Origin of the sequence: Bifidobacterium animalis subsp. animalis ATCC 25527 (assembly GCF_000260715.1) — a bacterium.
Lineage (GTDB): Bacteria > Actinomycetota > Actinomycetes > Actinomycetales > Bifidobacteriaceae > Bifidobacterium > Bifidobacterium animalis.
In genome coordinates this window covers 634,386-749,728 of the sequence record NC_017834.1, presented here as the reverse complement: position 1 = coordinate 749,728, position 115,343 = coordinate 634,386, and the positions used below count along the sequence as shown (strand labels likewise).

Genomic DNA, 115,343 nt, shown 5'->3' with positions numbered 1-115,343 from the left:
TGCTGCGTGGCAACCTCGCCCCGGATGGCGCTGTGGTGAAGACCGCAGGTGTGCCGAAGGAGATCTGGAAGTTCCGTGGTCCCGCGCTCGTCGTCGAATCGCAGGAGCAGGCGGTCGAGGTCATTCTCAACGACACGCTGAAACCAGGTCAGGCACTCATCATCCGTTATGAGGGACCGAAGGGCGGCCCAGGCATGCAGGAGATGCTCTACCCGACCTCGTTCGTCAAAGGCAAGGGCATAGGCAAGGACGTCGCACTGATCACCGATGGTCGCTATTCGGGCGGCTCCTCGGGCCTGTCAATCGGCCATGTGGCGCCTGAGGCGGCGAGCGGCGGCAACATCGCGCTCGTCGAGAACGGCGACATCATCACCATCGACATCCCGAACCGCACGATCAACGTCGAGCTGACCGACGAGGAACTCGCCGAGCGCCGTGCCAAACTCGAGGCCGGCGATGGCTATGTCGCACACCGTGATCGCAAGGTGAGCCAAGCACTCAAGGCCTTCGCCGCCTTCGCCAGGTCGGCCGACAAGGGCGCCACCCGCGACCCCGAGCTCATCGACCGTCTTTCGGGACTGGCCTGATTCGGCCGGGAATCCTCGATACCTAGAACCTATGCGAGTGGGGGTGCCACCGGTTTCCTCGGTGGCACCCCCACTCGCATTCGATGCTGCATGCCGTCAGTCGGAGTCCTGTGGCAATCCGTATTCCTGTGCGATGACGTTCCACAAGTCCCGTGCCGCTTTGTCCACCTGCTCGTTCACGATCGTCACATCGAACTCGGGCTCCGCCGCCAGCTCCACCTTCGCGGTCTCGAGCCGCTTCGCCTGCTGTTCAGGCGTCTCCGTCCCACGCCCGATCAGACGTTTCTTGAGCTCGTCGAAGCTTGGTGGCGCGATGAACACGTAAACCACGTCGAGTCCGAGTTCCTTCGCGCGCTCCTTGACGCGGCGCGCACCCTGCAGGTCGATCTCGAGGATCGTCGGCACGTTCCCCGCCAAGTGCTCACGTACGGGTTCCAACGGCGTGCCGTAGTGCGCCATGCCATGCACGACGGCGGTTTCGAGGAACTCCCCCGCCTCCTGCCTGCGCAGGAATTCGGGTTCGCTTATGAACCAGTAGTTCACGCCATCGCGTTCCCCCGGCCGTGGATCGCGCGTGGTGGCAGAGACCGAAACCCAGACCTCCGGATGAGCCTTGCGTAACGCCGTCTCGACGGTGCCCTTGCCCACGGCTGTGGGACCGGTGAGTACGATCAGCCGGCCGCCTTGCCGCTCGGTTGCCTGCGATTGCCGGGATTGTTCGCTCATTGTTCCTCCCAAGTGCGCAATCCTTTTGGATTCGCCATGTGTCCGCGTGGCGCCGTCGACGTGCCGTCGGTGGCTTCGCGCAATGCCTTGCGTACATCGGCGGCAATGGTCTGGGTGCTTTCGATGAGCGCATCCATGTCGGGCCCGCTTTGCGAAATCGCGCGGGACACCGTCACCAACACATTGCCGTTGGTGCCATGGAACACGTTCTTCAGATCGCTGCCCTCCGCACCTTGCCAACCGTAGCCCGGCGAGAGGATCGGCCCTGTGAAATCGCCCGGTTCGATGCCGCTTTCCTGCAGCCATTGGCTAATGGTCGCGCCAATGATGAGTCCGACCGAGCCGAGGCCCTTCACCGAATTATTGTACTTCTGAGCGGTCGCGGCGATGCCATAGGCCACTGTCTTGCCTTTGTACTCGCCGTTCTGGCGGATTGCGGTCTGCAGACTCGCGCCCTCCGGGTTCGACGTGAGCGAGGCGATGAAGACTCCCCTCCCATTGTCAAGCGCATCGTTGATCACACCGCCGAGCGACCGCGCACCGTAGTATGGCAACAACGTGATCGCATCGGCAAGCATGGGCGCACCCGGCTTGAAATAGGCGTCGGCAATGGCCGAGATGGTGGTTGGCAAGCCGCCATGCAGGCAGTCGACAATGGTGATGAGCTCCATCTGACGGGCCGCGTACAGGGCGCGTTCCAGCGCCACAAAACCGCGGGAGCCGTAGCGTTCGAACATGGAGAGCTGGAACTTGACGGCTGCGGCCCTGCCGCTGGCCGCCTGAAGCATACGCATGGCGAAGAGCTCCGCGCCTTCGGCGTCGACGCTGTACCCCCAGTTCTCGAGCACGCCCCTATGCGGGTCAATGCCCACGCATAGCGGCCCGTATTGCTTCATTGAGTTGCTCAGCCGCAATCCGAAGTCGGAGTGCATGGCCTCGCGTTCCTTGTCTGTGAGCGATTGTGTCATTGCGCTCGCGCTTCCTCGCCTTCTTCCTTGTGCTTGCGTTCGAGTTCATAGAGCTCACGGGAGTGCTCCTGAATGCTCATCACCTCGTAATCATTCTTCTTCACGGCTTCGATGGCCAGCAGCACTGCGGAGAATTCCGTCATCGTCGTGTACTGAGGAATGTCGGCGGCAATGGCCGCGGCACGGATCGAATAGCCGTCGGAACGGGAACCACGGGAGTTCGGCGTGTTGAGGATGAGATCGATCTCGCCTTCCTCGATGAGCTCGACGACGTTCTTGCCAACGCTACCCGCGGCATGCTGGATTTCAACCGGATGCTCGGGATCGGTGTCCACCCGGCTGTGAATCTTGTCGACGATCTTCGATTCGATGCCGTAGCGGCGCAGCACCGATGCAGTGCCCTCGGTGGCCCAGATCTCGAACCCAAGCTCCACCAGACGCACGGCGAACAGCGGTAGCTGACGCTTGTCGGTGTCGTTCACCGAGATGAACACGTTGCCGTTCGTCGGCAGTCCGCCCTCGTAGGAGGCCAGCTGGCTCTTGGCGAAGGCATGTGGGAAGTCGCGGTCGAAGCCCATCACCTCGCCAGTGGAACGCATCTCGGGTCCGAGCAGAATGTCGACGGTCTTGCCGACCGGGGTGCGGAAGCGCTTGAACGGCAGCACCGACTCCTTCACGGCGACCTGCTGGCCGAGGCGCACATCGCCGCCATCGCCATAAGGCAGCAGCAAGCCGTTCTCACGCTGCTGCTCAATCGTCTCGCCTGCCATGATGCGGGCCGCAGCCTTCGCTAGAGCCACGCCGGTGGCCTTCGAAGCGAATGGCACAGTACGAGAAGCGCGTGGATTCGCCTCGATCACATACAGTGTGTTGGCCATGAAGGCATACTGCACATTCATGAGACCCCGTACCTGGCAACCCTTGGCTATGGCCAGGGTCGCCTCGCGCAGACGTCGAATCTGGTCGTCGCTCAGCGTGCTTGGCGGCAATGTGCAGGCGGCGTCGCCGGAATGGACGCCCGCCTCCTCAATGTGTTCCATGATGCCACCGATATACAGTTCCTCGCCGTCGAACAGCGCATCGACGTCGATTTCGATGGCGTCCTGCAGGAACTTGTCGATGAGCAGCGGGGAGGGAAGACGCCCCGACACCACGGTGTCGGCTTTCGCCTCACTCAGTGCGCGGTTCACGTAGGTCTCCAGCTGCGCATCGTCGTACACGATCTCCATGCCGCGGCCGCCGAGCACGTAGCTGGGGCGCACCAGCACCGGGTAGCCGATGTCGTGGGCAGCTTCACGGGCCTCTTCGAGGCTCAGCGCGGTGCCGAAACGCGGCGCGTTGAGATGTTCCTGACGCAGCACCTCACCGAACAGCTCGCGGTTCTCGGCCAAGTCGATGGCCTCGGGAGTCGTGCCGAGAATCGGCACACCGGCGGCCTTGAGACGTGCGGCGAGCGAAAGCGGCGTCTGGCCACCGAGCTGCACAATCACACCCTTGATCGGACCCTGCTTCTTCTCGGCCTCGTAGATCTCAAGCACGTCCTCGAAGGTGAGCGGTTCGAAATACAGACGATCCGACATGTCGTAGTCGGTGGACACGGTTTCGGGATTGCAGTTGACCATGATCGTGTCATAGTCCTTGCCGAGCTCCTGCACAGCGTGCACGCATGTGTAGTCGAACTCGATGCCCTGGCCGATGCGGTTGGGTCCGGAGCCGAGAATGATCACAGCCTTGCGTTCCCTCTTGCGCAGTTCGGTCTCATCGGCATAGCACGAATAGTAGTACGGTGTTTGCGCGGCAAATTCGGCGGCACAGGTATCGACCGTCTTGAACACCGGGTGCAGCCCGTAGTTCCAGCGCAGTTCGCGAATCGTGTTCTCGCCTTCGTCACCGAGTCTGCGCAGATGTGCGATCTGCACGTCCGACAGACCGGCGAGCTTCGCCTTCCTGAGCAGGCGCTTCGAGAGCGTCTCTGCGTCGCGCACCTGCATGGCGGTAGCGTTGATCTGGAAGAACTGGTCGATGAACCACGGGTCGATCTTCGTGGCGTTGAAGATCTGTTCCGGCGTCGCACCTCCCCAGATCGCACGCATGACCTGCAGGTAACGGTGTTCGGTGGGAATACGCATCTGCTCGAGCAGCTCGTGCACCTCGCCCTCGCTAGGCTTCTCGCCGTCCCAGCTGAAGCCCATATGGCGTTTGTCTATGGAGCGCATGGCCTTGCCAAGCGACTCCTGGAAGTTGCCCGCCAAAGCCATGGCCTCGCCCACCGACTTCATTGAAGTGGTCAGCGTCGGATCGGCGCCGGGGAACTTCTCGAAAGCGAACCGCGGCACCTTGGTGACCACATAGTCGATGGTGGGCTCGAAGCTGGCAGGCGTCGACTTCGTGATGTCGTTCTGGATCTCGTCGAGCGTATAGCCGAGCGCGAGCTTCGTAGCTATCTTGGCGATCGGGAAGCCTGTGGCCTTCGACGCCAGCGCGGAGGAACGCGATACGCGCGGGTTCATCTCGATGACGATGATGCGGCCCGTGTCGGGGTGAATGGCGAACTGGATGTTGCAGCCGCCGGTGTCGACACCCACACCACGAATGATCGCGATGCCGATGTCACGCAGCTTCTGATACTCGCGGTCGGTCAGCGTGAAGACCGGGGCGACGGTGATCGAGTCGCCGGTATGCACGCCGACCGGGTCGACGTTCTCGATCGGGCAGACGACCACGACGTTGTCGTTGCGATCGCGCATGAGCTCGAGCTCGTATTCCTTCCAGCCCTCGATGCCCTCTTCGATGAGCACCTCGTCGGTCGGCGAATAGTGAATGCCGGCACCGGCGATGCGGTGCAGCTCCTCGGTGTCGTGCGCGATGCCGGAGCCGAGGCCTCCCATGGTGAACGACGGACGCACGACCAGCGGGAAACCGAATCGTTCGGCAATGGCGTCCACTTCCTCCAAGGTGTGGGCGATGTCGGAGCGTGCCGACTCGGCGCCGGCCTCCTCCACCACCTTCTTGAACGACTCGCGGTCCTCACCGCGGTCGATGGCTTCCAGCGAGGCGCCGATGAGCTCCACATCGTACTTCTTGAGCACACCGGCCTCGCCAAGAGCCACTGCGGCGTTCAACGCGGTCTGGCCACCAAGCGTGGGCAGCAATGCATCCGGGCGTTCCTTGGCGATGATCTTCTCGAGAATGGTAGTCGAGATCGGCTCGATGTAGGTGGCATCGGCCATCTCCGGATCGGTCATGATCGTGGCGGGATTCGAGTTGACGAGAATGACCCGCACGCCTTCCTCGCGCAGCACCCGGCACGCCTGGGTGCCCGAGTAATCGAATTCGGCCGCCTGGCCGATTACGATCGGGCCGGAGCCAATAACCATCACCGACTTGATGTCTGTGCGCTTAGGCATTCGCGTTCTCCTTCTTGGAAGCCATGGAATCTCGGGAATTGTCCATCATGGAAACGAAGCGGTCGAACAGATAGGCGGCATCATGCGGTCCAGCCGCCGCCTCGGGGTGATACTGCACCGAGAACGCCGGAATATCGACGCACTGCAGGCCTTCCACCACATTGTCGTTGAGATCGACATGGCTCACGAACACCTTGCCGTACCGACCGTTCTCGAACGGGGCGTCCACCGTCTCGCCGATTGGCGCATCCACTGCGAAGCCATGATTGTGGGCGGTGACCTCCACCTTGCCGGTGGTCACATCCTTGACCGGTTGGTTGATGCCACGATGACCGAACTTGAGTTTGTAGGTGCCGAACCCAAGGGCACGCCCGAGCAACTGGTTGCCGAAGCAGATGCCGAAGAACGGGTAGCCGGCGTCGAGCACCTGGCGCAGCAACGAGACCATCTGGCCGGCCTGTTCCGGGTCGCCCGGCCCGTTCGAGAAGAACACCCCGTCGGGGTTGAGTTCCTGGATCTCATCGAAGGTGACGGTGGAAGGCAGCACGACCACACGGCAGCCTCGCTCGGCCATGCGGTGCGGGGTCATGGCCTTGATGCCCAGATCGATCGCGGCCACGGTGAACAACGGCTCCTTGCCTTCGAAGTCGCCGGCCGGCTCGACCACGTAGGCTTCCGGGGTGCTCACCTCGTCGTAGAGGCTCATGCCCTTCATCTGCGGGGTTCGTTGCACCTCTTCGAGCATGTCGGAAATCTCGCGGGGCTCGCCGTTGGAACCGACAAGCGCCGCTCCCGAGAAGATTCCCGCACGCATCACACCTGCCGAGCGCAGGTGTCGCACGAGTTTGCGGGTGTCGATATGCGAGATGCCCACGATGTGGTTGGCCATGAGGTCGTCATCCAACGACCCTGCTGCGCGCCAGTTGCTCACCACCATGCTCGGGTCGCGCAACACGTAGCCCGCGACCCAGATGCGGGAGGATTCCGGATCCTCATCGTTGACGCCGGTGTCGCCGATGTGCGGGAACGTCTGCACCACGATCTGACGATCGTAGCTCGGGTCGGTCAGTGTTTCCTGATAGCCGGTCATCGCGGTGTTGAACACGATCTCCGCGCAGGTGGATCCCGTGGCACCGAATGGCTCGCCAACGTACACCTGCCCGTCTTCAAGCACGAGAACGGCATCCTGAGCCGTGTATTCATTCGCCGGATCGAACTGAGTCACCATACCCCCATTCGTCAAAAGTATTTGAGGAAAGCGGCCGGTTGAGAGTCGCGATCCGGCCGAACGCGATTACCTGCTAATTGGTTTGGTCGGATTCGTCCTTGTCGGAATCATCCAATGGTGTGGACTGCGGGGACTGCTTGTCCTTCGCCGCCACAATGGCGCTCAACACACCGTGAATGAACGAAGGGGCCGCATCGTCCGACAACGTCTTCGACAGATTCAGCGCCTCGTCAATGGCCACCTTGTCGGGCACATCGTCGTTGTAGAGAATCTCCCACGTCGCAATGCGCAGAATGTTGCGGTCGATCGCATGCATGCGCTTGACCTTCCAACCGGTGGAATGCGTATTGAGCTGGGAATCGATGTCACGCCGGTGCTCATCCACGCCACGCACAATCTCAATGGCGTATTCGGGAAGCGGCGTCTGTGCACCGGGCTGAGCGATGCGTTCGTCAAGAAGGGACAGGAAATCCTGCCCCTTCTCATCCGCTTCATACAACGTGTTCAGAGCCCTGCGACGAGCGGTCGAACGTGCCATACAAGCTTATCCTTTTCTTCACTGTGGGCGGGGCACCGGCACGCGATGCCAATCCCCGCCCGCAAGTCCTGCTTCTGTGAGTGCGAGTGGCCGATCTCAGTTCTCGCGGCCCAGGTAGGAACCGTCGTCGGTGTTGACCTTCACCTTCTCGCCCTCGCCGATGAACAGCGGGACCTGGATTTCGGCACCGGTCTCGACGGTGGCTGGCTTGGTGCCCGCGTTCGAACGGTTACCCTGCAGACCCGGCTCGGTGTGGGTGATGGTGAGCACGACGGATGCCGGCAGTTCCACCGACAGCGGCTGGCCGTCGTGGAAGGAGACGATGCAGTCGGTGCCTTCGAGGAGGTACTTGGCCTTGTCACCCACGAGCGTCTTCGGAATCATGATCTGGTCGAAGGTGGTCATGTCCATGAACACGAAGTTGTCGCCGTCCTCATACGAGTACTGCAGCGTGCGGTTGTCGACGGTCTCGAAATCCATCTTCATGCCGGCGTTGAACGTCTTGTCGACGATCTTGCCGGAGAGCACGTTCTTGATCGTCGTGCGCACGAAAGCGGGGCCCTTGCCCGGCTTGACGTGCTGGAACTTGATGACCTGCCAGAGCTGGCCATCGAGATTCAGAATGGAACCGTTCTTGATGTCGTTAGTAGTCTGTGCCAAATTACTCACCTATTCGTGTCGACTATACAGCTATATAGAGCCTTGCATATTATGCCAGCACCTCTCTACAGTCATATGTGCACAGTTGTACACCGTTTTCGTCGTGCACGCACGTTCGCGTCCATTTCTCAGACCGGCACCACCTCGTCATCGCACCGCATTTTTTTGTTCGCCCGTCGGCAATACACGGCATCTTCGCGCCATTTCACAGATTGATGGGGTATATCAACAATCTGTATACCGTCTGCACACCCGTGCAGTGCAAGGAGTAAGGATGTCCATGTCAGAGGAAATCAAAGATTCACGCATCACCGATGCACTCGCGAACCGCCGTTCGGTCATCATCGTCGGTCGCGCCACCATCGCCGCCAAGCTCGCGCTCTTCGAGTCCCTGCTCGCGAATCTGCCCGAATCCGCAAGGCTCGGTGTGATCGATGAGAGCGGCGCGCTGGCCGAGATTCCCGAGAACGCCACGGTGATCGATGCCAAGCTCAAGGGTGTCGATGCGATCCACCGCATCATTCGCGACGACAAGCTCGATACGATTGCCTGCCCAAGCATGCGCCGCGGCGACATCGTTCGCATGCTGATGGACGTCTCCGGCCAGGAGAACGGTCAGGTGCTCATGATCAACGGCAATATCGACGATGCCACGCAAACGCTCACCTCCGATCTGCCGATGATCCTGCTCAAGAGCTCGCCGTCCGGCCACACCGAGTTCTCCGACGCCGCCATCAAGGCAATGAATCCGGTGGTCATCGAACTCTCCGCCGACGATTCGATTCGCGCGGTCACCGAAGTGGATCTTCATGCCGAGGGCCTCAACACCATCGACGTCAAGTAACGCGGAACACTCCCGGTTTGCTGTGTGGATGCACACTTGAACATGACGAATTTTGTGTGCATCCACATAGTATTTGTATGAAATCGTGCCATAGAATATGAGGGTCGCCCGAATTCACGGGCATTGCGGAAAGGTTTTTCTATGGTACGGAGCAGAACCGCTCAACTCATTTTCCAATCGTTCTACTGTGCGTTCGGCATAGTGGGAATACTCGGCAGCTTCGGCATGTATGACGGCAGCTTCGACAACGTGTTCTACGTGTATTTCACGAACCTGTCGAATTACCTGTGCATTGCCGTCATGTTCTTCGAACTCGTGCAGACGGCCAGCCGCAAGCACGACGGCTATGTGAAGCTCTCCCCCGCCTTAAAGTTCATTTCGGTCACTGCCATTCTCCTCACGTTCTTTGTGTTCAACCTGCTGCTTGCCAATGCACCGGATCGCAACCCGCTCGAGAACTTCAAAGTCACGAGCATCACGTTCCATGTGGTGCTGCCGCTCATGTTCGTTGCCGATTGGCTCCTGTTCTACGAGCATAGGAAAGTGAAGTGGACGTACCCGCTCTATTCCACGGTGTTCCCGCTTGTCTACCTCGCCTTCGTCTATATGCGCGCGTGGCTGGTCAACTTTGACACCGCGGTGCCGAAACTCTACCCGTATTTCTTCATCGATGTCAATCAGCAGGGCATTGCAGGTGTGGTGCGTTGGTGCCTGATTCTGCTTGCCGCATTCATTGTGCTCGGTTACATTCTGATGGCCGTGGACCGTATAATGCCGGCCGCAAAGGAATCCACACCCATCGATTCCGCCGACTGAGCCACTGACTGATTTTTTATTGCGCTTTGCCGTTTCTGGGCGCCGCTGTTGCGGCGCCTTTTGTTATTCGTGGATTGCGGTGCTCCTTTTTCTCCGCTTGGTGAATTCCATTCCCGGGCCGTTGCCATTTGGCATCACTGTAGACGATCCCCTGTGTCGGCAGATATACGCAAGGCCACTTCGGAATCGGCGCTTTCGGACAACGCAAAAGGCCCCACAGTTTCCTGTGGAGCCTTTTGGGAACGCTAGTTCATGCGTGTCTGTCGCACGCTTGATTCATTGGAATCAGGCGAGGATCTTGGTGACACGGCCCGAGCCGACGGTGTGGCCGCCTTCACGCACTGCGAAGGTGAGGCCCTCTTCCATAGCGATCGGCTGGATCAGCTCGACCGTGAAGGTCGCGTGATCGCCAGGCTGAACCATCTCGACGCCTTCCGGCAGCGTGATGACGCCGGTGACGTCGGTGGTGCGGAAGTAGAACTGCGGACGGTAGTTCGAGAAGAACGGCGAGTGACGGCCGCCCTCATCCTTGGTGAGGACGTAGACTTCGCCTTCGAACTTGGTGTGCGGGGTGACCGAACCCGGCGCAGCCACGACCTGGCCACGCTCGACGTCGGTGCGGTTGATGCCGCGGAGCAGCAGACCGGTGTTGTCGCCAGCCTCGGCCTCGTCCATCTGCTTGTGGAAGGTCTCGATGGAGGTGACGGTGGTGGTCTGGGTCGGGCGGATGCCGACGATCTCGACGTTGGTGTTGATCGGCAGCTTGCCACGCTCAACACGGCCGGTGACGACGGTGCCACGACCGGAGATGGTGAAGACATCTTCGATCGGCATCAGGAACGGCTTGTCGAGGTCGTGAACCGGGGTCGGGATGTAGTCGTCGACGTCGTCCATGAGCTCCTTGACGGTGGCAACCCACTTGTCGTGATCCGGAGCGTCGTCGTGCAGAGCGCCGTAGGCGGAGGTGTGCACAACCGGGCAGTCACGGTCGAAGCCGTTCTCGTCGAGGAGGTCGCGGACCTCTTCTTCGACGAGCTCGATGAGTTCTTCATCGTCGACCATATCGCACTTGTTCAGAGCGACGAGGATCCTCGGCACGCCGACCTGACGGGCGAGCAGCACGTGCTCGCGGGTCTGGGCCATCGGGCCGTCGGTGGCGGCCACAACGAGGATGGCGCCATCCATCTGGGCAGCACCGGTGATCATGTTCTTCACGAAGTCGGCGTGGCCCGGGCAGTCGACGTGGGCGTAGTGACGCTTGGCCGTCTGGTACTCGATGTGGGCAATGTTGATGGTGATACCACGCTGCTGCTCTTCCGGAGCGGCGTCGATCTGGTTGAAGTCGTACTCAGGGTTCAGATCCGGGTACTCATCGTGCAGAACCTTGGAGATTGCTGCAGTCAGGGTCGTCTTGCCGTGATCGACGTGGCCGATGGTACCAATGTTAACGTGCGGCTTAGTACGCTCGTACTTTTCCTTTGCCATATGTTTTTGTCCTCCTGGACGTTCTCGTAGTAAGCCTTGATCACTCAAGGCACTTGCTACATTTTACTGGGTTTCTGGGTTTTTGCCACTTTGGACCCGAACCCAGTCAGCGCTACAGAATTCTAGCGCCGACTGGAGACAGGTTCAAGTTGTGTTGTGCGTGATTTGTAACGGGTGTCACTCGCCACGCTGGGCCTTGATGATCTCGTCTGCGACGGCCTTCGGGACCTCCGCGTACGAGTCCATCTGCATGGTGAACATTGCACGGCCCTGGGTCTTGGAACGCAGGTCGCCAATGTAGCCGAACATCTCGCTCAGCGGCACCTTTGCGTCGATAACCTTGACACCGGTGGCGTCGTTCATCGACTGGATGGAGCCACGACGGGAGTTCAGATCGCCCATGACGTCACCCATGTACTCTTCCGGGGTGCGGACCTCGACGGCCATGATCGGCTCGAGAATGACCGGTTTCGCCTTCGGGGCCGCTTCCTTGAAGCACATGGAGCCGGCGATCTTGAAGGCCATTTCCGAGGAATCGACGTCGTGGACCTGACCGTCGGTGACGGTGGCCTTGACGCCAACGACCGGGAAGCCGGCGAGAATACCGGATTCCATGGCCTCCTGCACACCAGCATCGATCGAAGGAATGAATTCCTTGGTGATGTGGCCGCCGGTGACCTCGTTCACGAACTCGTAGACCTCGCCGTTCTCGGTGTCGAGCGGTTCGAAGTTCATGAGCACCTTTGCGAACTGGCCGGAACCACCGGTCTGCTTCTTGTGCGTGTATTCCTGGTTCATGACGGCCTTGCGGATCGTCTCGCGGTAGGCGACCTGCGGCTTGCCGACGTTGCACTCCACCTTGAACTCGCGGCGCATGCGGTCGACGATGATGTCGAGCTGGAGCTCGCCCATGCCGGAGATGAGGGTCTGGCCCGACTCCTCATCGGTCTTCACCTGGAAGGTCGGATCCTCGTCGGAGAGCTTGGCGAGGGCCAGGCTCATCTTCTCCTGATCGGCCTTGGTCTTCGGCTCCACGGCCACCTCGATCACAGGATCCGGGAAGGTCATGGATTCGAGGGAGATCGGGTGCTTCTCGTCGCACAGCGTGTCACCGGTGGTGACGTTCTTGAGGCCCACGAAGGTGTAGATGTTGCCGGCCTCGGCTGCGTCTACCGGGTTCTCCTTGTCAGCGTGCATCTGGAAGATCTTGCCGACGCGTTCCTTCTTGCCCTTCGTGGAATCGAGCACGTTGTCGCCCGGCTTGACGGAGCCGGAATAGACGCGCACGAACACGAGCTTGCCGTAGAACGGGTGGGTCGAGATCTTGAACACGAGAGCCGAGAACGGGTCGTCCATGGTGGGCTTGCGGTCAATCTCGATGGACTCATCGGAAGGATCGAAGCCGACGATGGACGGAACGTCCTCAGGGCTCGGCAGATAGTCGACAACGGCATCGAGCATCGGCTGCACGCCCTTGTCCTTGAAGGCCGAACCGCACAGCACCGGGTAAGCCTCACGGGAGATGGTGAGCTGACGGATGGCGCCACGGATCTCCTGCTCCGAGAGGTCGCCGTTCTCGAGATACTTCTCGAGCAGCTCCTCGTCGGTCTCCGCAACCTGGTCGAGCAGTTCGGAACGGTACTGCTCAGCGCGTTCCTTGAGATCGTCCGGAATCTCCACGGTGTCGTAATGGGCACCCTGGTCGTCCTTGACGTCGTTCCACACGTATGCCTTCATACGGATGAGGTCGACGACGCCCGAGAAATCGTTCTCAGCACCGATCGGCAGCTGGACGACGAGCGGGGTCGCACCAAGCTTCTCCTTGATGGTGCTCACCGAGTAGTAGAAGTCGGCACCGAGCTTGTCCATCTTGTTGATGAAGCAGATGCGCGGAACGCCGTACTTGTCGGCCTGACGCCACACGGTCTCCGACTGGGGCTCCACGCCCTCCTTGCCGTCGAACACTGCGACGGCGCCGTCGAGCACGCGAAGCGAACGCTCCACCTCGGCGGTGAAGTCCACGTGGCCAGGGGTGTCGATGATGTTGATCTGGAACTTCTCGTCCGGATCGTGGGTCTGGCGGTTCCAGAAGCAGGTGGTCGCAGCGGACTGGATGGTGATGCCGCGTTCCTTCTCCTGAGCCATGAAGTCCATCGTCGAAGCACCCTCGTGGGTTTCGCCGATCTTGTAGTTCTTACCGGTGTAGAACAGAATACGCTCGGTAGTGGTGGTCTTGCCGGCATCGATGTGTGCCATGATGCCGATGTTACGAACCTGGTTGAGGTTGGTAAGCACGTCCAGTGCCATGAATTTTCCTTAACTCTTCGTTGCTCGACTTAATTACCAGCGGTAATGAGCGAAGGCCTTGTTGGCCTCTGCCATCTTGTGGGTGTCTTCACGACGCTTGACGGATGCGCCAAGGCCATTGGACGCGTCGAGGATCTCGTTTGCGAGACGCTCGGCCATCGTCTTCTCGCGACGAGCGCGGGAGAAGTCGGTCAGCCAGCGCAGCGACAGCGTGTTCGCACGAGCGGGCTTGACCTCGACCGGCACCTGGTAGGTGGCGCCACCGACACGGCGGGAGCGGACTTCGAGCGACGGACGGATGTTGTCCAGAGCGCGCTTGAGCACTGCAACCGGTTCCTGATCGGTCTTGTCCTTGACCATATCGAGTGCGGAATAGACGATGTCCTCCGCGATCGACTTCTTGCCGTCAAGCAAGATCTTGTTGATGAGCTGTGCCACCACGATCGAGCCGTAGATCGGATCTGGAAGCACCTGGTGTTTCTTGGAAGGTCCTTTACGTGACATATCTCTTACTTCGCCTTCTTTGCTCCGTACAGGGAACGACCCTGCTTGCGGTCCTTGACGCCCTGGGTATCGAGTGCACCACGCACGATGTGGTAACGCACGCCCGGCAGATCCTTGACACGGCCGCCGCGCACGAGCACGATGGAGTGCTCCTGCAGGTTGTGGCCTTCGCCCGGAATGTAGGCGGTGACTTCGATGCCGGAGCTCAGACGAACACGAGCGACCTTACGCAGTGCCGAGTTCGGCTTCTTCGGGGTGGTAGTGTAAACACGCGTGCACACGCCGCGACGCAGCGGGCTGCCCTTGAGAGCCAAAGTCTTGGACTTCTTCGGCTTTGCCTTGCGTCCCTTGCGGACAAGCTGTTCAATAGTAGGCAACTTGATTCTCCGATTCAGTTTGTAATGTTCTTCTTTGTGGAGCCGCGCCTTTGTGACCCACTTCTCCGAATCGGATTAGCTAGCCAACGTTCACCGGCCCGATGACCCCTCGCCCTCTCACTGCCGCATTACTGCGCGTGATCATCGCGAACTCGGGGATATCCCAGCATGTACTCCTGTCACATAAGGTGTACTGCTGGCACACACAAACGTCTACTGTACCATGACGGCAGACAAAAGACGGCCCCGGAGTGTCTAGGTGCCTCCGGGGCCGTCTAGCTTCTCATCACCATACTCAACAACGGGGCGAACAGGATATTCCACCATTCGCCGGCCATCACATATGGCACACATTTCTCGCTCTCTGCCGCATGCCTCGGCTTACTGTCGCCGACAGCCCGGGCATCCACCCTGATGCCTCAGCCGCATGCACATGGCTTGCATTCGATTCACTGCCACCAATTCGACCACCGTATTTGCGACATTTGCCGACTCACCCGCACACCCCGGGTGCCGCCGGCCCACCATACGCGACTCATATCGCCACGCGCATCAACCATATGGCCCTTCTGCACACAGCGGCGATTGCGTTTCCATTTTGGTTTTCAATACTCTCCTGCCGGCCCCTCGTCTCGAGGCCGTGCAATCGCCATCGCATCCGCTTATATGACTTCATGGACTTCTCTGCTCTGTCCGTTGAGTTATGCCGCATTGGCGCTCCCCGCGCCGCACGCTCCTATGCGTGCCCAAAACCCTTGGAATTCGTTTCTTCTTGGTGTATCTCCAAGTATACCTACGCCCGCATCGATTGCATAGGCGACACGCCGACCCCGGTTTTAGGGAAACCCTCGTGTATAGTTTTCATCTGTTGCGTGATGCTCAGCAGACACGTACACATGGTGGCTATAGCTCAGTTGGTAGAGCATCTGATTGTGGTTCAGAAGGTCGCGCGTTCGAGCCGCGTTAGCCACCCCGGCCAAACCCCGAGATTCCAACGGTTTCCAAACCGAACGAATCCCGGGGTTTTTCGTTTCGGTAACACTGGGTAACAATGGCGGTCCCGCCACCTTCACCATCTCGCCATGACGTTCACCGTGCGCGGCAATGGTGCTTGCGCTCGGTTCCCGGGCGTAGACTACACAACAGAACCGCACGTAACCACACGAGCAGGAGTGCATATGCTGTCTTTCGAAAACGATTATTCCTCCACCGCCGCCCCGCAGATCGTCGCCCGCATGCAGGCCATGGCGAACGAGCAGAACTCCGGCTATGGCAAGGACCAGTACTGCGATGCGGCCGCAAACAAAATTCGCAAGGCCTGCGATGCCGCACAGGCCGACGTCTGGTTCCTCGTGGGAGGCACACAGACGAACCAGACCGTGCTCAGCGCCATCACCCCGCAATACGCAGGTGTCGTATGCCCGACGAGCGCGCACATCAACACGCACGAGGCCGGCGCCATCGAGGCGACGGGCCACAAAGTGCTTGCACTCCCCCAGCACGACGGCAAGATCACCGGCGAACAGCTCGACGAATACTGCCAGAGCTTCGAAAACGACCTCAACCATGAGCACATGGTCTACCCCGGCTGTGTGTATATCTCACAACCCACCGAATACGGCACCGTGTACACGCGTGAGGAGCTCGCCTCAATCTCACAGGTCGCGCATGACCACAATCTGCCCCTCTATGTGGACGGCGCGCGGTTGGGTATGGCGCTCACGGCGGACATGAACGACGTGCAGCTGCCCGATCTCGCCCGTCTGGCGGACGTCTTCACCATTGGCGGCACCAAATGCGGCACGATGTTCGGAGAGGCCGTCGTGTTCCCGCGCGGTAATTCGCCGAGGAACTTCACGACGATCGTCAAGCAGCACGGTGCACTGCTGGCGAAGGGCTGGCTGTTGGGACTGCAGTTCGACACGCTGTTCACCGACGACCTCTACTTCAAGCTCGCCAAGCATGCGAACGCCGAGGCGGACAAGATTCGCAAGGCACTGTTCGAGAAGCATTACGACGTCGAATACATCTCGCAGACCAACCAGATCTTCATCGTGGTGGCCACGCAGCGCGCGCAGGAACTCGCGAAGTCCGTCAAGCTCGGATTCATGGAGCAGGTGGATGCCGACCATGTGATGCTGCGCATCTGCACGAGCTGGGCCACCACCGACGAGCAGGTGGACGAGCTCATCAAGCTGCTCTGATTCTCGTTATGGGCTGTGGTCCCTGCGGATTCCATATCCGCGGGGGCCAGCCTGTTACGATCAGCTACAGTTAGCGTGAGGAAACTGCGTGGTCGGAGATGATCTGGCGTTCCATCTCGGCGAAACGCCTCACCGATTCCTCCACCGAATACGTGTCCTTCGTATGGCGCGCATAGGTGTCGCCCCACGTGTTGAGCTCCCTGGGATGGTCGATCCACCAGTCTATGCGTTCGGCCAACGCGTCCACATCGCCCACCGGGTATGAGGATTGCGGGCAGAGCGAGAACTGGCCTGCCGCACTCAGTTTCGAGTCGGCAATCACCGGCACCAAGCCCGAGGCCATGCCTTCGATGACGCTCACCGATTCGAGGTCGGCGATCGAAGGATGAACGAGCAGGTCTGCCGACCGCAACAACTGGGGCATCGTCGAGTTCTTGTGGAAACCGATCGAGGCAGGACGCTTGAGCTTCCGCTTGGCAAAACGCACGAGTTTGTTCCGGATTGGCCCCGTGCCGGCAATCGTCAGATGAATGTCGTCCGCATGCGCACAACGGCAGACCGCCTCGATGAGCTCGACATGGTTCTTCTCGTTCGAAAGGCGACCCGAAGCGATGATGCGCACGGGAATCTGCGGTGCGGCATCGCCCTTGCGCTGCTCCTTCGGCACGAATCGCGGTGCGTAGCCGTTCGAGATGACGAAGATCGGTTCGGCATACCCGTGGTCGAGCAGCAATTGCTTCCCCAGATTCGTGGGCACATGGATGGCGTCGACCCCGGAATACAGCCAGCGCCTGAACAGCCAGTAGATGAACCGATCCATGCCGGGGATCCATCGGGCCGGCCCTGCCGAATACATGACGTTCTCCGGCTGCACGTGGAAGCCCGCGGTGACCGGCAGTCCCTTGGCACGGGCCGCCGCCATGGCATGCCGGCCGAATTTGAACGGTGTGTAGATGTGCACGACGTCCACACCGTCGAAGGCGCGGTCGAACAGCGTGGCGCTCGGCTGGGCGAAATGCATCTGCTGCTTGGCCGAAATCCAGCTCACCAACGGAATGTGGTTCTCTCTGGCCGGATATTCGGGGGCATTGATCCCCACCAATCGAACCTGGTGACCCTGCCGTTCGAGCTCCTGCGCCCATTGGAGCGCCGAGTTCGAGGTGCCGTTGCCGCGGTTGCCGAAAGTGTCCACAACCAGTGCGATCGTCAGTGGCCCATCGGTTGCGTTGTCGGACGCCGACTGCGGCGACGCTGCTTCGTTGTGTGCTTCCATAGTGCTCATCTAACCCGCTGGACTGTATATTTCACGGTATTCGCGCATTGTCTTTTTTGCGAATCCGCTCCCCCACGCCGCGAATGACACGACCAATGGCACAATGGAACCATGACTACAGATTCCATGATTCTCGGCACACCATTCGGCGAACATCCCACCCGCATTCTCATGCTCGGTTCGGGCGAACTCGGCAAGGAGGTGACGATTTCGCTCATGCGGCTCGGCGCATGGGTGTGCGCCGCTGATTCCTACAACGGCGCACCGGCCGCACAGGTCGCCCACGAGGCACGGGTGCTCGACATGGCGAACGCCGATGCATTGCGCAATGTGATAGGCGACGTCAAACCCGACATCATCATTCCTGAAATCGAGGCCATAGCCACCGACGTGCTGTTCGAAGCGGAGCAGGCCGGCATCCGCGTGGTGCCGAGCGCTGCCATCGCCTCAATTTGCATGGATCGTGAGCGCCTTCGCCAGCTCGCCGCCGACGAGCTGGGGCTGCCCACCACGAAATTCGAATTCGCGGGAAGCCTGCAGGAACTCAAAGAGGCGGTCGCTCGCATCGGCTTCCCCTGCGTGGTCAAGCCGGTCATGAGCTCCTCGGGTCACGGCCAGTCGGTGGTGCGATCCGCCGACAAGATCGAGGACGCATGGAATGAGGCGCAAACCGGCCGACGTGCGCATGAGGAGGGCGATGTCTCCCGCGTGATCGTCGAACAGCTTGTCGACCTTGATTACGAACTCACCATGCTCACCGTGAGCTCATCGGCAGGCATTGTGGTGTGCGAACCGATTGGCCAACGGCAGGAAAGAGGTGATTACCGTGATTCCTGGCAGCCTGCGGCAGTCGAGCCCGATCATCGGCAGGAGGTCGAACGCATTGCCACGCAGGCCGTGCAGGGTCTCATCGCCCATGCCGGCACCGACACCGCATGGGGCGTGTTCGGCGTCGAGTTGTTCGTCCTCAAAGACGGCACCGTGCTCTTCAACGAGGTCTCCCCCCGCCCGCACGATACGGGTATGGTCACCATGATCAGCCAGTATTTGAGCGAGTTCGACCTGCATGCGCGCGCCGTGCTCGGAATCCCGGTCTCCAAGGCGCATATCGGACTCGACCTGCCGAAGTATTACGGTGCAGCAAGCCATGCGATTGTCGTCGAGGGCAACGGCGAAGTCGAATTCTCGAACCTCCAGACCGCACTCGCCACACCGGGCACCGATTTGCGCATCTTCTCGAAGCCGCGGGTGGAGGGCCATCGCCGCATGGGCGTGACGCTCGCCATCGGCTCCGACATCGACGAGGCGCGCATCAAGGCGAACGAGTGCGCGCAGAATCTGCGCATAGTGGTGAATCCGGCGAAGTAGTGTCGACGCCGCCGTTCGCGAACCTTGCGAAAACCGCGTGTCGAATACTGAAAACAGTGAGTAAACTGGGCGTTTTTTGGCGTGTTGGGTTGGTACGCTGAAAACGTCCACTCATTGTTGACAACGGAAGGCAGCACATGCAGAAACTGGACAAGCTCTACGAGGGCAAGGCCAAGAAACTGTACGCAACCGATGACCCCGATGTTCTCTGGGTCGAATACATGAATCAGGCAACCGCCGGCAACGGCGCCAAGAAGGCGCAGATCGAAGGCAAGGGCGAACTCAACAACCAGATCACCTCCGTCATCTTCGACCTGCTCAAGGCGCGCGGCATCGACTCCCACTTCGTCAAGCGCATCTCCGACACCGAGCAGCTCGTTCGCAAAATGGACATGTACCCGCTCGAGATCATCATGCGCAACACGGCGGCCGGTTCCTTCGCCAAGAGGTACGGTGTCGAGGAAGGCACCGCGCTCAACAAACCGATCCTCGAATTCTGCGTGAAATCCGACGAGCTCGGTGATCCGTTCATCAACGACGACGGCATCGTGGCACTCGGCATCGCCTCCGAGGAGGAGCTCGACGAGATCTCCCGCCAGGCACGTGCAGTCAACGATGCGCTGAAAGACATCTTCTCGAAGATCGACGTGCAGCTCGTCGATTTCAAGATCGAGGAGGGCAAGACCGGTGACGGGCGGATTCTGCTCGCCGACGAGATCACCCCGGACACTTGCCGTCTGTGGGACCTGAAGGACGGCTCCGGCCAGATCGAGCATCTCGACAAGGATCTGTTCCGCCGCGACCTGGGCAACATCATCCCCGCCTACGAGGAGATTTACGGCCGACTGGTCAAGCTCGCCGAGACCGAGGGCGTCGAGCGCGCCGAGTGACATTGGGGCCTGTTCCATGACTTGAGCCATGGGAGGGGCCCTTTCTTGTTTTCCTATATTGTTTTCAACGGTACAATCCCAGATTATTGCTAAAGAACGAGGAAGCACAGTGGTTTTTCGCGTCCATGTAGAGAAGAAGCCCGGATTCGACGTCGAGGCGCAGCAGCTGACGAACGAATTGCGTACGATTCTCGACATTGAATCTTTGAACAACGTCCGCATTATCAACCGGTATGACGTCGAGGGAATCAGCGAGGAGCTGTTCGACCAGACGATCCCCACCGTATTCAGCGAGCCGCAGGTGGACAATGTGAGCATCGAGCTGCCGGATGTCTCCGGTGACACGGTGTTCGCGGTGGAATCGTTGCCCGGCCAATTCGACCAGCGCGCGAATTCCGCAAGCGAATGCATCCAGCTCATCAGCCAGGGCGAACGACCGACCGTGCGCTCGGCCCGGGTGTATGTGCTTGATGGTCAGTTGGGCGACGATGAGCTCGCCGCAATCAAAAAGTACGTGATCAATCCGGTGGAGACCCGCGAAGCCGGTCTGGAGACCCGAGAGACGCTCGCCACCTATGCCCCCACACCCCAGCCTGTCGAAGTGCTCGACGGCTTTCGCGAGATGGACGATGCACAGCTTGCCGAGTTCATCGCCGATCGGGGTCTGGCAATGGACGAGGCCGATCTGAGGTTCGTACGCGAGTATTTCCAGGGCGAGCAACGAGATCCCACCATCACCGAGATCAAGGTGATCGACACGTATTGGTCCGACCACTGCCGCCACACCACTTTCGGCACCGAGCTCGACTCCGTCGAGATCGACGACGCCGTGGTGAAGGCCGCCTTCGACAAGTACATGGCGATGCGCCATGAGCTCGGCCGCGATGAGAAACCCGTGTGCCTCATGGACATGGGCACGATCGGTGCGAAGTGGCTCAAGAAGAACGGCGTGCTCACCGGCCTCGACGAATCGGAGGAGATCAATGCCTGCACCGTCAAGGTGAAGGTCGATGTGAATGGCGAGAGCGAGGACTGGCTCTTCCTGTTCAAGAACGAGACCCATAACCACCCCACCGAGATCGAGCCCTTCGGTGGCGCGGCAACCTGCATCGGCGGCTGCATTCGCGACCCGCTTTCGGGACGCTCCTACGTGTATCAGGCGATGCGCGTGACTGGTGCCGCGGACCCCCGCGTGCCGATTAGCGAGACGCTGGAAGGCAAGCTGCCCCAGCGCAAGCTCGTCACCACCGCGGCGCACGGCTACTCCTCGTATGGCAACCAAATCGGCTTGGCCACTGGTCAGGTCAATGAGATCTACCACCCGGGCTATGTGGCCAAGCGCATGGAGATCGGCGCCGTTGTGGGCGCCACGCCGGCAAGCCATGTACGTCGCGAGACCCCGGCCCCCGGCGACAAGATCATTCTGCTCGGCGGCCGTACCGGCCGTGATGGCATTGGCGGCGCCACCGGTTCCTCCAAGGCACACAACGTTGAGTCGCTTGAACTCGATGGAGCCGAGGTGCAGAAGGGCAACGCCCCGGTGGAGCGCAAGCTGCAGCGTCTGTTCCGCCGCGGTGATGCCTGCCGCTTGATCAAGCGATGCAACGATTTCGGCGCGGGTGGCGTGTCCGTTGCCGTCGGAGAGATAGCCGACGGCCTGCACGTTGATCTCAATCAGGTACCCAAGAAATACGACGGCCTCGACGGCACCGAGCTTGCCATCTCCGAGTCGCAGGAGCGCATGGCGGTCGATGTGGCTGCGGAGGACGTCGACGAGTTCCTGAAGTATGCCGCCGAGGAGAACCTCGAAGCCGCGGTCATTGCGACCGTGACCGAAGACTCTCGCATGGTGATGGAATGGAACGGCGAGCCGATCGTCGATCTCTCGCGCGAGTTCCTCGCTTCGAACGGCGCCGCCAAGCATCAGGATGCCCACGTGCCCCAGCAGGGCTCCTACCATGCCCCATTCTCGTCCGGCTCACTCAGTGAGCGTATGAACGAGATGCTCTCCGACATCAACATCGCCTCCAACAAGGGCCTGTCGGAACGCTTCGACTCCACGATCGGAGCCGCCACGGTGCTCATGCCGTTCGGCGGCAAGGAGCAGCTGACGCCGGCGGAAGCCATGGTGGCCAAGTTCCCGGTGTTCGGCGAGACCACCACCGCCTCGGCCATGGCGTGGGGCTTCAACCCCTTCCTCATGGAGCGCAACCAGTACACTGGCGCCTACATGTCGGTGGTTGAATCGCTTGCGAAACTCGTGGCGGCGGGCTTCGAACACGAAAAGGCATACCTCACCTTCCAGGAGTATTTCGAGAAGCTGCGCGACGAGCCGGAGCGCTGGGGCAAACCGCTTGCGGCCGTGCTCGGCGCCCTCATGGCGCAGGTGGACCTCGGGATCGGCGCCATTGGCGGCAAGGATTCCATGTCCGGCTCCTTCGAAGACCTCGATGTGCCTCCCACCCTCGTCTCCTTCGCCGTGGCGGTCGGCGACATGAACCGTGCCACGTCGCCGGAGTTCAAGCACCCCGGCGACCGTGTGGTCCGCATCGCGCCACGCTATCTGGCGGACGGCATCACACCGGACAAGGACGCACTGCTCGAGGTGTTCTCCACCATCGAGAACCTGGTGACCGACGGCGATGCGCTGGCCATCTCCACCCCGGCTTACGGCGGCACCGCAGAAGCGTTGTTCAAGATGTGCGTGGGCAACCGCATCGGCGTGGCGCTCGACGACTCCATCGCCGTCGACGATCTGTTCGCACCGGCGTATGGCTCGTTCATCGTCGAGCTCGCGCCATCCGCGAACATGCCGACAGTCTCCAATCTGGTCGAGATCGGGCAGATTGGCGAGACCACCGCAGACTACGTGTTCCATGCAGCCGGCGAGACGCTCGACCTCGCGAATCTGCAGGAGGTGTGGGAGAACGGCATTGCATCAGTGTTCCCCTACCGCAGTGGTGAAACCGATGCCGAAACCGAGGCGGTCGACGCGATCTCGTTCGAGACAATGGAACCGACCGTGTACAAGGGTGCGAAAATCGCCAAGCCGCGCGTGATCATCCCGGTGTTCCCCGGCAACAACTGCGAATACGACACCGCGGCAGCGTTCGAGCGCGCCGGAGCCGAGGCACAGACGCTCATTGTGAACAATCTGACGCCCTCAGCCGTCGCCGAGTCCACGCAGGCGCTCGTCGACGCCATCCATAACAGCCAGATCATCATGATCCCCGGCGGTTTCTCAGGCGGCGACGAACCGGATGGCTCCGCGAAGTTCATCACGGCGTTCTTCCGTGCACCGGCGGTCACCGAGGCCGTGCGCGACCTGCTCAACAACCGTGACGGACTCATGCTCGGCATCTGCAACGGCTTCCAGGCGCTCATCAAGCTCGGTCTCGTGCCCTTCGGCGACATTGTGCCCATGACCGCGGAGTGCCCGACGCTCACGTTCAACACCATCGGACGCCACCAGAGCCGTCTTGTACGCACACGCGTCGCGTCGAACCTGTCGCCGTGGCTTGCCAAGACGGAGGTGGGCGATATGCACACCATCGCCATCTCCCATGGCGAGGGACGTTTCGTCGCCTCCGACGGCATGCTCGACCAGCTCATCGCAAACGGGCAGGTTGCCACACAGTACGTTGACGAACATGGCGTGCCGAGCATGGACCTGAGTGTGAACCCGAACGGCTCCATGCTCGCCATCGAGGGCATCACCAGCCCGGACGGCCGCGTGTTCGGCAAGATGGGCCACTCCGAGCGCACCGGCGACGGCCTGTACCGCAATGTGCCCGGTAACATCTACCAGCCGATCTTCGAAGCCGGCGTCGAGTACTTCGGCTGAGACGGTTATAGACGCTGATCGACCATAGCGAAGGGCGGTGTATGCCATATATGGCATACACCGCCCTTCTGTTCATCAACGCATTCGACTTCTTTTCTTCGATTATTAGGCAAGTCGGAAAACCAACTTTGATTGTTAGGCGGTTATCCTCGGCACGCATTCCTTCCTAACGCCATTTTATTAGACAAATCATATTATAATGTTGTATTATTGTTTAAATTTGAGCCGCCTCTAATCGTAGCACCCACCTAACAATCGAAGATGGTTTTCCGACACGCCCAACAATCGCCGATAGGTCTCATAGAGACCGAGAATCTGCCGCTTTTTCACATTGAATTCCTCCTGCGTGAGGATTCCCGCATCGAGAAGCTCCTTGAGCGACTTAAGCGCCTCCATCTGCTCCGTCACCGACATGGCGGATTGCGTTCCCTGTGCAGTCGGAGGTTGTGCGGCAGCTTGCGCGACGGTGCCCTGCGCATCCGCTGCCGCTGCGGCCACCGCGGCCGGATTCGTCTGAGTAGGCACAGGCTGCCCCGGCATCGCGCCGGTCATCGGATTGACTCCCTGCGCGAAACCAAGCCCGTGGCCGTCTAGGATTCCGCGGAGCTAACTGCCCCGAACCATTCCATGCCACATTGCCGCGAATCTCATATTCACGACAATGGCGTCTCTCTATTTCTTGCGATTCATGAACGCGGCCTTGACCAATTCCACGATCATCTCACGCATGTCCTTCGCACTGCCGGCCGCAGCCGACGCCTGCGCCACACCGCTCACCTTGCCGAGGAACCCTTCGCCGAATTGCTCCTGCATCAGACTGCGCACCCAGCCGATGTCGTTCACGCTGCGCTTGCCGGTGTACACCTGCTCGAAGGCTATGACGGCACCCTCACCAAGCGCGGCGATGATGCTCGCCGCCACAATCGCATTGAGCACGCTGGCTGCAATGTTGATGCCCGGGATCGCCTTCACCGTGCTGATTGCGGAATGGGCCACCACGCTTGCGGTACCCACTTGCACAATCGAGTCGAGGAACTGCTTGGCATCCTCATCCTTATCTATGCCATATAGCCGTGCCAACCCATGCAGTTCGCCGAGTTCCAACGGAGAGAGCACCAGCGAATCGGCGATCGGAATTGGCACGGCGCCCACTGTGGCACCCGCCGCTACACAAGCGCCAATCAGACCCTGCGCCAGCATGCGCTTGCGCGTGAGTTTGAATGCCATGAGATCATGCTCACCGCCGCGCATCCCCTCTGGCATCGCCTTCATCGTCTCGTCAATGAGGTCGGTGATTCCCTCCGGCCCTACGAACGACGTCTCATCGATCACATAGGTCTGCGCCACTACAGGTATGATCGCGCGCAGGTTCTTCTCCACGCGCTGCCCCGCGAACGCCTGCCGCACCATCTGCACATTCAGCTCGCGGTCCGGTTTCGAATACGATTTCGTGATCACGGTGATAATCGGCACCGACCGCCACATCGACACGGCCGTGGACAGATTCCGTATTGTCTCCGGGAACAGTTTCGCCGCTGTCCCATCCACGCAGAACCAGATCACGTCGATCTTGTTGTGCTCATGACCTTCCTTGGCGCTCGCCTTCGACCATTTGCGCACCGCATGCACCGCTCTGAGGCTTTTGATGGGAGACGGTTCGAACCCTATTGAATCGATGACCTGGAACGGCACCGTTGGGCTCTCATAGACGGCGAGCTCACTGGTGGTGCCCCGCGTGCCGAAGCTCGTTTTGGCCACAGTGTCCCCTATCACCGCGTTGATCAACGTCGACTTGCCCACACCTGAGTTGCCCAGTACAAGTACGTTGCCTTTGATCGGTGTTTCCGTGTTCGGCAGAGTGTTCGCCCGCACCTCGATCACGTTGCCATTGTCGTATGCCATGACGCCATCATAGGCACGAACCGTTGCATGCGGTGAGCGCAAAACGACCATCGCCGGCTCAGCAGCGAATGTCCACGATGTTCACCAGGGCTATGCGTGTGCCATCCTCCATAACGATGACTCTGCGCATCTGGTCGAATCCTCGCACAGCCCCTTCCGCCGTCATGTACTCGCCGGCATTTCTGCCGCCCTCCGGCTGGAAATAGGTGATGGATGCATAGGGATGCGATTCGAGTTGACCGATTACCTCAACAAGACGATCGTTGAGTGTCTCTCTTTCGTCATCGGCCAATGCAATGCGGGTGCAGGGCGTGTTGGACACCTCTCTCACGCGCTCGTCGTATCCCTTCAACGCGGCGAATGGCATGAACTGCACCGCGCGTTCCAAGTTGCTCATATGCCGGTGTTTGGTGGATCGGTGATGTGGTAGGTCAATGATGTCGTCGTAGCGATGCAGGTTCTCCAGCGTCATGCCGCATGGCCTCCGATCTGCTTGCTACGTTCCATACCGGTCGCCCCCTCATCGAGGTTCATGCCTTTGATCACCGATGCCGCGCCGAACCGGCTGCGCAATGCGTTGACGGTGCGCTGCAGACTCAGTTCCTTGCGATCTGCCGTAGCCTGCTGCTGTGTTTGCGAGCCCTCCAGATTCTCGAACAGACTCGGCTGCTCGAAGGTTTGAGCCTCCCCCAGCATACGAACCCGGCCGGCTACAACCGTGAGGCGTCTGACATACAGCCGCGAATCCGCAATGCGTTCGAACACATCCACCACCGCCTGTCGAATGGCAGTGGCCGATGACGTGAATCGCCCCAGATCACATGAGCCATGAACGCTTTTGGGCACTAGTCTCCCATAGTGATCCTTGCCTACGGGCCCGAGGTACCGGCCATCCATAAGACTCTCCCTGTCGAATCCCACCGTCAGCACGACCCTGTCCGTTACCGCCCCCTTGGCAGCGAGATCCTGCGCCAAGCAGTCCGCCATCTCACTCGCTACGGTGTGGGCCTGTGTATACGGATAGGGACGCGCAAGCACCTGACCTATGCTCAGGCTGGAATTCTCCGGCGTATATGCCTTAATATCGGCGATTGTGCATGGCTCCCAACCCCAAGCGTGGTCGATGAGCGTTTCCGCATTCACGCCGAAGAACCTGTAGAGCAGATCTTCGTTGTAGTATTCGCCGGCCCTTCCCAACGAGCACCGTGCAATGTCTCCCATGGTCATGATTCCCTGCCGCTCCAATTTGCGGGCTATGCCACGGCCCACCCTCCAGAAATCGGTGAGAGGCCGGTGGGACCACAGCAGTTCGCGATACCTGCGTTCATCGAGTTCGGCAATGCGCACGCCGTCCTCATCCGCGGGGATGTGCTTGGCGACGATATCCATCGCCACTTTCGCCAAATACAGGTTCGCGCCGATGCCGGCCGTGGCCGTGATGCCCGTCTGCTCGAGAATGTCGGCCACGATGCGACGTGCCAGTTCATGGGCCGAGCACCCGAAATACTTGAGATATTTCGTGACATCGATGAACACTTCGTCCACCGAATAGACGTGGATATCGTCCTTCGACGCGTAGTTCAAATAGATGCCGTAGATTTTCGCACTCATGTCGAGGTAATACGACATGCGCGGTTTTGCCGCGATGTATTCAATGCCGAGTTGTGGATTCGCCTGCAGCTGTGCCACGCTCACTGACGAACCGATCAGATTATGACCCGGCGCACGCAGACGTCTTTGCTCGTTGACAACCGACACGCGCTCCTCCACTTCGAACAGTCTGGCACGCGACCCCAACCCGAACGATTTCAACGCCGGCGACACCGCAAGGCATATGGTTTTCGAGGTGCGGGATACGTCCGCCACCACCAGATTGGTGTCGAGCGGGTCAAGCCCCCTCAACACGCATTCGGCGGACGCATAGAACGATTTGAGGTCCACCGCCAGGTATGTTCGCTCTCCCATACCACAGATTATCGAACAAACGTTCGAATCTGTCAATCGGCAATAGGCGTCACACCAAAGGGGCGCGATGCATCAACGCCAGCGACCGCGAGTCCAGCATATGAATGGGCGCACCGTCACAATTCGCCGGAAATCCGCCATTTCCGCAAAATCCGAGTTTGCCGGTGTAGCCGGGACTTGCTAGGGTTTATCTCGTAGCGAATCCCTTATTCCAGTTGTGGAAGGAGCTTCGGCTTGTCTGCAGAACTCGAAGAGATCCATGAGGAATGTGGCATTTTCGGCGTATGGGGACATCCCGATGCCGCACGCCTCACTTACTTCGGATTACACGCATTGCAACATCGTGGTCAGGAGGGCGCCGGCATAGTCTCCAACGACCACGGACATCTCATAGGGCACCGCGGGCTCGGATTGCTCACGCAGGTGTTCCAGGACGAAAAAGACATTCAACGACTTCAAGGCGATGCCGCAATCGGCCATGTGCGCTATGCGACGGCCGGCTCGGGCGGCATCGACAACATTCAGCCCTTCGTGTTCCGCTTCCATGACGGCGACATGGCGTTGTGCCATAACGGCAACCTCACGAACTGCTTCTCTCTGCGGCGCGCGCTCGAAGACGAAGGCGCCATTTTCCACTCGAACTCCGACACCGAGGTGCTCATGCATCTCATCCGCCGTTCCGTGCGCAGCGGCATCACCGACAAGCTGCAGGAAGCGCTCAACACCGTGCATGGCGGCTTCGCGTACCTGATCATGACGGAACATGAGATGATCGGCGCACTCGATCCGAATGGGTTCCGCCCCCTCTCGCTGGGCCGCATGACGAACGGCGCGTACGTGCTCGCCTCCGAGACCTGTGCGCTCGACGTGGTGGGTGCGGAACGAATCCGAGACATTCAGCCCGGCGAGATGATTGTGATCGACGACAGCGGGTACCGCACCCAGACGTACACGAGCCGCACACAGCTGTCGATCTGCTCGATGGAATACATCTACTTCGCCCGCCCCGACTCCGACATCTACGGCGTGAACGTGCACTCCGCAAGAAAGCGCATGGGTGCCCGTCTCGCGCAGGAATCCCCGGTCGATGCCGACATGGTGATCGGCGTGCCGAATTCCTCGCTCTCAGCCGCCTCCGGCTACTCCGAGGAGGCAGGGCTGCCCAACGAAATGGGCCTGATCAAGAACCAGTACGTCGCCCGCACATTCATTCAACCCACGCAGGCATTGCGCGAGCAGGGCGTGCGTATGAAGCTTTCCGCAGTCAAGTCGGTGGTAAAAGGCAAGCGCATCGTCGTCATCGATGACTCCATTGTGCGTGGCACCACGTCGAAACGCATCGTGCAGCTGCTCAAGGAGGCGGGAGCGGCCGAAGTGCACATGCGCATCAGCTCGCCGCCACTCAAGTACCCGTGTTTCTACGGCATCGACATCTCCACAACGCAGGAGCTCATTGCGGCGAAGAAGTCGGTCGAACAGATTCGCGAGTTCATTGGCGCCGATTCGCTGGCGTTCCTCTCACTCGACGGGCTCATCGAGTCGATCGGCCTGAATGCGAACGCCCCTTACGGCGGCCTGTGCGTTGCCTATTTCAACGGCGACTACCCCACCGCGCTCGATGATTACGAGGAGGGATTCCTGGCCTCCCTCACCCCCGAGGATCGCGTGACACTGCCCGGGTACAACGGCAAGAAGACAATGTACGAGGGTACCGAGTACACGATGATGCAGAAGCCGTTCGGCGAGCATGCCTCCCAGGAACCCACCGAGTATCTCGTCCCCAATATCTAGTTCCCAGATTTTCCCGATACAGATTCATACAGATTCATCAATTTCATACAGATTCATCAATCGACTTGCCGATTTCGGCGAACAGAAAGGTCACAATGCCACAAGCATATGAAAACGCGGGTGTGAGCGTCGAAGCGGGCTACGAAGTGGTCAAGCGCATCAAATCACACGTCGCACGCACTAACCGACCGGGCGTGGTGAGCGGCATCGGCGGCTTCGGCGGCCTCTTCGACCTCGCCTCGCTTGGCTACAACGAACCGGTGCTCATCTCAGGCACCGATGGCGTGGGCACGAAGCTCGTCATCGCCAAGCTCATGGACAAGCATGACACGATTGGCATCGACTGCGTGGCCATGTGCGTCAATGACGTCGTGGCACAGGGAGCCCAGCCGCTGTTCTTCCTCGACTACATCGCCTGCGGCAAGAACGACCCGGCAGTGCTTGAGCAGGTCGTCTCCGGTGTGGCCGACGGCTGCGTCCAGGCGGGCGCCGCACTGATTGGCGGCGAGACCGCCGAGATGCCAGGCATGTACGAGGCGGATGAATACGACCTGGCCGGCTTCACCGTCGGCTGCGTGGAGCGATCGAAGATCGTGGACGGGTCCACGATTGAGGCGGGCGATGTGCTCATCGGGCTTCCTTCGACCGGCGTGCATTCCAATGGCTTCTCGCTGGTGCGCAAGGCACTGTTCGAGCAGGCCGGCTATACCGTGCATACGCGTCTTCCCGAGCTGGGCGATCGGGAACTCGGCGATGTGCTGCTCACCCCCACGAAGATCTACGTGAAGGCGCTCATGCCACTATTCGAGGCCAATCTTGTTCGCGGCGTCGCCCACATCACCGGCGGCGGCTTCATCGAGAACGTGCCCCGCATGCTGCCGGAAGGTCTGGCCGCCTCCATCGAGCTTGGCTCGTGGCTGGTGCCGCCGATCTTCGACGTGATCGAAAAAGCGGGCGATGTGGATCATATGGAGATGTACAACATCTTCAACATGGGCCTGGGCATGGTCGTGGCCATTCGCCCCGACCGTGTTGACGAGGCGATGAACCTTCTCGAGCATGCAGGTGAGAAGGCCTATCGCATCGGCCATGTGATCGAACAGGTCAACGAACGCGTCGACCTGGCCTGAGACCAAACCCATACTGGCACAGTTTCCCCAAGGAAGTGAAGAGGAATATGAAGGTTCTTGTTATCGGTTCCGGCGCACGTGAGCATGCTATCGCCTACACGCTGCTCAAGGGAGCAAGCGTCGAGGAGGTAACCGTCGCCCCCGGCAACCCGGGCATGGAGCTCGACGGCATCCGCACGCTCTCGCTCAACCCGTCGAATCAGGCCGCGCTCATCGATTTCGTGCGCAACAACGACTACGACTGGGTGTTCGTGGGTCCTGAGGTGCCGCTCATCGAGGGCATTGTGGATGCGCTGGCCGCGGCCGGCATCAAGGCGTTCGGCCCGAGCAAGGCAGCCGCACAGATCGAGGGCTCGAAGGATTTCGCCAAGCGTCTGATGGAACGCCACAACATTCCCACGGCCGCATACCGCACCTTCGACGATCTCAGGAGCGCCACCGACTATGTGAACGAGCATGGTGCGCCGATCGTGGTCAAGGCCGATGGTCTGGCCGCCGGCAAGGGCGTCACAGTGGCGATGGACGTCGAAACGGCCCTGGCTGCATTGAACGACATTTTCGTGGACCACCGTTTTGGCTCCGCCGGCGCCCGGGTGGTGATTGAGGATTACCTAGAGGGCCAGGAGTTCTCGCTCATGAGCTTCGTGAACGGCACAGAATTCTGGCCCATGCCAATCTCGCAGGACCACAAGCGCGCCTATGACAACGATGAGGGCCCAAACACCGGTGGCATGGGTGCCTACTCCCCCGTGCCCCAGATTAGCCAGGACGTGGTCGATGAGGCCCTTGAGACCATTGTCAAGCCGACGGTCGAAGCCATGGCCGCCGAAGGCACGCCGTTCGTGGGCATTCTGTATGCGGGCCTGATCGCCACGGCCGACGGCCCGAAGGTGATCGAGTTCAACGCACGGTTCGGCGACCCGGAAACCGAGGTGATTCTCCCCCGCCTGCACAGCGATCTCGGGCAGGCCATTCAGGCCATGCTTGATGGCGAGGCTCCTGAGTTCACCTGGCTTGAGGAGGGCACGACGCTCGGCGTGGTGCTTGCAGCCGACGGCTACCCGACCAATGTGCTCAAGGGGGCCAAGGTACCGCAGTTCAAGACCGGTGCCGACTCCCATGTGTTCTATGCCGGCGTGAAGCGCGAGGGCGACGATCTGGTTGCCGACTCCGGTCGCGTGCTGCTCGTCGAGGTGAGCGCGGACGACATTCCGAGCGCCCAGAAGAAGGTCTACGAGATTCTCGACAACGCCGACACCGCAGGCATGTTCTACCGCCACGACATCGGCGCCAAGGCGCTCGAAGCGTAGCCAGCGCAGCTGATTCCGATATCGCAGTACACCATACCGCTGTGGGGCCGCCACGTTCTCTCATGTGGGAGCGGCGGCCCCACAGCGGTTACCCATATGGGGAGCCATATGCAAGGCGAACATGTTTTCAGCGCATTACAGAACGCATACGCATTGATTCCGCCGCTCACTATGGTGGGAGTAGACAACCGATAGAGGAGCGGAACACATATGGCAGGCATCAAGAACTGGTTCTATGCCATCGACGTGATGAGCGGCTGGTTCCCCATCACCATATGGGCATTGGTGGCGATCGGCATCGTCGTATTGCTCATATGCCAGAGCAGAGGCGAGTCGCGCAAGCGCTTCCTCAAACAGCTTGGCATAGGGCTCCTCGCCGGATTCATTGGTCTTGCCGTAACCTATGTGTGTTCCGACGTGTTTTTGCTGTTCGGGGTCTCGCTGGGCTGGCCTGTGATCATTGCGATTGGCGTGGGCGTGTTCCTGTTCGCCTTCATGGTCGCCGCGGCGGTGATGACCCACGGCTGGTTGCGCGTGCTCGCCATCGTCATGATTCCGGCCACATTGCTCGCCACCGCGGTGCATGTAAACGAGATCTACGGCGAATACCAGACGATGGGCAGTCTGTTCGACTACTCGCCCTACCCACATATCTCGGCGCTGAATCTTTCGCTCAGCACGATCTCGGTACGTGAATGGAACGAGCAGGCGGTAGCGAAGAGCCGCAACACCACGCAGATTCCCCAATCGGGCAAACTCGTGCACGTGGACATCCCGAATCCGAAATCCGGGTTCAAGGCGCGCGAAGCGCTCGTGTGGCTGCCGCCGGCGGCCTTTGCCAAGCACCCGCCGAAATTGCCGGTCATGGTGATGTTCGCCGGCCAGCCCGGCTCGCCCACCAGATTCTTCACCGCCAGCAACACGGTGAAGGTCCTGAGTAAATTCGCTGCCGAGCACCATGGACTCGCGCCGATTGTGGTCAGCCCGGACCAGAACACCGAGGCGACGCGCAACAGCCTGTGTGCGGACACCACGAAATGGGGCAAGGCCGAAACGTATCTTGCACAGGACGTACCCGATTGGATCAAAGCGAACCTGCCCGTCAACGACAAGGCATCACAGTGGACGATCGGAGGGTTCTCGCAGGGCGGCACATGCGCGACGCAGCTGGCGCCAAACCATCCGAACATCTACGGCAACGTGCTGGCCGTAGACGGTGAGATCGCTCCGACCGAGGGCAGCGTGGACCATATGGTCGAGACGTATTTCTCCGGGGATAAGGCGGAATATGAGCGGCAGGTGCCGCAAAATGCGATTCGGAACAATGCGCCGTCAAAACAGCTCATGATCCTTGGTGCGGGTGCGCGCGACGGCGAATCCGTCGACAACATACGCAAGATCGGCGACACCGCCCGGGAAAACGGGTGGACGGTGTTCAGATTCGCAGTGAGCAACTGGGGTCACGACTGGCATGCCGTCAATGCCGTCTTCGCCGTGGCCCTGCCGTATTTATGTGAACGCATGGGATTGGGCAACGCGAATGTGCAGTTCCCGACCGATTCAGAAGTGAAGGAGATATCGTGAGCGCAACGGATTCGAATGACGGCGTCGCCAGCGGGCAGACGCAAGCGGCGGCAAAACCGCCGACCAGCCCCAAACCTCCCAAAGCGCCGAAGCGGTATGCGGCGCAACCGGTGAGCAACCAGCTGCTGAACGACATCCGGCGTTGGATTCACGAGCAGAGCTTCGCCCTGTGGGTCACCTTCGGCTTCATCATGATCAATGTGTGCTGGTGGGCATGGTACAACATCGAGCACCACAAGATGCCACGCCATGCGCTCACCACGAGTCTGCACGAGTTCAATGTGGGGCATCTCATCGCCTCGCTGTTCCTCACCGGTTCGGTATTCCAGATGATCGTGGATGCACTGCTGATCCTGTTGGTGCTGTGCTTGGCGGAACCCTATCTCGGCAAGTCCCGCACGGCCGCCATCAGTCTGGTGAGCGCCGCATCCGGCACACTCGTGGGTCTGATCATCTGTTCGGCGATCAGCGCGTTGCTCGGCGAACGTGCGGAGGTGCTGAACATCAGCTTCACGCTCTCCCCCGTCGTGCTGGTGATCGGCGCGCTCATGGCGGCGACGGCGTTCTCATACCAATTGTGGCGCAGACGCATACGCATCATCGGCTACACGGCCATCATGGTCGTGGTGCTCTACGGCGGCAATCCCGGCGATTATTGCGTGCTGTTCGCCGCGATCATCGGGCAGATCATAGGCCGTGCGATTGCCGGCAAGCCAATCGAAGCCGAGCAGTGGCATTGGCAATACAGTTCGTCGCAGGAGATTCGCCGCATCTTCGGCGCGATCGGCGTGGTGCTCGCCTTGGGCCCCATGGTGGCGACTTCGTCGCGATCCCATGCCGGCCCTCTCGTGTCGGTGGCGCTGGTGCTCAGCCCCGAATCGGTGAACACCGGGGTGTTGGCGGCCTGCATGCACGGCCATGTGGTCGACGGCTGCCTCCAACAGTATTCGCTCATGCGCGCCAGCCAACCGGGAGACGTGGTGAGGTCGGTGCTGCCGCTGCTGGTGATGCTCGCCCTGGCATGGGGCATGTGGCTGGGACGGCGCACCGCCGCGATCAGCAGCATCGTGTTCTATGCCGCGAGCGCGTTCTTCGCCATCTCCTACTACCTGTTGCCGTATTCGTGGGATGATCAGCTGCATATCACCATGGGCAACATACCGCGCATGATTCTCGTCAATGCGCTTATACCGCTCATATACGCGATTGCCGTGATCATAGAGCTCCCGCATTTCTCCATTCGCACGAAACCGCGGACGCTTCGCCGCTGTGCGGCTGCCATTGTGATTGCCTTCGTCGTATGTTCGGCCATCTATCTGCTGTTCGCCTGTTTACGACCTCAGGATTTCACGCCGCGTCCGAATGTGGGCATGGTGCTACGCGAATGGCCTGCGAGGTTCCTGCCGATCGGGTATCTGACGGATTCGAGCATCTCGTTCATCGCCGTCACCCCGCTGGCTTCGCTTGTTCTGCAGGGCGTGGGCATTGTGTTCTGGATCGTACTCGTCATGGTTTCCTTCGCATGGCTCAACGCGTCAATCGACTATGATCACAAGGCCCATGCGCTGGCCGAGGAACTGGTGGAGGACGGCGGCGAGTCCATGAGCTTCATGACGACGTGGGAGGGCAACGAATACTGGCTGTCGCCCAGCAAAAGGTCCGCTGTCGCCTACCGTGTGCTCAACCACATCGCATTGACCACCACCGGACCATTCGGCGACCCGGATGAATGGATGAGCGATATGGACGAATTCGCCCGCTACTGCTCCGACCATTCATGGTCCCCGGTGTTCTACGCCATCCACGAGGAGGCCAAGGATCACCTGCAGCAGCTCGGATGGCACTCCATTGTGGTGGGAGACGAGATGCTCATTGACCCGCAAAGCTGGAAGACCACCGGCAAGAAGTGGCAGGACATTCGCACGGCCATCAACAAGGCAAAGCGCGAGGGCATTGTCGATGAGATGAGCACCTACGATGAGGCGCCCCATGAGGTGCAGGTGCAGATCGAGGAGATTTCCGAGCAGTGGAGCGAAGGCAAGGCGCTGCCTGAGATGAAGTTCACGCTCGGCGGCGTGGAGGAGCTCAAGGACCCGCGCGTTCAGGTGCTCTATGCCATAGATTCCGACGGCATAGTGCAGGCGGTCACGAGCTGGCTGCCCACATTCAACAACGGGCGCGTAATCGGCTGGACGCTGGACTTCATGCGCTACCGTTCCGGAAGCTACAACGGCATCATGGAGTTCCTCATCGCACGCATGGCCCAGCGCATGCATGATCAGGGTGTGGCCGATCCGAGCAACCAGGTGCAGTTCGTGAGCCTGTCGGCGGCACCGCTCACGGGACTCAAGAACTTCACCGACGCGAAGAGCGACGACAGCTCGAATGTCGATGGCACCACAATGCTCCAGCATTCGCTCGCGCTTGTGGCGGATCTGCTCGAACCGGCCTATAGGTTCAAGTCGCTCTACAACTTCAAGAAGAAGTTCCAGCCGATCGAGCGTCCGGTCTACATCAGCTACCCGGATTCCGCGTTGCTCGCCAATCTCGGCATTGCAATCATTCGCGCCTACCTGCCCACCTTGACGTTCAGGGATGCCCTGGGCATGCTTTCGAGCTTCAAACCGGCCAAGCCGAATGATGACGGGAAGGCAACGGACCATGGGCAGCCTGCAGGAAGCGCAACCGATACTGCACACGAGTCCGGGGTCCATGACGCCAAGGGCGGCAAGCCGGTGGACGACCAAGCTGACGAACCACGGTAAACCATCGCGTGTTCTGCGTAAAAGGGGACAAATACATGCATGTATTTGTCCCCTTTTACGCAGAACACGCGTGAGCGGGCGCTAAGCCTGCTGTGAAGTGTCAGGCTGCGGAGTCACCGCGTGCGGCACGGCAGTCCGCGCACAGTCCGAACACCTCGAGCGTATGCGACTCGATGGTGAAGTCATGCTGCTGGGCTACGGACTGCAGCCACGCCTCGCTCGGAGGATCGATCTCCACCGTCTTGCCGCACGACACGCATACGAGATGGTGGTGGTGGCCGCCGGCATTGCACAGTCTGAACAGCTGCTGCCCATTGAGCCGTACGGTGTCCACCTGTTTGGCGTCGGCCATCGCACCCAGCTGGCGGTACACGGTGGCGAGTGCAATGTGCTCGCCGGCGTCTTCGAGCCGTGCATGCAGCTGTTGTGCGGAGATGAAATCGTCTGCACCCTGCAACGCCTCGCGAATGACGTCCTTCTGCCGTGTATTGCGCTCGTTCATGTTCCCACCTGCAATCCGTATGCCATCTGGAGCGTTCAACAGCTCCAGCAGCCTGTCTGTTCCAATGACTGCGCCGCATCCTCAGGATTCTCACACAGCACGGTGATGTGCCCCATTTTGCGGTTGAATTTGGCATCGGCCTTGCCGTAGTCGTGCACATGCCATTCGGGATGCATCGGCTCCGCGGCCTGCGTGGGCGCAATGTGCTGGCCGAGCACGTTCACCATGACGGCCGGGCTGAGCAGACGCGGTGTGGGCAGATTCCAGCCGGCGATTCCGAGCACATGCATGTCGAATTGGTCGAAATCGCAGGCTTCAATGCTGTAATGGCCGGAATTGTGTGGGCGCGGTGCGAGCTCGTTGACGATCACGGTACCGTCCGCCTTGATGAACAGTTCGATGGCGAGCGTGCCCGCCAATTTGAAGCCGCGCGCGAGCTCGAGCGCCAGTTCGTGTGCGGTGCGTGCCACCTGCTCGCTCACATTCGCCGGGGCAAGAGTGAGATGCAGAATGTTGTCGCGGTGGATGTTGCGTACGATCGGGAACGTCTGGTAATCGTTGCCGTTGCCGCTCACCAGAATGGAGGCCTCGAACGCGAAATCGACGAACCCCTCGAGTATCGCCTGCGGGAAGTTCCCCTCCGGCCATACCTCGGCCAAATCGTCCGGTGTGCGCAACACGATCTGCCCATGGCCGTCATAACCGCCTTCACAGGTCTTGAGCACGGCCGGGTAGCCGATCTCGGCGAGCGCCGCGTCGAGCTCTGCGCGTGAGCCCACCGGTCGCCATGGTGCCGTGGCGATGCCATGGTCATTGATGAACGTCTTCTCGGCGATGCGGTTCTGTGTCACGCGCAGCAGGTCGGTGCCCTGCGGAATCGCCACAATGTCGCGGACCGCATCCAATGCGTCGGCATCCACGTTCTCGAACTCGTAGGTGAGCACGTCGCTGCGTTCGGCGAGCTCGCGAATCGCCTCCTGGTCGTCGTAGTCGGCGACAATCTGGAAGTCGGCAACCTGCGCGGTGGGGCAATCAGGCGTCGGGTCAAGCGTGCCGATGCGGAAGCCCATGTATTTCGCGGCAAGCGCCATCATGCGGCCGAGCTGGCCTCCGCCGACGATGCCGATGGTCGCCCCCGGCAGCAAACGCGTGATCTGGCCGCCGGTTTCGTCAGATAAGCTCGGCATTGGACTGCTCCACCTTCTCCTTGAGTTCGTCGCGGTATGCCTGCAGTGCGTCCGCCAGACGCTCGTCGTCCATGCTCAGCATGCTTACGGCGAGCAGGCCCGCGTTCGTGGCGCCCGAGTTGCCCACGGCAGTCGTGGCTACCGGAATACCTCCCGGCATCTGCACGATGGAGAGCAGCGAATCCCAGCCGGAGAGCGCGTGGGAGCGCACCGGCACGCCGATGACCGGCAACGTGGTCTGCGCGGCCACCATGCCAGGCAGATGGGCGGCGCCGCCGGCACCTGCGATGATGATCTTGAGCCCGTTGGCGCGGGCATTGTGTGCGAATTCACCCATGAGTTCGGGGGTGCGGTGTGCGGAGACCACCTGCTTCATATATGGAACCTCGAAGCGGTCGAGCATCTCACAGGCGTGCCTCATGGTCTCCCAATCGCTCGCCGAGCCCATAATCACTGCCACTTGCGGCTTGTTTGCGGTCATATTACCTCCAGCGCATGTGCGCCTGCACCCGATCCCGTGTGGGAGGCGCGCGGCTCACCTTGACTTGTTCACTGTACGCCAAAGGTGTGTCGCGGCTTGCACGAGCACTCCTTTTGCGGCATTGTCTGACATGATTGATGCCTTATAGCTCTCACACTATAATATGTGCATGAAGTTGACCATATGCGACGCGAATGTTGGAATGCCCGCATATTCTTGCGAACGCCTGCCCGGCGGAATAGAGAGGGATCACTAATCTCATGACACACGACCTGCTGTCTCAAGTGCTGTCGCCTTCCGACGTGAAGCTGCTGCATCCCGCGCAGCTCGATGCCCTGTGCGCGCAGATCCGTGAGACGCTTGTCGAATACGGCAAGAGGTACGGCGGCCATATCGGTTCCAATCTTGGTCTGGTCGAGGCGTGCGTGGCATTGCATGTCGTGTTCGAATCGCCGCTCGACAAAATCGTGTTCGATGTGTCGCACCAGAGCTACGTGCACAAGATGCTCACGGGGCGCGCCGAGGCGTTCCGCAGGGCCGAGCTGTTCGGCACGGTGACCGGTTTCACGAACCCAGGGGAAAGCGAGCATGACCATTTCGTGCTCGGGCATACCGGCACGTCAATCTCGCTGGCATGCGGCATGGCGAAGGAACGTGACATGGTACGGGCTGCGGGGGGCACGGCGCAGACGGACAATGTGATCGCGGTGATCGGCGACGGCGCCCTCAGCTCGGCGATTGCGTTCGAGGGGCTCAACAACGCCGCCGAGCAAGGCGGCAATATGATCATTCTCGTCAACGACAATGAGATGTCGATTGCCGAGAACCATGGTGGCATGTATGCGACGCTGGCCGCGATGCGTGACTCGCACGGCAGGGGCGAGCGCAATCTGTTCCGCGACTTCGGACTCGACTACCGCTACGTGGAGCACGGCAACGATGTGCATGAGCTGATTCGCGCCTTCGAGGAGGTGCGCGACATCGACCATCCGGTGGTGGTGCACATTCACACGACGAAGGGGTTGGGGCTCGACGCCGAGGATGCCGCACAAGGCGTGTGCGAAGGCCGCTGTGAGGCGAACCATTGGCAGAATCCGCTCTCACGGGCAGATTCCCCGCTTGGCGCCCGCAAATACTACGGCGGTCTTGCCATGGCGTCGCTGGAACGCCGTTTCGCCACCGAACCGGGGCTGGTGGTCATCTCGCCCGCCACGCCCGGTTCCAACGGCATCACGCAGGACTTCCGTGAGCGCGCCGGCGCGCATTATGTGGATACCGGCATCACCGAGGAACATGCCGTGGCTTTTGCCTCTGGCATCGCCAAGGCCGGTGGCAGACCCGTCGTGGCCACCTCCGCCACGTTCTTCCAGCGCACCTTCGACCAATTGCAGCAGGAGCTCGCCCTCAACGACACCCCGGTGACGCTCCTTTCCTTCGGCGCGGGTCTCTCCGACGCCGACAACACGCATTCGGGCGCCTTCGACATCGCGATGTTCGGCAACATTCCGGGCCTGACCTGCCTGGCCCCCACTTCGCGCCGCATGTTCCTCGACATGCTCGCCTGGTCGACGTCAGCACGCAACACGCATCCGGTGGTGATCCGCGTGCCGGGCGACACGATTCTCAAGGCGGAGCGTGCCGGCGAACTTGACCCGGAGGCATCGCTCGCCCCGCAGAAGACCGATCTGCTCAAACCCTGGTTCGGCTATGAGGTGGTCTCGGACGGCTCCGACGTCGCCGTGCTCGGCCTGGGCAATGCGTTCGCGACCGCACATGCCGTGGTCGAACGGCTTGCAGACTCCTCCCCTGCCATCGGGGCCACGCTGATCAACCCGTTGCAGTTCTCATCGCTTGACGAGCAGACGCTGCGCTCGCTCGCCGAGGATCACCGCGTGGTGGTCACGCTCGAAGACAGCCAGCTCGAGGGTGGCTGGGGTGAGAAGATCACGGCGTTCTACGCGAACATGATGCCGGATTGCACCATGCACGTGCTCAATTTCGGCGCCGACAAGGAGTTCACCGACCGCACGCCGCTCGCCGAGCTCAACAGCCGCTATGGCATGACCGTTGAGTCAATCTGCTCGCGCATCCGCGGACTGCTCGACTGACGCCCCATACATACGAAAATGCGAGGATTCCATGGAATCCTCGCTTGAAGTGACCCCGGACGGGCTCGAACCGTCGACCTTGAGATTAGAAGTCACATGCTCTATCCAGCTGAGCTACGGGGCCAAGCCGTACCTAGTATAGCCATAGGGCTGCACAGCGCACGCCAGTCGCATAGGCACGGCTGCGAATCCGCTTGGCGGCGAGCATCGCGAAGTTGCCGACCACCGCCATGAGCATGCCGCACAGCACTCCGACCTCCCGTTTCGCAACAGCACCATCATCACACCACCATCCGCATGCTATTCGAGAATGCAGCTCAGACCGAACAGCACGAGCAGGAACAGCGCACAGAAGCTCGTGTACTCCTTGAGGTACTTGCCTTTTTGGTTGGGATACATCTTCGTGAAATGCTTGTAGGTGACGAGCGAAGCCATCGAGGCGATGAGCGTGCCCAAGCCACCGAGGTTCGTGCCGATGATGAGTGGTACGTAGGCGTTCGAGAAGCCGGCGAGCAGCAGCGAGGTCGGCACGTTGGAGATCACCTGGCTGAACAGAATCGAGACGCCGAGCGGGTGCACGCCCACGCACTGTTGCGCGAGCTGGGCGAATTCGGGCACACGCCTCATGTTGCCGATGAAAATGAAGAACATGATGAACGTGAGCGGCAGGCCCCAGTCCGCGTGGCGGAACGAGCGGCGGTCGCACACCATCATGACGGCGAACACGACCACGCACATGACCCAGAGCGGAATGAGGTCGCTCACGGCGAGCACGCAGACGATGAACGTGATGGCGTAGACAATCACGCGCCAGCCGCCATAACCGGCGCCGTAGCCGGTGACGTGGATCTCGTCGGGCTGCGGTTTCGTGGAATCCGGCGCAAGCACGCCATGCTCGATCGATTTGGAGTCCATGCCGCTGATGCCCTCGAGCCTGCGCCCGCGGAACACAATGCAGGTGATGGCAATGAGCATCGCCGCCGAGACCGCCGTATAGGGCCCCATCACCGACAGGAAATGCCCGGTGGACATGCCGGTGAGCGCCTTGAAGTAGAGATTGTGGGCATTGCCGATCGGCGTGAGCATGCTGCCCGTGTTCGCCCCGATCGTCATCAATGTGCACACGAGAATCGCGCGGTCCTCCATCTTCGCCATCTTGAGCACGGCGAGTGCGAACGGCACGAATGTGAGCAATGCGACATCGTTCGTGATGAGCATGGACGAGAAGAACGTGAGCGAGATGAGCGTGAGCACGAGCCCACGCGCCGTGCCCACATGTTCGAGCAGCTTCGCGCCGATGATGCGGAACACGCCCACGCGCTGCAGCCCGCATACGACGAGCATGAGGCAGATCAGCTGCGCGATGGTGCTCACATGCACGTATTCGCGATAGTGCCAGTCGGGGGGAACAATGAAACAGGAAATCAATGCGAGCAACGTAGCCACTATGAGAATGGTTTCGCCACGCAGGAATGCACCCACACGATGTCGCATTCACTCCTCCACACTCTGTCGAAAACGTTACTATCCTACACGAAATACCGGTGCCACATGGGATTTCGTGCACGGTTTTCCCGACCAAATACGTGTGGATGACGCCATTTGCACTTGCAAATATTGCCGTTCGTTGCCGACCGTTTTGCCCAAAAAAGTTTTCCACAGAGTCAAAACGGTCACGGCAGGCGGCGGCTCGGCCTGGTGTATCGACTCAGCCGGCCGCGGATCCGAAGATCTGCGACTGCAGGTCCTTGCGCTCGCGCTCGACCTCGGTGATCGCGCCGAACAACCGGATCTGGTCATGCGTGTTCGTCGCACGACTCGCCTGCTGGCGCAGCATGCCAATTCTTCGCATGTAACCGGTGTCGATGAGGCTGGCGGTGAGCTGGTTGGCATATTGCCTCTGCTCCGCGCTTGCCTCGGGCATCGGTTGGGCGGACTGGCTGCCCGGCTCCTGTTGGCCCGTCTGGGCCGCATTGCCGTTCGCCATGTTCTGGGGCAACGGCAGATTCATCACGGCCAGCTCGGTGATGACCGGTGCCAGCAGCGGGCCTCCAGCCTTGGTAAGGGCGTGGAGCCACTGCCCGGGCGACGTGCCGGGTTCCGGAAGACCGCCGGCGGCCTCCACCGCCTCGAACATCGTCTGGAACACCGGCGTGGAGAAGCAGTGCACGGTGAGCGCCTTGAACAGCTCGGCGTTGACGGCGCGCGGAATCTGCACCAGCGTGGCCATGAACTGCATCTCGGTGATGAACACGTTGTCGTCGATGCGATAAAAATGCTGGGACCTCGCATTGTCGCGCTCGATTTCACGCATACGCGCCTCGTTGACCTGAGGCTGTTCGCGTTCACGCTCGTAAGTGCGGTCGTAGCCGCGTTGGCGTGACGCATAGGCGTCCTCATTCGGCACATGCTGCGCACGCCGTGCGGATTGCACCTCACGCTGCAGAATCGCCAGATCGATGCCGATCCTGCGGGCAGCCTTGCGCGTGTAGAGGTCGAGCAGGCTCTTGTCTTTGATGCGCGCGATCAGGGGCGCCACTGCCTTGACGGCACCCATCTGGCCGGTGCCGTATTGGGTGTCGAACTTGCCTATGGCCACGTCGATCACGAAGTCGTACAACGGCCGGGCATTGACCACGAGGGCGCGCAACGCGTCATCGCCGCGCTCGATGCGCAGGTCACAGGGGTCGAGGTTGTTGTCGGCCACGGCCACGAAGGTCTGCGTCTGGAACGAGGAATCAAGGCCGAAGGCGTGCAATGCGGCCTTTTGGCCGGCCGCGTCGCCGTCGAAGGTGAATACGATGCGCGAGCTCAGCGGTTCGCCTTCCACCCTGAGCGGACCGGTGAGCTGCACGCCGCCAAGCGAATCGTCGGAGATGAGCCGGCGCACAATCTTCGCATGCTCCTCGCCGAAGGCGGTGCCGCAGGTGGCCACGGCGGTGTCCACGCCCGCCAGATGCATCGCCATCACATCGGTGTACCCTTCGACGATCACGACCTGGCGTTTCTTCACGATCTGCGGCTTGGCCAGGTCGATGCCGTAGAGCACCTGGTTCTTGTGGTAGAGCTGGGTGTCGGGCGTGTTGATGTATTTCGCGGCGATCGAATCGTCGTCGTAGAGCTTGCGGGCGCCGAACCCGAGGGTACGGCCGGTCGAGTCGCGAATGGGCCATGTGGCACGGCCGCGGAAGTAATCGTATATGCCCCGGGCCCCTTGGCGCGCGAGCCCGGCGTCGAGCATCTCCTGTTGGGTGAAGCCCTTGTCGGCCAGGTGACGCACCAGGTTGTCCCAACCCTGTGGCGCATACCCGCAACCGAACCGCGCGCAGTCCTGCTGCGAGAAATTGCGGCCAGCGAGCAGCTTGCGGGCAGGCAGCGCCTCCTCGGTGAGGATCTGGCTCACGAAGAACTTCTGGGCCTCCTCGTTCGCCTCGAGAAGACGCGCGCGCTTGGTGCCCCTGTGCGAGTCGTTCGCGCCGCCGGCGTTCTCGTAATGCAGCTCGATATGGTACTTGTCGGCAAGCAGTTCCACCGCCTCGCGGAAGTCTATGTTCTCCTGCTCCTGCACGAACTTGAACACGTCACCGCCACGACCACAGCCGAAGCAATGCCATGAGCCGACCGACGGGCGCACGTTGAAACTCGGCGTGCGCTCGTCGTGGAACGGGCACAGGCCCACATAGGCGCCCACACCCGAGGGCTTGAGCGCCACCGTGGCGGAGACGATGTCGTACAGATCCGCCGCGTTGCGCACGCGCTCAATGTCTTCCTTCTTAATCATCCCGGCCATGTGGCATAGCATATCAGGCAACCGAAGGATTCCCCGTGGCGTCGGCGTATTTTCCGCAGAATCTGCGCGCCTTCGCGGCGATTCATGCAATGGCGGTGTACAGGCACATCACAGCAGTGTGCTCTGGTCGAGCTTGCCTAGGTCCGTCTCGTCGAGCACTTCGAACGCGTTCGCATACAACCGCGGCACACGGTTGCGCAAACAGGTGAAGATCTCATAGCTGATCGTATCGGCCGCCCGCGCCCAGTCGTCGGCGGTCGGCTCAAGATAGTCCTCGCCACGCCCCGGCCCGAACAGCTCCACCGTATCGCCTATATGCACACCCATGTTCTCGGCGTCGCCATGCAGGTCGAGTATGAACTGGTCCATGCACACGCGGCCGCTCACGTGGAATATGCGCGCACCATCGCGTGTCATCACCCGCACCGGCGCGCCCGGCTTGTTCACGTGCTTCGAACCGGCCTCGTTGAATCCCGAGGCGGAACGGTGAATGCCATCCGCATAGCCCACCGGCACAATCGCCGCACTCGTAGGCTCATCGGTCACATACACGCGCCCATAGGACAGACCCTCACCGGCGCCCACGTTCTTCACGGAGCTCAGTTGCGCCTGCAACGTCATCGCCGGCCTGAGCTCGTACTTCGACGGCGTGCCCATTGCCGGGTCCGCCTCATAGCCATACAACGCGACGCCCGGTCGCACCAGGTCGTAATGAATCTCGGGGCGGCTCAGTGTGGCAGCCGTGTTGGCGAGATGCCGAATTTGCGGCTCGATTCCCCGTGCGTGCAGGCGCGAGGTGAACTCCTCGAATACCCGAATCTGTTCGTCGGTTTTCTCGACGAACTCGCCGACGGCAGGGGCATCCGCCACCGCCAGATGGCTCCATTGGCCCACGATCTCGAACACCCCTTCGTCGGCCAGCGGCAGCAGCAAGTCGATGGCGGAGTCGATCTGGACCAGTGTGAACCCGTTGCGCCCGAAGCCGGTGTCCACCTTGATGTGCACGCGCGCTGGCTTGCCCACGGCTCGCGCGGCCTCGGCAATCTTCTGGATCGCAGTCGGGGTGGCCACCGAAAGGTCCACATCGGCGGCAATGAGGTCATCGTAGGGGGCATGCAGCGGATTGTTCACCCACGTGAGCACGCGGGCCCGATCAACGCCAATGCCGGCATTGCGCAATGCGAGCGCCTCGCGGGCCTGCGCCACGCCGAGCCACGTGGCGCCGCCAGCGAGTGCTGCCAAAGCGGAGGGGACCAGACCGTGCCCATACGCATCGGCCTTCACCACTCCCATCACCTCGGTGGGACCGCCCTCGCGGTTGGTGATGTCGACCAAGTGGCGCATGTTGTCTCGCAACGCGGCGAGATCGACGATCACTTGCGCAGGGTATTCACGCAGCGCCTGATTATAGTTGCGCTCGCCCTGTTTGGAGGAAAACTGCCATTCTTCAAGTGCACTCACGCTCATGCACACCATTGTGGCCTGTTCGTATGACGAGTGTGTAAGCGGGTATGCGTGGGGCACGGACCCGCATTCCACGGGCCCATTGGCTCACCACTCGTGGCGCTGGTAGGCGATGCGCGTCGTGTCTTCGGTGCGGTCGATGAGCTGGATCAGGCCGCAACGGGCGAATCCGCAGCTTTCGAGCACATGCTGCATGGCCTTGTTGTTGGGGTGTGTGTCCACGCGCACATTGCCATAGTGTTTGAGGCACCATTCGATGCAGTCGCGCGCGGCATGGCGCACCAGGCCCGACGAGGCGATGCGGTGGATCGTCACGTAGGAGTCGTTGTCGAGCCACGCGCCTTCGATCTTCGCATAGGTCGGGTCCAGCCCCGGGCACAGCGCGAACTGTGCGAGGATGCGTTCCTTGCCGCCCAAAGTGTCTACCAGCAGGATCGCCCGGTGCTCGCGAATGTCTTCCTTCACCGTCTGCGGCTTCGGGAACGCGTTCCCCCACTGCGTCGGATTCCCATTGCGCGCCATGAGTTCGCGGGCATGCGCGTAGATGCGCTCCATCTGAGGGTAGTCCTTCATGGTCGCGTGGCGAAAGCGCCGGTTCGTGGCGTCCTGCATACCGTTTCTCCTCTCATTCGCGAATTCCTGCACAGCCTGTATGGCATTCCGGCTCACACAATATATGCGCCGCCTGCTATATAACGGCGCATATGAACATTCCCGGGAAGACTCAGACCACTTTGCGCTCGAACGGATCGGAGCTGATGCCTTGGGCCAGAATGTCCTTCGCCCATTCCTTCGCCGTGAACAGGCTGTGGTCGCGGTAGTTGCCGCAGCTTTCGATGGTTGTGGCGGGAACGTCGTCCCACGTGGCTTCATTCGCGATGAATTCGAGCGATTCCTTGAGTGCCTTGGCGACGTCCTCGGTGGAATGCTCCCCCCACGTGAGCAGGTGGAATCCGGTGCGGCAGCCGAATGGGGAGCAGTCGATGTAGCCGGGGATGCGCTCGCGCAGCAGCACTGCAATCGTATGTTCGATCGTATGCAGCCCACCCGTCGGAATCGCGTTCTCGTTCGGCTGCACCAGGCGCAGGTCGTAGTTCGAGATCACATCGCCGTTCGGGCCGGTCTCCGTATCGATGTAGCGCACATAAGGCGCCTTCACCTTCGTATGGTCGAGCTGGAAGCTTTCGACCACCGGCTTGCTCTGCGTATTCGGTTCGTCTGCCATGACCGCCCTTTCCGTTGTAACAGTATGTCCCACTCAGTGTAGCGCCGGCACCCGCCGTCGCTTCCAGCACCTGCCCGCACATCTTTACTAGGCAATCTTTTTTTGTTTATCCAATTATTCACTTCAGGCTGACCTGGTCAACAGATTGCCTACTATTGTCCTCAACACACCGCGGTTGCCACAAGCTCTTCACCGCGGGGCACATGCGCGTGACCGCAGATAGCACGCATGGGCCTGTGAATCCAGACCACTGCCGCTCTGCCGCGGCATGCCACCTATACATATCCGTTTCATCTCGCAAAGAAGAGCACATCCATGGCAACCAATGTTCAGGATTCCGACGTCCGTCCCGGCCCCAACCGTTACATCAGCACACCGGGAGTGGCCAAAGAGGTCCGCAAGTACATCGAGGACTATGCCCACCCCGTCATCATCACCGGCGTCAAATCCGCCGACGCGTTCCTCGACTATACGGGAGAAGACGAGTTCTTCGCACCCGTTCTGCGGTACGACGGTTCGTCGAGCGAACGCAACGCACGCGAACTCGCCGAGCAGGCGAAGGCGCTCGACGCGGACGCAATCATTGCCATTGGCGCCGGCAAACTGTCGGACACTGCAAAGAACGTGGCCGAGATGATGAACGTCGACCTGATCATCGTCCCCACACTGGCCTGCGCATGCGCGGCCTACTCACCGTACTCGGTGAACTATGACGACGAACACCGCTTCCTCGGCGTTCCGGTGCACCCACGGCAGAGCGTCGCCCTGCTCGTCGATTCGGCGCTAATCGCGCAGGCGCCGCCCGAGAAGATCGTCGGCGGCATAGGAGACACGGTGGCGAAATGGTACGAATCGGCGCCGGTGTTCGAGCAGGCCGACGATCTGAGCGTGTTCGACAGGCTTGCCTATCAGGGCGCGAAGCTGAGCCATGACCTGCTGCTCGAGGAAAGCGTGCCCGCACTCGACGCATTGCGCGCCGGAGACTATGCCAACGGGCATGTACGCACACTGATCGACACGATCATCGGCATCGCCGGCACCGTAGGCGGCTTCGGCGGCGTGCGAGCCCGCGAATCCGGCGCCCACACCGTGCACGACGGGCTGACCAGAATCCCCGGATCCGCGGAAACGATGCACGGAGAGAAAGTGGCGTACGGCGTGCTGGTGCAGCTCGTGGCCGAAGGCAAGGAAGACGAGGCTCGCAATCTACTGCCCTTCTATAACAAGATCGGGCTTCCCCACTCCTGGAAGCAGATGAATCTGCCGTTCACCGACGAGAACCTCAAGACGGTGGCCGATTTCGCCGCAGCTCCAGGCTCCCCGTTCCACGCGGCCGTCCCCGACGTGACCGCCGACCAGATCATCGATGCGATGCGCACCGTCGAAGCATTCTGATCCACACACCCTGCGTGGGCGCATTCCACCCGAAACGGCTAAATGCGCCTACGGCTCTATTCACCATAAACCCGCGGTGTCCCATGCCACACGGATACGCTTGAAGTATGACATTCTTGATTATTTTCCTAGTGGCGCTGGCAGTCAGCGTCGTGGGATTCCACCGCTACATCTGGTTCATCTCCATAGGCTACGGCTTCTCCATCGCGGCCATAGGCACCGCCCTGCTCATCATGTTCAGCGGCGCGCGCAGACTCGAGCTGCGACAGAGCAAGGAATATGCAGACGACCCGCAATACCGGCACTATTCCAAACACACACCGATTCTCATCCCGTTCATCCCGCTGCACAGCCTGAGCAACGCGAAGTGGCTCATCGGCTGAGTTGGCGGCCACACCGGAATCTACACTGAATAACCGAAAGCAACCCTGCAGAAACACGAGGGAATCATGTCGAACCTCACCATCCGTCATGCCAACGCCGGCGACATCGATGCCATCATGGAACTGTTGCGTCAGGTCAACGACGTGCATGCACACGGTCGCCCCGACCTGTTTGTCGAGGGCAAGACGAAATACACGCCCACCGAACTCGCACAGATCATCGCAGACGATTCCCGTCCGATTTTCGTCGCAACCGACACCGATGGCACGTTGCTCGGCTATGCGTTCTGTGTGGAGGAGGATCATGCGGGCGCCAACAATCTGCAGCCGGTTCGCACGCTGTATATCGACGACATCTGCGTGGACGAGCGTGCGCGCGGCAAACACGTGGGCACTGAGCTGTACAACCATGTGCTCGACTATGCACGTGCACACGGCTACCACAATGTGACGCTCAACGCCTGGGCTGCGAATCCAGCCGCCGTCAAGTTCTACGAGTCACTCGGCATGAGCGTGTACAAATACGGCATGGAGCAGATTCTCTAATCTTCCAAACGCACCGCGTGCTCGCGCAGGAAAGCGGCGAGCTCCCCGGCATCGCAACGGCCGGTGACGATGCTCTGCACCCACTGGTACAGCTCGTTGCGTTCCGGCTCCTCGGCATCGTCTGCGCGCACGTTCCAGCCATGCATAGCGAGGATCGCGAGCGCCATCTTCACCGCCGTGCGCTTGTTGCCGTCCGGGAAAATATGGTCTTTCGCGAAACGCGACGCGAAATCGGAGATCTGCTCGAACACGTCGGCATATCGTTCGCGCGGCGTTATGCCGAAGAACGTCAGGAACGTCGAGCCGAGCACCGACTGCACACGTCCGAGGATTCGCTCGTCCACCGCAGCGGGCGCCGTTGGCGTGATGTCGAGGCCGGTGCCGCGAATCGTCTCCACATACACTTCGAACACCGATTCCGCAAGCGCATCCATGCGCATCTGCTTGCCGTCGAGCGCAATCGGTTCGGCACCGTCTTCGGCATTGCCCATCTTCCGCTCCCCTTCCATCACGAATGCTCCAGCAATCTGAGCGCATTCGGGTATTTGCGCTCCACCCCGTCCACACAGGCGGCCAGCGTGCGCTCACTCACTTCGCGTCGCATGTCGGCAGAGCCGGCGATATGCGACACGGAAATGCTCTCATAGCCTTGCTCACGCGCCGCATTCCACGCCCCATCTGGTTGGCTTGACAGATTCAGCAGATCGGCCGCCGTCAGCCAACCGAACTCACGCATCACGCTCGCGACGAGGCTCTCGGTGTTCTCCCCCAGCGCTTTGCCTTGCCATTCGTCGCGCAGGCGGATCATGCGCGAGCCGAATGCCTCGTATTCCGCCCAGATCGCAGGTATGACCGGCCCGCATTCGCCGACCGCGATCTCATCGGCGAACAAAGGCGCACCGGCGTCGCGCAATGCCCCGACCTGACACCAGTAAACGAGCAGGTTCAGCTTCAGATTCGTGAGGAACCACGCGTCGCCATAGTGCGCCACGATGTGCCGTGCGACATCCGACGCCAGCATTGCCCACCTCCAGGTTCGCTATGTTCGACGCTTCCATTTTATCGACATTCGGCGCTCAGTTTCCTCCATTCTTTTCCCAACTACATAAAGTAGGTAGGCCAAATTCAGGATCTCGCAAAATGCAATACTTACTACGGTAGAAGCCGGAACCTACATACGGTGGAAGTTGGAATGACTGATGATGCTGTTACACGCAGCTCCGGCGCAATTGCTAAAGCCGTCATGGAAGAACATCAGCAGTGGCTGCTCGTTCCTTCGCAATATCGCCTCATCCAAACATGTGCGGTATTCCGCAATGTTGCCCTCAAGCCATACCGACATGGTGAGTATCGGCTCGTGAAGCAAGCCTCTGGCAATGAGTTGCAGTAAGAGCAGCAACCGACTCATTCTGCCAGTGCCCTGTATAAATGGGCGTAGCGCCAGAAAACGGTAATGAAACCGAATGATGTCATCAATCGCCGAATCAGAGACATCATTGTTATCCCACCACGCGAACAGGCCATCCATCGTTCCCGATGCCATTTTCCTAGGTGTAACCAGCACTGGTTCGGCAGCCGTCAATCCGTCGCAAAGCTGCCGATGCAATTCACGAACGAATTCCCAATCCAATGGCTGCCCACCGCGAACCATCACGGTACCGTACTCCAACGTATACAAATAGTTCAATATCGCACGTTCAGACCCCACGCTTCTACGACGCTCGATGATGTAGCGCTCTGGATAGGAAAGAACATCTTCAAGTGAAGCATCGTACCCATCGAGACTGCAGGAGATTTTGGATTCAAGACGAGAGAAGGCTCGAACAATAGGATATCGATTCCCAAGTCGTCGCATTAGCCCGTCGAGACGCCGCAATTCTTTCCACGCTTCAATCTGCTTTTCCATAGTTGCAAGATAAGCCCAGTCATCAATACAACTGCATAGATCACGCATCTGGCGTGATCTACAACCCCTCACACATGGCAGTATTCACCAGATTCCAGGAAGACCGATTTCATTCGCACGCTCCAGGCTTGCATGACGGGAATCGCGAGCGCCCTCTTCCTCGCCGTGCGCTTGTTGCCGTTCGAGAAGATATGGTCTCACAATCCCTCCGATAGGTGCGCATTCCGCTGACCGAGCGCATATCGCGCTACGCATCCCCTGTCAGATGCTGATACAGTTCCGTGCTCAAAGGCTTGGTCAGCCGCAGATCCATCTCCACAAGACCAATATTCTCGCCGTCATTGTCACGCTTCGTCTCGTGTAGATTCGAATATGCCCCCACACGACCCACGTAATAGTACATCTTCAGCTTCTCGGCGTCCGCCTTACGCATGACGAACAGCGGGATGAAATGATTCTCACTCCATTCCTCGTTGCCCTTTCCTTCTTCCATCCATTTGATTTCGCGGGATGCGGTGCTACGCCTGTCTTTGCTATACCAGTGCATTTCCTGTGGATTGAGGAAACGGTCGGCGTACTGGCTGTTCGCATATTTGATGAACACTGGCATGCTTTTTTCGTCTTTGGGGAGCAGATAGCCACCGACGCTGCTGCCGTTGATCTGTTTGCTCCACCCGAGCAGACGTTCCACTTCGAACATCTTGTACCGATGCTCGTAGACGAATCCGCGGTCGTCTTGCAACGAATGGCCGGTTTTCGCCGCTTCCTCGAGAAGGTCTTCGAATCGTTTCAGGCCAGTACGCACATTGTCCACGAAGAAGCGGTGGAACGTGGCGTTGTTCTTGAGCATCGCGATGAACTCCGGCGCAAGGCAAATCCCGTCTCCGATGCGTTCGATGAGCGCGCGTTCCCCATACGATTTCTTGGTGGATGCGTCGAAGAACGACCAGTCGAGCACGCTGAGCGCCGATTCGAACTGTGCAGCGGTGTGGTACGACGCGGGGAATCGTCGCGCAACTGTTTCCCTCAACTGTTCCGTCAGGATCAGCGAGACAGAGCCACCAGCGCATGACTTGATCAATTCGTCAAGGATGACAAGCTCTTGCGGACGGATTGCAACCAACAGCACTTCGGTGGCCATTTTGAGCCACTGTTCTCCTTGCGTATCGATCGGCACAAGCGCATCCGCGAATCCTTCATCATGACCTTTGCGCGATAGCATGGCTTCCGTGTCACGCGCGAAGTCATAATAACTGTTGGCTTTCTGCGCCATTGTCATCACCAAAGATGGATCATGGCGATAGATATCCGTCAGCATCGGAATCCGACCAAGCTCGTTGCGAATCACCGAATACTTGTCGCGCAACATCCTCATATCGGACCACGAAGCCGTATCCAACGATTTGAGCACCTGCTTGCGTGATATCTCATCAAAACTGATCGACGACAGGCCGATCGATTCTCGTTGCATGTTCTTGCGCGCGCTATCGCTATCGCCAGCATTGCCGTACAACGCAACCGGAATGAGATAGTTGTTCTCGTAGTTACCAATGAAATCGATGACGGTAACGCAGGTCTTGTGCGGGAACTTGCGCAATCCTCTTCCTAACTGCTGCGTGAACACGATGCTGGACTCGGTGTTGCGCAACATCACGATCTGATTGATGGCAGGGATATCGACACCTTCATTGAATTTATCAACGGTAAAGATGTAATCGAGATCACCGGATTCAAGCCGATCAATGGCTCCTTCCACATCTCTTCCTGCGGTTTTGCCGCTGATGGCGATAGTTCTGTAATTGCGTTCCGCCTGCTGGTTGGTCTGCTGATTGAACAGTTCCGAGAGTCGTTCTGCCTCCTCCACCCCGGAGCAGAACACCAGTCCCGTCACAGGTTGGTCGTACGAGCCGTATTGTTCGAGTTTACGAATGATGTACTGCACGCGTGAAGGCTCGGTCAGTTCTTCGAGTGAATACTGGATCTGCTGCTTGTCTTTTTTCGAAATCCCCTCAGTCGCATCAACTCGGGTGCCGTCTGCTCCCAGGAATTCGTGTACGCCATAATAATGGAACGGACACAGCATATTCTCATCGAGGGCCTTCTGCAAACGGATCTCATAGGCGATGTTGTGATCGAACAGGGTGAAGATGTCGAAATTATCAGTTCGTTCCGGCGTCGCCGTCATGCCCAGCATGAAATCAGCTTCGGAGAAGTAGTCAATGACCGAGCGATAGTTGTTTGCACCAGAATGATGAGCCTCATCGATGAGGATGTAATCAAAATCATCGGGCTCGTACCACTCCATCATATGGCGACGCAACGTGTCGACTGTCGCGAACACATACTTTGCGTCATGCTGCTTACTGTTACCGGTGAGCAGACCGAGTTCACCCTCGTCGCAACCGAGCACACGCTGATACGATTCGCGAGCCGACTTGAGAATCGTATCGCGATTGGCCACGTACAGCATGCGTTTCGGTTGGAATTGACGTACATCAAAGGCGGAGAGGTAGGTTTTGCCCGTGCCTGTCGCCGAAATGACAACAGCTTTCCGTTCACCCTCCTCACGCAGTTTCCGAATGTTGGCGAGCGCGTCACGCTGCATCGCATTCGGTTCGATCCTTGCCGTGCGCGTTTGTCGTAGAATCTGTTCGCGTGGAGGCGTGTAGTTCCTGAATTCCTCCTCGTATTGCGCCAACCATGCATCGGTCAACGGCACGGACTGACTGACCTGGTCTGCCAACTCCTCCCTGACCTGTTCAATGAGTTGCGCTTCGCCCGTCGACGAGACACGAAGATTCCATTCACGTTGATTCTGCAAAGCGAATGACGTGAGATTCGAACTACCAACATACAGGTTGTAGTAGCTGCGATCACCCTCCTCCATACGTCGTGTGAAAAGGTACCCTTTCGGATGGAACGGCTGATTGGCTGAAACTCCTTCAGTGCTTTGTTGTTCCCAAATGAGCACTTCCACGTTGGCCTCACGTTGGAGTTTCAGGAGTTCCTTGAAGGCCTTGGGCGTATTGAAATAGTTCTTAGTGGAGGTGATGATCCGATTGGTTTTTTCGCTGTTCTCTGCATGGTCCAGGAACGATTGGTACATCGATTTCAGCGCATTCTCACTGACGAATGCCACGGAGATGTCGAACGTCTCGCTTTCCCTTAGCTCCTCTCGAATCGCATCCCCCATTGTGCTTCCCGGCTGATTTGAAATGAGCTTGGGCACGAATCGTTCCTGTGCCAGATCATTCTGTCGGATCAAACCGCTCAGCACACCATCGACGATGCCGTGATCCGCAGATTCCAGCGGTTCGGTTGCAGACTGGCTCTGCCTGACGAAGGTGTTGTCCACTTGAAACTGGCTGCTCATATTTATATTCCGTCACTTATGATTCGCTTATGATTGGGGTTATTCGAAAACATCAGAATGCCATGCCAGAGATTCGCGTCACGGCATCATGATCCACTGGCGCCCAGCGCAGACGGGGCATCCGCGAAGGCTCCACCCATTCGATGCACTCATGTTCCGTAAGTCTGGGCATTCCCTCGATGAGATGGCACAGGAAGGTGGTGAGTTGCACGTTGCCGAAATCGTAGAGGTAGTCGCTGGTGCATACCTTCTTGTCGATGTCAATCTCGCAGAGCAGCTCTTCCTCGATCTCCCGCTGGAGCGCCTGCTGAGGTGTCTCGCCCGCTTCGATCTTGCCACCGGGAAACTCCCAATACCCTGCGAGAGACTTGCCTGCGCCGCGTTGCGCGCACAGCACCTTGCCATCTTTGATGATGGCGGCTCCGACCACTTTGATCAGTTTCGGCTCTTCCATGCATCCCCCATAGCCTGTATATTCCGGAAAACTATCGGGACCAGGATACAACGCGGATTTGCGAAGCTACAACAGGGAAATCAAAACGCCTCTGCTGCCAGGCATCTGCTTTACCATGTGAGCATGGAATCTCCGAGGCAATCCCCGAAACGAAATACCCAACTTCAATATGCGCAATCGTTAGAACAGGCCGACCCACAGCTCATTGCGCGCACCCTCGATGAAGGCTCGGCCACCGACCAGATCGATCTGCTCGACGTGCTCTACGAACTCATGGAGCGCAAACTGTATCCGAACAAAGAGGAACTGGATGACGACGAGCACACGGAGGTGGCATGGGCTTTGGAGGATGGCGCGTATTCAGTCACACGGATACGCCACGATTCGCCGCTCTACCATGCGCTATTCCGACATTTCAACGGGAATGGGAAGGCGTTAACGGATGCGCTTGCGCCATCGATCATCGACGAACTCTCGGCAGACCTGTACGCGCTCATGACACAGAAAGTGCTGGCACAGCGCATCGCGAGCCTCCTCGCGCGCAATGACTAAGCACAAATGATGCCGTCGCCGTCTTAGTCACGCTTCGCATTTGCGCAGTTCGATGTATTGCCGCTGTTCGTCGGATGGTTGTTCGAACCATTGCCGATGGTGATCCACTGGAACATCGAGAACCCATGATTATCGATGACCATCACCTTCGCCGCGTTGCCGCCAGCTTGCGAGGGCTGATTCGCGATGTTGAGCACGGTCTTACGGCTGCCGAGCATAAGCAGCAGTAGCACTCCCAGTACGCCGAAGCACACGATGAGCAGCGTCCTGTGCTGCTGTACCCACGACCTGACCGGGCAGGTGCTGCATTTGTCATCGGCACCTTCGCACTGTGCCATTGTTCGGTTTTCCATGCCCTGCGTCATCGGGTCTCCTCGCACCTCATTGTTCATTGGATTGCAAAAGGCTCTGCATCTCATACTGTATTATCGAGTGTGGCAGACGGATCCTCCTCCGCCGCAAGTTCATCGAACATGGCAATGTGGCCCCGATGTTCGCCCACCGTATCACTTCGCGTAATCGTCAAGGCGTCTCGCAGACCGCAGCATATACACACCGACTCCCACACACAGCCATTCGACCAGCAGGAAGGCCGCAATGGTGGACGGGTGGTAGAAGCCCGTCAACAGCCAGAACGCCAGGCAATACACCGGCACCACTACTGCCGCCGCGAACAGCAAGTATGACGTCCCGCGCATCAGCATAACGCATGGCACTCCGCACAGCCACAATCCCGCAGCGGCAACCCGTACCTCGACATGGCAATGGCTTTGCGCAAGCACCTCGCCATTCGCGAACTCCGTGAAGCCGCTTGGCAATCCATGGAATCCGTAGAATCCACGACGCGGGACACCACATCGAACACAGACTAGAGGAAGGAACATCATGGCGACATATGAATCCGGAACCGACCTGGTCGATGCAATCATGAAGAAAGGCGACAAATTCATAACCGAATTCGAAGACATTCCCGAACAGGATTGGGATGAGCTGCTGCCCGAGGCAGACGCGCGCACACCGCGGCAGATGCTCGCCTACCAACTCGGCTGGATGAGTCTGCTGCTGGACTGGGAGCACTCCGAGGAGGAGGGCCATGTGATGCACATGCCCGCCCCCGGGTATTCGTGGGACCAGTTGGGCGAGCTGTATGAAATGTTCTACGAAACCTGACGCAACGCCACCCCCGACCAGATGATCGAGACCTTCAACGAGCAGATCAGCTACCTGTGCTGGATGATCACGGCGTTCTCCCAAGAGGAACTGTTCGAGCCGGGACACCGTCAGTGGGCCTCCTCCACCCCTTCCGCGTGGCCGGTGTGGAAGTGGATCCACGTCAACACGGTGGCGCCATTCACATCGTTTCGTATGAAGATCCGCCGTTGGAAACGCGAGATGGCACGCCGGGACGTCATTGAGTAGGCGAAGGGAGTACCCTTGTCAACCATGCGCAAACCAGATTCACGTGAAGCGCTGCGAATGGCCCTTGGCACCGTTGTGTTCGCCGTAATCATGGTGGTGCTCACCGGCTTCCAGAATGGCTGGCATTCACTTACCACCGTCCGGGGCGTGTTGGACGTACTTGTCCCGACTCTCCTATGGTTCGTTGGAATGCTGATCTTCCATCTCATCCGCCACCCGCGCATGTAGATGAGCCGCGTGTGCGTCACGTGACGTATTGCGAACAATCGTTTGATGCTAGGCTTCATTGCCTTGCCGTGTGCGCCGTCTTCCCTGACGGCTGGTTGTTGTTCGGGTTGCCGCCCGAATTCGAGCGGCAACCTAGTTGTTGACGCGTGCGTCCGCGCCGTCGTTCATCAGCGAGAGCGTGACCGCCGAGTTCATCGTTGTCACCGGCACGCCGCTCATCGTGTTGTCGAGTCCGAGAATCATGTTCAGAATGCTGCGCATCGTATTTCCTTCCATCCGTGGCGGTCTCGCCGCCCTTGTTGCGATGGTTCCAAGATACGAAGAAAACCCGGCGCATCCCATCAGGCCAGGGAATGAATCTCCACGCCGCTAAGGCTCCTTCTCAACCTTGCGGATGAGGTGGTCGTCATCCCGGCATGCGGTCGCCCTCTGCCTACTCCAATCCAAGACTTGCTATTCGGATGCCCGCGCTGGGATGCCATGGCATAGAGAATCGGCCATGCGGTACGCTGGCAAGCAATACGCAACCAGAAAGGAACACCATGCCCACACTGTACACCGGACGTCTCGTATTGCGGCCATGGCGGGAATCGGACGCGGCGGCACTGTACGAATACGCAAAGAACCCAAACATCGGCCCCATCGCCGGCTGGCCGCCTCACCAGAGCGTCGAGGAAAGCTTGGACGTGATCCGCAATGTGTTCGATGGCCCGGAGGACTATGCAATCGCACTCGCCGACGATCCGGACACCGCAATCGGAGCCATCTCCCTCAAGCTCGCCGGCAACTCCGATTTCTTCCCGGCAAACGACGCGACGCAGGCGGAAATGGGATTCTGGATTGGCGAACCGTTCTGGGGCAACGGTTACATTCCCGAAGCGGCCCGCGAACTGTTGCGCCGCGACTTTGAAGATCTGGGACTCAGCGCAATCTGGTGCGCGTATTACGAGGGCAACACGAAATCGGCGCGCACTCAGGAGAAGATCGGTTTCGAACCCATACGCGTCGCACAGAACGTGCCGGTGCCGCTGCTTGGCGAAACGCGCACCGAACATGTGAATCGAATGACACGCGAGCAGTGGGAGACGCTCATCGCTTAACCGTGTTTCGTTATGGAGTGAACAATTCTGCGCTACGGAGTGAACACAAACAAATCTGGGAATCTATGAAACGTTGGAAAATCACCGTTTTCTGACATATAGTCACAAGAGACGTTCACTCCATAACAAAACTTTGTTCACGCCATAGCTAACGTCTTTAGATTTTTGGGCTTGACTAACTCAGTGAGCGGAGTCTGCGCGTCAACAAAATAGTGGATGCCAGTGCGCATCTCCAACTCGTGGGCGATTCGCCGAACGAGCATAAGTCGGTGAGAATAGTCGCCTAGTGAGGTCTTCGTCACCTGTATGAACACCCAGCCGGATGCCTCGATTGCGTTTCGCCGGTCACTGTCGTGCAGCCATTGCCCCGAATGGAACATGCCGTCGTACTCAATCGCGATTTTGGCGTCAGGATAAGCCAGATCGAGGTAATAGACATTACCGTTGATGGCACGAATCCGGTGATTAATCATAGGCATGGGCAAACCGTGCTGCACAATGCATAGCCTCAATTTAGTCTCCTGACTCGAGTCCGTGCCCGGTCTCATCAGCGTGAGCGCGCGTTCGCATTTCACAATGCCGCGAGGAGCACGGCGCCCCTTCACCGCACGAAGCGCTGTTAGAAAGTTCTTGAAATCCGCCTGTGAGTATTGCCGATGCACAGTGTTGCGCCGCAGTATGGAGTCGCCAAGAACGATGAGTTCCTCCAGACTCAAGAACCGAGCCAGCATCGCCCATGTGCAAATCGGTGATGTGAATATGAGGTCATCGCCGAAACATGCGAAATCCATCGGGGCATTCCACACATACACTGCCAGCATGCGATTGGCGTCCTGAGCTCGCACACGCGGTTCCAGATTCTTGTTTCGCACCACCAGCTGCATGCGTTGCTCACTGAGACGCGGATGCGCACTCAAATCAATCCGCGGAATCTCCACCCCCGCCAACCGCAATGCTCTCGTCATGCCAAACACATAGACCAAACCGAACTTGTGCTCAGCACGAAACCTCCTGCACTCACGCGCCGCCTCTTCGCTCGCCTCACGCAATCGCGTAAGTGAATCACTCTCTTCGAAACTCATATATCGACCCTATGGGCGCGCAGATTCGGGCACAATCCCAACCGGGCATTGTGGATATGTAACAATGAGTTATCCACATCGTTCACAGTAGAATTTCCTGCGTTATGGAGTGAGCAGATCTGCGTTATGGGGTGAACAGATACCTGATACGCAGTCTGGAAAACGCTGGAATTTCAAGGATCTATATGCTGAGACAATCTGCAATGTTCACTCTATAACGCAGATTTGTTCACTCCATAGCGAGAATGTCATTCTGGAGTGTCGCCATGTTCCACGCGCCCACTGATTACACTGGAACACTATGACGAACGAGCATGAAGAGAGTTCCGCACTCGCCACATTGCGCAAGTACTTCGGCTATGAGAGCTTCCGCCCCGGTCAGGCGGAGCTCATCAACGCCATTCTCGAAGGGCGCGACGTGCTCGGCGTGATGCCCACGGGCTCCGGCAAATCGGTCTGCTACCAGATTCCCTCGCTGCTGCTGCATGGCATCACCATTGTGATCTCCCCGCTGATCTCGCTGATGCGCGACCAGGTGGACGGTGCGAACGAGATCGGCATACCGGCCGCATTCATCAACACCACGCAGACCCCTGACGAGCAACAGCAGGTGTTCGACGCCGCCAATGCCGGTAAGGTGAAGCTGCTGTACGTCGCTCCAGAGCGGTTGGAGACGGCACGGTTCCGCGCATTCGCCACACATGCTGATATCGCGCTGTTCGCCGTCGACGAGGCGCATTGCGTGTCGCAGTGGGGTCAGGATTTCCGCTCGTCGTACCTGGCGATCGGCGAGTTCATCGACTCGCTGCCAGACCGCCCCACAGTGGCCGCGTTCACGGCGACGGCGACCGAACGCGTGCGCCGGGACATCGTCAATCTGCTGGGTTTGCGCAACCCGCTCGTCATGGTGACGGGATTCGACAGAACGAATCTGTATTTCGACATGCTCAAGCTCAACACGCGCGAAAAGGCGAACTGGATAGCGCACTACGTGGCCGAGCATGCCGACGAATCCGGCATTGTGTATTGCGCGACCCGCAAGGAGACGGAGGCGCTCGCGCAGACACTCAACATCATGGTGCCGCAGTTACGCAAGGCACAGGGCTCCCAGATGGAAGATGGACCCATCGCCGCGGCATACCACGGCGGCATGCCGGCGAATGTTCGCGAACGCGCGCAACGTGATTTCGTCACCGACACGGTGCCGCTCGTCGTCGCGACGAACGCGTTCGGCATGGGCATCGACAAATCGAACGTTCGCTATGTAATCCACCACAACATGCCCGAGAGCATAGAGGCGTACTATCAGGAGGCCGGCCGTGCGGGGCGCGACGGCGAACCAAGCCGATGCATGTTGCTGTGGAACGAGTCGGACATTGTGACACGGCGTCGCCTGCTCGACATGGCGGATCGCAACGAGCGGCTCACCCCCGAGGAGCAGGAGGTGGTGCGGCGCTCGAAACGGCAACTGCTCGATGCCATGATCGGCTACTGCAGAACCACGGACTGCCTGCACGACTACATGACACGGTATTTCGGGGAATCGAACGGAACCGAACGCTCGGCGAACGGCCATTGCATAGGCGGATGCGTCAACTGCGAAAGCACCTTCGAAACGGTGGACGCCTCCGCCGTCGCACGCGCGATCAGCATGTGCGTGCATGATCTGGGCCAGCATTACGGCATGGGCAAGGTCGTGCAGGTGCTGCGCGGCTCCAAAGCGCAGGATCTCGCCAATCGCGGATTGGATGCGGTGCCCACGTACGGCCGCCTGAGCGAAGTGAACGAAGCCAAGATTCGCGACGTGCTCAACCAGATGGTGGCCGACGGCTTCCTCACGGTGAGCGAGGGGCGGCTGCCGCTCGTGCAGTTCGGCCCCCGCGCCGCGGAAACCGTGGCACCCACGTTCCGATACGAGATCAAGAAATCGGAGCGCAAGTCGAAGTCACGAAGCAGCGGAGAGGCGAAGTCCACGAAACTGAGTGCCGGCGAACGTGCCGCCGCAGGCTTAGGCGCCAACACCGGCGTGGACGCGGAACTGTTCGAGCACTTGCGTGCCCTGCGCATGCAGATCGCACGCGAGATAGGCAAGCCGCCCTACATTGTGTTCTCGGATCGCGCACTGCGCGACATGGCCGAACGGCACCCGCACACGTCGAAAGAGTTCCTCGAGGTCAACGGCGCGGGAGCCAACAAGCTCGAACGCTACGGCAAACGGTTCATGGAGGTCATTCGAATCTTCGACAACGCCTCGTGAGCGCCGCACCATTCGCCTTGACTGCTGACCATGCGTCCACATTACGGAACGCCGTGAGCCGAATTATGAAGTTTGTCTACGCCATGGTGTTTCTTGAAAATATGACGAATTTCTCATGTTGTTGCTGTCGCTGACCGAACGCCACAGGCGCGCGGTTACCGACGCATAACTTGAGATCGATTTCACCTGTGCACTTCATGCACACATTCCAACATCGAAAACGCTTGGTAGTATTGGAAAATCTGCGGGCGAATCCACTGCATAGTCGATGAACGGCAATCGAGATCAGCTGTGCTGCAGTCAGTGACGACGCAAACCTGAGGCGTGTTTGAAATCTGAAAATATACATAAACAATCGCGCATATCAGGATTCTAAGGACTCATTATGGCTATTCACACCACTGTTGCAGAACTCATCGGAAACACCCCGCTCGTCGAACTCCACAACGTCACCGATGGCGTGCGAGCGAAAATCGCCGTGAAGGTGGAGTACTTCAATCCGGGCGGTTCGTCGAAGGACCGCATCGCGGAACGCATCATCGACGCCGCCGAACATGAGGGCAAGCTCAGGCCGGGCGGCGTGATCGTGGAACCGACGTCGGGCAACACCGGCGTGGGACTCGCGCTCGTCGCACAACAGCGCGGGTATCGCACCGTGTTCGTGCTGCCCGACAAGGTGAGCGAGACGAAACGCGCGGTGCTGCGCGCATACGGTGCCGAAGTGGTGGTGACGCCGACCGACGTCGAGCCCGACGACCCACGTTCGTACTACAGCGTCTCCGACAGGCTCGCCCGCGAGATTCCCGGCGCGTTCAAGCCGAACCAGTATAGCAATCTCAACGGCCCGCGCTCGCATTACGAAACCACCGGGCCCGAGATCTGGGAGGCAAGCGAGGGCGGTGTCACCCACTTCGTGGCAGGCATTGGCACGGGCGGCACCATCTCGGGAACCGGCCGTTACCTCAAGGAAGTCTCGAATGGCGCGGTCACGGTGATAGGCGCCGATCCTGAGGGCTCCATCTACTCGAACCCGGCCAATGTGCACGGGTACGACATCGAAGGCGTGGGCGAGGACTTCTACCCAAGCGCCTTTGACCAGACGGTCCCCGATGCGGTCGAGCAGGTCACCGACGGCGAGGCGTTCCTGATGACGCGCCGTCTGGCTACCGAGGAAGGGCTTCTTGTGGGCGGCTCGAGCGGTATGGCGGTGGCGGCGGCCGTTCGGTATGCGCGGGAGCACGACCTTGACGAGTCCGCGACCGTGGTCGTGCTGCTGCCGGATTCCGGCCGCGGGTACTTGGAGAAGATTTTCAATGACGATTGGATGATCGAGCACGGGTACGCCGACATCGTGGCACGCACCAGCCGACCATCGCTCGTCGACGGCGTGCTGCTCGAGGCATGAGATCGCGCACACGAACACGGCAAGCACAAGGCACAATCAACACAGGCAGACTTTTCGAGAACAGGAATACCATGGCCAAGGCAGACACCAACTACGCTCACGACGGCATCGCGACCCGCGCAATCCATGCCGGGCAGGAACCGGACGCGCTCACAGGCGCCGTCTCCACTCCCATCTACATGACCTCGACGTTCAAGCAGGACGGCGTGGGCGGATTGCGCGGCGGCTACGACTACTCACGGTCGGTGAACCCCACGCGCACGTCGTTCGACGAACAGCTTGCCGCAGTGGAGGGCGCGGCGTTCTCAATGAGCTTCTCGTCGGGACTGGCGGCAATCGATGTGCTGCTGCGTGCCACAATGCGCCCGGGTGACTCGATTCTCATTGGCAACGACGTGTACGGCGGTACATATCGCCTGCTGTCCAAAGTGTTCGTGCCATGGGGCGTGGAACTCGACGTGGTGGACACCACCGATGTCGCGGCGCTGAATGCGGCCCTGGGTGCCAAATCGTATCGGTATGTATGGGTGGAGACGCCATCGAACCCGCTGCTTGGCATCACCGACATCGCATTGACGGCTCAGCTCGCCCATGAACACGGCACGAAAGTGGTGGTGGACAACACGTTCGCATCACCGATTCTGCAGCATCCGCTCGCCGATGGCGCCGACGCCGTGGTGTACTCCACCACCAAATACATCGGAGGACACTCGGACGTGGTCGGTGGGGCGGTGCTCGTCAACGACCCCCAGGTCGCCGACGCCGTGGCCTTCCTGCAGAACGCCGCCGGCGCAGTGCCGTCTCCGTTCGATTCGTGGCTCGACATTCGCGGATTGAAAACACTTGACCTGCGCGTGCGCAAACACAGTGCGAATGCCTTGGAAATCGCGCAATGGCTGGAAAGCCGCCCCGAGATCGAGCGCGTCTGGTACCCGGGTCTGGAGTCTCATCCGGGTCACGAGATCGCCGCGCGGCAAATGCATGGCGGTTTCGGCGGCATGATCTCAGTGCAACTTGCCGGCGGCCCTGAAGCGGCACAGCGTTTCACCTCCTCGACACGGCTGTTCACGCTCGCCGAGTCGCTCGGTGGCGTGGAATCGCTCATCGAAGTGCCGGCGGCAATGACCCATGCCTCGGTTTCAGGCACGACACTCGAGGTTCCCGCCAACCTCGTGCGCCTGTCCATCGGCATCGAAGATGCCGGCGATCTCATTGCCGACTTGGAGCAGGCACTGCAGCAGCTCTGAAACAGTATGAGCTCACCATTCCATTGAGCAGAGGGCTTGTACCCATAACCGTCGTTGGGGGTACAGGTCCTCTTTTCAGAAGACTGACTCACAGACTTGCTGCCGCAATGAGCAGACGGGTGTACTCCTGCTGCGGCTGCTCGAGAATCTGCGCAGTCGGACCGCTTTCCACGACGCGCCCCTCATGCATGACGACTATGCGGTCGGCTATGTTCTGCACCACGCCGAGGTCGTGGGAGACGAGCACCATGGCCATGTTCGGGTCACGCTCGCGAATCGCCGCGAACGCATCGAGAATCTGCATGCGGGCCGCCACATCGATGGCGCTCATCGCCTCGTCGGCCAACATGACCTGCGGATCCTTCACCACTGCGCGTGCAATGGCCACACGCTGTGCCTGACCTCCGCTCATGTCCATCGGGTACCGTCCCATGAACTCCGATGGCTCCAAGCCCACCAATTCCAAGGCTCGCGACACCTGTTCCCCAATACTGCGCTCGTCGCGTTCCCCTGCCAAGCGCAACGGCTCCGCAATCGAACGCCCTGCCGTCCAGCGCGGGTCGAGTGAGGCGAACGGATTCTGGTACACAATGCCCGAAGCTGCCCATAATCTGCGCCGCTGGGCACGGCCGCTCACTCCCAGAATGCTGGCGCCGTTGAACAGCACATCACCGGAATCAGGTTGCTCCAAGCCGAACATGATGCGCGTGAGGGTCGATTTGCCTGAACCGGAGGCGCCGATGATCCCCAGGCATTCGCCGGGCCACACCTCGACGTTCACGTCGAAGAGCACCTGATGGCGCCCGCGCCCTCTTCCGAAGCTCTTGACCACTGCATTTGCCCGCAGCGCGGCCGACTTCTGCTGTTTCTCAATCATGATTGGCACCCCCGCTACCGTCGACATGCAAACTGAGTGCGCGCGCGGCCGTCACCAGCATTGCCGTGTATTCGTCGGCCGGGTCTGCAAGCAATGCATCGGTGCGCCCGGCATCGACAATACTCCCTTCCCGCAGCACATAACAGTACTGGGTGGCGCGCGCCAGCACCGAGAAATCATGCGTGACGAACAGCATGGACGCACCGGCCTCGTCGACCAGTCCGACGAGCAATTCGAGAATCTGCTGCTGGGTGATCGAGTCAAGCGCGGTGGTCGGCTCGTCGGCAATGATCAGGCGTGGCGACGTGATCAGCGCCGTCGCGATGCTCACACGCTGCTGTTGGCCGCCGGAAAGCTGGTGGGGGAATCTGTCGAGCACATCGGCCGGCAGACCCACTTTCGCAGCCATGTTCGCCACACGTTCGACACGGGCCTGCGCGGGCAGATCGTAGTGCAACTTGAGCGGAAGCTCAATCTGTTCACGCACGCGCAACAACGGGTTGAGCGAAGCCGCCGGATTCTGGAACACCATGCCCATCGCCGCACCGCGCAGCCTGGCGAGTTGCACGTCGTTCATACCAACCGTCTGCGTACCGTTCACATTGATCGAACCGCTCAGCTGGGCGTCTTGCGGCAGCAGTCCCATGATCGCCCGTGCAATCATCGATTTGCCGGAGCCTGAGGAGCCGATCAGTCCCACACGCTGGCCGTCGCGAATCTGCAGGCAGACATCGCGAACAATCTGCCTGCCCGCAATTGACACATTCACAGATTGCAGATCCACACTCATGAGACCCTCCTCAACCTCGGGTTGCTCAGCGGGTCGGCGGCATCGTGCAACGCGTCTCCGAACAGATTGAGCGCCACGACGACCACGGTGACGATCAGGCCGGGCCACACGACCGTGAGCGGGTAGATCGTGATGAACTTGACCGACGAGGCGAGCGAATACCCCCAACTCGGCACACCGGACGGCACACCCACACCGAGGTAGGTGAGCCCCGTCTCCGCCAACACTGCGGTTCCAGCGGCGAGCGAACACTGCACCGTGACCACCGGCCGAATGTTCGTCAGCACATGCGTGAAGAACACCCGTGCCGCAGACGCGCCGTTCGACAGCGCCGACTCCACATACAGGCTTCTGGCAGAAAGCATGGCCTGCGGGCGGGCGACGCGGGCGAGATTGAGCCCATACCCGAAACCACAGGCGAGCACAATGCCCAGAATCGAAGCGCCAAGCGGCACGGCGAGCATGAGCGCGATGAGCACGGTGGGAATCGAGATGAGCGCGTCGATCGCCACCACGGTGCCGTTCGCCAGCAATGTGCTGCGCGAGACCATCAGCGACACGAGCAGCAGACCGAAGGCGAGGGCGAAACAGACGGTGAGCACCACGATGGCCAGATTCGTGCGCGATCCGGCCATGAGCCAGCTGAGCACATCGGCACCGGTGCCATCGGTGCCGAGCCAGTGCCCGCGTGACGGTTTCGCCCATACGTTGTAGCCATCGGTTTGCCACAATGGCCGCGGGGTCCAGAACAGCGAGACGAGCGAGACCAGCACCCACAGGCCGAGCACGATCAACGAGAACCTGCCGGTGCCGCGCGACCACATCGTCGAGACGACGATGCCCACGCGGCGAAAGTGCGTGCGTACAGATTGCCTATTCATTGCTCCCCTCCCCCAATCGCGGGTCGAGTGCCCGGTGCGTCAGGTCGACGAGCAGGCCGATCACCAGGAAGAACGCCGCCAACATGAACAGCTCGCTCTGCACGGCAATGAGGTCGCGATGGCCGAGATCATTCACCAAGCCGGTGCCTATGCCCGGCAATGCGAACAGGTTCTCAATCACCATGACCCCGGTGACCATCTCGGCGAAGGTGAGGCCGATCACCGAGACGAGCTGCGGCATCGCCAGTCGCATGCCCACATGCCACAACGCCTGTCTGCGCGTCATGCCGCATGCCATCGCCATCTCAACGTAGCCGGAGGAGGCGATGGTCTGCAACGAGGAACGCGTATAACGCATGATTGTGGCGCCGACGATCAGGCCCACGGTGAGTGCCGGCAACACCAGACTGAGCGATGCGCGGGACGGATCGGCCCACCCACGACTCGGGAATCCCTGCGCCGGGAACACTTCGAACACGCCCAGTCCGCGCGCGAACAGCAGAATGAGCAGCAGACCGCCCCATAGGGCCGGAATGGCGCCTCCAATGATCGCGATGGTCTGGAACAGTGCCTTGGCCGCACGGTTCGTCGTGCGCACGGCGAGGTAGCCAAGCGGGATTCCGAACAGCAGTGCCACCAGCATGCCCAACACAATGAGCGGGAACGTGATGGCGGCACGCGAGGCGACCACGGAAGCCACGGGCTGGCCGGTGAGCATGGTCGTGCCGAAGTCACCGCGCAACAGTCCGCCGACCCACTCGAAGTATTGCTGTGGAAGCGGCTTGTCGAGTCCCATCTGGGCCCTCAACTGGGCCACACGCTCGGGCGGCGAGTTCGTGCCCGCCATCACGGCGGCGATGTCTCCCGGCAGCACGCGCAGCATGAGGAACACGATGAGCGAGATCGCCAACAGCGCCACCAGGAACATGGCGATGCGTCGCAACACATATTTCATGAAGACACGCGTCCTTTGAGACCGTTATGAGGCCGTTTGCTACTTGGCTGGCGTGTAGGTGAGCTGCGCCAACGGCATGAACGTCTGATTCATGTTGAGCGGGAAGCCCTCCACGCCCTTGTCCATCGCCGTGGCGACGCGGTAGTTGAACAGCCAGTCAGCCGCGGCATCCTCACTCACGGTCTGCGCGGCCTCGGCGAGCTTGGCATCACGCTCGTCGTCGTTTGTGGCACCCATCGCCTCCTCGTACAACTGCTGCACCTTCCGGTTGTCGTAGCCGTAATAGTAGTCCGGCCGCGTCCACTGCGAGAAATCGTGGCTCTCGTTGTGGTCCACCATCGACAGGTCGTAGTCTTTGTCGGTGTAGACGTCCTGCAGCCACGTGGAGAACTCGACCACGTTCACCTTGAGCTCGATGTATGCCTCCTTCAACTGCGAGCGCAGCTGTTCGCCGAGCTCGGTGCCGTAGGTGTTCGGGTAGGTCAACGTGAGTTTGAGCGGGTGGTCGGCGGAATAGCCGGCCTGCTTCATGAGTTCGCGTGCTTTCTCGATGTCGTGCGGGTACTTCGAGCTCAGATCCCGGTAGCCCGGGTCGAGCGAGGGAATCGGGCCGCCGAGTTTGGCATCCACGCTCCCGCGCGAGGCGATGAGCTGGTCATGGTCTATGGCGTACCGAATGGCCTTGCGCACTTTCTTGTCAGCAGTCGCTTTGCCTTTGGCGTTGTTCATGGCGAGCACGTATTTGTCGGTGCCGTCGCCCACTTTCACCACGAATCGCGAGGTGGGGTCGCCCGACTCCTTGGAGTGCTCGGTGCCGTTGGAATCCGACGATTTGGTTTCGATCCGGGGGCCGAGCGCGGATTCGGCAAGCGCGTAGGTGATTGGCGCAAGCACCTGCACATCGCCGGATTTGAGCGCGTTCACGGCTGCATTGTCGTCGGCGAAGTAACGGATCACAATATTCTTCGTCTTCGGTTTGTTCGATCCCCAGTAGTTCTCGTCGGCCACGAGCTCGATCGAGTTGTTCGGCGTGAACTTGGCCACCTTGTATGGGCCGGAACCCACTGCCTGTGTCTTCGCCACATACTTGGCGTCCTTGTCGAACACAAGACCCGCGCGTCCGCTCAATGCCCACAGGAGCTGCGAGTATGGCTTGGTCAGTGTGATCACCACGGTGTCTGCGTTCGGGGCGCTGATCGACTTGAAGTTGCGCAACGCGTCCGCATCGTGGTACTGCTTCTCCTTCAGCTGCTGGATCGACCACACCACATCGTCCGCATTGAGTTCGTCGCCATTCGAGAAGTGCATGCCCTTATTGAGGTGGAACGTGTAGGTGAGACCGTCGTCACTCACCTCCCAGCTTTTGGCAAGGGCTGGGACCACCTTGTTCTCCTCGTTGCGGCTCACCAGTCCTTCGTACACGTTGCCGATGAGCACCTGATCGAGCGACGAGCCCGCGGTGTTTCGAATGTCCAGATTCGTCGGCGCCAGCTTGAGCCCGATCGTGACCGTCTGCGCCGGCGTTCCCGTCTGGATTGCAGATTCCTTGCCTGCGCGCGTATGGTTCATCACGGCGAACACGATTGCCGCCACGATGATTACGGCTATGGCGCCAAGCACCCAGCCTTTCCAACCCGAATGCGTGTTCCCGCTTTTCTCGTGCGCCTGCAATGACGCATCGGTGCTGGCTGCGCTTGCGTTGCCAGCCTTGTTCTCGCTCGCAGACGCATTGTCGGCGTTCTGCGGCTTCGGCTCATTGTTGTTCTGCAAGCCGTTCTTCGGTTCTGTCATGGTACCTCTAATGTTCATATGCGGCATAGGGCGCACTGGGCCCGTATGCTGCATGGTTCTGTCGGTTGACCGCCTCGGCGGGTCGGTCACCGCGATCATTGTATCGCATCCGGCCGCCCGGACGTCGGGTCGTCTGCTAAGTTGGAGGCATCGAGCACAAGGAGCAGGCATGATTCTGGCAGTCGACATCGGCAACACGAACATTGTGATCGGTCTCATGGAGGGCACCGAGACCGTTGACACCTACCGCATCACCACACGGTCGAACCACACGTCCGACGAATACGGCCTCATGATCCTCCAATTCCTGCAACTGAGCAATTTCTCGCCCGACGATGTGCAGGACGCGATCATCTCCTCCGTTGTGCCGAAAGTGATGCATTCGTTCATCTCCTCGATGATCAAATTCCTGGGCATCGACCCGATGATCATCGGTCCGGGCATCAAAACCGGCATGAACATTCGCATGGACGACCCACGCTCTCTCGGCGCCGACCTGCTCGCCGACTGTGCAGGTGCCTACACCACCTATGGCGGCCCGGTGCTGGTCATAGACATGGGCACCGCCACCACCTACAACTACGTCGACGAGAAGGGCGCCATTCTCGCAGGGCTCATCACCACCGGCATCGGCACCGCGGCTGCAGCGCTCGCCTCGAACACCGCCCAGCTGCCCGAAGTGCAGATCACACGGCCCAGATCGATTCTCGCCGCCAACACGAAAGATGCCATGCAGGCCGGACTCTACTACGACTGCCTCGGTGGCATCGAACGCACGATTACACAGTTCCGCGAGGAGCTCGACACCGATTTCAAGGTGGTCGCCACCGGTGGCATGTCGCGCATCTTCGACTGCCCGCTCATCGATGTCGTCGACCCGACGCTCATCTTCAAAGGCATGGCCTCGATCTACGCGAAGAATGTGTGACCTCCGTCACTGCTCGATGAGCGTGATCGCCCCATCCACAACATGCAGGGTGACGGTGGTGCCGGGTTTGAGGCCGAGACGGCGAACATCCACTTCCTTCATCGTCATGTGCTCGGCCTTCGTATCGCCGTTGCTGCCTTTCTTCGAACCGGCGTAGAGCACGTCGACAATCGCCGTGTCGTCTGGCATCTGCTTGATGTCATGCACAATGCCCTTCTGCCGTGTCACGCCGTCGTCTCCCACGATGACGGGCGTGGCGTAGAGCTCGCCCTGCATCTGCGGATCCAGATCGGTGTAATGATCCTCCCCCCCCCAGCCCGTTCTTCGATTGCCCGAGCACAATGGAGGTGCCGATCAGCGCGGCGATCACGATTACGCTGAGCAAAACCACATACCAAATCTGCGCGTTCATGTCTCCCCGTCCTTCGAATTCGACAACAGTATAGAATCTAGATCCCCAGCTCAATCTTTGAGCTGAATTCGAGCGGGTCGCCAGTGAACGGGTCGGTGAAGGCCAACGAACGGGCAACGAGCTGGAGCGGCTGGGAGAAATCGTCGTAGGCTCGTTCCTCTATGCGCGGGTAGAAATCATCGCCAACAATGGGCAGCCCCAGCGAATTCATGTGCACGCGAAGCTGGTGGGTCTTGCCGGTACGGGGAAGAAGCCGGTATACGCCGATCGGCATGCCCATTCGCGCACTCATGCGGGCATGCAATGCTTCGAGCTCGATCGCCGTCTCCGCATTCACCTGCCCCGGTATTTCCTGCGCGCACAGCACGCCCCTCGTCTTTCGGATACACGAGCGGCGCACCAATGGCCAGATTCGCGGAGGTGACCCGTGCACGACGGTGCCGGTGCGGGGCGTGGCAAGCGGACGAATCGGCGCCAGACATTCATAGCACTTCCTGGTGCGATGCTCCTGAAACAGCATCTGATAGGCGCCACGGACAGCGGGATCCCGCACGAATACCACAATGCCGGCGGTGGGACGGTCGAGTCTGTGCGCGGGGGTGATATTCGGCTCCCGATACCGTTCGCGCAAGCGCATCAATGCCGTTTCGCGATACCACATGCCGCGAGGCGTGGTTGCCAGAAAATGCGGCTTGTCCACGACAATGATGCGCTCGTTCTCATAGACCACCGTGAGATCGAACGGGATGTGCGGTTCCTCGATCACCCAGCGATGAGCGCCGTTCACTCGACGGTGACGGATTTGGCGAGGTTGCGTGGCTTGTCGACGTCGTAGCCCTTCTGCTTGGCCATGTCCATGGCGAACAGCTGCAGGGGGACGATGTCGATGAGCGGGCTCATGAGCGTGGGGCATTCGGGGCGCCAGAAGATCATGTCGGCGTAGCGTTCCACGTCCTTGTCGTTCTCCTCGGCCACGGCGATGATGTACGCGCCGCGCGCCTTGACCTCCTCGATGCCCGAGATCACCTTCGCATGCAGCGTGTTGCGGCCGCGCGCGGGAGGCACGATGAACACCACCGGCTCTCCCTCGTCCACCAGCGCGATCGGGCCGTGCTTGAGCTCGCCGGCGGCGAAGCCCTCGGTGAACGTGTACGCGATCTCCTTGAGCTTCAACGCGCCCTCCAACGCCACCGGGTAGCCCACGTGACGGCCAAGGAACAGGAAGGACTGCGCATCCTGCAGTTGCTCGGCGGCACGCTGCACGCGGTCCGGCTGCGTGTCGAGCACCCATTGGATCTTGGCGGGCATGGCCTTGAGTGAGTCGAGGGTCTGGCGTATCTCGTCGCGGAACACCGTGCCCTTCAGTTGCGCCAGGTACAGGCCCAGCACGTAGGTCGCCGTGATCTGCGCGACGAACGCCTTCGTCGAGGCGACCGCCACCTCCGGGCCCGCATGCGTGTACAGCACCGCATCCGCCTCACGCGGGATCGACGCGCCCTGCGTGTTGCAGATCGCCAGCACCTTCGACCCCTGCTCACGCGCATGACGCAACGCCATCAACGTGTCCATCGTCTCACCCGACTGCGAGATCGCCACCACCAGCGTGCGCGGCGTCAGGATCGGGTCACGGTAGCGGAACTCATGCGCCAGCTCCACCTCCACCGGGATGCGCACCCAATGCTCGATCGCGTACTTGGCCACCAGGCCCGCATACGACGCCGTGCCGCAGCCGATCACGATGATCTTGTCGATCATCTTGAAATCATGCTCATCGATGCGCACCTCATCCAGGTTGATGCTGCCGGCATCGTCCAAACGTCCGATCAACGTGCGCTGGACCGCGGCCGGCTCCTCATGGATCTCCTTGTCCATGAACGAATCCCAGCCGCCCTTCTCCGCGGCCGACGCATCCCAATCCACCTCGAACACGGTGGGATCCTCCACCACGTTGCCATCGAAATCGGTGACCGTCACACCCCCGGCGCTGATCATCACCGCCTGGTCCTGATCGATCTCCATCGCCGTCCTCGTATACGCGACGAACGCCGCCACATCCGAACCCAGGTAGTTCTCACCCTCCCCAAGGCCGACGACGAGCGGCGAATCATGACGCGCACCGACCACGACACCCGGCTGGCGGCAGTCGATCGCCAGGATCGTGAACGCACCCTCGAGCATGCGGCCCAGACGGCGCACCGCCTCGAACAGGTCCGGCTCGCCCGTCTCCGCGATCACCGCGTCCACGATCTTGCCCAGCAGCTTGGCCGCCACCTCCGTGTCGGTGCCCGACACGAACCGGTACCCCTCAGCCTGCAGATCCAAACGCAGCTGCGAGGCGTTCTCGATGATCCCGTTATGGATGATCGCAACCTTGCCATCCATGCTCGAATGCGGATGCGCGTTCACATCATTGGGCACACCGTTCGTCGCCCAACGTGTATGCCCGATCGCCACCGTCGCCTCCGGCAACGGATCCGCCTCGATATCCGCCACCAGATTGCTCAGCCGCCCGGCCTTCTTCCTCACCTGCACCCGATCCATGCCCGGCGCCACCAACGCCACGCCGGCCGAATCGTACCCGCGATACTCAAGCCGCTCCAAGCCCTGCAAACACACCTCAAGCGGCTTATCCGAAGGACAAAGAACATTACCTGCATAACCCACAATTCCACACATGCCGAACAGCATAACAGAAGATGCTGCAAAAGCCCATACCATCAGGGCAAAACGACAAGTCTTACGAAAATCTGCAAATTAGGCACATCGAATACCGTTGAATATCTCAATACTCATCTGAAACACGGTATGGCATGGCTCATATGGCAATCAACCCGCGCAAATCACATGCTGCTCAAGTACACTGTAATGGGCAGGAGCCGAATAGGTGACGCGGCGAAGCGCCCGCTTCGCTACGAATTCGCCTGCCGCGAAGAGAGTTACACGTTATGCATACCAATATGAACCCCGATTCTGAACCGTGGAACATTGCCCTGGTGGACAACGACGCGCTGGTGCGCAGCTACTTGGAAACCTATTTGGGAGGGCTGCCCGAGTTCAACATCTGCTGGTCCATGCAAAGCGGAAGGGATGCTGTGGAAGCATACCACCACAGCATCGCCTGCACGAACTGTGTGCCGGATTTGATTGTCACCGACCTGTCTATGCACGGCATGTCGGGGTTCGAACTATGCGCCACAATCCGATTCGAGGACGACCATACGCCCATTCTCGGATGCAGTTCCTACATGATCGAGCCGTACGAGCGCGACGCGGTGAACAATGGCATGCAGGGCCTGCTGCTCAAAAACGGACTCGCTCAACTGGCCGACGGAATGCGTACATTGTTGAGCGGCCAACCGTTGCTCAAGTCGAACGGCATGCCATACGAGACCCCGCAGCAGGCACACGAAAGATTGCTCATGCAAGGCAAACCTGCAATCATGAGCATGTCACCAAACGAGCAGGCCGTGATGGAGCTGTGCTCGGAGGGACTTTCCACGCGCACCATTGCCGAAGAGACCGGCGACAGTGAATCCACGGTGAAAACCTACATCAGCCGCGCCATGCGCAAACTCCGCGCGAAATCACGGGCTGAGGCGGTGGCGTCATGGTCCCGCAAAACGAAACTGTGATTTTTCGACACGCCGAGCAGTTTTGTAGTCTGTGGGACTACAATCAATGGTTTTTATAATGCCGCTCTTTTACAATGAAAACTGGCGAGAGAGAAGGGCATCTCCCCCGTGGGCGAGATTCTAGGGCAATGCGGGCATCCGTGCGAAGGGGCACGGATGCCGCGGCACTTTCCTTTGATGACATCGTGGAAATGGGCGGACTGAACATACTGTACACACTGTGATGAGACACCATGCTGTGATGATTCGCAGTGCTGATGAAATGCAGTGCGGCGACTGTGCACTCGCGGCTCTCTCTTCCCTGTTACGCAGCCAATCGATATGCGGCCGATCGGTATGCAGCCACTCGGCATGCAGTCGGAGACGCATACAGCATAAGGGCACGTACAACACTGTGAGACGATTCCAGAGTGCCATTTTTGCAAACTGAACCGCATTACAGCATCGCGACGCTCCTTAGAGTGTCGCTCTCGCACTCCGAGTCTCACCACGGCATATAAGCATATAAGGAGGATTACCTCTTTTGCAGATCCCCTCTCATAAGGGCATAGAAAGAATTCCTCAGCAGTCTCTTTCGCAAACTGAATCTTCCCACGGCACGTGAATCAGTCTCCAGACTGCCACTCTTGCACACCGAGCCCCACACGAACCACCATGCGGGCCCTACTTTTGCGCGAGCGAGAGCGAATCTGCAAACATGACCCTCTGGTAACTCATCAGATTGATTCTTTTGCAATCGCAATCTCGTCACAGCAAACGAAACTCTCTTGCATGACCACACTTGCAACTCCGCTCCCAGCTGGACCAGCACAACAGGATTTCCACAGTCACCTTTGCAAATCCGCACTCAGTTGAACATCTGCAGCAGGATTCCGCCAGTCGCGTTTGCAACTCTGCTCCCAGCTGGACACCTGCAGCAAAATCCCAATAGCCATCCTTGCAGACTCACCCTCAACTGCGTACACGCAACAAGATCCCGATAGCCGGCTTTGCAACTCCGCTACCAACTGCGCACGTACAGCAGAATCACGATAGTCACCTTTGCGAATGAGCCTCACCGCGGCATGCGAATCAGTGCTCATATTGCCTTCCTTGCATTTCATTTGCTCTACCGGCAATGTGAACAACCGCTATCTAACCGCTATTGCAAATCAGGTCCTACCACGACACACGAAGAGGTTCAGAAAGAGTCTCCTTTGCAAAACGAACTCCGATATAGCACGTGAAAACAATCTCGATATTCATCTTTGCATCTGAAACCACTACAAGACATCCCGCAATCCATCGCGACAGACTTCATCAACGCTCGTCTTCTTGCCAGCGCTTTTGCAAGGCGCGCACGTGACTGTCCACAATTGCAACGACCGCCGTTGTGAATAATGCGTCCTCCGACCACAATGCCCGATTCCGCTGTACACCACCGCCCCACGCTGCTTAGATGGCTACATGCCACACGAAAGGAGGCGAGGATGCGCAGAAACAGAGTGGTCGAGCAACTGCTTGACTCCGCCCAGCATGGACATCGTTGCGCATATGCATGCAATCGCAACGAGCGAGTCGCGCTAGCACGCAGAGCGAGATCCGGCGAGCTCAACCAAGTGTTCAGGAATTGTTATGTGCGGCCAGATTACTGGGATTCCCTGCGCCCGGCCGAGCGAACATGGCATATCTGCCGCACGGTGAATCGGTACAATCCCGGCGTGGTATTTGCCGGCAAGACCGCCGCCACCCTGCTTGGCTTCCCATTGAGCCACGCATTGCACGACGGCACGATCGTCTGTGCCGCACGACGAAACTGGACTTCCGAACGGACTCAGCATATTTACACGGATATGGACTCGGCAATCAGCATGCAGGGATTGCTGGTCACGAATCCGGCACACACATTGGTAGATTGTGCTTTGTTGCTGCCTTTCGAAGAAACGCTGCCGATGTTCGATTCCGCGTCCATCACGCACTTCAAACAGATCATGGAAGTCATGGGAACCATGTCGCGTGATGTGAGTCCCGTCTTACGACTGTTGCATTTCGCAGATCCTCGCAGTGAGAGCGGCGGCGAATCGAAGGCGCGTGCCGTGATTATTGTGCTGGGTTTCGTGGTTCCGGAATTGCAGATCAGTTTTTTCGACCCCGTGACAAGAAAGACATATCGCACGGATTACCTGTGGCGATTGGCCGACGGCAGAGTCATCGTTGGGGAGTTCGATGGCATGGAGAAATACGTGAATCCGCAGATGGTAGGATCAAAAACCATTGAGCAGCGCGTGCTGGCAGAACGTGAACGAGATGAGGCGCTTCGTCGCTGCGGCGTTTCGCAGATCGTGCATTTCTCATACAACGACGTGGTGCACCCCGATCAGCTTCGCCGCAAACTCGAGCAAGCAGGAGTACCCTATGTCTCCTAGCCGTGCGCCGAGCTCTATATGTCTTGCGCGGGCCGCTGTTCCATGCGCTCATATTGTCGCTTGTGCAATTCCGTTCTCACAGAGACATGCAGATTATTTCTTAACGGTCGCCTTTGCAAACTGAATCTTCCCGCGACATATGAATCAGTCCCCAGGTTGCCACTCTTGCACACTGGGCCGCGCTCCAGCAAACGGACGAGTCTGCAGATTGCCGCTTTTGCATGCCGACTCCCACACGAACCACCATGCGGGATCTACTTTTGCGCGAGCGAGAGCGAATCTGCAAACACGACCACCGAACAGCTTCCACGATGGCCTCGCTTGCAGTGCGGATTCCGCACCGGCAAATGAATCGCCTCTCTGATGGCCACCTTTGCAACTCCGCTCCCAGCTGGACACGCGCAGCAGGATTCCGACAGTCACCTTTGCAACTCCGCACTCAGCAAAGCGCACACACTAACATCTGGATAATCAACTTTGCAGGCCGACCCTCACACGGAGTGTCCGAATGCGAGCAACGCACGGATCACAGCACGTGCTGCAGGAAGTCCTGAAAACGCTCCTCCTTGGGATGATCGATGATGTCCGGCGTGCCGCGTTCCACCACGACTCCCCCGTCCATGAACACAATCTGGTCGGCGACCTCCTTGGCGAAGCCGATCTCATGCGTGACCACGATCATCGTCATGCCGTCGTTCGCGAGCGAGCGCATCACATTGAGCACCTCACCGACGAGCTCGGGGTCGAGTGCCGACGTGGGCTCGTCGAACAGCATGATCTCCGGCTTCATGGCGAGCGCGCGCGCAATCGCCACACGCTGCTGCTGGCCGCCGGAAAGCTGGGCCGGGTAGTAGTCGAGACGTTCGCCGAGTCCAACGCGCTCAAGTTCCTTGATGGCGAGCTTGCGCGCCTCCGCCTTCGGCATATGCAGCACGTGCACCGGCGCCTCCATCACGTTTTCGAGCGCGGTCATATGCGGGAACAGATTGAACTTCTGGAACACCATGCCCAGCTTGGCGCGCTGGCGGGCGATCTCCTTGTCGTTCAGCGTCTGCAATTCGCCGTTCGGCAGTCTCTTGTACCCGATCATCTCGCCATCGACGTCGATCTCGCCGCCGGTGATCGTCTCCAGCTGGTTGATGAGACGCAGAAATGTGGATTTGCCTGAACCGGACGGCCCGAGGATCACGGTGACGGTGCCCGGTTCGACGGTCAGATCGATGCCCTTGAGCACGTGCAGGTCGCCAAATGCCTTGTGCACCTGCTTGGCCTCCACGGCCGGAATCGCGGCGGCGATGTCGGTGGTCACGCTGGCTTTCGGGGTTTGTATTGCAGTGGATTCGTCGCTGTTCGACTTGGTTTTTCTCATCGCTTCGCTCATGTGTCTCTCCTTATGCCCACGGCACCGCTAGGCGGTGTACCCCATGAATTCGGCCTGGTTCGTCTTATTCACGTCGTCTTTCGGCTCGCCGTCCGTCTTTCCCGGCAGCGGCGGCTGCTTGCCCTTGGGCCCCACCGGGCGCGCTTGGAATCCCCTGCCGAAGTGTTTCTCGAGCATTGACTGGATCACCATGAGAATGGAGGTGATGAACAGGTACCAGATCGAGGCCACGAGCAGCAATGGAATCGGCTTGTAGATGCGGTTGGCGATCGCGTTCGTCGCGTACTGCAAATCGAGGGTGAACGGCACGGCGAGCACCAATGAGGTCGTCTTGAGCATGCCGATCGTCTCATTGCCGGTCGGCGGGATGATGATGCGCATGGCCTGCGGCAGAATCACGCGGCGCATGATCATCGAACGCTTCATGCCCAGCGCCTTGGCGGCTTCCTCCTGCCCGGGATCGACGGCGTCGAGGCCCGCGCGCACGATCTCGGCCAGGTATGCGGCCTCGTTCAACGCCAGACCGATCCATGCCGCATTGAACGCGGTGATGATCGCCTGCGAATCGATGCTCCAGAACTCCACCGACGTGAGCGGTATGCCCAGCGACAGACGTGGGATGAGCACGGCGAACAGACCCCAGAACACCAACTGCGTGTATACAGGGGTGCCGCGGAAGAACCAGATGTAGAACCAGCTGACACCGCGGAGCACCGGATTCACCGACTTGCGCATGACGGCCAGCACCACGGCGAGCACGATGGCCACGACCATGGAGATCACCGTGAGCAGCAATGTGTAGCCCACGCCTTCGAGCACACGCTCATTGAACAGGTACTTCCACACCACGTTCCATTCGAAGCGCGGGTTGGTGATGAGTCCCTTGACGATCATGGCGGCGAAGATGACCACGATGATCGCGGCGATGATCTGGCCCGGGCGCTTGACTGGCTTGGCCTTGATGCGATTGGGGATCGGCAGACCTTCGCTGTCGTGTTCAACGTGATGTGGCATCGATCTTCCTTCTTCTCTGCGTTCCGTGGCATCCGGCATGCGCGCCCGGCTTGCGCCGTTGCGCTTCCAGGCGTCTACCGACGATATGTGAGTATTGTAACGTACCCCGTTACGCAACGGCGCCGACCGACCGCATATGGCTCACGTCTGATTCGCACATTCCATATGCGGCCGGCCGGCACGCGTTCTGATTCTTCAGCTCAAATCCTTCGGATTGATCTCGGCCTTGTCGAGCGCACCGGACTCCGCGCCCCACGCCTTGAGGATCTTCATGTAGGTGCCGTCGTCCATCAGATGCTGCATGGCCGCCTGCACCGCCTCGGCGAGCTGGGTGTCGCCCTTCTTGATGGCGATGCCCTGCTTGATTGTTCCTTCGACCTCACCGAGTTCCTCGAGTTGTCCGTCGGTCTGCGAGATTGCGTAACCTGCCACCGGCGAGTCCGCATAGAACACGTCCGCCTTGCCGGTCACGACGTTGGTCGCGGCATCGGTCTGCTGCTTGCTCGGCATGACCTCGACCGCTGCCTTGCCATCGGCGGCGCACTGTTCCTTGATCTTGTTGGCATCCTCTTCCTGCGTGGTGCCCACCTGCACTGCGATCTTCGTGCCGCACAGGTTCTTGGCGTCCACCTTGTCGGGATTGCCCTTCTTCACCACCCACATCGAGCCGGCCTTGTAGTAACTCACGAAATCGACGGAATCCTCACGTTCCTCGGTGATCGTCATCGCGGTGATGCCGAGGTCGTACTTGCTGCCCACGCTCGGCACGATCGAATCGAAGCTCGACGAGATGAAGTCCGCTTTCACACCCAGGGTCTTGGCAAGCGCCTTGGCGAGATCCACATCATACCCTTCCGGGGTCTTGCCGTCCTCCGCCACGAATTCCGCCGGTGCATAGGTCATCTCCATACCGACGGTGAGTTTGCCGGACTCGGCGATTTTCTGCGGCAGCATGGCCGCGATCTTGTCGTCCTTCTTCACCGAGTCGACAATCGAAGTCGCGTTCTGTGAATCCTTTGCCGCGGTCTGTGTTTCGTCAGTCGTACCGCATGCCGCAGAACCAATCATGACTGCGGCACCCAGTGCGAATGCCGCAACCTTCTTCACCGTGGAGTGTGCATTGCCAAACATGTGTCAGCGCTCCTTTTCCTCATGTGCCTGCCATGTGCTCCACATGGCGTAGTGTTGCATATATTCAATATTCTCAGGCAACCATGCCAAATAATAGTCGCCGTTTTCAAACACTTACACTGTATACATATGCCTAGATATGCATATTATGCAATGCTTATGTTTGCCAACGGCGAATATATGTCAAATTGCGTTCAGCGTGCGGATTCGTGCGCTCACTTGGTCGGGTTGATCTCGGCCTTGTCGATCGCGCCGGAGCTCACGCCCCAGTTCTCGAGGATCTGCTGATAGGTGCCGTCGTCCATGAGCTTCTGCACGGCCTTCTGGACGGCCTCATCCATCTGCTTGTCGCCCTTCTTGACGATGATGCCTTCTTCGGTCACGCCTTCGTCGGCACCCAGCGGTGCGAGCGCGCCATCGGTCTGCTCGATCGCATAGCCGGCGACCGGCGAATCCGCATAGAACACGGCGGCCTTGCCATTGACGACGGCGGTGGTCACATCGGTCTGCTTGGCGAAGGTCTGCAGTTCAATTGCCTTCTTGCCGTCGGCCTTGCACTGCTCGTTCATCTTGTTGAGCTCCTCCTCCTGAGTGGTGCCGGTCTGCACTGCGACCTTGACGCCACACAGGTCCTTCGTGTCGACCTTGTCGGGATTGCCCTTCTGGGTCACCCACGTGGAGCCGGCCTTGTAGTAAGTGACGAAGTCGACGGCCTCCTGACGTTCGGGGGTCACGGTGAACGACGAGATGCCGATGTCGTACTTGCTGCCGATGGACGGGATGATCATGTCGAATTCCGACACCGCGGTCTCCGGTTCGAGTCCCATCACCTTGGCGATCGCCTTCGTGAGGTCCACATCATAGCCGACGGCGGTCTTGCCGTCCTCCCCAATGAATTCCGCCGGCGCATACGTGGTGTCGGTGCCCACGGTGAGCTTGCCGTCCTTCTTCACATAGTCCGGCACGAGTGCGGCGATCGTCTCGTCGGTCTCCACAGTGCTCGGGTCGAACGACGCGGCCGCCGAGCTGCTGCTGGTGCCGCTGGACTTGCCGCTGTCGCTTGCATCACTGGTGCCGCAGGCCGACATGCCCGCGCACAACACGATGGCAGCAAATGCCGCCGTGGCTTTCCAAGTGTTCTTCATGGCTCTCTCCTCCGTGTTTGGCTTCAAACACGAGTCAGAGTAGAAATCACATGTTATCAGCGCGTTTCGGCACCCGAGGAATCTCGTAATCTGGAAGTAATCTCCCGAATGTGGCGTCACCCCCACACACAGCTCACGTTGCCAATCTGCGTAAAAAGGGACAACTATGCGCAAAGATTAACCCAAATTACGCACGAACCCATGCGTCATCTCTTGCGTGCCACACACTTCCCCTGCGTACACTTCCCCTGCGTACGCCTCCCCCGCATGCGTACACTTCCCCGCGTAAAAAGGGACAAATACTGGCTATATTTGTCCCTTTTTACGCAGATTCACAGATTCAGGAGTCAGCCGCGGGCGTGCATGTTCTTGTAGCGCATCACGCGCAACGCCTCGCGCTTGTCTTGCTCTTCACGCAACGCCTGCCGCTTGTCGTACTCCTTCTTGCCACGGGCGAGTGCAATCTTGAGCTTCGCGCGGCCGTCTTCATTGAAATACAGCTGCAGCGGCACAATGGTGTAACCCTTCGCCTGAATCTGCCGGCGCAGCTTGTCTATCTGCGCGCCGTGCAGCAGCAGCTTGCGCTTGCGCTTGGGCGCATGGTTGTTCCATGTGCCGTTGAGGTATTCGGGAATGTTCGCACCTTCGAGCCACACCTCACCCCGCTTGTCAATCGAGATGAACGACTCCGCCAGCGAGGCCCGACCCTCGCGCAGCGACTTCACCTCGGTGCCTGTCAGCGCAAGGCCCGCCTCATAGGTGTCTTCGATCTCGTAGTCGTGCCGCGCGCGCCTGTTCTGCGCGATCATCTTCTCGTTGCTCTGCTCTTTCTTCGCCACAGTTGCTCCTATTCGATTGTTCTGGGAACCAGTCTACCTACCAGTCCCCCGTTCTTCTGCAGACTGTCCCGCTTTCCCATGCCGCCGGCCCTTGTTTCCTCTTCACCTTCTTCCACACTCTTCCACTCTCTGCGTAAGAAGAGACATCTAGGGACTGGATTCGTCTCTTTTTACGCAGACGAGGATTACGCAGACGAGGACTCTTCAGATGAAGGCCTCACTGATGAGGGCCGCCCATCTGAGAACCACGCACATGACGACTACTCATCTGGGGACCACGCAGATAAGAAGATGAGAGTTTGCAGCCGAGGATTGCCTAACGGAAGGTGCGCATATGAGTTCGGGGCCCGATACTGTGATATCGGACCCCGAATGGATGCTTGGTTATTGGCAGCTGTCAGTGGACGTACCAGAACCGTCCCGGATTATACAGCGTACGGTATGTGATGGTGTACAGACCAGCCACGTTCGACTCCGAGATGAGAATGCTGTTGCCGTTGACCTGCTCGACCACCGCGACATGACCCCATGGGCTCGAGGCGCCCTCCTGCCCCGGCAGGAACGACAGAGCGGCCCCGACCTGAGGGCTATGGTCGACGCGCAACCCATATGATGGGGCCGTGCTCCACCACTGGCCGCCGTTCCCGAGATACGATGGCGTGCCGATGCCCATCTGCTTGCGACGCTCATAGGCCCACCAAGTGCACTGGCCTGCTGCGTATGCATTCCCGTAATCGCCGTTCGATGTGCCCTGGCCGCCCGTAGAAGGACGGGTGACGACCGGAGTCGAGGGCGTGGACGGCTGTGATGGTGTGGACGGCTGTGATGGTGTGGACGGACGCTGAGTCTGCGCCGGCTGAGACGGCGTTTGCGTCTGCTGGGGAACGGACGGCTGGGGTGCCGCAGCAGCAGGTGCCTCGACGGTACCCTGTGGCTCAGGTTCCTGCACCTGCGCCGCAGCGGCAGCCTGTTCGGCGGCCCACTGCTGGTTCTTTGCATCGATCTCAGACTGCAGCATCACGGTCTGCGCGGCCTGCTGGGCGGCTTGCGTGGTGAGGCTGCTCTTCTGGTTTTCCAGATCGGCTCGTGTGCTCTCACCGGCTGCACGCAGTTTGTCGAGGCTGGATTTCTCCTGCTGGGCCTGCGTTGCGGCGGAATGTGCGGCGGCGGACTTCTGGTCGGCGTCGTTCTTGCACTGCTCGACTCGCTTCTCGATTGCCTTGAGCCTGTCGGCGCGGTTCATCGAAGTGTTGAGGTCGACGGCGGCATCGGATGCCGCATTCGCCTCGTTACGGGCGAGAGCGTCACGCGATTGCATCGACTTGATGAAGTCCTTGGTGTCCTTCGAGCCGGTCATGACGCTCATGACGTCGGAGGTGTCTGATCCATGCATCGACTCACGAGCACTTTGCGCCACGGCGGCATGTGCGTCGTCGTAATCCTCGCCGGTCTGCTTGATCTTGGCCTCGAGATCGGCCTTGTCTTTCTCGGCGGCCTTGAGGCGCTCCGCCGCGGCATCGGCTTCGGACTTGGCTGCTGCGGCATCGGAGTTCGCCTGCTGCACCTTGGCCTGTGCGGCGGGGATCTTGTTGTTGTTGAGGTCGTCGAGTTCCACGATCTTGTCGGCCAGATCGCTGTTCACGCCGGCGAGCTGTTCACGTAGCGCCGCCTCGCGTTGCTTGCTCTGGGCATGGCTGTTCTGGGCGTTCACCAAGTCACTGTAGGTGTCTGCGTATGCCTGAGGCGTGTACGTCGACATCGGCACCGCCAATGCGCCTATGCATAGGGCAGAGGCCAGCGAGGATGCCACTACAGGTACGGTCCGTTTCCTGTTCGTCATCGAGTCCCTTTCTAATACGCTGCTCACCAGCGTATCATCACATTCTTGAAAATGGGCGGACGCCATGCCATATTCGACTCATTCACAGAATCTGCACAATTCACAAAGCAACAATGCCAATGGAATCACGGAAAACACGAGCCGTTACGCCTTGAGATATCTGCGCAGGGCGATAGACGAGGCAAGCACCGAAAGCACCACGGCACCCACAATGAGAATCGGCGAGACAAGCCACACCGTGGTCTGGTCCACATATGGAATCCATGTCACCGACTTCGCCAGCCAGTCGGTCACGAACACCTTGACGAACAATGCCAATGCGCCGCACGAAAGCAGGGAGCCCGCCAGCGAGGCAATGACGCCTTCGAGAATGAACGGCAGACGGATGGTCCAGTTGGAGGCGCCGACCAAGCGCATGATCTCGGTCTCCTCGCTTCGCGACGCAGCCGACATACGAATCGTCGTACCAGTGAGCATGATCGCCACAATCACCATGATGACGGCCAAACCGCCGGTGGCCACGGTGGCGCGGTTGAGTATGGCGAACACCGGTTCGAAGATCTGCCGCTGGTCAACCACCTCCTCAACCCCATCACGATTCGAAAGCACCTCGGAGACCACGCGATAGTTCTCAGGGTTCTTGAGCTTGAGCCACAGCGAATCCTGCATGTCGGCCGCAGTAAGCGTGCGCCCTTGGTATTCGCCCTTCGGGTACTGCTTGACGAAGGAGTTGTTATAGAAGTCCTCACGGCTCATGAACGTGACCTGCGAGACGTCGTTCGGCAATTCCTGCTGGATCACCTTCTGCAGCTCATTGATCTGCGCGGTGGTGGCAGCCTTGCCTGTGGAGCAGTTCGCGGACTGACTATTGCCGTCCGGGCACAGCCACACCACGACTTCGACCTTGTCGTACCAATCGCCCTTGGCCTTCGTGATCTGCGCCTGAGTGAGCAACGATGCCCCGATGAACAGGAACGAGATGAACGTGACGAGCATCACCGAAAGCAGCATGGGCACATTGCGCCTAAGGCTCGTCCATGTCTCCGAAAGAATGAAACGGAATCGCATGCTCTACTCCTCGTCCTTGTTCGGCTCATCCGGGGTTCTCGGTCGCGAATGCCGCCCCTTCGGCGGACTCGGTGGCATAGGCGGCGCGGATGGTTCGACCTCCTTCGTCACGGGGGCCATCGCCTGCGTCTGTTCGACGGGCGTCGTCTTCCCCGCGGAGGCATTGCCGGTGGAGTCGGCTTCGCCCCGCGGCTCCTCGAGGGTCACGGTTCCCCATACCTTCCCGGAATCCTGCTCCGTGGAGGCGTCCGCCTTTGCGGCGGTCGATACCTCTCGCGTCTTGCTGGTGTCGATGCCCTCCTGTTCGGCGAGCTCCTCGAGAGAGAGGCCTCCACCCCAGGTGAGCGTCTGCTCCACGTCCGCGAACGCCTCCCCGTAACGTCCGGTCTTGCCGGCATGCACGCTCTGGGCGAGACGGGCTATGCCCTCGTTGCTGTGCTCGGACTGCAGAATCTCGTTGACCGAGTCGACCATGGTGGTCGCACGCTCATCACGCTCATGCTTGCCGCTGCGTGACTTCGGCAGATCCGCCGCGGGCTCGATCACGGCACTGGTCTCGCTGACGGTCACCGATTCCGCCTCAGCCTCGGCCTTGATGGCCGCATGCGACATCGCGGCCACCTGCTCATCCGGGAAGTACATGGCGGAATCATACGAGCCGTTCTTCTCGTCACGGACAATGCTGCCCTTGTTGAGCTCGACCACGCGTTTGCGCATCGAGTTGACGATCTCCTCGTTGTGTGTGGCCATCACAATGGTGGTGCCAGTGCGGGAGATCGCATCGAGCACCTCCATGATTCCCAGCGACGTGGTCGGGTCCAGATTGCCGGTGGGCTCGTCGGCAAGCAGCAGCTGAGGGTGGTTCACATAGGCGCGCGCAATCGTGACGCGCTGCTGCTCACCGCCGGAGAGCTCGCGCGGGTAGTTGTTCTCCTTGCCCGTGAGACCCACCGTCTTAAGCACCTTGGGCACCAGCGACTTGATCGTGGAACGTGAGGTGCCGATCACCTCGAGGGCGAACGCCACGTTCTCCCACACGGTCTTGTTGTTGAGCAGCTTGTAGTCCTGGAACACCATGCCTATGGAACGCCGGTACTGCGGCACCTGACGGTTCGGGAGGCGGCGCAGGTCGTAGCCGCCCACGCGGATCTCCCCGCTGGTCGCCTCCTCCTCGCGCAGCAGCAGGCGCAGCAACGAGGTCTTGCCCGAACCGGAGGCGCCCACGAGAAACACGAACTCGCCACGGCTGATCTCAAGATCGATGTCTTGCAACGCCGGTCTCTTGGCATTCGGATAGATCTTGCTCACATGTTCCATTGAGATGAGTGCCATGGGCTACTTCCTCCCTGCTCGCATCGCTTGCCGCCGGGCCGCGATTTACTCGTTGGCTTCCTCGGCCGCGGCTTTGAGCCGCTGCTCGTGGCGCCAGCGGATGCCGGCCTGAATGAACTCATCGATGTCGCCATCGAACACCGCCTGGGTCTGCGAGGTCTCGCAACCAGTGCGCAGATCCTTCACCATCTGGTACGGGTGCAGCACATAGGAGCGCATCTGGTCGCCCCAGCTGGCCTTGATGTCGCCGGCGAGCTCCTTTTTCTTCTTGGCCTCCTCCTCATGGCGGAGCACGAGCAGCCTGGACTGGAGCACGGCCATGGCGGCGGCGCGGTTCTGAATCTGCGAACGCTCGTCCTGCATGGTCACCACGATGCCAGTTGGAAGGTGGGTGATGCGCACGGCGGAGTACGTGGTGTTCACGCCCTGGCCGCCAGGGCCCGAAGCGCAGTAGGTGTCCACGCGAATCTCGCTGTCGGGCACTTCGATGTGATCGGTGGCCTCGACGAGCGGCACCACTTCGACGGCGGCGAAGCTGGTCTGGCGACGCCCCTGGTTGTCGAACGGCGAGATGCGCACCAGACGATGCGTGCCGCCTTCGACCGACATGCGGCCATAGGCGTACGGGGCGTCGATCTGGAATGTGGCGGACTTGATGCCCGCCTCCTCGGCATACGAGGTGTCCATCACCTTGGCCTTGTATCCGTTGCGCTCAGCCCAGCGCAGGTACATGCGCAGCAGCATCTGGGCGAAGTCCGCGGCATCGACACCGCCGGCGCCGGATCGAATGGTCACGACGGCGGAACGGGAATCGTATTCGCCATCCATCAGCGTCTCGATCTCCATCTGGTCGAGATCCTTCTGAATGCTTTCGATCTCGGTCTGCGCCTCGTGGAGCGTGTCGGCGTCGTTCTCCTCCTGGCCGAGTTCGACGAGCGTGGCCACATCGTCGAGACGGCTCGCGGCGCTCGACAGATGCTTCAGCTGGGACTGGCATGCGCTCAGCTGGCTCATCACCTTCTGCGCGTGCTCGGAGTCATCCCACAGTCCAGGAGCGGAGGCCTGCTGCTCAAGCTCGGCCTCCTGAGACTTCAGACGATCGGTGTCCAACGCGAGGGCGATGGACTCGTACTTGGCGCGGGCGTCGGAAATCGCCTGCGAATAATCGAATTCTGCCATAATCTCTCACTTGCTCGTCCACTGCAAACACCGTTGCGGTGGAATCTGTTCACATTGCTCAACTGAAATATAAGATACCGTCACAGGCAAACGTTGCCTTGGCGGGAAAGCGGACGCCACCGGAGTATGGCTGCGTGGCGAACAGCGCGAGCGTCAAAGTCCGGCAAAGATCAATGGCATGGCAAAGCCGACCAGCATTGCGCACACAACAACAATGGCCACAATGCGCGTGGCATTGTAGCTGCGCCGGGTCTGGCGTCTCTCGGTGTTGTCTTGCTTTTTCACGGTTCCCTATCTTGTTTGTCACTCACATACAGGCGATATGCAAGTGTAGCAGGTGGCTTTCTGTTTCAGCCAACCGGATACCCCGCCCCGTTATTCCACTCGCCCATCTCTTTGCTGGCAGATGACGAAAGCTCGACGGCCATGGTCGTTGTGTTGTGCGCGCGTGCGGTAATCGACCATGATCTGTCGTTTGCCATGAGACAGGGCAGCGCAGCACAGGATGGGCAGACGTGCCGCGAACGGACACGGGGCGCGCCACGGCAGGTGCGCGGTATACAGTGGCATATGACAATCCAATAGACAAGGAGTGGCGATGACACAGTCGCGCAGTGCATGGGGCTGGGGTCTGGCGAGCATTGATGCAGCCGGCAACGTGCTTGACGTTTGGTATCCGAAACTGACATTGGGAGAGGCGCCGGCAGCCAAGCCGAACCATGGGTTCGGCAATCTGGTTCATGAGGGCGAGGATTTGCGCGGCGTGCGTCGTATGCCGGTCTTCACCGTCTCGCGCCTCGACGACCCGGTGGTCGACGCGCCCGACGCCTACTTGCGCCTTCACCTGCTCAGCATGCGTCTGGCCAAGCCGAACACGCTCAACCTCGACGGCATCTTCGGAGCGCTCAACAACGTCGTGTGGACGAACTACGGCCCGTTCGCCGTCGACGACTTCGCACAGCGTCGCCTGGCCGTCATGCAGGGCAATGCGGGCGCGGGGATGCCGGGCATGCGCGCCGAGGTCAACGTGCTCGCCATCGACAAGTTCCCGCGCATGCTCGACTACGTGGTGCCCACCGGTGTGCGCATCGGCGACGGCGACCGTGTGCGTCTGGGCGCCTACCTGAGCGAAGGCACGACGGTCATGCACGCTGGCTTCGTCAACTTCAACGCCGGCACGCTCGGCACCTGCATGATCGAAGGCCGCGTCTCGCAGGGCGTCGTGGTCGGCGACGGTTCCGACGTCGGCGGTGGCGCCTCGATCATGGGCACGCTGTCGGGTGGAGGTAAGCTGCGCAACTCGATCGGCGAGCATTCGCTGCTCGGTGCCAATGCGGGCATCGGCATCTCGCTCGGAGATAACTGCGTCGTGGAGGCCGGTCTCTATGTGACCGCCGGCACGAAGATCGAGGTGTGGAACAAGGAGAAGGCGGCCGCAGGGGTCGCGCTCGACGTGGTCAAGGGCGCCGACCTGAGCGGAAAGAACAACATCCTGTTCATTCGCAACTCGCTCACCGGCGCCATCCAGGCACGTCCGCGCAAGACCGGCATCGCGCTCAACGACGCACTTCACAAGAACTGACGGCAAAAGCCCCTTCTCAACCGAAACGGGTTTCGCGAAACGGCGGAATTCCACGGACATTGCGAATCCATCCCGGCTGAGGAGGGGCTTTTTCATACAAGGAGTGACATGAACATCGACATCGTCTGCGTCGGCAAGGTCAAGGAACGCTATCTGCGCGACGCGATCGACGAATACCGCAAACGCCTGTCGCGCTTCGCGAAGGTCGACGTCATTGAGGTGGCCGACGAGAAGACTCCGGAACACGCCTCCGACACGCTCAACGCGCAGATTAAGGAGAAGGAGGGCGAGCGCATCCTCAAGCATCTGCGCGACGGTGCCTTCGTCGTTGCGCTCGCAATCGAAGGCGACCAGCTGACGAGCGAGCAGCTCGCGGCGCGCATCGCGCAGTGGGGATTGCACGGCGTCAGCCACCTGCAGTTCGTGATCGGCGGCTCACTCGGCCTCGACCCGCGTGTGCTGAGGCGCGCGAACATGCTGCTGAGTTTCTCGAAGATGACGTTCCCGCACCAGCTCATGCGCGTGATCCTGCTCGAGCAGATCTACCGCGCGTTCAAGATCAACGCGCACGAGCCTTATCACAAGTAGACACAAATAGAACGGCGTTGACTACCGCTCGTCCATCGGCACGTAGTCACGCAGCACGGCACCGGTGTACACCTGGCGCGGGCGGCCGATCTTCGTCATCGGGTCGGCGAGCATCTCGCGGTACTGGGCGATCCAGCCGGGGATGCGGCCGAGTGCGAACAGCGGCGTGAACATGGAGGGGCCGAAGCCGATCGCGCGGTAGATGAGACCGGTGTAGAAATCGACGTTCGGGTACAGGTTGCGCGAGACGAAATAGTCGTCGTTGAGCGCGATGTCTTCAAGCTGCAACGCCACGTCAAAGAGCTGTTCGTCGCCTGGCAGCAGTTTGAGCGTCGCCTTGTTCTCCATGATCTTCTCGAGATAATGCTTGGCAATGGCCGCACGCGGATCGTACGACTTGTACACGCGGTGGCCGAGACCGGAGATGCGGCTGCCTTCCGCCTTCGCCTTCTCCACGAACTGCTTGACGCTCATGCCGGAGTCGCGGATTGCCATGAGCTGACGCAGCACTGCCTCGTTCGCGCCGCCATGCCGTGGGCCCGAGAGCGCGTTGATGCCAGCGGCGACGGCCGAATACAGATTCGCGTGCGCGGAGCCGGCGATGCGCACCACTGACGTCGAGCAGTTCTGCTCATGGTCAGCGTGGATGATGAGCAGGCGGCCGAGCGCATGCACATACAGCGGATCAGATTCGAAACGTTCGTATGGCACGGCGAAGCACATGCGAATAAAGTCGTCGACGTAGCCGCGCGCATAGTCGGGGTAGAGCATCGGCTCATCACGACGCCGGCGCAGAATATAGCTGACCACCGTGCGTGCCTTGGCCATAATGATCGTGGCGGCCTCATCAAGCTGTTCCGGATCGTTGATGTCGGTGGTGTCGGGGTTGAAGGTGGCGAGCGCGTTGATTGCGGAGGCCATGACACTCATCGGCTGCGCCTCGCGTGGGAACGAGCCCATGAACGTGCGGAAATCCTCACCCACCATCGTGTGGTGGTTGATGTCTTCCACGAATCGGTTGTACTCGGCTTGTGTGGGCAGCTCACCATTGCGCAGCAGCCATGAGACCTCAAGGAAGTCCGACTGCTCACACAGCTGCTCAATCGGGTAGCCCCGGTATCGCAGAATCGAATGCTCGCCGTCGATGTACGTGATCTTGGATTCGCATTGTGCCGTGGTGAGGAAGCCCGGGTCGAGGGAGACCCAGTTGTTGTTGCGCAGCGACGACATGACGATGCCATCGGGGCCGGCGGTCGCCTTGACCACCGGCAGCTTGAATTCGTCGGCCTCCACATGCAGATGCGCTTCTCCCATGGCTCTCCTCTACTCGCCCGTCGGCATTCGCCGTATTCGGTTTGCCGAATACTATAGGGCACGCACATTGCCCGCGGCGTTTCCATCTCATATCGCAAGTTTGCACTTAATATACCATCTCATGCATGTATATGCAGAATTCCAGTGGGCGTTCTTGGTACTCGGGGCCTGAATATGCAAAAAGCCCGCATGATCTGCGGGCTTGGGTCTGAGGTGTGTGGCGATCAGTTGTAGAGCTTCGACAGCGGATCACCCTCGCGTGCAGTGAGCACAATCGGTCCGTTCTCGGTGATGGCGATCGTGTGCTCGCTATGGGCACCACGCGAGCCGTCCACCGAACGCAGCGTCCATCCGTCTCGCTGGTCCTGGAAGATCTCGTCGGTGGTCTTCATGAACCATGGCTCAATGGCGATGACGAGACCCGGACGCAGCTTGTAGCCGTGGTGTGCCTTGCCGTCGTTGGGCACATGCGGGTCGCCGTGCATGATGTGGCCGACGCCATGGCCGCCGAATTCGAGGTTCACCGGGTAGCCGTATTCGGTCGCCACTTCGCCGATCGCGTGGGAGATATCACCCAGACGGTTGCCGGGAATGGCTTCGGCGATGCCCGCGGCGAGCGCCTCTTCGGTGGACTTGATGAGACGCAGGTCGCTTGGATCCTTGTCTTTGCCAACCACGAAGCTGATGGCCGAGTCGCCCACCCAGCCGTCGACACTGATGGCGAGGTCGAGGCTGACCAGATCGCCGTCTTTGAGCGTGTAGTCATACGGCACACCGTGCAGCACCGCATCGTTGACCGAAATGCAGATGTAATGGGCGAACGGTCCCGTGCCGAAGTCCGGCGCGTAGTCGACGTAGCAGGATTGCGCGCCCTTCCTGTCGGCAATGCGCTTGTGCACGATCTCATCGATCTCCAGCAGGTTCGTGCCCACCTTGGTCTTCTCACGCAGCTCGTTGAGAATGCTGCCGACGAAATGGCCGGCCGGCTTCATTTCCTCGATCTCCTGGGGTGTCTTCAATTCGATCATCGTGTTCTCTTTTCCAGCAAGCTTTTGCCAAACCGTTTTCAGACTAATCTGCACGCCTTACATTGTAATGGGAGACGCTGCGTATATTCGCGCAGATATGCGAAACCCGGCGCATATGGCACCGGGTTTCGCATATATTCGTGAGGAGTTTCAGTTGTTCTTCTTCACGCGGCCGAAGGTGAAGGCACGCACAATCGCGCAGATGCCCATGACCACCATTGCGCAGCCGCCGAAGATGATCAGCCACAGCGTGGACGCCATCGGCATGCACAGCAGCACGAAGCCGGCGATGATCGAGATGATCGCGTAGGCGATCGCCCAGCCCGAGCTTGGCACGCTCCACGATTCGGCGAGTGCCATCACGCCCTCCATGATCCAGCAGATACCCACGATGAGCGTGAACATGATGGCCAGCATGGCGGTGGACATCGTGACGTTCTTGAAGATGACGATGCCGCCGATCACGAGGATGATGCCGATGAGCACGCCGAGGATCCTCCAGCCGGCGGGCAGTCCCATTTCAACGAGCGAGCTGACGATGCGCACGACGCCCGAGATGAGGAAGTAGATGCCGAGCACGATGGCGGCCACCTTGAGCGTGACGCCCGGCCACACGAGCAGGCAGATGCCCAATGCGAGCGCGGCGACGCCGATGACGCCGTATGCGCCGCGCACGAGGTTCTTCGCGCCGGTCGGCAGCATTCCCTCAAACAGGCGGAATGGGCTTTGGTTGTATTGCTGGTCTTGATATTGCGGATTTGGTTCCGACATATCTCCTCCTTCAGATTCTCTGAACGCACTGGCGCTCCGGATGCTTTCCGGCATGGCGACTGCATTCGCGGATATGTTTACTTACAGTGTTGTCTATCTGCGGCTTGTTTGCACAGTTTCGCGCGTGTATTCTCCAACGAGCGTAGTTGACTTCGGACGAGAAATATGTCCCATTTGGCTTGCGCGAGCGGCAGATTCGCCGCCGTGACCCAATACCGCGCTGTCGGGAAACATCTATAGTGTGAAGTTATGGATACCACTTTGCAATCAGGCATCGATCCGGCCTCGTTCTCCGCCGTGATCTCACCCAAGGACGATCTCTTCCGCTATGTGAACGGTCCGTGGATCGACACGTACCGTCTTCCCGATGACCGCTCCAGCTACGGTTCCTTCAATCGACTGTCGGAAAACGCCGAGGAGCAGATTCGCGACATTCTCGAAACGGATTCCGAGGAGGCGTCGAAATCGAAGGCGCTGTACCATTCGTTCCTCGACACCGACGCGATTGAAGCGGCTGGAATCGAGCCGATTCGCGCCGATCTCATCGCCATTGACGAAGCCCAAACGAAAGAGGGGCTCATCGACGTGCTCGGACGGCTGAGTCCGTTCGGCGGCCCGGATCTCTTCGGCTTCAGCGTATTCGGCGACATGAACCACCCTGAGACGAATGTGCTCTACCTCGGTCAGGGCGGCATCGGACTGCCCGACGAAGCATACTACCGCGAGGATCATCATGCGCAGATCCGGCAGGAGTATGTGTCGATGGTCGCGAAGCAGCTGCGCAACGCCGGCTACGCCGATGACGAGGAGAAGGCCCAGGAGCTGGCCGAGCGGTTCCTCGACGTCGAGACGCGCATCGCCTCGCACCATTGGGACAATGTGAAGACGAGGGACCCGCAGGCGACGAACAATCCCACCACTTTCGACGAGCTCAAGGCCATGTTCAGCCATTTCGACATCGAGCGTTGGATCAAGGCCGTGCAGAAGAGTTATGACACCTCGCATGCCGCCCGCACGATGCCGGTTGACACGCTCGGGGCCTTCGCGGACATCATTGTGGACGAGCCGAGCTTCGTCACCGGCCTTGACGGATTCTGGGCTGCAGCGAGCCTCGACGACCTGAAGCTGTGGGCGCGCGTGCATGTGATCATCGATAACGCGAGCATGCTGAGCTCCGCGTTCGACAAGACGAACTTCTCGTTCTACGGGCAGGTTCTTTCCGGCACGAAGCAGCAGCGCGATCGGTGGAAGCGTGGCGTCTCGCTCGTCAACGGCATATGTGGCGAAGACGTCGGCAAGGTCTATGTGAAGCTGCATTTCCCGGAATCGTCGAAGAAGCGCATGCAGGAACTGGTGAGCAACCTCATTCAGGCCTACCACATCTCGATTGTGAACAGCGACTGGCTGGGCGAGGAGACCAAGCGCAAGGCACTCGACAAGCTCAACTCCTTCGAGCCGTACATCGGCTACCCCGACGATTGGCGCGACTACACAGCGCTCGACGTGCATGCCGATGCCCCGCTCATGGACAACATGAGGGCAGCGGCCGTCTATGAATTCGGCTATCAGGTTTCGAAGAGCGGCAAGCCTGTGAACAAGGGCGAATGGCTCATGAACCCGCAGACGGTGAACGCGTACTACGAGCCCACCCGTAATATCATCGTGTTCCCAGCCGCCATTCTGCAACCCCCGTTCTTCAATCCGCAGGCCGAGGATGCCGTGAACTACGGCGGCATCGGCACCGTGATCGGCCATGAGATCGGCCACGGCTTCGACGACCAGGGCTCCCAGTTCAACGGCAGTGGCAAACTCGAGGATTGGTGGACCGACGAGGACCGCAAGCATTTCAAGCAGCTCACGCAAGCGCTTATCGACCAGTACGACGAGTTCGTGCCGGTGCAGCTGCGCGAGAAGTACGCCGACGACCCCGACAAGATGCCGCATGTCAACGGCGCACTTACGATTGGCGAGAACATAGGCGATCTCAGTGGCGTCAACATCGCATTGAAGGCCTATGCCTTCGCGCTGGACGAGCAGCACGGGCTGCCTGTCGATGCCTCGCCGTCCGGCATCGAAGGAGCATTGGAGATGTCCCCCGAGATCGACGGCTTCAGCGGATTGCAGCGCTTCTTCCTCGGGTACGCACAGATCTGGCGAACGAAGATGCGCGATGAGCTCGCAGAGCAGTACCTGCAGATCGACCCGCACTCCCCCGCCGAGGACCGTACGAATGGCATCGCGCGCAACGTGAACCTGTTCTACAAGGCGTTCGGCGTTACCGACAACGACCGCATGTGGCTCAAGCCGGAGGAACGCGTGCGCATCTGGTAGTCTCTGGCAGGCTTGCCAATGAGCATTGGCCACATATGGTTGTGGGGCCCGTACGGGCCCCACAACCATATGAAAACAGGTGCAGCGATTAGAATTCGTCTTGATCCTCAGGCCTCACCCCCTTTCGCGGGTTCGTCGTGTCGGTTGCGCAACCGTGTTCCAAATCCGGGGGCGGCATCCCGTTGCCTGCCGATGGCTCCACGGCTGCATCCCGTTGATCCCCTTGCTGTGGCATGCTCGCAGCGGCATCGGGAGGCATGCAATCCGGCGGCATCTGGTTGAAGGGATCCGCGGAATTGCCTCCGTCATCGCCCGGTGCCATGGAGGAGTGTGACAGGGTTGATTGAGGAGCTGCCGCAGACTGCTGGGTCTGTGGACGCATGGGGGCACCCTGCTCGTCAGATGCCATCTGTGAGGGCGCCTGCTGTCCCGTGTACCCTTCTCGCGGCGTGCGCATCGACATCGTGACCACGTAGTTCAGGTCCAAACCGACGTTGCTCGCCTCGAGCACCAGACGTGAATGATCCACACCCTGCTCGTCGCGCCATTGCTCGGTGTTGAGCAATCCGGTGACTATGGCCGGGTCGCCTTTATGCAGCGATTGCATGATGTTGGCCGCTAGGCCACGAAAGGCTTTGACGGTGAGCCATGTAGTCGGCAGTTGCTGCCATACGCCATTGCGATCCTGATACCTGCGTGTAGACCCCAGTCGGAACGTGCATGCAGGGCGACTCGGATTCCTGCCGTACTGTTGGGGATCCGCGCCGAGATACCCGGTGATCGTGACCGCTCCTTGTTGTAATGCCATGTAAGCCTCTTTCCGTGCGATGTGTTCTTGGTTCCATCTTCAGTCAAAGGCCCCGGCGTGCCAAGCCAAACAGGGCATTGTGGTCGGAGGACGGCGTGTCGGTACAGCGGTGGATAACGGACCCATTATCCACACCGCTCGCTGCCCCAGTGGATAACTGATATACGACGATACTGCATCTGGCTATGGTCGGTGACTGCACACGCGCATAACAAACCGACCATAGTCACGGCAAGTATGGTCGAGCACCTCACACGCGCATAGCAAAACGACCATACTCCACCGAACTTTGGTCATCTACCCTGAACGAAAGCCTGCAAAGCGAAGGGCCCCGGTTTCCCGGAGCCCATTTGCCACATATTTCGCCTTGACCTACTTCAATGCCTCATGCACGCGGTCGACGATCACCTGCGCCACCGAATCGATGCTGATGTTCTCACTGTTGGAACCGTCACGATCACGAACCTCAATCGTGCCGTTGTTCACCGTATCGCGTCCTGCGACGGCGACGATCGGCACACCGATGAGCTCGGCGTCCTTGAACTTGACACCCGGCGAGACCTTCCTGCGGTCGTCGTAGAGCACCTCGATACCATTCGCCGAAAGCTCATCGACCAGCCTCTCGGCGGCTTCGAATGCCGCTTCATCCTTGCCGGTGGCCATCACATGCACCTGGGCAGGGGCGATGTTCATCGGCCATGCCAGACCCTTGTCGTCATGGTGCGTCTCGGCGATGCAGGCAAGCACACGGCTCACGCCGATGCCGTAGCAGCCCATCCACACTGGCACTGTCTTGCCGTTCTGGTTGAGCACCTTGAGGTCGAGTGCCTCGGAATACTTGAGACCGAGCTGGAACACCTGGCCAATCTCCACACCACGCTCGAAGCTGAGCGGGCCTGAGCCATCCGGGCTCATGTCGCCGTCTCGCACCTGAACGGCCTCCACCACGCCATCGGCCTTGAAATCGCGGCCATACACGAGGTCGTAGTAATCCACGCCCTCCTCGTCGGCACCGGTGAACCATGCAGAGCCTTCAGCCACGTGCGCATCGATCAGGTACCGCAATGTCTCGGCCATCTCGTCGTCTCCCCGCGCCTGCGGGCCGAAGCCCATCGGTCCGATATAGCCACGTACCAACTCCGGATGCGCCTTGAGGTCGTCTTCAGTGGCCTCCTCGAGCTCGGCTGGGGCGAACTGCGCCTCCAAGCGCTTCATGTCGATCGTACGGTCTCCTGGAATGCCCACAACCACCAGTTCGCGCCACGGTTCGTCATGCTCGTCGTCCTCGGCATGCTTGACGGCGATGACGACGTTCTTGAGAATGTCTGAGCCCTGCCAGTCACGGCCATCCTCGCGCGGGTATTCGGCATTCGCGAACGCGATCATCTCGTCGATCGTGCGCGCGTTCGGCGTGGCCCGCTTGGTTGCATCCGGGGTCTGCGAACAATCCACGGCCTCGACAGCCGGCGTGTGCAGGGCCTCCACGTTCCAAGCCTTGCCGGAGGGGGCCAGCGCGAACGTATCCTCACCAATCGGCATCGGCGCCAGGAACTCCTCGGAAGCGGAGCCTCCCATTGGGCCCGACATCGCGAACACCGGCACATACTTCAAGTCGAGACGCTGGAAGATGCGCTCATATGCACCGCGCTCATCCATGTACGCCTGGCGCATGCCCTCCTCGTCCACCGTGAACGAGTAGGCATCCTTCATAATGAACTCACGGCCGCGAATCAGACCCGCGCGGGGGCGGAACTCGTCGCGGTACTTCGTCTGGATCTGGTAGAGCGTCACCGGCAGGTCCTTGTACGACGAGTACATGTCCTTGACGAGCAGCGTGAACATCTCCTCATGCGTCGGTGCAAGCAGGTAATCCGCCTCATGGCGGTCCTTCAGGCGGAAGATGTTGTCGCCGTACTCCTCCCAACGGTGCGTCGCTTCGTACGGCTCGCGCGGCAGCAGAGCCGGGAAGTGCACTTCCTGTGCGCCAATGCCGTTGATCTCCTCGCGAATGATATCTTCGATCTTGTTGAGAACGGCGAGGCCGAGCGGCAGCCACGTCCAGATGCCTGGGGCGGCCTTGCGAATATAGCCTGCTCGCTGGAGCAACTTTGCGGAATCGACGTCTGCGTCTGCGGGGTCTTCACGCAGCGTGCGCAGGAACAATGTGGACATTCGAAGAGCTTTGGTCATACCCTTCAAATTATGCGTATTCCACGACATCGCCGGTGTATGCAAGCGGGCGCCCCGCCAGCGAATGCCAGCGGTGCGCCCGGATATCGGAACGGTCTACGAGCCTATTGACGAGCGCCGTCGTCGATGCGCTCGTCCACGTCGCTTTCGAGAATCTCCTCGTTCACCGAGCCGAACGGGTAGACGAAGATCATCAGCATGAACACGCAGCCGAACAGGTACAGCACGTCGCACAGATCGATCACACCGACGGTGAGCTTGCCATTCGGGAAGATCAAGCCGATCACCATGAGCACCATGCCGATCACCGGCAGATACTGCCACGCCCACGGATTCGGCGCGTTGTCGCGCGTCTTGCGGCGCACGGAAACGATGTAGAACGGAATGATGAACATGAGTCCGCCAATAATCGTGAGCAGATCGGAGAGTTTGAACCAGCCCACCAGATTCACCGGTGCGGAGGTGTAGAACAGGAACGCCACGAACAACACGAGCGCGCCGATTCCCGAGATGATGTACATTGCCGAGCGTTTCATGGATTTCCTCTTTCCTCTGTCAGTACGAAATACTGTTCCATTCTAATCGTGCGGCTCATCGTGTGTGACGGAAGCGCGCCGACGGTATCTGTGCGGCAATTCAGAACGCCGGTTCGTCCGTGCCACCGAATTCGTCGAGCGCGTCGAACAAAGTCTGCGCGGATTCCGCTGCGCCGGATTCACCCGTCGTGCCAAGTACGGCATGGTCTGGGGAACGATGTGAGAACGAATCTGCCCCCTGCTCCACGAGCTGCTCGGCCGCACGGGCAGATCCAGCACGCAACGCATCGTCAAGCAGCACGGCGTCGGCGCTCACATTGAACATGCGGTTATGCACGCCGTTCAAGTACAGCCCATCGAGCTTCTCCACACGAGAGAGCGCCACATAGCCCATGCCTGGCGCGAAAGTGCGCGACAGATCCATGATCGCCGAATCGAGCGTCATGCCCTGCGATTTGTGAATCGTAATCGCCCAGGCACACCGCAGCGGCACCTGCGACACCGACGCGAGCACGTCGTCGCCATCCATCATCTCCCAATCGGCGCGCTTCATGGTCACCACGTTGCCGTTTTCGAATTCAACGATGGGCCAGCCGCCGCGCGCATCCTTGAGGAATCCGATCACCATGCCCAACGAGCCGTTCACATAGCGGCCTTCGGCATCGTTGCGCACTGCCATCACGACGGCGTTCTTCTTGAGCACGAGGTGCTCGGGAGCGAGCATGTTCCTCTTGAGCCGTTCGATCAGATTCGCCTGCCCTCGCGCCTCGGCGAAGAACTCATGCTCGTCGCCGTCGATCTGCGCAAGCTGGCGTTCGTTCACAAGATCGGCCTGCCGGTTCTGCGGGAACAGCGACACGGCCTGCTTCCCCTCTTCAAGTGGCACCTGGTAGCGGGTGATGAGAATGTCTTTGTCGATCTGCGAGACCATATCGCCACGAATATCGGTGAGCACACGCAGCAGCTGCCCGTCGTCCTGACGATGCTGCTCATCGAGATAGCAGATCACCGGGTCGAGCGCGTCCCAAGCAAAGGATTCAGTGACGAATCCCTCCGGGTTCTTTCCCGCCTGCGCATACCGCTCACGCATCGACACATACTCGGGCGTGGGCGTCATGGCCGTGTTGCGCCGCGAGGCACCCACTGGCGGCAACTGGAAGAAATCGCCGGAGAGCACCACCTGCAGGCCGCCGAAGGGGCGCGAATCCTTGCGTATGATGCGGCAGACCTCGTCGACCATGTCGAACAGCCACGCGTGCATCATCGAGATCTCGTCGATCACGAGCACGTCAGTCGATTTGATCTGCTTGCGTCGGCGTGTGCGGATCGTCTTGATGAGCGAGTCGGTGAGCGAATCGGCCACCCCTATGCCGCTCCATGCGTGAATCGTCTGGCCGTCCACATGCGTCGCGGCAATGCCGGTCGTGGCCGTCACCGCGACCGTGGCGCCCTGTTCGCGTTTGGCCTGCACAAACCGGTTGAGCACATACGTCTTGCCGGCTCCGGGCGCTCCGGTGAGGAACACGCTGGCTCCGGCAAGCATAATCTCAAGGGCTTCGCTCTGCTTCATGCTCTCTACAATAGGGCCGTGACGCTACGCTGTACAGCCGTCATCTGACGATGCGGTCGACGACGCGGATCACGCCCTCCTCAGTGTTCGCCGGCGCGATGTAGGCGGCGGCCGCGCGCACCTGCGGGTGGGCGTTGGCCACGGCGAACGAATAGCGCGCGTGTTCGAACATCGGCACGTCGTTGAGATAGTCGCCGAACACGGCGGTCTCGTCGACACCCACGCCAAGCGCCTTCTGCAATACGACCACGCCGTCTCCCTTGGAGACGCGCGAATCCATGATGTCCGCCCAATGCTTGCCCGAAAGCACGTATTCGTAAGGCTGCTCGATGCCGGCGAGCAGATCCTTGGCCATCGGCTCGGCCGGTTCGAAATCGAAGATGGCGAGCTTGAGGAATTTCTCGTCGACGTAGTCGAGCACTTCACGAAGATTGTTCACCTGCTCGACCTTCGTGTAGTATTTGCTCACCTCGGCGATGAACTCCTCGTCGGTGCGCTGAATATACGCGGCATTGAGACCGCACACCACGAGCCCGATGTTGTATTCGCCCGTCCCGGCGGCCTTGTCGCAAATGTCGATGACCTGCTTGACCAGATCACGGCTCACCGTATGCGTTTCGATCACATTGCCGTCCAGCGAGACGATGTTGCCGTTCTCGGCGATGAACGACATCGGCCTGACACTGCGCGAGAACATCTGCTGCAGCGTCTGGTACTGCCGACCGCTCGCCGGCACGAAGGTGACGCCCTTCTGGTTGAGCCTGTCGAGCATCGGCCAGAACCCCGCGGGGATCTGCCCGTCGGCGTCCAGCAGCGTCGCGTCCATGTCTGCCACGACGAGCTTGATGTTCTGTGGTTCCTTGATTTCCGTCCATTCAACTTCTGCCATATGCGCTCCTTTGTTATTGCGCGGCGTTGCCGTATACCGGTGCATGACCGGCTCCGCGATGGTTGCAGATGATTATTCGGCCTCGTTCATCACGCTCGTTGCGACGATCTGCTCGGCGATGCGCTTGGACTGCGCGGTGTCGGGACCGGGTTCGGGCGCCATGATGGCCGCGCGGTAGTAACGCAGCTCGTCAAGCGACTCGACGATGTCGGCCCATGCGCGGTGGCCGCCGTTCTTCGGCGGCCGGTTCTCGTAGACCGCCGGGTACCAGCGGCGTGCGAGTTCCTTGATCGTGCTCACGTCGATCACGCGGTAATGCAGGTGCTCCATGAGATTCGGCATGAAGCGGTCGAGGAACTTCTTGTCGGAACCGACCGAATTACCGGCGAGCAATGGTTTGACGCCCTTCGGAATGAATTGTTGCACATAGTCGATCACCTGACGCTCGGCTTCCTGCACCGACAAGCCGTTCTCCCACTCGTCGATGAGGCCGGAACGGGTGTGCATCGCACGCACGAAATCGTCCATATGGGCGACAGCGGTGTCCGACGGCTTGATCACCAAATCGATTCCTTTGTCGAGCACATTGAGCTCGAAATCCGTGGGCACCACGGAGACCTCGCACAATTCATCGTGGAAGATGTCGAGTCCGGTCATCTCGCAGTCGATCCAGATCATGCGCGATGTCTCAGGCGAATACGTCAGCGCGTCGTTTGCGTCTACCATGTTCCTCTTTTCTGCAGGTTCCTTCATGGACCATTCGTGCTCATATTGTAGACGCCTCACCCATATGCGGTGTTTCTCATAGCGTAGCCGTCGCAGGTGCCCGGCAGGGAAAAGCGCCGTGACACAGATTGTATCTGCGTCACGGCGCTTATGGCTATATGCGGCTCCTAAGAGCCACCGTGTTGGATATGTGCTCAGCGGCCGGAGTAGTTCGGCGCCTCAGCGGTCATCACGATGTCGTGCGGATGCGATTCACGCAGGCCGGCGTCGGTGATGCGAATGAAGCGGCCCTTCTCGCTCATCTCGGCGATGTTGTGGGCACCGATATAGAACATGGACTGGTGCAGGCCGCCGATCATCTGGTACAGCACGGCGCCCAACGGACCGCGATATGGCACTTCGCCTTCGACACCCTCCGGCACGATCTTGTCGGTGCTCGTGACGTCCGACTGGAAGTAACGATCCTTGGAATACGACTTCTTGCCTCGCGGTGCCATGGCTCCCATTGAACCCATGCCACGATAGAGCTTGTACTGCTTGCCATGCAGCAGCACCTTTTCGCCAGGGGCCTCCTCGGTGCCAGCGAGCACGCCGCCAAGCATGACGGAGCTGGCGCCGGCGACGAGCGCCTTGGCGATGTCGCCCGAGTAGTGGATGCCGCCGTCGGCGATGCACGGCACGCCTGCGGCGCGACATGCCTGCGCCGCCTCATACACCGCGGTGAGCTGCGGAACGCCCACGCCCGCCACCACACGCGTCGTGCAGATTGAGCCAGGGCCCACACCCACTTTGACGGCGTCGACACCCGCGTCGATCATCGCCTGAGCCCCCTGTCGGGTGGCGATGTTGCCGCCAATGATGTCAACGCCATTGAATGCGGAATCGTTCTTGATACGACGGATCATGTCGAGCGCGATCTTCGCCTCGCCGTTGGCGGTGTCGACCACGAGCACATCGACGCCGGCCTCCATGAGCGCGGAGGCACGCTGCCATGCGTCGCCGAGGTAACCAATGCCGGCTGCGACGCGCAGGCGTCCCTGGTCGTCCTTCGTGGCATCCGGGTACTGTTCGGTCTTCACGAAGTCCTTCACGGTGATCAGACCGGTCAGGTGGTCTTCGCCGTCGACGAGCGGCAGCTTTTCGATCTTGTTCTTCGCGAGCAGGTCGTGCGCGTCCTTCTTCGAGATGTCGGACGGACCGGTGACGAGGTTCTCCTTCGTCATCACGTCCTTGACGCGCAGATGGTCGTAGTCCTCGGAGGCGATGAAGCGCATGTCGCGGTTCGTGATGATGCCGACGAGCTTGTTGTCGTGGTCCACCACCGGCAGTCCGGAGATGTGGAACTTGCCGCACAGCTTGTCGAGGTCGGCGAGCGTGGCGTCGGGATTCACCGTCAACGGATCGGTGATCATGCCGGATTCGCTGCGCTTGACCACATCCACCTGGGCGGCCTGGTCGTCGATGGAGAGATTGCGGTGCAGCACGCCGATGCCGCCGTTGCGGGCCATCGCGATGGCCATGTCGGCTTCGGTCACCGTGTCCATTGCAGCGGACAGCACCGGCACCTTCATCGTGATGTTGCGGGTCAGATGGGTGGAGGTGTCCACTTCCGACGGAATCACGTCGGTTTCGTTCGGCAACAGCAGCACATCGTCATAGGCGAGGCCCAGCTGGGCGAAGATTGGAGGGAGGGGGGTGTATGGGGATTCTGCATTAGGAATTGTAGCCATAGCAACACTATATGGAGCCACGCCGACCAACGCCAAAACACACGTCCGTTCTATGAATCCACCTCTCTTTTACGCCGATTTCCGCCTACAAAGAGCCGGAGCGCGCCCTCCACCTGTCCCCTATTACACAGCCAATCTGCCAATCTGCGTAAAAAGAGACAGAATAGAGACAGAATTGGGCATCCAGATGACCCAAATTACGCAGGGGAAGCGCAGGGGAAGCAGCGAGCGGGGAGGCAAAGATGAAAGATGGGGGAAGAGAAATTGCGGGGGATTTGCACGAAGATCGAAGCTGGCGGTTATGCCCGTCCGGACTCCTGGACGTGCTTGGGTGCATTGCTTTTCGGCAGTACACCGTCATTGCTGTGAGCACCGGGACCCATGCGCTTGAAATACGGGTACAGCGTGGCGATGGTGAGTAGCACCGCCAGCACGACGAACCCGATGAGCACATCCACGAATCTGAAGAACAGCAGGAACATCGAAGAGAACGCGATCAACGCGGCCCAGCCCCACAGAATAAGCACGGCCCCCTGCACAGTATGGCCTATGCGGAGCATGCGGTGATGCAGATGCATGCGATCGGGATGCATGGGTGACTGCCCCTTGCGCAGGCGTCGTGCGATTGCCATGAGCATGTCGAGCACCGGCAGGAACAGCACGAGCACGGGCAGCAGTATCGGCATGAATGCCGGCACGTAGGCCGAGGTGTTGATCGTCGCCGGATCGAGACGCCCGGTGATGATGATCGACGCGCAGGTGATGAGGTAGCCGAGCAGCATCGAACCGGAGTCCCCCATGAACAGTTTCGCCGGGTGCCAGTTGTGCAGCAGGAAGCCAAGGCAGATGCCCACCATCGCCACGTCGACGAGCGTCGCCATTGATGCATACGAAACCTGCTGGCGTGACAGCACATAGGAGTATATGCCGAATGCGATGCCGCCGATCGCCACGATGCCTGCGGCCAAGCCATCGAGTCCGTCCACGAAGTTCACCGCATTGATCGAGACCACAATCAGCAAGGCCGTAATCGCTATGGAGATCATCGGAGACGCGGTGAGCAGGCCGCCGATCGGCAGCGAGATGATCTGCAGACCTCCCCATGCCACGAATACCGAGATGAGCAGCTGGCCGGCGAGTTTGAGCATCCAATCGAGATCCCACACATCGTCGGCCACGCCGAGCAGGCAGATCATAGCGGCGCCTGCCATCACCACCCAGGCTTGGTGGTTCTGGCGGAATTCGCCTTGCAGGAAGTTGAGCCTGGAGGCGAAGAACATGGCGGTGATGAAACCAAGCAGCATGGCCACGCCGCCCATGCGCGGCGTTGGCACGGTGTGCACGTCACGGGCACGCACCTCGCCCACCGCGCCGAGCTGAATGGCGAGGTGACGGATGAGCGGCGTGTACAGGTACGTGGCCACCATGGCCACCATGGCAATGAATACGTAGACCCTCATTGACCGGCCGTACCCCCATGCCGCGCTTCCTCACGCACCGCCCGTCTGACTGCGTCGGCTTCCAATCGTCCCTCGCGAAGGATCACAATCCCATCCGGAGCATCGGGATCGGCGGCCACCACGGTGCTCGCCGTATGGCTCACGGTCGGCCCGCCATCGATGTACAGGTCAACCGAATCACCCAACGCCGCAACAGCCTCATCGACGGTCTGAGCGCTTTCGTTGCCGGAGCGGTTCGCGCTCGATGCCGCAACCGGGCCGATCGCACGCAGCACGCGCAGGCTCACCTCGGAATCGGGAACGCGAATGGCCTGGGTGCGCGCACCGGAATCGTCGACGCGCACGGTGAGCAACGCCGAATCAGCGGCAGCCACGGCAATCGGAGAGAAGGCACCGGGCAGGAATCGGTGCGCCAACACATCGAGCGGCGTGGGAAGCGTAAGACCGAGCTTGGGCAGCACCAAGAGATCCGGCATAATGACTTGCAACGCCTTGTCAGCCGGCCGATGCTTGGCGACGTAGATGCGCGCTATGGCCGCGGCGTTGCATGGGTCGCAGACGATGCCGTATACGGTGTCTGTGGGAATGACCACCAAGCCGCCATCGGCTATGATTCGTCTTGCGTCGGCCAGCGTCTGCTCGTCTGCACTGCGCACGTCTGCCATGTGCCTTGCCTCCTACCTGTCTGGCATGTTGCCAGCTGTGTCCGCTCCGACCTGCCGTATTGTACGCGATGGAGCTGTGTATTCACTGCGATGCCGTTATGTTCATGGTTCTACGGGAAAAGTTGGCTCCTACTTGGTCGCCACCAGATAGCGCGGTCGGTAGGTCAGGTCGACCCCCGTGCGGGCGTCGCTGAATCCGCTGGCGCGCGCGAAGGCCACTGTGCGGTCGGGCTGCGAGATGTCGTGCTCCATGAGGAACAGGCCACCCGGGCGAAGCAGCGCATAGGCACGCCGAATGATCTGCTCGGGAATGAGCATGCCATCAGACGATCCCCCATACAATGCGAGCGACGGGTCGAAATCACGCACTTCCGGCTGCTGTGGCACCTGTGCCTGCGGCACATACGGCGGGTTGCTCACCACAACATCAACCGTTCCGTCGAGATGCGCGAGCGTGATCGGGCAGGTGGCATCGGCGATCTCCAAGTGGTAGTTCGCGGTGATGTCGGGGTATGTGCGTGAGATCCGCGCGATGTTGCGGCGCGTCCACACTGCGGCCTGCGGGCTCAGTTCTACACCCCACACCTGAGCCCCCGGGATCTCTGTGGCCAATGCCAGTCCCAGCGCGCCGCTGCCCGCACACAAGTCCACGATTCGCGGCGAATAGATTCCATGCCGTGTCACCCAGTCAATGGCGTCCTGTGCGAGCAGTTCGGTCTCCTGCCGCGGAATGAACACCCCGGGCCCCACCTCGAGATCGAGATAGCGGAACGGTGCATGGCCCACGATGTACTGCAACGGTTCGCGTGCATGACGCCGGCACACCATGTGCTTGAACGTGTGCACAAGCTCCACGTCGTCGTCGTCCTTGCCGTACTTCGCACACAGCGCACGCACGTCGGTGCGCATGATTGCGGCCGCTTCGACGTCGGAGAGCGAGCATCCGAGCACATCCGCCATAATCAGCTTGACGTCGTGCTCGGGAGTGTCGACTCCGGCTTCGCGCAGGTATTCGGCGCAACGGTGAATGAGTTGGTCTGTGGTCATCTGGGCTTTTCCGTAACGTGTGAATGCAGTTGGGATACGTGCCAAGGGCGGCAGGAATGCCTATTGCTGTTGCTGCTGACTTGCGAGCCGCTGCTCCTCGTCAGCCTGGATATCGCTGTCGATCACCGCCTGCAGATCGCCGTCAAGCACGGCGTCAAGATTATACGCCTTGTAGTTCGTGCGGTGATCCACAATGCGATTCTCCGGGAAGTTGTAGGTGCGGATCCTTTCCGAACGATCGAGCGAACGCACCTGCGAGTGGCGCATGTCGGCGGCTTCGGCGGCCTCCTGTTCGTGCTTCATCGCGAGCAGACGGCTCTTGAGCACGCGCAGTGCGGAAGCGCGGTTCTGGATCTGCGATTTCTCGTCCTGCATGCTCACGACGATGCCGGTGGGAATGTGTGTCATGCGCACTGCCGAATACGTCGTGTTGACGGACTGGCCGCCCGGACCGGAGCTCATGAAAATATCGATCTTCAGATCTTTCGGGTCGATCTCGATCTCATCGTCGTCTTCGTCGGCCTCCGGGAACACGATGACGCCCGCGGCGGAAGTCTGGATGCGTCCCTGTGACTCGGTGACCGGAATGCGCTGCACGCGATGCACACCGCCTTCGTATTTGAGCGATGCCCATACCCCTTCTTCCGGCGACGGGTTTCCCTTGGCACGAATGGCCATCTGCACGTCTTTCACTCCGCCGAGCTCGGTGGAGTTCTCGCTTTGGATGGTCACGCTCCAACCTCGCTTCTCTGCGTACCGCATGTACATGCGCAGCAAATCACCGGCGAACAACGCCGCCTCCTCGCCGCCCGCGCCGGCCTTGATCTCCATGATCACATCGCGCGCGTCATCCGGGTCACGAGGAATGAGCGCCGTACGCAACTTCTCCTCCACCTCAGGCAGCTCGGACTCCAGTCGCTTGGCTTCCTGGGCGAAATCCGGATCCTCTCCGGCCATCTCCTGGGCCGCGTCGAGGTCGTTCCTGATGTTGAGCCATGTGCGGTATGCGTTGACTATGGTGCCGAGCTGCGCCTGCCTGCGACCGAGCTTGCGCATCTTGTCGGGGTTCGACCAGACCTCCTGCTCGCCCATCTGGCGTTCGATGTTCTCGTATTCCTCCAACGCGGTCTTCGCCGCGGGAAACTCTTCGCTTGCCAATCTTCGCCTTACTTGACTCTTGCCTACACAAATGCTTCGAACAGATTGAAGTGTACTCAGTTGGGTGGTCCGCTCGTGGGCCGCCTATACATAGTGGGCATTGTTCACAGATTCCACACACGTGGCGTACGGACGAAACGGTATGCCCGGCTGCACGGGCGCATGCCAAACAAAAACGCCAGCCCAACAGGGCTGGCGTCGAAGCGTATCAGGCGCTCTTCTTGCCGTAGCGCTTCTCGAAGCGGGCCACACGGCCGCCGGTGTCGAGAATCTTCTGCTTGCCGGTGTAGAACGGATGGCACTTCGAGCACACATCCACCGTCATACGGTCACCCTTGGCGGTCGAACGCGTCTCGAACGTGTTACCGCACGAACACGTGACGGTCACCTTGTGATAATCAGGATGAATACCCTGCTGCATAACATCGTCTCCTAAAGATACGGGGGACCCGGGTCGCCCCACCCCGCTGGCGAAGCGTGAACCGGACAGCAAAAGCGTAGCCCACCCGCTCGACGTACGACGGCGCGCGACGCATCCCGCGTGGGTCACTATGCCACGGAATCCGCCGTGAGATACGCCAGCGGATTGTCCACGAACTTGCGAAGGCCGATCTGCGCGGCGCCAATGAGCGCCGGCCTGAGCATGTCGCGCGTGAGCAGGATATGCGCCTCGACCTTGTCGCGCGCGAGGATCTGGCGCTGCACCTCGGCCTGCATGCGTTCGCGCTCTTCGGCGGGGAGCTGCGCCCAGCAGCCTCCGATGATCACCGTATCCACATCCGACAGATTGATGGTCGAGACGATTGCCGAGACCATTGCGTCGAAGGCTTTCAAATAGACGTTGTGCATGGGTTCCGCACCGTCGAAAACAGCCTGCGTGAACATATCTATGGCCTGTTGGCTTGCGGCGGCATCGCCGCTGGCAAGTCCGGCGCGCTCCACCATCGAGCGGCGGCCTGCGAAGGCCTCGAGGCATCCATGCCGTCCGCAGCGGCACTGCGGGCCATCCAGCTGCACGGGAAGATGCCCGACCTCACCGGCGAATCCATGCTCGCCGTCCACCACCTTGCCGTCGCGCACAATGGCGCCGCCGATGCCGATGTCGGTGGAAACGTAGATGAACGAGCCGTCCGGCCCCACCATACCCTCGTCATGGACCTGCGTGGCATAGCCGGGCAAATGGGCGGTCGCCGCCATGTTCGACTCGTTTCCGGCGACCACGTCGAGCCGCTTGATCACGTCGTACTGCATGAGGTCTATGTTCTCCCAGCCGAGATTGCGCGCGACGATCAGGTGCGCATCTTCGGTGACCAATCCGGGTAGCGCGATTCCGGTTCCGGTAAGAATGTAGCCCTGCTCGCGCAAGGTCTTTTCCTGATCGAGCAGCATGGCGTCGAGATCGGCGAATATCTCGTCCGCATCCGCCTCGTGCAGATTGCGATCCACCCACCGTTCCGCCACCGTCGAGCCGTCAAGATCGAGCACCGTATAGCCGTAACCGTCGGTGTTGATCTGTATGCCGATGCCACATACCCGGCCTCCGGCAATGATCAGGGGCGTGCTCGGCCTGCCATACACCGCCTGCACAAGCGGCACTCCTTCCCTAAGCACACCATGCTCAATGAGGAGCGAGACTAACAGAGACATCGTCGCCTTGGTCAATCCCGTCGCCTTTGCCAGATCGGCCCGGCTGAGCGGTTGCGGCGAGCGCAGCACCTGATTCAGAACCACCGAGAGATTGTGGTTGCGTAGATCATCTTGATTGATTCGTTTCAGCGTCGTCATGTCGACCCCTATCTTCGAGCCAATAGTTAACCCACTTGCCTAACAAGCCATGCTATACTAGATTTATTAGTTTAATGAACATACTATATTGGATCGCATACGGCATGGCCGTCGTCTGCGGTCCGCGTAGAAAACCGGAACACACGCGACCACGGAACGTCTGTGGGAGCCAGAGCAAGGAGACAATATGGAACCGATGTTGGTTGCGGGCGTCGACACTTCGACCCAATCATGCAAGGTGCGCGTCACCGATGCCCGGACAGGTAAGCTCGTACGCTTCGGCCAGGCAAAGCACCCGGACGGATCGACAGTGAATCCCCAGGCCTGGTGGGAGGCGTTCCTCGAAGCCAGTGAGCAGGCCGGCGGATTGGACGACGTCTCGGCAATTGCCGTCGGCGGCCAACAACATGGCATGGTGATCCTCGACGAGCAAGGGCGCGTGATCCGCGATGCGATGCTGTGGAACGACATCTCGTCGGCCCCTCAGGCCGTTGAACTCATCGATGAACTCGGCGCGGCACCGGCGGCCGACGGTGAACCGGAGGATCGCCACGCCCGCGGCATCTCCCGCTGGGTTCGTGCGGTGGGCTCCTCCCCCGTCGCCTCATACACGTTGACGAAGCTGCGGTGGGTGAGCGAGCACGAGCCGAAGCATGCAGAGCGCATAGCCGCCGTCTGCCTGCCCCACGACTGGCTGAGCTGGCGCATAGCCGGTTTCGGACCGGTGGAGCCTGGCGAGGATGCCCATTTGGACGCACTGTTCACCGACCGTTCCGACGCCTCCGGCACCTTGTATTTCGATGCGGCGTCCAACACCTACCGGCGCGATCTGCTCGCCCGAGGCTTGCAATCGGCCGCAGCGGACGAACCGGCCCCCGAATGCCTCCAGGCCGCCGCACGCATCGTGCTGCCCGCCGTGCTGGGCCCCCACGAGGCCGCCAAGGTGAAAGCCTCCCCATCGATTGCCGGAGGCGCCGTAGACGGGGGCTGCATCATCGCCCCCGGCGGAGGCGACAATGCAATGGCAGCCCTGGGCTTGGGAATGGCCGTCGGAGATGTGTCAGTGTCCCTTGGCACATCGGGTGTCGCTGCGGCTGTGAGCGAGCGCCCTGTATACGATCTGAACGGCTCTGTTTCCGGATTCGCGGATTGCACCGGGCATTTCCTGCCCCTGGCCTGTACCATCAACGCCTCCCGCATTCTCGACGCAGGACGTGCGGTGCTCGACGTGGACTACGAGGAGCTCACCGACCTCGCCCTAGCCGCGCGCCCCGGTGCCGGCGGCATCACATTGGTGCCGTATTTCGACGGCGAACGCACACCGAACCGACCGGACGCCACTGCCACCCTCAGCGGGATGACGCTACGCAACACCAATCGCGCGAACTTCGCCCGCGCATTCGTCGAGGGGTTGCTGTGCTCACAACGAGACTGTCTGGAGCTCATCCGCTCGCTCGGCGCCGCGATTGAGCGCATCCTACTCATCGGCGGCGGAGCGAAATCGCGTGCGGTGCGCACGTTGGCCCCAACTGTGCTCGGCATGGAAATCACTTGCCCCGCCACCGACGAATACGTGGCCATCGGAGCCGCACGACAGGCGGCTTGGGTGCTCAGCGGCGTAGATGACGCGCCCGACTGGCCAATTTCGATCGACGCGGTGCAGACCGGTACCCCCACCCCGCAGATCTACGAGGCCTACGTGCAGGCCCGCGGCTGATTCCACCCAGGCCGGGTGGTGTGCACCATGCGCACATTGTGCCCACCACCCGGCATTCCATATTGTCGATTCCGATTCCAAGGAGTTTCATGAACGTCGTCCAGAATCCAATACTCAACTCGGACTTTCCCGATCCCGACATCATCAGGGTCGGCCATACCTATTACATGGCGAGCACCACGATGCATTTCATGCCCGGATGCGACATATTGAGGTCGTTCGACCTGACACATTGGGAACCGTATGGCCATGTCTACCACACACTTGGGCACACGGGCACCTATATGCTAGACGACGATCAGGACCTGTATGGGCAGGGAATGTGGGCGCCGTCCCTGCGATGGCACAATGGCAGATTCCATGTGTTGTTCTCCGCGAATGACACCCATACGACCCATCTGTTCACCGCTGAGGACGCCCGCGGTCCATGGCGTCATCATATCGTCCAGGGCTTCTACCACGATCCTTCGCTGCTCTTTGACGATGGGCGTGTGTTCATCGTTCACGGCAACACTGCACTGCGGCTGACCGAGATGGAGGCGGATCTGTCCGGACCGAAGGCCGGTGGACTCGACCGTGTGCTCGTGCAGGATTTGCCGAATCAGGATCTGGGATACGAGGGATCCCATCTGCAACGGCATGATGGGCGGTATTACCTGTTCACCTGTCATTTCGCCCGTGGCCACCGCAAAACCGAGGATTGTTTCATCGCGGATTCGCTTGACGGTGAGTTCCGGGGCCGCTGCATTCTGGACGACGACTTGGGATACCATGACCAAGGTGTGGCGCAAGGTGGCATGGTGGACACGCCCGATGGCCAATGGTACGCGTTCATGTTCCAGGACCGCGGGGCATTGGGCAGGACACCCGTGCTCATGCCGATGCATTTCGATACGGACGGCATGCCCGTATTGGGCGTGAATGGGCGAGTTCCGGCATACGTCGAAAGCGCGCCTTCCGCCGAACCGCACCATCATTATGCGCCGCTCAACGGCGATGACGATTTCCGCTACACGCCCGATAGCAGGGGAACCATCCATCTGGCCCCCTATTGGCAGTTCAACCACACACCACATGACGAGACATGGTCGGTGACCGCGCGCCCCGGTGCATTCCGCATCACCACAAGCCGCGTATCGGCCACCATGCTGCGGGCGACCAATACGCTTACGCAACGCACGACCGGCCCACGGTGCGCCGCGGAAGTGACCATCGACGCCAGCGGACTCATGGAAGGCGACATCGCCGGGCTCTGCGCATTCCAAGGCTGCTACGCATACGCCGCCATAACACGCAGGCAGGGATCTTGGCATGCGATCATGGCGGAACGCAATGCGCTGCATCCGGACAACACCGCCGAGCGCCATTACGACGAGGTCCCGGTTGAAGTGGAGTCCCTGCCATTGCCGTCACCGCAGGTCACGTTCCGTTTGGAGATCGACTACACCGACATGCGCGATACCGCGCGTTTCCTTGTGCGGACAGACGCCGGGTGGATACCGATCGGACATCCCCACCGCCTGTGGTTCAAACTGGATCATTTCACAGGATGCCGGTTCGCACTGTTCACCCAAGCGACCCAGCATGTTGGAGGACATGCCGACTTCATGCGCTTCCGTTATCACGATGCCACAGATATGGGAGCTTGACCCAAGGTGTAGTCATGCGCCGCGATGCCCACTGCGCATTTCCACAGGGAAACCCAGATGCAGGAAGCGGTCGCCATGCATGTCGGTGCGGTCCCAGTGCACAAGACCCGGTCCACTGGGATCGCCTATCGCCGCAAAACGCGTCCAATACCGTGACATGCATTGGGAGAGCTCAACATGGCATCCACGCATGGGTCGCCAGCATGAGCCCAAGGTCCCGAACACGAACCAGAGGTCGGAAGAATGGAAGGAGCCCGCGTCATCGCCGGGCATCGGCACATCGAAATGGTAATAATACGGTGCGCGGCCGCCACCATGCTGCCATGCTGCGATCAGCCGGCGGTTGCCTTCGCGGCCAGCCCGCACCTGATGGCCTTGCCCGTCGGACACCATGAATTCGTCTTGCGTATCACCCACCACCAGATCGATGTTCTTGGTTTGGCCGTCAAGTATCAGATCGCGCTCCTGCCGTGGCATGAAGACGCCATCGACACATGGCACCCAATTGACCATCATCGGCCATGCGGCATGATCCACACCTTCAGGCGCCTCAAGCCTAGATGCTCCCTCGAACAGGGTCTGCGCATCGACAGCCCGTGCCTCATCGAGGTTCTCCACCCCCAGACGCCGCATCAACCTTGCGCCCGTCGACTGTGCGGATTCCAATGAGCACAGCGTTGCATTGAAGTAGCCAAGGCCCGCACCTGATTGCATGATCGCCCGGGAGAACAGTCCGGCATTACCCGGCGCGCAGCATTGCGCCAATACCGAAGCCGCACCCGCGGACTGCCCGAAGATGCATATGCGTGTGGGGTCGCCACCGAAAACGGTGATGTTGCGGCGCACCCACCGAAGGGCGGCCTGTTGGTCCAACCATCCGAAATTCGCATACGGGGCGCCTTCCTCCGCTTCCTCCTGCAGCCAGCGGTGTGAGAAAAATCCGAACACGTTCAGCCGATACGCCACCGACACAACCACAACGCCCTGACGCGCGAGCGCGGTGCCGTCGAACTCCTTCTCCATCGCGCACCCGCACTGGTAGGCGCCTCCATGGATCCACACCATGACCGGCAGGGGTTCGCCGGTGAGGTGCGCATCGACGCCGCTCCCCCGCAATGCCGGCGTCCAAATGTTCAGATACAGGCAATCCTCATCGAGCGGGATGGCGGGATCCATGCCCCATTCCTTGTCATAGAACGGGTTTGACGCTCCCGGAATGGGTTGCAGGCAGGCCGGGGCATCGTCGAACGCACACCGTACACCTTGCCAAGGCGCCGGCGACTGGGGTGGTCGCCAACGCAGCGGCCCCACTGGTGGAGCGGCGAACGGCACTCCACGAAAAGCTGTGATGGAGGGATCACCCACCGCCAATCCCTCGAGTGTTCCCTGCTCACATGTGACTTGCCTGCGCATCACGCACGTCCCGTCCCGGCATCGACGTCTCCGCCAGCGCGCACCGATGGCTCGATCATGGCACCACGCTTCAAATCATAGGCAAATGGAGGCATCGGAGTGCCCCGGCCATCCACAAGCAGACCACGTGACGGGTTGTTCCGCCATGCATACCGCAGTATGTCGGGACGCCGCTCAGGCAGCGGAATGCACACTTCTGCCCCCTCAAC

Annotated in this window: 98 protein-coding genes, 2 tRNA genes and 1 pseudogene (2 of these 101 cut by a window edge); 32 read left to right on the top strand and 69 right to left on the bottom strand. The window is 60.1% G+C overall.

Going from position 1 to position 115,343, the window contains the following annotated elements:
- On the top strand, positions 1-587 hold the end of the coding sequence (gene ilvD, locus BANAN_RS03165; RefSeq protein WP_041777110.1) for a dihydroxy-acid dehydratase. Its footprint begins 1,273 nt before the window's first position; the window shows 587 of its 1,860 coding nt (coding positions 1,274-1,860); the start codon falls outside the window, past its left edge; it ends in the stop codon at positions 585-587.
- Positions 588-683: 96 nt separating this feature from the next.
- Here ilvD and gmk read toward each other — a convergent pair whose 3' ends face one another.
- The 6 genes from gmk to efp form a co-directional block, all read right to left on the bottom strand.
- Positions 684-1,313 carry a guanylate kinase gene (gene gmk, locus BANAN_RS03160; protein WP_014697498.1) on the bottom strand — a complete coding sequence of 210 codons (630 nt, stop codon included), beginning with the start codon at positions 1,311-1,313 and terminating at the stop codon, positions 684-686.
- Entirely contained in the window at positions 1,310-2,281 is a 972-nt protein-coding gene (gene pyrF / locus BANAN_RS03155) for an orotidine-5'-phosphate decarboxylase (protein ID WP_014697497.1), read from the bottom strand. Before pyrF ends, gmk begins: the two co-directional genes overlap by 4 nt.
- Complete coding sequence (gene carB / locus BANAN_RS03150) at positions 2,278-5,688, bottom strand: carbamoyl-phosphate synthase large subunit (RefSeq protein ID WP_014697496.1); 3,411 nt, start codon at positions 5,686-5,688, stop codon at positions 2,278-2,280. Before carB ends, pyrF begins: the two co-directional genes overlap by 4 nt.
- Positions 5,681-6,916 carry a glutamine-hydrolyzing carbamoyl-phosphate synthase small subunit gene (gene carA / locus BANAN_RS03145; protein ID WP_014697495.1) on the bottom strand — a complete coding sequence of 412 codons (1,236 nt, stop codon included), beginning with the start codon at positions 6,914-6,916 and terminating at the stop codon, positions 5,681-5,683. Before carA ends, carB begins: the two co-directional genes overlap by 8 nt.
- A 73-nt stretch (positions 6,917-6,989) precedes the next feature.
- Positions 6,990-7,454 (bottom strand): transcription antitermination factor NusB, encoded by a 465-nt coding sequence (gene nusB / locus BANAN_RS03140; protein ID WP_004218883.1) that lies wholly within the window; start codon positions 7,452-7,454, stop codon positions 6,990-6,992.
- A gap of 96 nt (positions 7,455-7,550) precedes the next feature.
- The gene (efp, locus tag BANAN_RS03135) at positions 7,551-8,114 is read right to left on the bottom strand and encodes an elongation factor P (RefSeq protein ID WP_004218881.1); all 564 of its coding nucleotides are present in this window, start codon (positions 8,112-8,114) and stop codon (positions 7,551-7,553) included.
- A gap of 274 nt (positions 8,115-8,388) precedes the next feature.
- Here efp and BANAN_RS03130 point away from each other — a divergent pair, with 274 nt between their 5' ends.
- Complete coding sequence (locus tag BANAN_RS03130; RefSeq protein WP_014697494.1) at positions 8,389-8,958, top strand: hypothetical protein; 570 nt, start codon at positions 8,389-8,391, stop codon at positions 8,956-8,958.
- A gap of 141 nt (positions 8,959-9,099) precedes the next feature.
- Entirely contained in the window at positions 9,100-9,774 is a 675-nt protein-coding gene (locus BANAN_RS03125; protein ID WP_041776975.1) for a Pr6Pr family membrane protein, read from the top strand.
- A gap of 285 nt (positions 9,775-10,059) precedes the next feature.
- Here BANAN_RS03125 and tuf read toward each other — a convergent pair whose 3' ends face one another.
- The 4 genes from tuf to rpsL all read right to left on the bottom strand — a co-directional run bounded on the left by tuf (position 10,060) and on the right by rpsL (position 14,447).
- Positions 10,060-11,259, bottom strand: coding sequence for an elongation factor Tu (tuf, locus tag BANAN_RS03120; RefSeq protein ID WP_014697492.1), 1,200 nt, complete (start codon positions 11,257-11,259; stop codon positions 10,060-10,062).
- 177 nt (positions 11,260-11,436) lie between these two features.
- Positions 11,437-13,566, bottom strand: a complete 2,130-nt coding sequence (gene fusA, locus BANAN_RS03115) for an elongation factor G (RefSeq protein ID WP_014697491.1) — start codon at positions 13,564-13,566, stop codon at positions 11,437-11,439.
- A gap of 33 nt (positions 13,567-13,599) precedes the next feature.
- A complete protein-coding gene (gene rpsG / locus BANAN_RS03110) occupies positions 13,600-14,070 on the bottom strand; it encodes a 30S ribosomal protein S7 (protein WP_004218876.1) in 471 nt (156 codons plus the stop codon).
- Positions 14,071-14,075: 5 nt separating this feature from the next.
- A complete protein-coding gene (gene rpsL, locus BANAN_RS03105) occupies positions 14,076-14,447 on the bottom strand; it encodes a 30S ribosomal protein S12 (RefSeq protein ID WP_004269067.1) in 372 nt (123 codons plus the stop codon).
- Positions 14,448-15,346: 899 nt separating this feature from the next.
- Here rpsL and BANAN_RS03100 point away from each other — a divergent pair.
- Both BANAN_RS03100 and BANAN_RS03095 read left to right on the top strand, forming a co-directional pair.
- Positions 15,347-15,419: transfer RNA gene (locus BANAN_RS03100), tRNA-His, on the top strand.
- A gap of 206 nt (positions 15,420-15,625) precedes the next feature.
- Entirely contained in the window at positions 15,626-16,651 is a 1,026-nt protein-coding gene (locus tag BANAN_RS03095) for a threonine aldolase family protein (protein ID WP_014697489.1), read from the top strand.
- A gap of 70 nt (positions 16,652-16,721) precedes the next feature.
- On the opposite strand, the gene BANAN_RS03090 is transcribed toward BANAN_RS03095, so the two are convergent.
- Complete coding sequence (locus BANAN_RS03090) at positions 16,722-17,924, bottom strand: glycosyltransferase (protein ID WP_014697488.1); 1,203 nt, start codon at positions 17,922-17,924, stop codon at positions 16,722-16,724.
- 111 nt (positions 17,925-18,035) lie between these two features.
- Here BANAN_RS03090 and purT point away from each other — a divergent pair, with 111 nt between their 5' ends.
- The 3 genes from purT (at position 18,036) to BANAN_RS03075 (ending at position 24,026) form a co-directional block, all read left to right on the top strand.
- Entirely contained in the window at positions 18,036-19,292 is a 1,257-nt protein-coding gene (gene purT, locus BANAN_RS03085; protein WP_041776974.1) for a formate-dependent phosphoribosylglycinamide formyltransferase, read from the top strand.
- Positions 19,293-19,429: 137 nt separating this feature from the next.
- A complete protein-coding gene (purC, locus tag BANAN_RS03080) occupies positions 19,430-20,182 on the top strand; it encodes a phosphoribosylaminoimidazolesuccinocarboxamide synthase (protein WP_014697486.1) in 753 nt (250 codons plus the stop codon).
- 109 nt (positions 20,183-20,291) lie between these two features.
- Positions 20,292-24,026, top strand: coding sequence for a phosphoribosylformylglycinamidine synthase (locus BANAN_RS03075; protein ID WP_014697485.1), 3,735 nt, complete (start codon positions 20,292-20,294; stop codon positions 24,024-24,026).
- Positions 24,027-24,257: 231 nt separating this feature from the next.
- Here the strand turns inward: BANAN_RS03075 and BANAN_RS03070 are convergent, their stop codons facing one another.
- The 4 genes from BANAN_RS03070 to BANAN_RS03055 form a co-directional block, all read right to left on the bottom strand.
- A complete protein-coding gene (locus tag BANAN_RS03070; RefSeq protein ID WP_014697484.1) occupies positions 24,258-24,578 on the bottom strand; it encodes an SHOCT domain-containing protein in 321 nt (106 codons plus the stop codon).
- A gap of 120 nt (positions 24,579-24,698) precedes the next feature.
- Positions 24,699-25,979 (bottom strand): YcjF family protein, encoded by a 1,281-nt coding sequence (locus tag BANAN_RS03065; RefSeq protein WP_014697483.1) that lies wholly within the window; start codon positions 25,977-25,979, stop codon positions 24,699-24,701.
- A gap of 7 nt (positions 25,980-25,986) precedes the next feature.
- Entirely contained in the window at positions 25,987-26,400 is a 414-nt protein-coding gene (locus BANAN_RS03060; protein ID WP_014697482.1) for a hypothetical protein, read from the bottom strand.
- Entirely contained in the window at positions 26,397-27,893 is a 1,497-nt protein-coding gene (locus tag BANAN_RS03055) for a Y-family DNA polymerase (RefSeq protein WP_041776973.1), read from the bottom strand. The genes BANAN_RS03060 and BANAN_RS03055 overlap by 4 nt, the downstream gene beginning before the upstream one ends.
- Positions 27,894-28,127: 234 nt before the next feature.
- Between BANAN_RS03055 and purF the strand changes: the two genes are divergently transcribed.
- The 5 genes from purF to BANAN_RS03030 all read left to right on the top strand — a co-directional run bounded on the left by purF (position 28,128) and on the right by BANAN_RS03030 (position 36,473).
- Positions 28,128-29,684 carry an amidophosphoribosyltransferase gene (gene purF, locus BANAN_RS03050; RefSeq protein WP_014697480.1) on the top strand — a complete coding sequence of 519 codons (1,557 nt, stop codon included), beginning with the start codon at positions 28,128-28,130 and terminating at the stop codon, positions 29,682-29,684.
- Between the two features lie 95 nt (positions 29,685-29,779).
- Complete coding sequence (gene purM, locus BANAN_RS03045) at positions 29,780-30,814, top strand: phosphoribosylformylglycinamidine cyclo-ligase (protein ID WP_014697479.1); 1,035 nt, start codon at positions 29,780-29,782, stop codon at positions 30,812-30,814.
- Between the two features lie 47 nt (positions 30,815-30,861).
- The gene (purD, locus tag BANAN_RS03040) at positions 30,862-32,124 is read left to right on the top strand and encodes a phosphoribosylamine--glycine ligase (protein WP_014697478.1); all 1,263 of its coding nucleotides are present in this window, start codon (positions 30,862-30,864) and stop codon (positions 32,122-32,124) included.
- Positions 32,125-32,334: 210 nt separating this feature from the next.
- The gene (locus BANAN_RS03035) at positions 32,335-33,708 is read left to right on the top strand and encodes an alpha/beta hydrolase-fold protein (RefSeq protein ID WP_014697477.1); all 1,374 of its coding nucleotides are present in this window, start codon (positions 32,335-32,337) and stop codon (positions 33,706-33,708) included.
- The gene (locus BANAN_RS03030) at positions 33,705-36,473 is read left to right on the top strand and encodes a bifunctional lysylphosphatidylglycerol flippase/synthetase MprF (RefSeq protein ID WP_014697476.1); all 2,769 of its coding nucleotides are present in this window, start codon (positions 33,705-33,707) and stop codon (positions 36,471-36,473) included. Before BANAN_RS03035 ends, BANAN_RS03030 begins: the two co-directional genes overlap by 4 nt.
- Before the next feature lie 100 nt (positions 36,474-36,573).
- On the opposite strand, the gene BANAN_RS03025 is transcribed toward BANAN_RS03030, so the two are convergent.
- The 3 genes from BANAN_RS03025 to purE are packed head-to-tail and all read right to left on the bottom strand — an operon-like array spanning position 36,574 to position 38,643.
- The gene (locus BANAN_RS03025) at positions 36,574-36,975 is read right to left on the bottom strand and encodes a Fur family transcriptional regulator (RefSeq protein ID WP_014697475.1); all 402 of its coding nucleotides are present in this window, start codon (positions 36,973-36,975) and stop codon (positions 36,574-36,576) included.
- Positions 36,976-37,010: 35 nt separating this feature from the next.
- Positions 37,011-38,162: a 5-(carboxyamino)imidazole ribonucleotide synthase gene (gene purK, locus BANAN_RS03020; RefSeq protein WP_014697474.1), complete on the bottom strand. Its 1,152-nt coding sequence runs from the start codon at positions 38,160-38,162 to the stop codon at positions 37,011-37,013.
- Positions 38,146-38,643: a 5-(carboxyamino)imidazole ribonucleotide mutase gene (gene purE, locus BANAN_RS03015; RefSeq protein ID WP_014697473.1), complete on the bottom strand. Its 498-nt coding sequence runs from the start codon at positions 38,641-38,643 to the stop codon at positions 38,146-38,148. The genes purK and purE overlap by 17 nt, the downstream gene beginning before the upstream one ends.
- Before the next feature lie 260 nt (positions 38,644-38,903).
- On the opposite strand from purE, the gene BANAN_RS03010 reads away from it, so the two are divergent.
- Complete coding sequence (locus tag BANAN_RS03010) at positions 38,904-40,751, top strand: 1-deoxy-D-xylulose-5-phosphate synthase (protein WP_014697472.1); 1,848 nt, start codon at positions 38,904-38,906, stop codon at positions 40,749-40,751.
- A 50-nt stretch (positions 40,752-40,801) separates the two neighbouring features.
- Here BANAN_RS03010 and BANAN_RS03005 read toward each other — a convergent pair.
- From BANAN_RS03005 to BANAN_RS02980, 6 genes are all read right to left on the bottom strand, one after another.
- Positions 40,802-40,875: transfer RNA gene (locus tag BANAN_RS03005), tRNA-Arg, on the bottom strand.
- A gap of 176 nt (positions 40,876-41,051) precedes the next feature.
- Complete coding sequence (locus BANAN_RS03000) at positions 41,052-42,245, bottom strand: SLC13 family permease (RefSeq protein ID WP_014697470.1); 1,194 nt, start codon at positions 42,243-42,245, stop codon at positions 41,052-41,054.
- A 214-nt stretch (positions 42,246-42,459) separates the two neighbouring features.
- Positions 42,460-44,541 (bottom strand): DNA primase, encoded by a 2,082-nt coding sequence (gene dnaG, locus BANAN_RS02995; RefSeq protein WP_014697469.1) that lies wholly within the window; start codon positions 44,539-44,541, stop codon positions 42,460-42,462.
- Between the two features lie 108 nt (positions 44,542-44,649).
- Complete coding sequence (alr, locus tag BANAN_RS02990) at positions 44,650-46,017, bottom strand: alanine racemase (protein ID WP_014697468.1); 1,368 nt, start codon at positions 46,015-46,017, stop codon at positions 44,650-44,652.
- A 75-nt stretch (positions 46,018-46,092) separates the two neighbouring features.
- The gene (locus tag BANAN_RS02985; protein WP_014697467.1) at positions 46,093-46,617 is read right to left on the bottom strand and encodes a GNAT family N-acetyltransferase; all 525 of its coding nucleotides are present in this window, start codon (positions 46,615-46,617) and stop codon (positions 46,093-46,095) included.
- Between the two features lie 112 nt (positions 46,618-46,729).
- Positions 46,730-47,230: an S-ribosylhomocysteine lyase gene (locus BANAN_RS02980; protein WP_004218832.1), complete on the bottom strand. Its 501-nt coding sequence runs from the start codon at positions 47,228-47,230 to the stop codon at positions 46,730-46,732.
- A gap of 315 nt (positions 47,231-47,545) precedes the next feature.
- On the opposite strand from BANAN_RS02980, the gene BANAN_RS02975 reads away from it, so the two are divergent.
- The 3 genes from BANAN_RS02975 to BANAN_RS02965 all read left to right on the top strand — a co-directional run bounded on the left by BANAN_RS02975 (position 47,546) and on the right by BANAN_RS02965 (position 49,554).
- On the top strand, positions 47,546-48,625 hold the full coding sequence (locus tag BANAN_RS02975) for an iron-containing alcohol dehydrogenase family protein (protein WP_014697466.1): 1,080 nt from the start codon (positions 47,546-47,548) through the stop codon (positions 48,623-48,625).
- Positions 48,626-48,732: 107 nt separating this feature from the next.
- Positions 48,733-49,008: a hypothetical protein gene (locus BANAN_RS02970; protein ID WP_014697465.1), complete on the top strand. Its 276-nt coding sequence runs from the start codon at positions 48,733-48,735 to the stop codon at positions 49,006-49,008.
- A 66-nt stretch (positions 49,009-49,074) separates the two neighbouring features.
- Positions 49,075-49,554, top strand: coding sequence for a GNAT family N-acetyltransferase (locus tag BANAN_RS02965; RefSeq protein WP_014697464.1), 480 nt, complete (start codon positions 49,075-49,077; stop codon positions 49,552-49,554).
- Here BANAN_RS02965 and BANAN_RS02960 read toward each other — a convergent pair.
- The 5 genes from BANAN_RS02960 to BANAN_RS02940 form a co-directional block, all read right to left on the bottom strand.
- Positions 49,551-50,045, bottom strand: a complete 495-nt coding sequence (locus BANAN_RS02960) for a Fic family protein (protein ID WP_014697463.1) — start codon at positions 50,043-50,045, stop codon at positions 49,551-49,553. The two genes, BANAN_RS02965 and BANAN_RS02960, sit on opposite strands and share 4 nt — an antisense overlap.
- Before the next feature lie 17 nt (positions 50,046-50,062).
- Positions 50,063-50,575, bottom strand: a complete 513-nt coding sequence (locus BANAN_RS02955) for a Panacea domain-containing protein (RefSeq protein WP_014697462.1) — start codon at positions 50,573-50,575, stop codon at positions 50,063-50,065.
- A 150-nt stretch (positions 50,576-50,725) separates the two neighbouring features.
- Positions 50,726-51,460 carry a Fic family protein gene (locus BANAN_RS08210; RefSeq protein WP_014697461.1) on the bottom strand — a complete coding sequence of 245 codons (735 nt, stop codon included), beginning with the start codon at positions 51,458-51,460 and terminating at the stop codon, positions 50,726-50,728.
- A 247-nt stretch (positions 51,461-51,707) separates the two neighbouring features.
- A complete protein-coding gene (locus BANAN_RS02945; protein ID WP_014697460.1) occupies positions 51,708-54,833 on the bottom strand; it encodes a DUF3427 domain-containing protein in 3,126 nt (1,041 codons plus the stop codon).
- A gap of 52 nt (positions 54,834-54,885) precedes the next feature.
- Positions 54,886-55,287 (bottom strand): (deoxy)nucleoside triphosphate pyrophosphohydrolase, encoded by a 402-nt coding sequence (locus BANAN_RS02940; RefSeq protein ID WP_014697459.1) that lies wholly within the window; start codon positions 55,285-55,287, stop codon positions 54,886-54,888.
- 123 nt (positions 55,288-55,410) lie between these two features.
- Here BANAN_RS02940 and BANAN_RS02935 point away from each other — a divergent pair, with 123 nt between their 5' ends.
- Entirely contained in the window at positions 55,411-55,839 is a 429-nt protein-coding gene (locus tag BANAN_RS02935) for a hypothetical protein (protein ID WP_014697458.1), read from the top strand.
- Positions 55,840-55,862: 23 nt separating this feature from the next.
- On the opposite strand, the gene BANAN_RS02930 is transcribed toward BANAN_RS02935, so the two are convergent.
- Positions 55,863-56,177 carry a hypothetical protein gene (locus BANAN_RS02930; RefSeq protein ID WP_237705840.1) on the bottom strand — a complete coding sequence of 105 codons (315 nt, stop codon included), beginning with the start codon at positions 56,175-56,177 and terminating at the stop codon, positions 55,863-55,865.
- Between the two features lie 168 nt (positions 56,178-56,345).
- Positions 56,346-56,543 carry a hypothetical protein gene (locus BANAN_RS08590; protein ID WP_014697456.1) on the bottom strand — a complete coding sequence of 66 codons (198 nt, stop codon included), beginning with the start codon at positions 56,541-56,543 and terminating at the stop codon, positions 56,346-56,348.
- Between the two features lie 181 nt (positions 56,544-56,724).
- On the opposite strand from BANAN_RS08590, the pseudogene BANAN_RS08585 reads away from it, so the two are divergent.
- Positions 56,725-57,258 (top strand): annotated as a pseudogene (locus BANAN_RS08585) (ClbS/DfsB family four-helix bundle protein).
- 24 nt (positions 57,259-57,282) lie between these two features.
- Positions 57,283-57,486: a hypothetical protein gene (locus BANAN_RS02910; RefSeq protein WP_041776970.1), complete on the top strand. Its 204-nt coding sequence runs from the start codon at positions 57,283-57,285 to the stop codon at positions 57,484-57,486.
- A gap of 132 nt (positions 57,487-57,618) precedes the next feature.
- Here BANAN_RS02910 and BANAN_RS08705 read toward each other — a convergent pair whose 3' ends face one another.
- Complete coding sequence (locus BANAN_RS08705) at positions 57,619-57,747, bottom strand: hypothetical protein (RefSeq protein WP_004218814.1); 129 nt, start codon at positions 57,745-57,747, stop codon at positions 57,619-57,621.
- Positions 57,748-58,028: 281 nt separating this feature from the next.
- Here BANAN_RS08705 and BANAN_RS02905 point away from each other — a divergent pair, with 281 nt between their 5' ends.
- The gene (locus BANAN_RS02905) at positions 58,029-58,586 is read left to right on the top strand and encodes a GNAT family N-acetyltransferase (RefSeq protein WP_014697454.1); all 558 of its coding nucleotides are present in this window, start codon (positions 58,029-58,031) and stop codon (positions 58,584-58,586) included.
- Positions 58,587-58,723: 137 nt separating this feature from the next.
- On the opposite strand, the gene BANAN_RS02900 is transcribed toward BANAN_RS02905, so the two are convergent.
- The gene (locus BANAN_RS02900) at positions 58,724-59,668 is read right to left on the bottom strand and encodes a DUF559 domain-containing protein (protein ID WP_014697453.1); all 945 of its coding nucleotides are present in this window, start codon (positions 59,666-59,668) and stop codon (positions 58,724-58,726) included.
- A gap of 301 nt (positions 59,669-59,969) precedes the next feature.
- Here BANAN_RS02900 and recQ point away from each other — a divergent pair, with 301 nt between their 5' ends.
- The 3 genes from recQ (at position 59,970) to BANAN_RS02885 (ending at position 64,577) form a co-directional block, all read left to right on the top strand.
- Complete coding sequence (gene recQ, locus BANAN_RS02895) at positions 59,970-61,925, top strand: DNA helicase RecQ (protein WP_014697452.1); 1,956 nt, start codon at positions 59,970-59,972, stop codon at positions 61,923-61,925.
- 385 nt (positions 61,926-62,310) lie between these two features.
- Positions 62,311-63,330, top strand: coding sequence for a pyridoxal-phosphate dependent enzyme (locus BANAN_RS02890; protein ID WP_014697451.1), 1,020 nt, complete (start codon positions 62,311-62,313; stop codon positions 63,328-63,330).
- A 71-nt stretch (positions 63,331-63,401) separates the two neighbouring features.
- On the top strand, positions 63,402-64,577 hold the full coding sequence (locus BANAN_RS02885; protein WP_014697450.1) for a cystathionine gamma-synthase: 1,176 nt from the start codon (positions 63,402-63,404) through the stop codon (positions 64,575-64,577).
- An 88-nt stretch (positions 64,578-64,665) separates the two neighbouring features.
- On the opposite strand, the gene BANAN_RS02880 is transcribed toward BANAN_RS02885, so the two are convergent.
- Genes BANAN_RS02880 through BANAN_RS02860 form a run of 5 tightly spaced genes read right to left on the bottom strand, consistent with a single transcriptional unit; the run spans position 64,666 to position 69,871 of the window.
- The gene (locus BANAN_RS02880) at positions 64,666-65,454 is read right to left on the bottom strand and encodes an ABC transporter ATP-binding protein (RefSeq protein WP_014697449.1); all 789 of its coding nucleotides are present in this window, start codon (positions 65,452-65,454) and stop codon (positions 64,666-64,668) included.
- Positions 65,447-66,244 carry an ABC transporter ATP-binding protein gene (locus BANAN_RS02875; RefSeq protein WP_014697448.1) on the bottom strand — a complete coding sequence of 266 codons (798 nt, stop codon included), beginning with the start codon at positions 66,242-66,244 and terminating at the stop codon, positions 65,447-65,449. The genes BANAN_RS02880 and BANAN_RS02875 overlap by 8 nt, the downstream gene beginning before the upstream one ends.
- Positions 66,241-67,125 carry an ABC transporter permease gene (locus BANAN_RS02870; protein WP_014697447.1) on the bottom strand — a complete coding sequence of 295 codons (885 nt, stop codon included), beginning with the start codon at positions 67,123-67,125 and terminating at the stop codon, positions 66,241-66,243. Before BANAN_RS02870 ends, BANAN_RS02875 begins: the two co-directional genes overlap by 4 nt.
- Complete coding sequence (locus tag BANAN_RS02865) at positions 67,118-68,080, bottom strand: ABC transporter permease (RefSeq protein ID WP_014697446.1); 963 nt, start codon at positions 68,078-68,080, stop codon at positions 67,118-67,120. The genes BANAN_RS02870 and BANAN_RS02865 overlap by 8 nt, the downstream gene beginning before the upstream one ends.
- A gap of 39 nt (positions 68,081-68,119) precedes the next feature.
- Complete coding sequence (locus BANAN_RS02860; RefSeq protein ID WP_014697445.1) at positions 68,120-69,871, bottom strand: ABC transporter substrate-binding protein; 1,752 nt, start codon at positions 69,869-69,871, stop codon at positions 68,120-68,122.
- 169 nt (positions 69,872-70,040) lie between these two features.
- Between BANAN_RS02860 and BANAN_RS02855 the strand changes: the two genes are divergently transcribed.
- On the top strand, positions 70,041-70,799 hold the full coding sequence (locus tag BANAN_RS02855; RefSeq protein WP_014697444.1) for a type III pantothenate kinase: 759 nt from the start codon (positions 70,041-70,043) through the stop codon (positions 70,797-70,799).
- Positions 70,800-70,805: 6 nt separating this feature from the next.
- Here BANAN_RS02855 and BANAN_RS02850 read toward each other — a convergent pair whose 3' ends face one another.
- The 3 genes from BANAN_RS02850 to glmS form a co-directional block, all read right to left on the bottom strand.
- Complete coding sequence (locus tag BANAN_RS02850; RefSeq protein ID WP_014697443.1) at positions 70,806-71,075, bottom strand: hypothetical protein; 270 nt, start codon at positions 71,073-71,075, stop codon at positions 70,806-70,808.
- A gap of 173 nt (positions 71,076-71,248) precedes the next feature.
- On the bottom strand, positions 71,249-71,977 hold the full coding sequence (locus tag BANAN_RS02845; protein ID WP_193349125.1) for a pseudouridine synthase: 729 nt from the start codon (positions 71,975-71,977) through the stop codon (positions 71,249-71,251).
- A 17-nt stretch (positions 71,978-71,994) separates the two neighbouring features.
- Positions 71,995-73,887, bottom strand: a complete 1,893-nt coding sequence (gene glmS, locus BANAN_RS02840) for a glutamine--fructose-6-phosphate transaminase (isomerizing) (protein WP_041777105.1) — start codon at positions 73,885-73,887, stop codon at positions 71,995-71,997.
- A gap of 269 nt (positions 73,888-74,156) precedes the next feature.
- Between glmS and BANAN_RS02835 the strand changes: the two genes are divergently transcribed.
- The gene (locus BANAN_RS02835) at positions 74,157-74,843 is read left to right on the top strand and encodes a response regulator transcription factor (RefSeq protein ID WP_014697440.1); all 687 of its coding nucleotides are present in this window, start codon (positions 74,157-74,159) and stop codon (positions 74,841-74,843) included.
- A 1,757-nt stretch (positions 74,844-76,600) separates the two neighbouring features.
- Positions 76,601-77,248 (top strand): hypothetical protein, encoded by a 648-nt coding sequence (locus BANAN_RS02830; protein WP_237705839.1) that lies wholly within the window; start codon positions 76,601-76,603, stop codon positions 77,246-77,248.
- Between the two features lie 526 nt (positions 77,249-77,774).
- Here BANAN_RS02830 and BANAN_RS02825 read toward each other — a convergent pair.
- From BANAN_RS02825 to BANAN_RS08700, 10 genes are all read right to left on the bottom strand, one after another.
- On the bottom strand, positions 77,775-78,629 hold the full coding sequence (locus tag BANAN_RS02825) for an amino acid ABC transporter ATP-binding protein (RefSeq protein WP_014697437.1): 855 nt from the start codon (positions 78,627-78,629) through the stop codon (positions 77,775-77,777).
- Between the two features lie 27 nt (positions 78,630-78,656).
- The gene (locus BANAN_RS02820) at positions 78,657-79,643 is read right to left on the bottom strand and encodes an amino acid ABC transporter permease (RefSeq protein WP_014697436.1); all 987 of its coding nucleotides are present in this window, start codon (positions 79,641-79,643) and stop codon (positions 78,657-78,659) included.
- Positions 79,644-79,838: 195 nt separating this feature from the next.
- Entirely contained in the window at positions 79,839-80,774 is a 936-nt protein-coding gene (locus tag BANAN_RS02815) for an ABC transporter substrate-binding protein (protein ID WP_014697435.1), read from the bottom strand.
- Positions 80,775-80,989: 215 nt separating this feature from the next.
- Positions 80,990-81,919, bottom strand: a complete 930-nt coding sequence (locus BANAN_RS02810) for an ABC transporter substrate-binding protein (protein ID WP_014697434.1) — start codon at positions 81,917-81,919, stop codon at positions 80,990-80,992.
- Between the two features lie 347 nt (positions 81,920-82,266).
- The gene (gene smpB, locus BANAN_RS02805; RefSeq protein WP_014697433.1) at positions 82,267-82,758 is read right to left on the bottom strand and encodes an SsrA-binding protein SmpB; all 492 of its coding nucleotides are present in this window, start codon (positions 82,756-82,758) and stop codon (positions 82,267-82,269) included.
- Positions 82,759-83,155: 397 nt separating this feature from the next.
- Entirely contained in the window at positions 83,156-84,598 is a 1,443-nt protein-coding gene (locus BANAN_RS02800; protein ID WP_193349117.1) for a CHAP domain-containing protein, read from the bottom strand.
- A 144-nt stretch (positions 84,599-84,742) separates the two neighbouring features.
- On the bottom strand, positions 84,743-85,666 hold the full coding sequence (gene ftsX, locus BANAN_RS02795) for a permease-like cell division protein FtsX (RefSeq protein WP_014697431.1): 924 nt from the start codon (positions 85,664-85,666) through the stop codon (positions 84,743-84,745).
- Positions 85,667-85,669: 3 nt separating this feature from the next.
- Positions 85,670-86,998: a cell division ATP-binding protein FtsE gene (gene ftsE, locus BANAN_RS02790; RefSeq protein ID WP_014697430.1), complete on the bottom strand. Its 1,329-nt coding sequence runs from the start codon at positions 86,996-86,998 to the stop codon at positions 85,670-85,672.
- 45 nt (positions 86,999-87,043) lie between these two features.
- Positions 87,044-88,177: a peptide chain release factor 2 gene (gene prfB, locus BANAN_RS02785; protein WP_014697429.1), complete on the bottom strand. Its 1,134-nt coding sequence runs from the start codon at positions 88,175-88,177 to the stop codon at positions 87,044-87,046.
- 153 nt (positions 88,178-88,330) lie between these two features.
- Positions 88,331-88,462: a hypothetical protein gene (locus BANAN_RS08700; protein WP_257789109.1), complete on the bottom strand. Its 132-nt coding sequence runs from the start codon at positions 88,460-88,462 to the stop codon at positions 88,331-88,333.
- 313 nt (positions 88,463-88,775) lie between these two features.
- Between BANAN_RS08700 and dapD the strand changes: the two genes are divergently transcribed.
- On the top strand, positions 88,776-89,759 hold the full coding sequence (gene dapD, locus BANAN_RS02780; protein WP_014697428.1) for a 2,3,4,5-tetrahydropyridine-2,6-dicarboxylate N-succinyltransferase: 984 nt from the start codon (positions 88,776-88,778) through the stop codon (positions 89,757-89,759).
- 108 nt (positions 89,760-89,867) lie between these two features.
- Complete coding sequence (gene rlmH, locus BANAN_RS02775; RefSeq protein ID WP_014697427.1) at positions 89,868-90,347, top strand: 23S rRNA (pseudouridine(1915)-N(3))-methyltransferase RlmH; 480 nt, start codon at positions 89,868-89,870, stop codon at positions 90,345-90,347.
- A gap of 21 nt (positions 90,348-90,368) precedes the next feature.
- On the opposite strand, the gene BANAN_RS02770 is transcribed toward rlmH, so the two are convergent.
- The 3 genes from BANAN_RS02770 to BANAN_RS02760 all read right to left on the bottom strand — a co-directional run bounded on the left by BANAN_RS02770 (position 90,369) and on the right by BANAN_RS02760 (position 93,460).
- Entirely contained in the window at positions 90,369-91,661 is a 1,293-nt protein-coding gene (locus BANAN_RS02770; protein ID WP_014697426.1) for a citrate synthase, read from the bottom strand.
- A gap of 224 nt (positions 91,662-91,885) precedes the next feature.
- Positions 91,886-92,689: a type I methionyl aminopeptidase gene (gene map, locus BANAN_RS02765; protein WP_014697425.1), complete on the bottom strand. Its 804-nt coding sequence runs from the start codon at positions 92,687-92,689 to the stop codon at positions 91,886-91,888.
- A 150-nt stretch (positions 92,690-92,839) separates the two neighbouring features.
- Entirely contained in the window at positions 92,840-93,460 is a 621-nt protein-coding gene (locus BANAN_RS02760; RefSeq protein ID WP_014697424.1) for an HdeD family acid-resistance protein, read from the bottom strand.
- A 249-nt stretch (positions 93,461-93,709) separates the two neighbouring features.
- On the opposite strand from BANAN_RS02760, the gene BANAN_RS02755 reads away from it, so the two are divergent.
- Entirely contained in the window at positions 93,710-95,791 is a 2,082-nt protein-coding gene (locus BANAN_RS02755; protein ID WP_041776969.1) for a M13 family metallopeptidase, read from the top strand.
- Positions 95,792-95,879: 88 nt separating this feature from the next.
- Here BANAN_RS02755 and BANAN_RS02750 read toward each other — a convergent pair whose 3' ends face one another.
- The 13 genes from BANAN_RS02750 to BANAN_RS02690 form a co-directional block, all read right to left on the bottom strand.
- A complete protein-coding gene (locus BANAN_RS02750) occupies positions 95,880-96,599 on the bottom strand; it encodes a single-stranded DNA-binding protein (RefSeq protein ID WP_014697422.1) in 720 nt (239 codons plus the stop codon).
- Between the two features lie 372 nt (positions 96,600-96,971).
- Entirely contained in the window at positions 96,972-98,789 is a 1,818-nt protein-coding gene (locus BANAN_RS02745; RefSeq protein ID WP_041776968.1) for a proline--tRNA ligase, read from the bottom strand.
- A 104-nt stretch (positions 98,790-98,893) separates the two neighbouring features.
- Positions 98,894-99,325 carry a hypothetical protein gene (locus BANAN_RS02740; protein ID WP_014697420.1) on the bottom strand — a complete coding sequence of 144 codons (432 nt, stop codon included), beginning with the start codon at positions 99,323-99,325 and terminating at the stop codon, positions 98,894-98,896.
- 100 nt (positions 99,326-99,425) lie between these two features.
- A complete protein-coding gene (locus BANAN_RS02735) occupies positions 99,426-100,895 on the bottom strand; it encodes a PIF1 family DEAD/DEAH box helicase (RefSeq protein WP_014697419.1) in 1,470 nt (489 codons plus the stop codon).
- 40 nt (positions 100,896-100,935) lie between these two features.
- Positions 100,936-101,784, bottom strand: a complete 849-nt coding sequence (locus BANAN_RS02730) for a Cof-type HAD-IIB family hydrolase (RefSeq protein ID WP_014697418.1) — start codon at positions 101,782-101,784, stop codon at positions 100,936-100,938.
- Between the two features lie 72 nt (positions 101,785-101,856).
- Positions 101,857-102,510 (bottom strand): oligoribonuclease, encoded by a 654-nt coding sequence (gene orn, locus BANAN_RS02725; protein ID WP_014697417.1) that lies wholly within the window; start codon positions 102,508-102,510, stop codon positions 101,857-101,859.
- A gap of 194 nt (positions 102,511-102,704) precedes the next feature.
- Positions 102,705-104,240, bottom strand: coding sequence for an IMP dehydrogenase (guaB, locus tag BANAN_RS02720; protein WP_041776967.1), 1,536 nt, complete (start codon positions 104,238-104,240; stop codon positions 102,705-102,707).
- 299 nt (positions 104,241-104,539) lie between these two features.
- Entirely contained in the window at positions 104,540-105,700 is a 1,161-nt protein-coding gene (locus BANAN_RS02715) for an MraY family glycosyltransferase (protein WP_041776966.1), read from the bottom strand.
- Positions 105,697-106,365 (bottom strand): L-threonylcarbamoyladenylate synthase, encoded by a 669-nt coding sequence (locus BANAN_RS02710; protein ID WP_014697414.1) that lies wholly within the window; start codon positions 106,363-106,365, stop codon positions 105,697-105,699. The genes BANAN_RS02715 and BANAN_RS02710 overlap by 4 nt, the downstream gene beginning before the upstream one ends.
- Positions 106,366-106,494: 129 nt before the next feature.
- On the bottom strand, positions 106,495-107,412 hold the full coding sequence (prmC, locus tag BANAN_RS02705; RefSeq protein WP_014697413.1) for a peptide chain release factor N(5)-glutamine methyltransferase: 918 nt from the start codon (positions 107,410-107,412) through the stop codon (positions 106,495-106,497).
- A 60-nt stretch (positions 107,413-107,472) separates the two neighbouring features.
- Positions 107,473-108,570 carry a peptide chain release factor 1 gene (gene prfA, locus BANAN_RS02700; RefSeq protein WP_014697412.1) on the bottom strand — a complete coding sequence of 366 codons (1,098 nt, stop codon included), beginning with the start codon at positions 108,568-108,570 and terminating at the stop codon, positions 107,473-107,475.
- A gap of 208 nt (positions 108,571-108,778) precedes the next feature.
- Positions 108,779-108,991: a 50S ribosomal protein L31 gene (rpmE, locus tag BANAN_RS02695; RefSeq protein WP_014697411.1), complete on the bottom strand. Its 213-nt coding sequence runs from the start codon at positions 108,989-108,991 to the stop codon at positions 108,779-108,781.
- Positions 108,992-109,119: 128 nt separating this feature from the next.
- Entirely contained in the window at positions 109,120-110,355 is a 1,236-nt protein-coding gene (locus tag BANAN_RS02690) for an ROK family transcriptional regulator (RefSeq protein ID WP_014697410.1), read from the bottom strand.
- A 187-nt stretch (positions 110,356-110,542) separates the two neighbouring features.
- On the opposite strand from BANAN_RS02690, the gene BANAN_RS02685 reads away from it, so the two are divergent.
- Both BANAN_RS02685 and BANAN_RS02680 read left to right on the top strand, forming a co-directional pair.
- Positions 110,543-112,072 (top strand): xylulokinase, encoded by a 1,530-nt coding sequence (locus tag BANAN_RS02685; protein ID WP_014697409.1) that lies wholly within the window; start codon positions 110,543-110,545, stop codon positions 112,070-112,072.
- Positions 112,073-112,161: 89 nt separating this feature from the next.
- On the top strand, positions 112,162-113,721 hold the full coding sequence (locus tag BANAN_RS02680; protein WP_014697408.1) for a glycoside hydrolase family 43 protein: 1,560 nt from the start codon (positions 112,162-112,164) through the stop codon (positions 113,719-113,721).
- A gap of 12 nt (positions 113,722-113,733) precedes the next feature.
- On the opposite strand, the gene BANAN_RS02675 is transcribed toward BANAN_RS02680, so the two are convergent.
- The gene (locus BANAN_RS02675; protein ID WP_041776965.1) at positions 113,734-115,134 is read right to left on the bottom strand and encodes a carboxylesterase/lipase family protein; all 1,401 of its coding nucleotides are present in this window, start codon (positions 115,132-115,134) and stop codon (positions 113,734-113,736) included.
- Positions 115,134-115,343 carry the final stretch of a sialate O-acetylesterase gene (locus BANAN_RS02670; RefSeq protein ID WP_041777103.1) on the bottom strand. Its footprint extends 1,716 nt past the window's final position, so only the last 210 of its 1,926 coding nucleotides appear in the window; the start codon falls outside the window, past its right edge; its stop codon occupies positions 115,134-115,136. The genes BANAN_RS02675 and BANAN_RS02670 overlap by 1 nt, the downstream gene beginning before the upstream one ends.

What these genes read in the sequence shown, in the direction of transcription:
- gmk (WP_014697498.1), bottom strand. Translation starts at nt 1,313, where the DNA reads ATGAGCGAACAATCCCGGCAATCGCAGGCAACCGAGCGGCAAGGCGGC.
- pyrF (WP_014697497.1), bottom strand. Translation starts at nt 2,281, where the DNA reads ATGACACAATCGCTCACAGACAAGGAACGCGAGGCCATGCACTCCGAC.
- carB (WP_014697496.1), bottom strand. Translation starts at nt 5,688, where the DNA reads ATGCCTAAGCGCACAGACATCAAGTCGGTGATGGTTATTGGCTCCGGC.
- carA (WP_014697495.1), bottom strand. Translation starts at nt 6,916, where the DNA reads ATGGTGACTCAGTTCGATCCGGCGAATGAATACACGGCTCAGGATGCC.
- nusB (WP_004218883.1), bottom strand. Translation starts at nt 7,454, where the DNA reads ATGGCACGTTCGACCGCTCGTCGCAGGGCTCTGAACACGTTGTATGAA.
- BANAN_RS03130 (WP_014697494.1), top strand. Translation starts at nt 8,389, where the DNA reads ATGTCCATGTCAGAGGAAATCAAAGATTCACGCATCACCGATGCACTC.
- BANAN_RS03125 (WP_041776975.1), top strand. Translation starts at nt 9,100, where the DNA reads ATGGTACGGAGCAGAACCGCTCAACTCATTTTCCAATCGTTCTACTGT.
- tuf (WP_014697492.1), bottom strand. Translation starts at nt 11,259, where the DNA reads ATGGCAAAGGAAAAGTACGAGCGTACTAAGCCGCACGTTAACATTGGT.
- fusA (WP_014697491.1), bottom strand. Translation starts at nt 13,566, where the DNA reads ATGGCACTGGACGTGCTTACCAACCTCAACCAGGTTCGTAACATCGGC.
- rpsG (WP_004218876.1), bottom strand. Translation starts at nt 14,070, where the DNA reads ATGTCACGTAAAGGACCTTCCAAGAAACACCAGGTGCTTCCAGATCCG.
- BANAN_RS03095 (WP_014697489.1), top strand. Translation starts at nt 15,626, where the DNA reads ATGCTGTCTTTCGAAAACGATTATTCCTCCACCGCCGCCCCGCAGATC.
- BANAN_RS03090 (WP_014697488.1), bottom strand. Translation starts at nt 17,924, where the DNA reads ATGGAAGCACACAACGAAGCAGCGTCGCCGCAGTCGGCGTCCGACAAC.
- purT (WP_041776974.1), top strand. Translation starts at nt 18,036, where the DNA reads ATGACTACAGATTCCATGATTCTCGGCACACCATTCGGCGAACATCCC.
- purC (WP_014697486.1), top strand. Translation starts at nt 19,430, where the DNA reads ATGCAGAAACTGGACAAGCTCTACGAGGGCAAGGCCAAGAAACTGTAC.
- BANAN_RS03070 (WP_014697484.1), bottom strand. Translation starts at nt 24,578, where the DNA reads ATGACCGGCGCGATGCCGGGGCAGCCTGTGCCTACTCAGACGAATCCG.
- BANAN_RS03065 (WP_014697483.1), bottom strand. Translation starts at nt 25,979, where the DNA reads ATGGTCGTTTTGCGCTCACCGCATGCAACGGTTCGTGCCTATGATGGC.
- BANAN_RS03060 (WP_014697482.1), bottom strand. Translation starts at nt 26,400, where the DNA reads ATGACGCTGGAGAACCTGCATCGCTACGACGACATCATTGACCTACCA.
- BANAN_RS03055 (WP_041776973.1), bottom strand. Translation starts at nt 27,893, where the DNA reads ATGGGAGAGCGAACATACCTGGCGGTGGACCTCAAATCGTTCTATGCG.
- purM (WP_014697479.1), top strand. Translation starts at nt 29,780, where the DNA reads ATGCCACAAGCATATGAAAACGCGGGTGTGAGCGTCGAAGCGGGCTAC.
- purD (WP_014697478.1), top strand. Translation starts at nt 30,862, where the DNA reads ATGAAGGTTCTTGTTATCGGTTCCGGCGCACGTGAGCATGCTATCGCC.
- BANAN_RS03035 (WP_014697477.1), top strand. Translation starts at nt 32,335, where the DNA reads ATGGCAGGCATCAAGAACTGGTTCTATGCCATCGACGTGATGAGCGGC.
- BANAN_RS03025 (WP_014697475.1), bottom strand. Translation starts at nt 36,975, where the DNA reads ATGAACGAGCGCAATACACGGCAGAAGGACGTCATTCGCGAGGCGTTG.
- purK (WP_014697474.1), bottom strand. Translation starts at nt 38,162, where the DNA reads ATGCCGAGCTTATCTGACGAAACCGGCGGCCAGATCACGCGTTTGCTG.
- purE (WP_014697473.1), bottom strand. Translation starts at nt 38,643, where the DNA reads ATGACCGCAAACAAGCCGCAAGTGGCAGTGATTATGGGCTCGGCGAGC.
- BANAN_RS03010 (WP_014697472.1), top strand. Translation starts at nt 38,904, where the DNA reads ATGACACACGACCTGCTGTCTCAAGTGCTGTCGCCTTCCGACGTGAAG.
- BANAN_RS03000 (WP_014697470.1), bottom strand. Translation starts at nt 42,245, where the DNA reads ATGCGACATCGTGTGGGTGCATTCCTGCGTGGCGAAACCATTCTCATA.
- dnaG (WP_014697469.1), bottom strand. Translation starts at nt 44,541, where the DNA reads ATGGCCGGGATGATTAAGAAGGAAGACATTGAGCGCGTGCGCAACGCG.
- alr (WP_014697468.1), bottom strand. Translation starts at nt 46,017, where the DNA reads ATGGTGTGCATGAGCGTGAGTGCACTTGAAGAATGGCAGTTTTCCTCC.
- BANAN_RS02985 (WP_014697467.1), bottom strand. Translation starts at nt 46,617, where the DNA reads ATGCAGGACGCCACGAACCGGCGCTTTCGCCACGCGACCATGAAGGAC.
- BANAN_RS02980 (WP_004218832.1), bottom strand. Translation starts at nt 47,230, where the DNA reads ATGGCAGACGAACCGAATACGCAGAGCAAGCCGGTGGTCGAAAGCTTC.
- BANAN_RS02975 (WP_014697466.1), top strand. Translation starts at nt 47,546, where the DNA reads ATGGCAACCAATGTTCAGGATTCCGACGTCCGTCCCGGCCCCAACCGT.
- BANAN_RS02970 (WP_014697465.1), top strand. Translation starts at nt 48,733, where the DNA reads ATGACATTCTTGATTATTTTCCTAGTGGCGCTGGCAGTCAGCGTCGTG.
- BANAN_RS02965 (WP_014697464.1), top strand. Translation starts at nt 49,075, where the DNA reads ATGTCGAACCTCACCATCCGTCATGCCAACGCCGGCGACATCGATGCC.
- BANAN_RS02960 (WP_014697463.1), bottom strand. Translation starts at nt 50,045, where the DNA reads ATGGGCAATGCCGAAGACGGTGCCGAACCGATTGCGCTCGACGGCAAG.
- BANAN_RS02955 (WP_014697462.1), bottom strand. Translation starts at nt 50,575, where the DNA reads ATGCTGGCGTCGGATGTCGCACGGCACATCGTGGCGCACTATGGCGAC.
- BANAN_RS08210 (WP_014697461.1), bottom strand. Translation starts at nt 51,460, where the DNA reads ATGGAAAAGCAGATTGAAGCGTGGAAAGAATTGCGGCGTCTCGACGGG.
- BANAN_RS02945 (WP_014697460.1), bottom strand. Translation starts at nt 54,833, where the DNA reads ATGAGCAGCCAGTTTCAAGTGGACAACACCTTCGTCAGGCAGAGCCAG.
- BANAN_RS02940 (WP_014697459.1), bottom strand. Translation starts at nt 55,287, where the DNA reads ATGGAAGAGCCGAAACTGATCAAAGTGGTCGGAGCCGCCATCATCAAA.
- BANAN_RS02935 (WP_014697458.1), top strand. Translation starts at nt 55,411, where the DNA reads ATGGAATCTCCGAGGCAATCCCCGAAACGAAATACCCAACTTCAATAT.
- BANAN_RS02930 (WP_237705840.1), bottom strand. Translation starts at nt 56,177, where the DNA reads ATGGCACAGTGCGAAGGTGCCGATGACAAATGCAGCACCTGCCCGGTC.
- BANAN_RS08590 (WP_014697456.1), bottom strand. Translation starts at nt 56,543, where the DNA reads ATGCTGATGCGCGGGACGTCATACTTGCTGTTCGCGGCGGCAGTAGTG.
- BANAN_RS02910 (WP_041776970.1), top strand. Translation starts at nt 57,283, where the DNA reads ATGCGCAAACCAGATTCACGTGAAGCGCTGCGAATGGCCCTTGGCACC.
- BANAN_RS08705 (WP_004218814.1), bottom strand. Translation starts at nt 57,747, where the DNA reads ATGCGCAGCATTCTGAACATGATTCTCGGACTCGACAACACGATGAGC.
- BANAN_RS02905 (WP_014697454.1), top strand. Translation starts at nt 58,029, where the DNA reads ATGCCCACACTGTACACCGGACGTCTCGTATTGCGGCCATGGCGGGAA.
- BANAN_RS02900 (WP_014697453.1), bottom strand. Translation starts at nt 59,668, where the DNA reads ATGAGTTTCGAAGAGAGTGATTCACTTACGCGATTGCGTGAGGCGAGC.
- recQ (WP_014697452.1), top strand. Translation starts at nt 59,970, where the DNA reads ATGACGAACGAGCATGAAGAGAGTTCCGCACTCGCCACATTGCGCAAG.
- BANAN_RS02890 (WP_014697451.1), top strand. Translation starts at nt 62,311, where the DNA reads ATGGCTATTCACACCACTGTTGCAGAACTCATCGGAAACACCCCGCTC.
- BANAN_RS02885 (WP_014697450.1), top strand. Translation starts at nt 63,402, where the DNA reads ATGGCCAAGGCAGACACCAACTACGCTCACGACGGCATCGCGACCCGC.
- BANAN_RS02880 (WP_014697449.1), bottom strand. Translation starts at nt 65,454, where the DNA reads ATGATTGAGAAACAGCAGAAGTCGGCCGCGCTGCGGGCAAATGCAGTG.
- BANAN_RS02875 (WP_014697448.1), bottom strand. Translation starts at nt 66,244, where the DNA reads ATGAGTGTGGATCTGCAATCTGTGAATGTGTCAATTGCGGGCAGGCAG.
- BANAN_RS02870 (WP_014697447.1), bottom strand. Translation starts at nt 67,125, where the DNA reads ATGAATAGGCAATCTGTACGCACGCACTTTCGCCGCGTGGGCATCGTC.
- BANAN_RS02865 (WP_014697446.1), bottom strand. Translation starts at nt 68,080, where the DNA reads ATGAAATATGTGTTGCGACGCATCGCCATGTTCCTGGTGGCGCTGTTG.
- BANAN_RS02860 (WP_014697445.1), bottom strand. Translation starts at nt 69,871, where the DNA reads ATGACAGAACCGAAGAACGGCTTGCAGAACAACAATGAGCCGAAGCCG.
- BANAN_RS02855 (WP_014697444.1), top strand. Translation starts at nt 70,041, where the DNA reads ATGATTCTGGCAGTCGACATCGGCAACACGAACATTGTGATCGGTCTC.
- BANAN_RS02850 (WP_014697443.1), bottom strand. Translation starts at nt 71,075, where the DNA reads ATGCAGGGCGAGCTCTACGCCACGCCCGTCATCGTGGGAGACGACGGC.
- glmS (WP_041777105.1), bottom strand. Translation starts at nt 73,887, where the DNA reads ATGTGTGGAATTGTGGGTTATGCAGGTAATGTTCTTTGTCCTTCGGAT.
- BANAN_RS02835 (WP_014697440.1), top strand. Translation starts at nt 74,157, where the DNA reads ATGCATACCAATATGAACCCCGATTCTGAACCGTGGAACATTGCCCTG.
- BANAN_RS02825 (WP_014697437.1), bottom strand. Translation starts at nt 78,629, where the DNA reads ATGAGCGAAGCGATGAGAAAAACCAAGTCGAACAGCGACGAATCCACT.
- BANAN_RS02820 (WP_014697436.1), bottom strand. Translation starts at nt 79,643, where the DNA reads ATGCCACATCACGTTGAACACGACAGCGAAGGTCTGCCGATCCCCAAT.
- BANAN_RS02815 (WP_014697435.1), bottom strand. Translation starts at nt 80,774, where the DNA reads ATGTTTGGCAATGCACACTCCACGGTGAAGAAGGTTGCGGCATTCGCA.
- BANAN_RS02810 (WP_014697434.1), bottom strand. Translation starts at nt 81,919, where the DNA reads ATGAAGAACACTTGGAAAGCCACGGCGGCATTTGCTGCCATCGTGTTG.
- BANAN_RS02800 (WP_193349117.1), bottom strand. Translation starts at nt 84,598, where the DNA reads ATGACGAACAGGAAACGGACCGTACCTGTAGTGGCATCCTCGCTGGCC.
- ftsX (WP_014697431.1), bottom strand. Translation starts at nt 85,666, where the DNA reads ATGCGATTCCGTTTCATTCTTTCGGAGACATGGACGAGCCTTAGGCGC.
- ftsE (WP_014697430.1), bottom strand. Translation starts at nt 86,998, where the DNA reads ATGGCACTCATCTCAATGGAACATGTGAGCAAGATCTATCCGAATGCC.
- prfB (WP_014697429.1), bottom strand. Translation starts at nt 88,177, where the DNA reads ATGGCAGAATTCGATTATTCGCAGGCGATTTCCGACGCCCGCGCCAAG.
- dapD (WP_014697428.1), top strand. Translation starts at nt 88,776, where the DNA reads ATGACACAGTCGCGCAGTGCATGGGGCTGGGGTCTGGCGAGCATTGAT.
- rlmH (WP_014697427.1), top strand. Translation starts at nt 89,868, where the DNA reads ATGAACATCGACATCGTCTGCGTCGGCAAGGTCAAGGAACGCTATCTG.
- BANAN_RS02770 (WP_014697426.1), bottom strand. Translation starts at nt 91,661, where the DNA reads ATGGGAGAAGCGCATCTGCATGTGGAGGCCGACGAATTCAAGCTGCCG.
- map (WP_014697425.1), bottom strand. Translation starts at nt 92,689, where the DNA reads ATGATCGAATTGAAGACACCCCAGGAGATCGAGGAAATGAAGCCGGCC.
- BANAN_RS02760 (WP_014697424.1), bottom strand. Translation starts at nt 93,460, where the DNA reads ATGTCGGAACCAAATCCGCAATATCAAGACCAGCAATACAACCAAAGC.
- BANAN_RS02755 (WP_041776969.1), top strand. Translation starts at nt 93,710, where the DNA reads ATGGATACCACTTTGCAATCAGGCATCGATCCGGCCTCGTTCTCCGCC.
- BANAN_RS02750 (WP_014697422.1), bottom strand. Translation starts at nt 96,599, where the DNA reads ATGGCATTACAACAAGGAGCGGTCACGATCACCGGGTATCTCGGCGCG.
- BANAN_RS02745 (WP_041776968.1), bottom strand. Translation starts at nt 98,789, where the DNA reads ATGACCAAAGCTCTTCGAATGTCCACATTGTTCCTGCGCACGCTGCGT.
- BANAN_RS02740 (WP_014697420.1), bottom strand. Translation starts at nt 99,325, where the DNA reads ATGAAACGCTCGGCAATGTACATCATCTCGGGAATCGGCGCGCTCGTG.
- BANAN_RS02735 (WP_014697419.1), bottom strand. Translation starts at nt 100,895, where the DNA reads ATGAAGCAGAGCGAAGCCCTTGAGATTATGCTTGCCGGAGCCAGCGTG.
- BANAN_RS02730 (WP_014697418.1), bottom strand. Translation starts at nt 101,784, where the DNA reads ATGGCAGAAGTTGAATGGACGGAAATCAAGGAACCACAGAACATCAAG.
- orn (WP_014697417.1), bottom strand. Translation starts at nt 102,510, where the DNA reads ATGGTAGACGCAAACGACGCGCTGACGTATTCGCCTGAGACATCGCGC.
- guaB (WP_041776967.1), bottom strand. Translation starts at nt 104,240, where the DNA reads ATGGCTACAATTCCTAATGCAGAATCCCCATACACCCCCCTCCCTCCA.
- BANAN_RS02715 (WP_041776966.1), bottom strand. Translation starts at nt 105,700, where the DNA reads ATGAGGGTCTACGTATTCATTGCCATGGTGGCCATGGTGGCCACGTAC.
- BANAN_RS02710 (WP_014697414.1), bottom strand. Translation starts at nt 106,365, where the DNA reads ATGGCAGACGTGCGCAGTGCAGACGAGCAGACGCTGGCCGACGCAAGA.
- prmC (WP_014697413.1), bottom strand. Translation starts at nt 107,412, where the DNA reads ATGACCACAGACCAACTCATTCACCGTTGCGCCGAATACCTGCGCGAA.
- rpmE (WP_014697411.1), bottom strand. Translation starts at nt 108,991, where the DNA reads ATGCAGCAGGGTATTCATCCTGATTATCACAAGGTGACCGTCACGTGT.
- BANAN_RS02690 (WP_014697410.1), bottom strand. Translation starts at nt 110,355, where the DNA reads ATGACGACGCTGAAACGAATCAATCAAGATGATCTACGCAACCACAAT.
- BANAN_RS02685 (WP_014697409.1), top strand. Translation starts at nt 110,543, where the DNA reads ATGGAACCGATGTTGGTTGCGGGCGTCGACACTTCGACCCAATCATGC.
- BANAN_RS02680 (WP_014697408.1), top strand. Translation starts at nt 112,162, where the DNA reads ATGAACGTCGTCCAGAATCCAATACTCAACTCGGACTTTCCCGATCCC.
- BANAN_RS02675 (WP_041776965.1), bottom strand. Translation starts at nt 115,134, where the DNA reads ATGCGCAGGCAAGTCACATGTGAGCAGGGAACACTCGAGGGATTGGCG.